Origin of the sequence: Bacillus sp. FSL K6-0138 (assembly GCF_037982765.1) — a bacterium.
GTDB classification, from domain to species: domain Bacteria; phylum Bacillota; class Bacilli; order Bacillales; family Bacillaceae; genus Bacillus; species Bacillus glycinifermentans.
In genome coordinates this window covers 3,760,515-3,875,857 of record NZ_CP150286.1, presented here as the reverse complement: position 1 = coordinate 3,875,857, position 115,343 = coordinate 3,760,515, and the positions used below count along the sequence as shown (strand labels likewise).

Below are 115,343 nucleotides of genomic sequence, written 5' to 3'. Positions count from 1 at the left end.
CTTTACATCCGGCAATATCCGGGGTGTAGAAGTTAAGGCACATAAGGAATGGCCGGCAGCCCGAAACGTTCACGTCATTGGGCATGTGTCTTATCATGATGTGCGCTGCTTTGATCTACGACATATCGGGCATCACAAAGCAGAAGATCCGGAAAGCACAACGGCCTACGATGTCACCCTTACGGATTGTACTGCAATCGAACCGATATTCAATGATATGTATGAAGGATTGTCTCCGCGTGCGTTAGTGATTTCAGCTTATAAAAACGTAGCTGTCAGCAACTTTACTGCAATAGGTGATCCTTTATATGACTATAAGGATAACCCGGTCATTGCCTTGCAGTATCGAAGCCGAAACATTTCATTGAACAATATCACAATCAGGGGATTTAAAAAAGCAGGCTTTGATATTCGTCTTTATGGCGGCCCGCAAAAAACGGATAATGTCAACCTGTCCAATTTTGCATTTTATAAGTCGGCCAAGCAGGGAATAGGGATCGGCGGCGGGGTGTACTCCGTGAATATCTCAAATGGAATTATGGAAGGAGAAGGCGGGACCTACGGGATTACGTCGCCCAATTCACAGGCAAACATTAATAATGTGCAGACGTCCGGCTACTCCTACGCGGCCATGATTAAGGGGAACAAGTACAAATTTGTACCAACGAATTTCAAAGGAGGATTCCGAGGGGCGACGACTTCCGGGGCTCCTTTAGATCCAACAAGTGCGATTATAGCGGCAACAGGCGACAACATAGCAAAAGGGCCGCGGAATTTTATGGGCGGGGTTGCCGGCGGCTCTTCCACAGAAGGATCGCGTCAGGCCGTTATAGCGTCCAACAATTCGCACACGAAAGGAGACGGACCGGCACGGGCAGTAATCGCTTCCCAGGCAGTTATCAACACTGACAGCTATTCACTGGCTGGCGGATACGGCAGCGGAACCCCTTCGGAAGAAAATATCAAATGGAAAATCGGCTCCACAAACGGAAATATCCAAGGTGTTGGCCGCGTGGAAAGCGTGTCCGACTTCAAAGACCTTGCGGAATATTTTGAGTCCAAAGACGGCCGCAAAATTGAATCCGGTTATCTGGTGACCTTGGACGGAGACAAGATCAGGAAAGCCGAAAAAGGGGACAGGGTCCTCGGTGTTATTTCTGAGACGGCCGGGGTCGTTATGGGCGGTGCGGCTTTCTATTGGAATGACCGGTATCTTAGAAATGAGTTTGGCGGCATGATCTACGAAACGATTATCGATGACAGCGGCCGGAAACTCAAAATTCCAAAAGAAAATCCAAACTATAACCCTGATCTTGAATACATCCCGCGGGAGGAACGGGATGAGTGGCATGTCGTCGGGTTGATCGGCCAGGTATACGTCAGGATTGATGAGACTGTCCAGGCCGGGGACCGAATCGTCCCAGCTGGCGGAATGGGAACTAAATCAGAAGATGGCGCAGGCTTTTACGTGATGCGTATTAAGCAGCCGTATTCTCTTCAAAAAGGATACGGTCTTGCCCAGATTTTCATACACCCACAGATGTAAGGAGGTTCAGTGATGATCTATAAAGAAGGTGAAGTAACTTTTGATATTAATGCTCGGGAATCCCCGGCTAAATCAACGAAAATACAATTTTTCACCCAGGACACGGGCAGCGCAAAGCTGTCTTTTTCTTTTACAAAAGACGGCGCCCCGTTGCCTCTTTCGGCGGTAGACGCCAAAATAGTCCTTCTGTATGCGGATGACTCGTTTTATAAACGCAGCCTGGCGCTGACGGACAAGGTAAACGGGAAAGCTGAATACGTACTATCTGATGAAGAATTGAAACACTACGGCCAGGTAAGGGCTGAAATCAAGCTTTATTACACAAACGGCCAAGCTATCGCAACGGTTTATTTTACTTTCTTCATCGTGAAAACGCTCGAGGATCAAAATATTGTCCCGGTGGCGGAATATTACATTGATGATGTGGAATCGTTCCGGGCTGGTTTAAATAAAACCATGGATGAAATTAGTCAGACGGTTGAGGAACTTAAAGCCAAGTTTACCGATCTTGAGAACATCGAGACAAAGGACGGTGCGCAGGAGAAGGCCGACACCGCGGAACAAAACGCCAAAAAATACACGGATGCCCAAGCAGCATCCAAAACTGATTTTGAAAGTCATAAGGCTGATGCTGTCAGCCATATAACGGCAGACGAAAGAAAAGCATGGAACGCAAAGGAAACACCGTCAGGAGCTCAAGCGAAGGCGGATGCAGCAGAGAAGAAAGCAAAGGAATATGCTGATCAAGCGGCCGCGAATATTGTTGATTCGGCTCCGGAAACGCTCAATACGTTGAACGAGCTGGCCGAGGCCCTCGGCAACGATCCAAATTTTGCAACGACCATGACTACCCTTATTGGAACAAAAGAGACTCCGGCCGCCGCGCAAGAAAAAGCGGATAAAGCATTGGGTGACGCAAAAGCATACACGGATACCCATACAAAAAACGCATCGATCCACGTCACTCAGTCAGACAAAGACAAATGGAACGGCGGCCAGTTATCCAAAATAACCAATGACACCGGGGGTGTTTTTGTTTCGATTGGTGATACTGACGATTTTCTTGTGAAGCTTGTACAAGCTGGAAAACGATTCGGTACTTTTTATTCGACTGGCAAAGCCGCAAACGCGCCAAGTACAAATTCAACAAGAGGATTTTTTCATTTTACTGCAACCGATAGCAATGGGTTGGGGACATTTGGTTATGTAATAGCCGTTGATTGGAGAAATAACGTTTTTTCAAACTATGTAGACGGAAACCTGGGCTGGCAGGGCTGGCGCCGGCTTCTATCAGATGCCGATATTTCCCCGGCCTGGAACACTGCTACGCTTGTAAATGGGGCAACACAGGATACGAACTATCCATTGAAATTCTCCGTTAGTAACAACGTTCTATGGTTACGTGGCTCTGTCGGTTCGTTGCCGGCTCCGGGTACTGTAGTAGCGAAGTTCACAAATAAACCAACACAGGTTACAGATTTTACGGCTCCGACGATCGGATCGTTTGGATCAGCACGCTTTGCATTTACAACCGACGGAGAACTAAGGTTTGACGGATTTATTTATGTCAATGATGCAACGAAGGTCACGAGAGTGTCGATCAATGAACCAATCCCATTGTGGTAAAGCACTTTAAAGGTGCTTTTTATTTTTGCCTCAAAGGAGGTGAAAACGATGTGAGAACAGGAGGATTAAGGGACATGCAGCAAACAAATGAATTGGACGTCTTCAAGCAGGAGATCACGGAGCTTAAAGCTGATCAAAAAACGCTCGAACAGCGTGTCAGCACGCTGGAAAGGGCGTCTGACCGACACGATCAGCAGATTATGTCCATCAATGAAAAACTCAACAAGATTGAGGAGAATACCACGTGGATCAAGCGCAGCATCACCGGCGCTATCATAACGGCGGTTTGTACGCTGGTGATCTCCGGAATTGCGGCGCTTTTCATTAATTTTATTCAAAAATAAGGAGGAAAACATAATATGAAAAACTTTGACAAAGGCACGGTGGTTCGCACGGTGCTTCTTTTTATTGCATTGGTAAACCAAACTTTGATCATGTTCGGAAAGGCAACTTTACCGATCGATGAGGACCAGGTCAACACGCTGGCAGACACTTTGTATTTGGCCGGATCAACGGTGTTTACTATCATCACATCTCTCGTCGCTTGGTGGAAACATAACTATGTCACAAACAAAGGAAAGCTGCAAAAAGAAGTTCTAAAACAAAAAGGATTAACGAAATGAGGTTGCCGCCTGGCAGCCTTTTTTTATTTAAAACAAAATAGGAGTGGTTCAAATGGTTAAAGTAGTGAAGAACTATGTGAAAGTCAATCAGTATACCCGGCCGGGGCTGAAATTGTCAGGTGTCAAAGGTATTGTCATGCACTATACGGCGACGCCCGGCGCTTCTGCATTGAATGAGCGGAATTATTTCAATGGCACCTGTATTGCTGCAGAGCGTTACGCATCAGCGCATTACTTTGTCGATCGCAAGGAAGCGCAGCTGATTATCCCTGAAAATGAAGTCGCATACCATGCGCATGACGGGAACCGCTGCTATGTGAGCTTCCTAAAGCCGAATGCCAACACAACGGCAATCGGTGTTGAAATGTGCGTCGAAAAAAACGGAAAGATTCACAGCGAAACCGTTCAAAATGCTGCCGAACTGGTTGCCGATCTGTGCAAGCGTTACAGCCTTTCTACAGACAGAATCGTCCGGCATTACGATGTGACAAACAAAAACTGTCCAGCGCCGTGGGTGAGCGATTCAAGCCAGCTTACAGCTTTCCGGAAAAAAGTCGATAGCCTGCTTGGGAATAAAACCGTATCGAACACGACTGCATCCACAAGCCGGCCTAAGAAGTCATCTTCTAGTGGTGGGCGAGCTATTGTCAAAACCATTCAGGATACCCTAAACAAACGATATGGCCTAAAAATTAAAGTTGATGGCCTTCCGGGTTCCGAGACATATAAAGCCCTGCTCAAAGGCTTCCAAACTGAATTAAATAAACAGTTTAAGGCTGGCCTTGTCGTTGACGGGCTGTGGGGTCCGAAAACACGAGCGGCTGCCGTAAATGTCCGTAAAGGGGCAAGAGGTAACTTGACCTGGATTCTGCAAGCGCTTCTTATCTGTAAAGGGTATGATGTGAACGGTCTTGACTCTATCTTTGGCAACGGCCTTGAAAAAGCGGTTAAAGCTTTTCAAAGGGCGAAAGGTTTGTCTGCGGACGGTATTGCCGGAAAAGCCACATGGTCAAAGCTGTTTGCATAAAAAAAGGGCAGGCATTATGCCTGCTCATTTTTTTTTAGATCATTTTTAAGATATTCCAAATCCTTTTTATATCGTTGTATTGTTTCCTCAATAGCATCCTTTATTACCCTTGGATAACCTTTCTCATCCTCTTGCTCTTGTTCTTTTTTAAGCTCTTCTAAATCCTCAGTAAGTAGTTTGATAGCGTGTCTTTTTTGATCGTTGTTCATATGGTTGTAAATTTTTCTCATAAGAAATCATCCTTTTTCAACAAATTTTATGTAAAAATTAGATAATATAATATATAATACTATATAAGTAAGGAGGTGGTAAAATGAAGAAGTATATGTCAAACTTGCTCATTCTATCCTTAACAGTATTACTATTAGTATCAACTTTGTTACCGAGCGTAGCAAGTGCCGCAACTCCTAATAGTGAAAACGAGACTAAAGAAACACAGAGAACAAGCCTTCAAATTAAGACTGTGAAGAGTCTCGTAGCTGAAGAGAAAGCGAAGAGCGAAGAGCCGACATTCCAAACCCAAGGTTTCAGAGGCTATCTGGTAAAACTGGCAGCCGAAGCAGTTTCTTATGGTATTAGACATGGTGGGGAAGCTGTAGGTTACATTTTAAAGCATGCTGATGCAAAAGCTGCAAAAGCATTTAGAAAGAACTCAGGTTACATAGCCGACAAGATCGAGGAAATTGCTAGTCTTCCAGATGTTACTGCGCTAACCATCAAGAAAAAGCTGTATAAAGCTTTGAAACCAAAAGTCGGTGGAGGTTCAGCGGAAGTTATTGCGGATGGCGTTTATTATGCTATTAACATTTTCTTATTTTAAAGCAAACAAAAGCAGGCACTATGCCTGCTTTTTTATATACGAAAATATGTTCCCTTGCTATAGAAAAAGAAACACCTGTTTGATATAATTGTCATAGGTAAAACAGACCAATGGAGGGGGATACTATGAAAAGAACCGAACAAATATTAGAAGCTATAGACGAATTAACTAAAGAAAAAGGTTTTCCGCCCTCTGTTAGGGAAATAGGCGAAAGGGTTGGTTTAAAATCTTCAAGTACAACAAAAGGTCATCTTGACCGGTTGCGTAAAAAGGGGCTTGTTGATTGGGAAGAAGGTAAGCCGAGAACATTGCATATTTTGTATAAAGAAAAAGCCACCATTTAACGATTGGTGGCTTTGTTGTTTTTATTTAATGTGTAAAGCTAATTCTAATAAGAAGGGCTTTTATCTTTGAATTCTTCGAGAATATGTATCACACCAGTAGAACTTTGATATATATCCGTTTTTTCGAGATTGGTATTCATTTTACTTGAAATAAATTTCTTGATTTCTGCTTTTCTCACAGGTCTTTCACGATTTGAAACACTTGCGTGTTGTCCTTTTGAATGAGTCTGAAGAATAAACATAGTATCTGTTCCCCGAATCATATACACTTTTATTTCGCTTTCATCATTTGTGTTTTGTGCCATTTTCATTTTTGCAATGATTTCCGGATGATCAACGGTGACATCTATAAATTTCAAGTTATCTCCTCCTCTATAAGTTAATCATAAAGAACGTGTGTTCCCTTGTCAATTCTAAAAAGACCCACCAATTGGCGGGTTATTTGAATAGTTTACCTAATAATTTCCCAGTTGCTTTACCAGCGGCACGTCGAGCTATGCGTTTTCCGATTGTTCCCTTCTTAACCGCGTTTACATCCCCCAAAATCTTGGCCGACTTGTATAGAAATGATCTGATTTTGTTGATACTCATTTTCCTTCATTCCTTTTTGTATTTGTGGTTTTATATTATAGCAAAGATTGTTCATCTTATTGCCCACTATTTGCCCACAGTGGGTAAAATTTTCGCTTGTTTTCACTTGTTTTTTATAGGGCAAAGAAGGGCAATGAGAACACCCGAAACCCCTTGTGCTATAAGGGATATAAGGGGTTAGTAAGGCACTAAAGGGCAACCATAACAGAAATGGGCGGCATGATGTAAAGCCCGACCGCGGGAACCCCTTGAGAGATCAAGGGGTTTTTCTTTTTTAATGAATTAGGTCACTTATATATAAAGCGGTCTAAAAATTAAATTTGAACGTATTCCGAAGACCGAGTTTTATAAGGTTCTGCTCACCCTCAAATTGGATAAAAAAATTTAAGGCCGGTTCGTTGTAGACGGAGTGTGGGGCAGAAACCCGATCGGCTGCCGTAAATGTCTTTAAGGAAGCCAGAAGAAACCAGCTTAGATTCTGCAAGCGCTGCTGATCTGGAAAGGATATGAGGGAACGGCTTTGACTCTATTTTTGGCAGTGGTCTTGAAAGCCGTTAAAGCTTTCTAACAGACGAATGGTCTGATTGCGGATGGTTTTGCCAAAAAGCTACATGGACAAAGCTTTTTGCATAATAAAGAAGGCCTTCTATACGAAGGCCTTTTTTCAAACGAAGTTATTCTAAGGTGTCAATATAGCCACTAACAGATTGTATCATTCCGTAACCTGCTTTTAGCTTCAAGTTTAAGGAACCTGTTATATTAACCTCAGAGTTTCCGTCTGTATCCGATTTCATATTTATATCTCCTCGATATATTTTGTCACTTGAATTCATTGAGAATTCCTGCACGTCAAAGAAATCTAATTCAACAAATACAGTATTATAATTTTGATTTTTCCATTTTAGAGGAGGATTATCTGCAAACTTTGGCATATTGAAGTTTATAGAAACTCTTCTCCCCTCATCATCGATCTTAATTGCAATAATTCGTACATCTTTTAACTGCGGAACTTCATTGTATAAATTCGATATAAAAATGTTTCTATCTAAAATTTCGTGCCACATATTATTATCACCTCTAGTTATTTATTGAAAGGATAATGTTCCTTAGTTCCATCGACTTTTCCTGTACGAGGTTTATCTGCTGGTCTAACATTAAAATGTGGCCCTTGACAACCCTTGGCATGTCCAGCGCTATGGTCTTGAATTATTATCTTCTTTCCATCTTTATTTGTATAGTGATATTCTCTTGTTATAATAACTTTACCATTTTCATCTTTAATGACATGTCCCCCTTCATGTGGGGCAGTACGCATTGGTACACGCTCTACTGCTTCGGGGTGTTGAGACCTAGGAATGCCTGCATCCCTTTTCGCTTCTTTAAGAGCACCATTTCTCCTTGGATGATTAACAGTATCCTTAGAGCCTTTTTCTACAGTCGAAACCCTTTTAGCCGTCTTCGCGCTTTTATTCGCTCTAAAAACATATTTTCCTATCTTGACTGCTTTAGTCGCTGGTATGACAGAAACCCCGGACAGGATACGATCAGTGACAGATAGTTTTTCACCTGTGACTGGATCGACACCTGTTATCGCTCTGTAACTATCATAAACACCAGATAATTCTCCAGCCGTGTCTTTAACCCAATCAAAAGCTTTTTCAATGTCGCTTTTCTTCACCCTGTTTTCAGGTATGCGGCTGACAAGCTCGTATTTCACTTCACCGCCGGATATGTATTTTCGGACAATTTGACCGTTTGAATAAAGGGTATAATTGCCGCCGACGTAGCTCTTGCCTGAACCGATTTCATCGGTAACATCGACAGAACCAAGCTTTTTGTACCCCTTCATATTATACACTCTGCCATTGATGACGCGAATACCTGTATCAATCTTTTTGGAATGGTCTGCTTTGACGACCGAATCAACTTCAGTCTCTTCTTGATCAGACAATTTTTTTAGCATGATTTCCATTGGCGAAGGCTCGGCATTTTCCAGATCTCCCTTGAGACCGCCGACCGGACCGTTAATGTTTGTATTCTCATCCGGTTTTAAAATTGAACCTTTTTTATAACCTGTGATCTCGATTTTCGGTCCAGTGTACATTTTCTCAAGCTGTCTGATGTATTTATGCATCGTTTCAAGGTCTTGCTCAGCAGTTTTAAGAGCGTTTGTCTGCTCCCTGTCAAAAGCATGAAGCTTTTCAAGAGTGCTGCTGATTTCCTTTTTCGCTTTCTGATTCTGCTCATGAAAATCGCTGTCATCCAATTCAGGTAAATCGGCGATATGCCTGACTTTAGCGATTGTGGCGTTGGCTTTGGAAACCAAATGTTTCGTTTTTCGATCAGCCGCGTTCAAGCCTTGTTCCAGATCGTGATCGAGAAAGGCTTGCGAAATGTAACCGTTGTGATTCGGTTCCAAGGAATTCAGTGCATTTTTCACTTTTTTTAAAGATGACTCGTATTCCTCGACGAAAGATTCATAGAACCGCAAAAACGGAGTGTGGCATTCTTCATAAAAGGCGCGAATCGCGTCGCCTCCTTTACCTTTTAAAGCATCATCAAGAGCCGTTATCCCGTCAACGCTTTTTTTGAGATTGGAGATTTCTTCTGATTGCTTTTTTAATCGTTCCAGCGTTTGATCAATTGCATGGTGCAATGCATGGACATCAAGAGTCTTCATGGCATTCTCCTCTAATACTAAAGTGACATATCAGTATAGAGTTTACCACTATACGGAAACAAATTGGGGAATGAATCCTGTTTATCCATGAAAATGAATCAAATGTTTCAGGCTTAAAGACCTGTTATTTGTGACAAAGTTTATAGAGTTTGAATGCAAGATCAATGTTTAAGCTTTATTACTTTGCCATACGTTTGCCATCTATATAGGAAGGCTATTGATTTTGGTTATGCGACAAAAAACGACATCTTTTTAATGGGACTAGTGATACAATAATTCTGCTTATTCTATAGGGGAGTAAATTTTGTGTTTGAGGTAAAGGTTATACAGCTTATGGGAATGTATGTTCGTAAAAGCGGTTGTTCTATGGGCGGTATGATGTAAAGCCCGACCGCGGGAACCCCTTGATTCCTCAAGGGGTTTTCTTTTTGAATGAAATGGGTCACATCCATTTAAAACCCTCTCTTTTTAGGAGAGGGTTTTTCTGCATTCCGGGGTTTCCCGCCCGATGTTTCCGTTTGCAAAAATTGGCTTGGATAGAACTTGAAAAATAATTCATTCTACAATTAGATATAGTATTTGTAAAAAAGGAGGAAAGCCGACATGACTGTCATCAATCAGGTCAAACAGGCGGTGGCCAGTCTGAAAAGTGCTCAGGCAAGCTTGGAAACCTTTTCATTGAACACCGATAACAAGGAAGCCAAAAAGCTTTATCAGCAAGCTGCTCAACAAACCCAGTCCATCGTTCAATCGCTTGAGCCGCGCGTTCAGCAAATCGAACAAGAAGAACCGCAATATAAACAACAGTAAGCATGAGAAGGGTGGTTTCGCCAACCTTTTCTCTGAAAGGAAGGTGATGCTGGTGAGGGGGTTCAATCATTACTTTCTTATCTGCGTTTTTTTACTTTTTAGCAGTACCGTCATCATTGGCTGTCAAGATCAAAATGCCGCAGAGGGCCAATCGGACGCGGTACGCAAGGTAAGTACGAAAGATGAGAAGACCGATCAATCTGTTGCAAATCAAGCAAAGAAACGGTTATTGCAAAAGGAAGAGGTTACAGAGGTCAGAGGAGCCAACAGCAAGAAGGATCTGGTTCTTGCCGTGCAGGTCGAACATATGGACCGCTTCCGGCTGAAGGACATCGAAAAAAAATCGAAAGAGCAGTTAAAAAAAGAATTTCCGGGCTACAGCATCGAAATCTCGACTGACCAAAAAATTTTTTGGGAATTGGACAAATTAGAAAAGCAGCTTCAGCACAAAAACGTGAGCAGCAAAAAACTGAACAAAAAGCTGAACAAAATCAAACAATTGATGAAGGAAAAGCCTTAGAGAGAGGGTGGGGTCAAATGGCGGATCAAAAAAAGAAAAATCTGACGCCTGTCATGCAGGAATATCAACAATTCGCAAAAGAGCGTGAAGTCAAACGGCCTGTTTTAAAAAATTGCGCGCAAGCGTTTATAACGGGCGGAATCATTTGCTTAATCGGGCAAGCGATTCAAACGTTTTACATGTATTATTTTAATTTCACGACGCTGACTGCCGGCAATCCGACGGTTGCGACGATGATTTTCATATCGATGCTTTTAACGGGATTTGGGGTTTATGACCGGATCGCCCAGTTCGGGGGCGCAGGTTCGGCCGTTCCCGTAACCGGGTTTGGAAATGCCGTCATTTCCGCAGCGATTGAGCACCGGACCGAAGGATATGTGTTAGGCGTCGGCGGCAATATGTTCAAATTGGCCGGATCTGTCATTCTGTTCGGCGTGTTCTCCGCATTTGTGATCGCCACGATTAAAACAATCCTCATCACATGGGGGGGATTATAATGCTTGCGGGTCACCGTACTTGGATGTTTGAGAACAAACCGGTGATTGTTTCAACCGGAACGTCGGGAGGGCCATTCGAGGGAAACGGAAAAATTCCGGAAGACTTTGATGTGCTGCACAACGATATTTGGCTGAATGAAGATTCCTTCGAGAAAGCCCAGAAAGTTCTTTTGGAGGATGCATGCAAAGCGGCGGTCCAAAAGGCGAAGATCCAGCAGGAGAGGGTACAGTTTTTTCTCGGCGGTGATTTGATTAATCAAATCACGCCGACAAGTTTTGCGGCAAAAACGCTCGGGGCGCCGTATTTAGGCCTATTCGGAGCCTGCTCGACATCGATGGAAGGCCTGGCTTTGGGGGCGTTTATCGTCAATCATAAGGGGGCTGACTGTTTGCTGACGGGGGCTGTGAGTCACAATGCGGCGGTTGAGAAACAGTTCCGCTATCCGACGGAATACGGTTCGCAAAAACCGCCTACCTCACAGTGGACTGTGACAGGGGCGGGTGTGGCGCTGTTAAGGGATCAAGGAGACGGTCCTGTCGTCACATCGGCGACACTCGGCAGAGTGATCGATATGGGACTGACTGATCCGTTTAACATGGGCAGTGCAATGGCGCCTGCCGCGGTCGATACGATCGAAGCCCATTTAAAGGAGCGGAATGTTGACCCTTCTTATTATGATGTGATTGCGACAGGAGACCTCGGGCATATCGGCAGAGAAATCGCCCTGGATCTATTTAAAAAGCATGACACATCGATTACGGAAAAACAATTTCAGGATTGCGGATTGATGATTTACAGGGAAGGGCAGCCCGTTCTTGCCGGGGGAAGCGGCGCAGGGTGTTCAGCGGTTGTCACATACGGACATTTGCTGAACCGGATGAAAAAAGGCGAGATCAAACGCCTGCTGGCCGTAGCCACCGGAGCGCTGTTATCGCCGCTGTCATATCAGCAGAAAGAAACGATTCCGTGTATTGCCCATGCTGTTTCAATTGAGGTCGGAGGTGAAGGATAGGTGATCTTTTTTTGGGCATTTGTCGTCGGAGGTCTCATATGTGTCGTCGGCCAAATCATGTTCGATGTGTTTAAGCTGACGCCGGCCCATACGCTGTGTACGTTCGTTGTCATCGGAGCCTTGCTTGATGCGTTCGGGCTGTATGAGCCGTTTATTGAATTTGCAGGAGCCGGGGCGACCGTCCCGATCGTGAGCTTCGGAAATCAGCTGTTCCACGGGGCAATGGAAGAAGCGCAGCAATACGGTTTGATCGGCGTCATCACCGGAATGTTTAAAGTAACAAGCTCCGGAATTTCAGCTGCGATCATTTTCGGAATGATTGGAGCGCTTCTTTTTAAACCAAAAGGATAAGGAGGTGCCTGTCAAATGACGGTTGGAGCACAGGTCAAAAAATGCCTTGCCAGCCTCAAAAGCGTTGAATCGGGTCTGTCGGCATTGGCGCTGAAATCACAGGATGAAGAAACGAAACGCCTTTTTCATGAAACAATGATGGCAACAGACGAAGTGATCGCAGATTTGAAAAAACGGGTTGGTGAGCTTGAACGAGAGGAATATCAATATAAAGGCTTCTGACTGAAAATTTTTGTACAGATTGGAGGGATCGCACGTGCCTGAGTGGTTAGATGTCGTCATCCGTTCTTTTATCTTTATGCTCGCTCTGTTTGCCATCACAAAGATGCTTGGGAAACGGCAGCTGGCAGAGCTTTCGTTTTTTGAATATATTGCGGGAATTACGATCGGGGGCATTACTTCCGAGGTTGTCATGGGTCTTGAGAACAGCATCATAAACGCTTTAATTGCCATTTTCATTTTTTCGGCAATCCCTTTCCTGGTCGAGCTTCTTTCTTTAAAAAGCAAGAAATTCCGCGACTTTTTTGAAGGAACGGGAACGGTTTTTATTAAAAACGGAAAGGTGATGGAAGACAATTTAAAAAAAGAAAAATACTCGACAGACGAGCTGCTGGAGCTTTTAAGAAAGAAGGATGTCTTTAATGTTGCCGATGTCGAGTTCGCTATCCTGGAGCAAACCGGCGATTTAAACGTGCTGTTAAAAAAAGAGCACAGACCGGTTACCGTCAAGGATCTACAGCTTCCATACCAGGCGGAAAAAGAGCCGCAGACCGTGATCACAGACGGACAAATTTTGGACGAGCCGCTGTCGATTGCCGGATTGAACAGGCGCTGGCTGCAGGAGGAACTTGAAAAGCTGGGCGTCACAATAGAAAATGTGTACCTCGGACAAGTTGATTCAAACGGACAGTTGACGGTCGATCTGTACGATGACCAATTACAAATTCCGTCACCGCAGGAAAAGCCTTTATTATTGGCAACGATTAAAAAATGCCAAGCCGACCTTGAACTGTTTGCTCTGGCGACGGACTCAAAGCCGGCAAAATCGATGTATGCCAAAAACGCAAATAAACTGAAAGACTTGATACAAAAGCTAGAGCCTGTTTTACATAAATAACAGGTAAAAGGATTTCCTCTTTTAGTGAGACGGGCTTTGCTTGATGACATCAACACTATTATTTTGAGGCGAATTCACCAATAGCGATACTTCGTAAGCCTCCATTTCATTTGAGCTGTAGGGTTGCAGCAGGCTTTTTAAACGTTCAGCATCCTGTTGACGGGGATTAAGCCATTCCTTTTCATGATCACGGGTAAGAATAACAGGCATCCGGTCGTGAATATCAGCCATGAAAGCATTTGGTGTTGTCGTAATAATGGTGCATGTATAAACAGGTTCGCCGCCGGGGGATTTCCACTTTTCCCACAGCCCTGCAAACGAAAAAAGGTCATCTGATTTCAGCTTGATCCTCATGGGCTGTTTTCGTTTGGAATCAATGCGTTTCCATTCGTAGAAGCCGTCAGCCGGAATGATGCATCTTCTGCTGATAAGAGGCTTCCGGAAGGCCGGTTTCTCGGATAATGTTTCAGCCCGGGCGTTGATCATCTTATAGCCGATTTTTTCATCTTTGGACCAAGGCGGGATGAGCCCCCACCGCAAATAGCCCAGCCGATGGATTGTACCGTCATTGATGACGGCCAGGATTTCTTGGGAGGGGGCGATGTTGTAGCTGGGCCTGTATTCTTCTTCCGGAATCGTTTGACCGATGTCAAAACGGTTGATGATTGTTTCATAATCAGAAAACAGTGTGAATCTGCCGCACATATCGATCACCTATAAAGTGTTTTCACTTATTGTATAATAATGGAATTTTAAAATCAAAGCATGTGATAAATTTCGATCAGGTTCTTTTCCGGATCCCGCAAATGGGCAATGCGCACCCGCCACTCCTTGCGATCGTGCGGTTCAGTCACAAATTCGATGCCGTTGTTTTTGAAACGGTTGTACGCCTTATCGACATCTTCGACTTCAAATTGAAGGAGGAATTTTGCTTGAGATTCTCCTTCCCCGCAGACAACCTCAGCCATCGCTTTTCGCGATAAAAGCTCGAGTTTCGTTTCCCCATTATTGAAAAGGGCATACTCCATTCCTTCCTCATAAAAGCTTACGGGGAGCCCAAATATATCCTTGTAAAACGCGGCAGTTTTTTTAAAATCGTCCACCAATAGCCTGATTTGCAACAGTTTCAATTCAATCGCCTCCTATTGATGTAAACGATACAAAAAGAAACTTGACAGCATTGTGTCAAGTTTCTTGTCAGTTATTTAATTCGCTGTGTTTTTTCGAATACAGGAAATAGACGATAATACCGACTGCGATCCAAATGACAAACGCTGTCCATGTGACGCGCGGCAGGCTGATGGCCAAGTAAAGGCATAAGCCGGCGCTGAGAAGCGGTACGAATGGGACGAGCGGCACCCTGAAAGCTGCTTTAATATTCGGATGTTTTTTGCGAAGCACGATTACGGCAATCGAAATGATCGTGAATGCTGCAAGCGTCCCCATGTTGACAAGGTGAGCGAGTGTTCCAAGGTCGATAAAACCCGCAATTCCGGCTGCGATGAAGCCTGTCAGCCATGTATTTTGGAACGGCGTTTTGAACTTTGGATGCACTTTTGCAAATGTTTTTGGCAGCAGTCCGTCCCTGCTCATTGAAAACGTTAAACGAACCTGTGCGTACAGAAGGGCAAGCATAACGGTCGTAATCCCAATAATGGCCCCGACTGAAATAATTCCGGCAAGGCTGTTTTGGTTGACATAATGAAGCGCAAATGACACCGGGTCAGCGACATTCAGTTTTGTGTAAGGCACCATTCCCGTCAGCACGAGTGTAACTGCGATGTAAAGCACCGTACAAACCGCCAGCGCCCCGATGATTCCGATCGGCATCGCCTTTTGCGGATTTTTAACTTCCTCTGATGCGTTTGAGACAGCGTCAAATCCGATATAAGCAAAGAAAACCGTCGCAGCGCTCGTAATGACGCCCTGAATGCCGAACGGCATAAACGGCGACCAGTTCTCCGGTTTGACATAGCCGACTCCGGCGATGATAAATAATAAAATAATGGCAATTTTCAGCAAAACAATCACATTGTTAAATCGCGTGCTTTCCTTTACGCCTCTTCCGACAATCGCCGTAATGATCAGAATAATTGCAGCCGCCGGCAGGTTGAAGACGCCGCCTGATGCACTTCCCGGAGCGGCAGTCAATACAGCGGGAATGTGCAGGTTGAATCCGGCAAGCAAAGACTGAAAGTAAGAAGACCAGCCTGTTGCAACCGCAGACAGCGCAATAACGTATTCAAGCATTAAATCCCAGCCGATCAAAAAGGCGAGAAACTCTCCGAGCGTTGCATAAGAATACGTATATACACTTCCTGATACCGGTATGGAAGACGAAAATTCAGCGTAGCAAAATGCTGCAAGCGCACAAGCGATAGCCGCTAATATAAACGACAGAATAAGGGCGGGCCCTGCAGTTGTTGCGGCGACCGTTCCGGTAATGACGAAGATCCCGGTCCCGATGACACAGCCGATTCCCAATAAGACTAAATCAAAAGCGCTTAAAGAACGGGCCAGGCTTTTCGTTGCGCTTTGCTCCATTAATTTGTCGAACGATTTTTTTCTAAATAATGAACCCATAAGTTCCTCCTGATAATAAGCGAAATATTCAAACAATTATTTATGTCGACCTTTGTATTATATTGTCGAAAAGGAAAATAATCAACAAGAAAATTTTGCCCTTTAAAAGGTTGAAGCATAAAAGCGGCAAACTGCCGCTGAATTGTCACATTTTCCTTCAGTATAGCCGCTGGCGCAAAACAAAATAAGCCGGCAAATTGGACCTTTTAGGTCTAACTTGCCAGCTTGATAAAAATGCTTTTTTATTTAATAGTAAACGTAAATTACAGAGGAGGTTGATTTTTTCAAATTTGTTGGAGGAATAACGCCTAGAATCATACTCAAAAAAAGAAAATACCCCATAATTTGTAAATTGATATAACAAAAAAGGATAATTGCCTGATAGAATCTTACTTGCTTAGGATTTTAGGATTCTTTGCTTAAGGCTGCTCTTGCTGCTGGAAGTTTCCTTGCCGGAAAGCGTTCACTTGTTCAGGTTTCCTTTCTGGAAAGCGTTCACGTTGCTCAGGTTCCCTTGCTGGAAAGTGTTCACATTGCTTGGGATTCCTTGCTGGAAAGTGTTCACGTTGCTCAGGTTTCCTTGCTGGAAAGTGTTCACATTGCTTGGGATTCCTTGTTGAAACGCGTTCGCGCTGCTGAGGTTCCCCTGCTGGAACACATTCATGTTAGCACCTGCACCGACCGAGGGTTGAGACGGAACATATCTTATACCGTTAAACATTTGTCTCCACAGGTGGTCATTGGTTACCCATATTTCTTTATCGGGAAGTTCAACCGCGCATACTCTTTGTAATGGCCAATTTTGTTCGACGAGTCCATTTACTTTAGTATGATTGATTAGCAAAACGCTGAAATCGTTTTTGACTAAATCTGATAATACGGCTTCAAGCTCCTGGGCTTCTTTGAACGTTCCGCTCGTTCTGACAAACAGGATTCGATCAGCTGTCTCCATTTTGTCTAGAAATCTGTTAATCCTTCTTTTGAATTTGGCCTTTACTTCCGGGTAAGTGACGAGATCCTCCATTGTGTTTTTGTCTGCTTTAAAATCGTGGGCAGAGTCGACACAGTAATAATCATCTCTTACTAAGATGTACCGGTCAGGAGTATCGACTCCTGTCGAGTATCCTGTTACTCTGAGATTATGAGGCTCCAAAAAGTGAGAGAAACGATCTTTTAACATCCTTGTGAGGTCTGACAAATAAGGGGTTCCGACCCAATCTAAAGGACCGGCAAACGGCCTTAAATTATTTTTTCTCAGCTGAAGCCCTGTTAAACAAAGATGCCCCAAACCGAAAATAGCATTATAGTTTCCTTTGATTTGATTTAAATTCATACATCAATGCTCCTTTTTGTGAAATGTCCTGCTGGTTGATACTAGTATTCTATGTTTATATGATAGTTGAGCAACGACTCGTACCTACATTCATTCAGCGTAATAGGAAAAATAGTTAAAACACCTGCTGGTCTCTTATTTTCGGAAAATGGTCACAGAAAAATTTGATCGTCAGCGATAAACAAAAGGAGCCTCTGTGCTCCTTTTCCCGGATAAAGCCGACAGGAATTTCCGTCCGTTTGTCGAATAAGGAATCGGAACAACGGACAAAAGGAGAAGAGACAATGGATGCAAGAATTGTGGAGCTTACCCATGGGGCAGAAGAATATATAAAAGAAATCGCGGAGCTTTGGAGCGACAATGCAGCAGAAACCGCGGGTTGTGAATTGAATGAGGAAGAGAAGACAGCGGTTCAAGAACAAATCAAACAATATATGCAATCCAAATACGGTGCGGTATTCGCAGCGACGAATGAAAAACACCAGGCTGTTGGATACGCCATTGCTTCGCTGAAGCAAGATTTAGTCAGCAATACGCTGTACGGCCAAATCGATGAAATCTATGTGGCGCCGGAGTACCGAAGACAGAAAATGGCCGGAAAAATTGCGGCTGAATTGCTGAATTGGCTTGAGCGGAAGGATGTTTCATTTGTTCAAGTTTATGTTGACACAGATAATGAATCAGCTTTGGCATTTTGGGAAGAAATGGGCTTGGAAAGGGAGTTTTTTGTTCTCTCTAAGCATTAATTTTTTCACATACGACACCCCTGTAGGGTATTGTAACATAATGTACAAAAAAACGGCTGCTCTCTTATGATAATATAGAGGATATGAGACATAATGGAGATGATGAAATATGACTTGGCTTTTTGTGACGATGCTTATTCTCATGAGCCTTGTTAAACTAGTATTGACGTGCCTTCCATCCGGCGTCGTCGAATGGATTTCCGCCAAATTTGAAGTGCATTCAAAACTAAGCGGCGAAAATGCCGACGTAACGATCGGCGGAAAACGCCTCGAGGGCCAAGATAAAAAAGAAGTGATTCAGCATTTTAACGAAGCTATATTTATGGAGAAGTATTATATATACCCGGGGGACGAGCATTTATATTTACATCCTAAGGACAGCGGAACGCCTGTAGTCATCGACACGAAAAAAGGCAAAAAAGATGTAAGGCTGTGGATATTTGCCTACAATGACCGCGTCGATGTCGTCAAACAATACAAGAAGAAAGTCGTCGCGTACTGCCTGCAGTCTGATATTCTTCAAAAGAGGGCGGCTGGGGAACCTTCAAGCGTGTCTGGATAAAGCAGGACTTTTTAAAGCCTTTTTAAACAAAAAGGCTTTTTTCTTTTGTCTGTCAGGTGTTCTTTAATCAATCTGCATATAAAAAGAAAAACCCGAAGAATCGGGTTTAAAAATTGACTTTTACAGTAGTACCATCGTGGTACTTTATAGGTTCATCATCGTTAAATACATCTTTTAGTTTAATGTTGATATATTTTAAATCATCAGCATCGGAATCAAGGTACGGTACCACGATGTACCCTTCTTTTGCCACTTTTCCGTAGAAAGAACCAACACCGTTTTTATCCGGATTTTGAATCATATCCTCAGAGGAGACTTCAATTTGTTTTTTTGTATTGGTTGTAATTGCGTCTATGCCGTTAAACATAACGTTTTTATCCGATGTGTTTTCGGTATTATATGATATTTGAATCGTCAAAAACTTGTCGGTTTTGATGCCTTTTTGTTTCAAGAAATTCTTCCCGCTTTCTTGAAGATTGGATCTTTCAATAACTTTAACTTCATCAATTTTCATCTTTATCGGATCTAAGTCGAAGGTTTTGTTCACTTTTGCAATCTTTTTTAATGTCACTTTTGTTCCGTTGTCCTCTTTACTCCATTGCCCTATTTTTTCTAAAGGGCCATCTGTTTTCAATGAATCTTCACTGCTACTTTCTGTTTTGGCTGCGCTTTTTTGAGTTTTAGATGTTGATGTTTCGCTATTGCCGCAAGCAGCTAAAAGCATTGAGACGGTTAGTAACGCGATAAAAAAAGTAAAATATTTTTTCATTTTCTAAGCCCCTTAATCATCTTTTTATCTATATAAATCTTTAGGCTGTTTCTAATCGAATGCCTAAAAGGATCATCGTCCTGACGTCTCCCTTTTTCATTACAAATTTTCCATAATTACTATATCGACAAGATGAAGGATTCATTTAATATTTTCTCTTGAAATTTTCAAAACAACTGAGCATAAATACCTGTAAAAAAATCAGATGTGAATGAACAGATTTTTCGGCGATTATAGCGGTTGTTTTCCTTTTGGTTTTTACTGAGCGGCAATGGAAGAATAAATATGAAAAATTTCTTGTCGGTTATAACAATAATTGAAATAGGCTTTTTCAATAAATTATTTTGTTGACTGCCCGGTCAGCAAGAGTTGCAATTTTTACTAACCAATTGGCCGATTAATGGAAAAGGACTGAGTGATGTGCCTTTACAGCTTTATGATAAAGAGCAAATATTTGATGCCTGTTTAGCGGTTTTTGCCCGCCGCGGCTATTCAAAGACTTCGACGGGGATGCTTGCGGAAGCGGCCGGCGTCTCAAAGGCGCTGATTTTTCATCATTTCAAAAGCAAGAAAGATTTGTATCTCTCTTTGCTGGATTACTGTATTGATAAAGTGAAAACATACCTGTCAATCGATGACCTGTTACAATGCGGCGACTTTTTTGAAGCGAAAGAAAAGGCCAGCTTGGCGAAGATTGAGTTTTTCAAGAAGCATCCGGACGCTTATAAATTGACAATGGAGACGTTTCGCACGCCTCCTTCAGAGCTGAAGGAGGAAATTGCTGAAATGTATGGGGAACAATTTGCGATCAGAGACCGGCTGTGGAGAGAATTGTTTGCAAAGGTGCCTTTAAGGGAAGGGGTGGATCGCGAGGAAGCCTTCGAATTGATTATGCTGGCTAACGAACATTTTGAGCGGAAATTTTTGTCGGAAATAGCGGAAGACCGCGAGTTTGATGAGGACTATAACAGACGGCTCCTTGATGAGAGAAACCGCTTTTTGAACATGATTCGTTTTGGCATTGAACGATAAAAGGGGGATGCCTTATGAAAACGTATGTATTGGGCTTTCATGAGATTGATAAAGGGGATTTGCCTCTTGTCGGGGGAAAGGGCTTGAATCTCGGGGAATTATCAAAGATCGAAGGCGTCCGCGTACCCGCCGGCTTTTGTGTTACGACCGACGCTTATCAATCGATGGTCGGACAAAACGAGAAAATGAGCGAGCTGCTTGACAGGTTGTGCCAAGTAAAATTGAAAGATAAGGAGCAGATCGCAAAACTCAGCCAGGAGATACGCGATGAAATCGAAAACGTGAAGATCGACCGAGAGATCGAAGAAGCAATCAGGCTCTGTCACTCAAATCTTGGGGAGAATGAAGCATACGCCGTCCGTTCGAGCGCTACGGCTGAGGATTTGCCGAATGCTTCTTTTGCGGGACAGCAGGACAGCTATTTGAACATTATCGGGATAGAAGCGATTTTGCAGCATGTCACGAGATGCTGGGCATCCCTGTTTACAGAGCGGGCTGTGACTTACCGGATCCAACACCGCTTTGACCATCGCAAAGTCCAATTATCCGTCGTCATCCAGCAGATGGTTTTTCCTGAGGCGTCAGGAATTTTATTTACCGCTGATCCGGCCACATCCAACCGGAACGTGCTGTCCATCGATGCAAGCTTCGGCTTGGGGGAGGCGCTTGTTTCCGGACTTGTAACCGCAGACAACTATAAGGTTCGCGGAGGAAGGATCGCTGACAAAACGGTTTCTGCCAAAAAAACGGGGGTTTATGCACTGAAGGGCGGAGGTACGGAAGAACGGGGGATTGAAGACGAACGGCAAAACGTACAGGCGCTGGCTGATGAGCAGATCGTGCAGCTTGAGAGCATCGGCAGAATGATCGAGACCCATTTCGACTCGCCGCAGGATATCGAATGGTGTCTTGCTGATGATCTGTTTTATGTCGTGCAGAGCCGCCCGATTACAACATTGTTTCCGATTCCGGAAAAAAGCGACGGACGACTTCGCGTCTATGTGTCGGTAGGCCACCAGCAGATGATGACAGAACCGATCAATCCGCTCGGGATATCGCTTTTCAGCATGCTTTCGGAATACGAATTGAGCCACGCCGGCGGGAGGCTGTTTATCGATTTATCGCATGATTTGGCGTCAGCAGCCGGACGGAAAATCGTCCTCGCTGCGTTGGGCAAAAACGATCCGCTGATGCACAATGCGCTTACAAATGTAATCAAAAGAAAGGAGCTTGTGAAATCACTTCCAAAAGGCAAACGGATGTTCAAATTCGGCGCTGAAGGATTTTCCTGGTCACTGCCGGCTGACATGGTCAAGGTGTACCGGAAAAACGACATAGGGATCGCCAAGCGGCTTATTTCCAAAGCCGAGGCGTCCATAAAAACCGCTGAGCGGAACTTGCAGCATGTCTCCGGAGATGAGCTGTTTGAAGCCTTGTTGGAGGATCAAAAAGAGCTCAAGAACGTTCTCCATGATAAAGAGAGCATGGCCGTTATTATGGTCGGGATTTTTGCGGCGTATTGGATCAATAAAAAAATGGAGAAATGGCTCGGAGAAAAGAGCGCGGCCGACGCGCTTTCGCAATCAGTGCCGAACAATATCACGTCAGAGATGGGGCTGGCGCTGCTTGATGTAGCAGATGCGGTCAGACAATATCCTGAAGTGCTTGACTATTTGAAACACCCGAACGATGACGCCTTTTTTGAAGATCTCGAAAAGCTGGAGGGGGGAGCTGACGCCAGTGCAGCTTTCCGGGAGTTTCTTGATCAATACGGCATGCGCTGCACGGGTGAGATCGACATTACGAAAACGCGGTGGAGCGAACGGCCGTCCGCGCTCATTCCATTGATTGAAAGCAATATCAAACATTTCGAGCCGGGGGCGCGAACGGCCAAGTTTGAACAAGGAAAACTCAAGGCCGACCAAAAGGAGAAAGACTTGTTAAGCCGTTTGGAAAAGTTAAAAGGAGGCAGACAAAAAGCGAAAAAAACAAAGAAAATGATCAGTGTTTTGCGCAATTACATCGGCTATCGCGAATATCCAAAGTATGCACTGATCAAACGCTTCTTTATTTATAAAAAAGCTTTGCTGAAAGAAGCTGCCGTTTTGGAGAAAAAGAAGCTCATCAAAGCGAAGGAGGATGTCTATTATTTATCCTTTGACGAATTCCGGAACGCCGTTCGAACGGGGAGCCTCGATTACCGGATCATTGAAGAGCGAAAGGCCGCATACCAACACTATGAGAAACTGACGCCTCCGCGGTTGATGACATCCGAAGGGGAAGTCATTTTCGGCGAATACAACAGCGGACATCTTCCGGAAGGAGCCTTGGCGGGCATCCCGGTTTCCGCAGGCGTTATCGAAGGAAGGGCGCGGGTCGTGTTAAAAATGGAGGAAGCCGATATAGAGGAGGGGGATATCCTCGTAACGGCGTTTACGGATCCGAGCTGGACGCCGTTGTTTGTATCTGTAAAAGGCTTGGTGACTGAGGTCGGCGGGCTCATGACCCACGGCGCTGTCATCGCGCGGGAATACGGGCTCCCGGCCGTCGTCGGGGTTGAGCATGGGACGAAAGAAATTAAAGACGGCCAGAGGATCAGGATTAATGGTTCTGAAGGGTATGTTAAAATTTTGGAATGATTTGAAGTTGAAACGACTGCAGCTCAGGATTCTTTTCGAAAAACCTGAGCGTTTTTTTATTCCCAAGGCAATTTAGGCGCCGCCCAATTATGCGAAGACAATCACCCAATAAGGGGGAGGATAAGTATAATATTGAAAAAAATACAGATGAGGAGCGGAGAATGTTGTATGTTTACCAGCCTTTACAGGCGTATCCGCGGCAATATTATAATCCTTACTCGTATCCTGGCGCTTTTCCCGGAGGATCACCATATACCTCCTATGGCCCCTCTTCTCTTTTTAACTCTCCGTGTTTCAGAGAGTGTATAAGAAGCGGAGCCGATCATTATTTCTGCTGCTATATATGCGGTTTCTGTTAAGCCGGAGAAGCAGGGTTCTCTTTTCAGTCATCACATTCCAGCAATTCTTTAAGAACGACGGCATGGTTGTGGAGCTCGTCCTTGGCGCCGTAAAGCAAAACAACGCGCTCATTTTTCATCATGTCTCTTAATTCCTTTAACTTCGCCTGTTTTTCATCGTCCTGTCTGATTTCTTCTTGATAGGCTTCTTTAAACTGTTCAAATTTCTCCGGATCATGTTGAAACCATTTTCTTAATGAAGGGCTTGGGGCGATTTCTTTCATCCATTCGTCAAGACGGGCATCTTCTTTGGAAATTCCGCGCGGCCAGACGCGGTCAATTAAAATTCTGCGGCCTTCCAACCGGGGATGTTCGTTATAAATCCGCTGCAAAACGATCGGCATTTGCTCCATCTCCTTTTATTGGCTTTAGCCGAAACAACCGGCATGATAAAGGGCTTCTCACGCTGATGCCCGAGGAAGCCCTTTGGCTTTTATTCGATCGAGCTTTTTTGGGCGCTGTACATTTCCGCTACACTTTCATCAATTTCATCCCTCGACATCTGCCGCGCTTTTTCGGCTCTGCCGTAGCCGATTTCGAGCCTTCCTTCTTTCAGCCCTTTGAAAATGGCATCGGCAAAATCATCGACCGGGGCTCCGAAGTCGTGCAGGCCGACTCCGCCCAGATCCGTATTGACCGCCGGAGGAGCTACTTCAATAACCTGAACGGCGGTTTCGGAAAGCTGGTGCCTTAAGCTCATCGTAAAGGAGTGAAGAGCGGCCTTTGTCGACGAGTATATCGGCGCGATCGCCATCGGCGTAAAGGCGAGCCCTGACGTGACATTGATAATCGCGGCGTCTGTTTTCTTTCCGGCGAAATATGGAGCAAACAGCATGGCAAGGTGGAGCGGGGCCTCCAAATTGACGGCGATTTCTTTACTGTAGCGGGCCCAGTTGTCTTTTGCATCGGTTTTTAATATGTGGTAGCGCTGCTGGATTCCTGCGTTATTCACAAGTACGTTGACCTGGGGATGATGTTCAGTTACCCATTCAAACAGCGCAATGCGTTCAGCCTCAACCGTTACATCGCATACACGCGTAATAATGTCCGGAAATTTTCGCTTTGCTTCTTCAAGCTTCTTTTCGCGTCTTCCGCATATAATGACCGTATTTCCGGCACGAACGAAGCGTTCGGCAAAAGCGAGTCCGATTCCTGAGGCTCCGCCTGTGATCAGTATTGTATTTCCCGACAGTTCCATTCAAATCCCTCATTTCTTTTAAATGCTTCTCCTGTATACTATGATGATCGAAATATTCGCAGACTGCAAGTCTTGGCATAGACGGGGGGGAACGCTTCCATTATTATTGAATCATGAAGGGAGTGGAATGAAATGTCAAAAATCACAGTGGAAACCTGTTATGGATCGTTGAAAGGAACCGTACAAAACGGTGTCCGCATATGGAAGGGCATCCCTTATGCGAAGCCTCCTGTCGGTGAATGGAGATTTAAAGCCCCGCAGGAAGTTGATCCATGGGAGGGCGTCAGGGATGCAACTGAATTCGGCCCCATCTGCCCCCAGCCCGAAGGTTTATTGTTCCAGTCACTGGAGAAGGTGGAGAAGTCTGAGGACTGCCTTTACTTAAATGTGTTTGCGCCAAACTCGCCCGGCGGGAACCGGCCGGTGATGGTATGGATTCACGGCGGCGCGTTTTATCTCGGTGCAGGCAGCGAGCCGTTGTATGACGGATCACACCTTGCATCTCATGGCGATGTCATTGTAGTGACGATCAATTACCGTCTCGGTCCGTTTGGATTTTTGCACCTTTCTTCTGTCAATGAATCCTACAGCGATAATCTCGGTCTCCTTGACCAAATAGCCGCGCTGAAATGGGTGAAGGAAAACATTTCTTTCTTCGGAGGAAATCCCGAGAATGTAACCGTTTTTGGGGAATCGGCCGGCGCGATGAGCATTGCTTCCCTCATGGCGATGCCGGGAGCAAAAGGCTTGTTCCAAAAAGCGATCATGCAAAGCGGTGCTTCCGAAACCATTCCAAAGGAAAGAGCAAACCTTGCGGCAGATGCGTTTCTAAACATACTAAACATCGATCCGGACCATTCCGAACGGCTTCATGACGTAACTGCCAAAGAGCTTCTTGACGCAACGGATGAGCTTCGCGATGTAATGGAAGAAAATATTTTTCAATTGCTGTTTATGCCGGTCGTTGACGGGAAGACGCTGCCGCTGGAGCCTGTATCAGCCGTTGCACAAGGAGCAGCGGACGGCATCAAGCTGTTAATCGGGACAAACCGGGATGAAGGCGTGTTGTTTTTCACGCCGGAGTCAGAGATATTGCCCGGGCAAAAAAAGGTTGAGATTCTGAGAGAACATGTAGGCGACGAATTGGCGAAATCTGTTGCCGAATGGTATCCGGAATCATTGGAAGGCCAAATCAACATGATGACAGACATCTTTTTTTGGCGTCCTGCCGTTTTGTTTGCCGCCGGGCAGTCGGCGCATTCGCCTGTATGGATGTACCGGTTTGACTGGCATTCCGATCATCCGCCGTTCCACAAAGCGGCACACGGATTGGACATCCCTTTTGTATTCGGCAACATTGATTTCCTCGAAATGATCACGAATACGAAAGCAAGCGAAGAAACAAAACAGCTTTCGCAACATATGCAAGCTGCATGGCTGTCATTTGCACATACGGGAAGTCCGTGTACTGAAGCCGCAAACTGGCCGAACTACAATGAAGAAACGCGAAAAACGCTTATTTTCAATACATCCATTTCAATAGAAGAAGATCCCGATGCCGAGAAAAGAAAAAAGTTGATGGCATGATGCCAACCTCCCTCTCGGTGAGGGAGGTTCTCGATCATCCGCTTTGCTGATACCGTTCATGTTGAATTTGCTCCAAAGATTTTCCGCGCGTCTCCGGAGCCATGAGAAGGCCGATGATCATATGAATGGCGAGAAATACGATCATCACGCTTCCGGCCGTTTTAAAGCCGAGTGCGGTGATCATAGCCGGAACGACTAATGAAATCAAGCCGACGCCGATTCGTACGATAAAGAACATAAAGCCTTGGGCCATCGCTCTGTATTTCGTATGAAACAGCTCCGCCGCCCATAATCCGTAAAAGGCCTGCGCGCCAAAGCCGGCGGCAACTCCCCAGAGGCTGACGAACGATAAAAGCTCCGCCATTCTCATGTTCCCGAAGGTGAGAATGATCCATGCAGCCGTCCCCATTGCTGCACCGATGCCGAACAATCGCTTTCTGTTCGCTTTATCCCCTAAACGAATAAAGACAACATATGTGGCTGCTACCGTCAATATCCATAAAAACGCTTGCAGCAAATTGGCCTGGGCAGCCGTTAAGCCGCCGACCGTTTCATAAATATAAGGCATAAAATAGCCCATTGTGCCGGCGACAAGGTTCCAGAAAGCATAAATACCGATCAACAGAACCATTGCATGAAGGTTTGCTTTATTCGTAAACAGCTCTTTAATAGACGCCTTTTCATCCATTCCTTTCGCTTTGTCCTTCTGTTTTTGTTCTTCCCAGATGGCAGATTCATGAATTTGCTGCTGCAAAATCCACGTTATGATTGCGACAACGAATAATTGGGCAAAAATCAGCCGGCTCCCCAATAAGCCGAGCGGCGCCAATGCAACGGACAATAGCAGGGTGATGGCGGGGCCGATTGACCATGCGAACTGCCCCCAGCCGACGCGCGCGGCCCGCTCATGATCGGGAGCTTCCTCGGCGATATACGTCCAGGCCGCAGGTATAGCCGCTCCCACCGCAATCCCCGTTACGATGTAGCCCGTTAACAGCATAGGAAAGTTAAACGATGCCGCAATCAATAAAACCCCCAGCATATAGACGAGGAGATTATATTTATATACGAATTTGCGTCCGTACCGATCGACTAAATAACCCCCGATCAAGGCGCCGATTGCAGCTCCAAACCCATTTGCGCTTAAGGCGCCGAGAAGCCCGACCTTCGCGTCGTTCAACCCCAGGTATTCGACCCATAAAGACAGACCGCCTGCCCCGGCGACAATTGACCCGGCTTCCAGATAATTGGACATCGCAACCGTTATCGTAGATTTTAAACTGCCATTCTTTCTATCTCCCATATTTCTTCCCCTTTCAAAGCTGTTGTCTTTTTAGGCGGCAGAAGACAAACGAATATTGTAAGCGCTTACTTTTGTCCGTGCATGAGCGCGGCTGCAATTCAGATCACCCCCTCTCCCAAATTTTATTTCTAACATAACCTTATTCTTAAAACGGAAATAAATCAACATAAAATTTTGAATTTTTGTTTGTATTATTTTGTTTTTGTTTGTTTTGGGCTTGTAAACAAAGAATAGCAGGAAAGCAATATTTTAAGTAAAAATGGAACTTTTCCATGGGAGGAATCAGCATCTTGACTTGCTTTTTAAAAATATCCTGAAAAGCGGCGGGATGGACGTTTTATTGATTACTGCCATGCGTATTGATTGCATGATTAATTAGCCATCCGTATCCTAAAGATAAGATCATAGCAACAATAAGAACTAAATCGGCACGTGCCGCAGTACATAAAACGGCCCGGGTCTGAAAAGAAAATATGGAGGAAAAACAAAATGGAACTAGGCATCAGCACCTTTGTAGAAACAACCCCGGACATAAAGACGGGAAAAGTGAAAAGCCATGCAGAGCGGCTGCGCGAGGTCGTTGAGGAGATCGTTCTTGCCGATCAGGTCGGGCTGGATGTATTCGGCGTGGGAGAGCATCACCGCGAAGATTATGCGGCTTCTTCTCCCGCTGTCGTGTTGGCTGCGGCGGCCCGCGAGACGAAGAGGATCAGGCTGACAAGCGCGGTTACAGTGCTTTCATCAGATGATCCCGTACGCGTCTTCCAGGATTTTGCCACGCTCGACGGGCTTTCAAACGGACGGGCGGAAATCATGGCCGGCAGGGGATCTTTCATCGAATCGTTCCCCCTGTTCGGCTATGATTTAGATGATTATGATGAGCTGTTTGAAGAGAAGCTTGATTTGCTCTTAAAGCTGCAAAAGTCGGAGAGGGTAACGTGGAGCGGCAAGCATCGTCCGGCCATTCAAAATTTGGGGGTATATCCGCGGCCTGTCCAGGACCCGCTGCCTGTATGGATCGGGAGCGGGGGAAACCAGGAATCCGTCGTTCGCGCGGGGCTGCTCGGCCTGCCGCTCGTCCTTGCCATCATCGGAGGGAGTCCGCTTCACTTTGCTCCGCTTGTTGAGCTTTATCAAAAAGCGGCCGAGCATGCGGGGCATGACGCTTCAAAGCTCCAAGTCGCCTCTCATTCACACGGATTTATTGCCGAGGATACGGAGACGGCTGCCGAACAGTTTTTCCCTTCGACTCAGCAGGCGATGAATACGCTCGCCCGTGAGCGCGGCTGGGGGCCGTATACCCGTTCAAGCTTTGATGCTGCACGAAGCTTTGAAGGAGCGCTTTATGTCGGGGATCCTGAGACCGTAGCTGAAAAAATCATTCATCTTCGGAAACATGTAGGGATCACAAGGTTTATGCTCCATGTGCCGGTTGGATCGATGCCGCATGAAGAAGTCATGAAGGCGATTGAGCTTTTTGGAAAGGAAACGGCGCCGCGCGTCAGGGAGGAAGTGTCTCGCTGGGAAGCGGCGCAATAAGTACGAGGCCCGCATATTGTGCGGGCCGCTTTATTTCATGTAATGCTTTTTAAAATCGGGATGGATCGAAAATTTGCGGCGCAGATTGATGAGGTTTTCCCCGAAGCTTTCCTCCAGTACGCCGCGATGCTTCGCCATGATTTCCATGAGGTACAGATCGTGGATCATCACTTCCGTAATCGGCATCACCAGGCCTACGTGCATCGTCCAAGCGGCGCGGCTGTCTTTCCCCTGCGAGACGATGCCTGCTACGACTTCAGAATCGTCTACGCTGAATACAAGCCACCGGCCGTCATACTCTTCTGTAATCTCGCGGCTCCTGTCATGCAGGTATACGTTCGCGAAATCTGCCTCAATGCCGCCGTAGGCGATAATCGTAACGATGACGCCTTTATCTGCGGCTTGTTTCAGTTCTGATTCAATTTCTTTAAAATCCTCTTTCCAAATTTCCAGAAGAATTCTTTTTTGGGCGGATAGAATGCACGACTTTACTTTATCGAGGATTTCGCTTCGTCCTGTAATGTTCCAAATATTTTCGCGGTCGTTTGCAGAACGCTCGAACTTCTCGAAATATTTTTCAGCCTGTTCAAACGTCTCCTCCGCTTTTAAGCGGCGGTTTTTAATGAGCTCTTTGGCAGGTACGGGAATGTACTGCGGCGTGTTGCCGTAGCTCACAAAAATATCCCCGCGAATCACAAGGCTTTCCAGGACTTCGTATATTTTTGAGCGCGGGACGCCGGATTTTTTTGCCACTGCATAGCCTGTCAGCGGAGATTCTTCTAATAAAGCGAGGTATGCTTTTGATTCATATTCGGTGAAATTCAGGTTTTTTAATATTTCTAAAATGTTATCTTTCATAGATCCTCCTCACGTCAAGGAATAGTCGCTACCTTTGTAACTCATATTTTAGCCGGACGTATTGATTTTTTTCAAGCGCACTGATATACTTTTTAAGTAGTTACTCAGGTAGTCACTATAAAAATATCGTGTATGGAGGGAGAACATCGTATGGATAGCCTTGTGTCATACATAGCGATTGCCGCCATGATGGTCGTCATACCGGGAGCCGATACGATGCTGGTTGTGAAAAACACGCTTCGGTACGGTCCGAATGCGGGCCGCTGCAATGTTCTCGGATTGGCGACAGGACTTTCCTTCTGGACGCTGATTGCCATTCTTGGCTTAGCCGTTGCCATTGCGAAGTCTGTGGTTCTTTTCAGTACGATCAAATATTTGGGGGCCGCCTATTTAATTTATTTAGGCGTAAAAAGTTTCTTTTCCAAAAGCGCCGTTTCGATGGAAGACATTCAAGTGCAAAACGAGAACCTTAAACATTCCTCAAAGCGCCACTATAAAGATTCTTTTTTACAGGGCTTGTTAAGCAATATTCTCAATCCAAAGACCGTTTTGGTCTATATCACGATCATGCCCCAATTTGTCAATTTGAAGGAAAGCGTGAATCAGCAATTGATTGTGCTCGCGTTAATCCTTACTTTCCTGGCCGTGTTTTGGTTTCTGATCCTTGTTTATCTCATTGATTTCGCAAAAAAATGGCTGAGGAACGCAAAGTTTCAGAAGGTCTTTCAAAGAACAGCCGGGTTGGTGCTGGTAGGCTTTGGCATCAAAACCGGGTTAAATTAAAAAAAGGAGTGAGAAACAGAACTCACTCCTCAGGCTGTCGAGAAAATCGACAGCCTTTTTCATTTTTCCCTTAAATTATCCATTTCACCATTTTATAATAAAGAAAAGCCTTCTAAAAGGACGGTGTCTGTTCATGTTCTACACAAGGAATTCTTCCCAGAACGAAGCTGAATTTGTATTGCTTGATCAGCTTGTTGAAGAGGATCACCTGCTTCGTAAAATTGACAAGTACATCGATTTCTCTTTTATCATTGAAAAGGTTAAACCTTACTACAGCGAAAATAAAGGCCGCCCCTCACTTGATCCGTTGATTTTATTCAAAATGATGTTTATCGGATACCTTTACGGTATCCGTTCAGAAAGACAGCTCGAAAAAGAAATTTACTATAATATGGCTTACCGATGGTTTTTAGGGTTAAACATCAACGATCCAGTTCCTCACCATTCAACCATCAGTTGGAATAGACGTACACGCTTTAAAGATACGACCATTTTTCAAGACATTTTCGATGAGATCGTTCTTCAGGCCATTAATCATGATATGGTAGGAGGCCGTGTCCTTTTCACAGATTCAACTCACCTCAAAGCCAATGCCAATAAGCATAAATATACGCGAAAAACGATTGAGCAGGATACACAAAACTATATAAAGGACTTGGATAAAGCCGTCCAAGAAGATCGGGAAGCACGCGGAAAAAAGCCTTTAAAAGCCAAAGAGGAGGTGAAAACTAAAAAGGAAATTCGTCATAGTACAACTGATCCCGAAAGCGGCTATCTTTACCGTGAAAACAAACCTGAAGGTTTTTTCTATTTAGATCACCGAACAACGGATATGAAATTCAATATCATCACCGATGCCTATGTAACGCCCGGTAATGTCCATGATTCTGCGCCTTATCTCGATCGATTAGACCACCAAATCGCACGATTTGGTTTTCAAGTTGAAGCCGTCGCTCTTGATTCTGGCTATCTGACAACTCCAATCTGTAAAGGACTGTCCGACCGTCGAATTTTTGGCGTTATTGCTCATAGACGCTTTCATCCTACAAAAGGTTTGTTTCCGAAGTGGAAGTTTCATTATGACCGTGAAAAAAATCAGTACATTTGTCCGAACGGACAAACACTCTTATACTCAACAACAGATCGAAAAGGCAACAGATTTTATAAGTCCAACCCTGAAAAGTGTGTCTCATGCCCTCTGCTTGAAAACTGTACAAGATCGAAAAACCACCAGAAGGTCGTCTCAAGACACATATGGGAGGACCATAAAGAAAAGGTCAGGCAAAATCGTTTGTCCGACTCCGGAAAAATCCTCTACAAAAAAAGAAAAGAAAAAATAGAGCGGAGCTTTGCAGATTCAAAACAGCTGCATGGGCTTCGCTACTGCCGGTTGAGGGGAAAACAAAATGTGAGCGAACAAGTTCTCCTCACCGCCGCTTGCCAGAATATGAAGAAGATTGCCACACACTTAGCCAAGCTTGGCTAAGTGTGTGGGAGGGCTTTTTCCTTTTATAAAGATTAAAAAATGAACAAGAAATTTTATGAAATAAAAAAGCTTGTAGGAAAAAACATGTTTTTCTCTACAAGCTGAGGAGTGAGAAACAGAACTCACTCCTTTTTTATTTATATTTCTTCAATACGATTGCGGAATTGTGTCCGCCAAACCCAAATGAGTTTGACAGTCCGACATTCAGTGAGGCTTTGCGGGCGCCTTCCCGTACAATGTCCAAGTCGCACTCCGGATCGGGATTGTCCACATTCATCGTCGGCGGGATGATGCCTTTTCTCAAACTTTCCGCCAACGCGATGGCCTCTGCACCGCCGGCTGCGCCGAGCATATGGCCAAGCATCGATTTATTGGCAGTAACCGGGACTTTGCCGGCGTGATCGCCAAACAGTTTTTTGATAGCCAAAACCTCAGAACGGTCGCCAACCTGCGTGCTTGTGGCGTGAGCGCTAATCATATCCACCTCATCAGCTGCTATATTCGCTTTTCTAAGCGCATTATTCATCGCCGCATATGCTCCCTTTCCTTCAGGATGCGATGCCACCATATGATGCGCATCCGAGCTCGCGCCATAGCCAATGACTTCGCATAAAATAGGGGCATTCCTTAATACGGCGCTTTCCAATGATTCCAATACCAATATACCTGCACCTTCGCTCATTACAAAGCCGTCCCGGTCAATATCAAATGGCCGGCTTGCCCGGGCAGGCTCATCGTTTCTCGTTGACAAAGCATGGGCATTTCCGAAGCTGGCCAATGACAATTCCGTAATCGCAGCTTCGCTTCCTCCGGCAAAGATGATATCGGCTTCACCGTTTTTAATCGCAAGAAATGCTTCGCCAATCGAAGTATTCCCGATGGAGCATGCGGTTACAGGTGATAACGACGGGCCCAGCGCTCCCAATCTGATGCTGATTTGAGCCGCTGCTGCATTTGATATCATCATCGGCACCAGGCTTGGGCTTACTCTTCCCGGCCCCCGCTCATTCATTACGTTCACCTGGTCAATCAATGTATGAATGCCGCCGATTCCTGAACCGACATATACGCCTAAACGTTCACGATTGGTCTTATCAAGCTGCAATCGGGATTGTTCCAGCGCTTGTTCAGCGGCTGCCAAGGCAAACTGGGTAAAGCGGTCCAATCGTCTGGCTTCCTTCTTTCCCCATCTTCCTTCTGCGTCAAAGTCGCGGACAATACCCGCTATTTTTGTTTTGAGCTGGGAAGTATCCAGTGTATCGATTGAAGATATTCCGGATTCTCCGCTAACTAAACGGTTCCAAAACGTATTGACATCATTGCCCAGAGGAGAAATAACTCCCATACCGGTAATGACGACTCTTTTCATAGCAATTCCCCCCTTGAATATATTCTCAATTTTAACGGTTTCGTATCCTATTACAAGTTGTAGATTATCATAGTATAATGAGTACCATGATAAGAAAGGAGACGCACATGAAACCTGAAACAAGACTTCAAGCGCTATCGGAGTTTTTGAAAACCCAGCGTTCCAAAATTCATCCGCAAATGGTCGGACTGCCGACAGGCACCCGCAGAAGAACGCCGGGCTTAAGAAGGGAAGAAGTCGCCCAATTGGCAGGCGTCAGCACAACATGGTATACGTGGCTGGAACAAGGCAGGGATATCAAAGTGTCCGCTGCGGTATTGGATGCCGTCTCAGATGCCTTGCAGCTAAACAAGGATGAGCGGAATTATTTATATGCCCTTGCATTTGAAGAAGGGGTGAAACAGGCGTCCCCGATTGCAACCGAAACAGAGATCAGCCCGGCTTTAAGCAAAATCCTGCAGGAGCTTCGCTATTGTCCGACGATCATATCTGACAGAAGGTGCCACATTGTCGGGTGGAACGAGGCAGCAGCCCATGTGTTTATAAACTTTGACCAAATTCCGCCAGAAGAGAGAAATCTTATACGGCTGCTGTTTTCAAGAAAGGAATTCAGGAGTCTCGCGGTAAACTGGGAGCATTTTGTGAGAGGATTTATCGCCATTTTCAGAACGTATTACGGGCAATATGTTGCTGATGACTGGTACTCGCAGTTCATAGAAGAGATGGAACAAGCCTATCCGGAATTTCATAAATTGTGGAATGAAAGCGAGGTAAGCTCGGCGCCCGAAGTATTGATTGAATTCCGCCACGCCAGGGCCGGAAAAATGCTGTTTAACCTGACATCGCTGCAGGTGCAGGGGGATGCCGATTTGCGATGCAGCGTCTATACGCCTGTCGAAAATACGGAAACTGAAGCCAAGCTGAAGCGCCTGGTCGAATCGCAGTGATTTGCATAAGGCCTTTCTTCTATTAAGAAAGGCCTCTTTACAAGAATCACGTTCTCGCCGCAAAAATTTGAAAGGTCACGCCGAACGGATCAATGACCATGCCGTAGGCCGGGCTGAAGTAAGTTTTTTCGAGTTCAATCACGACTTTTCCTTGTTCCCGGAGTTTTTCATAGAGCCGTTTAGCTTCGGAAACCTCGCTCGCCGTCACGCAGATGGAGAGCTGGTTTCCGTTTTGAAAAGGCAGCTCTGGGATAATATCTGCGATCATAATGGTTGTTTCGCCGATTTTTAAAACGGCGTGGGCAACAAAGTCTAATTCATGTTCTTGAAATTTTGCTGCTTCATCCTCAGGTCCTTCCCCTATCGTCTGCTGAAATACAACCTCGGCGCCCAGAGCCTCTCGATAGTATTCGATTGCTTTTTTGGCCTTTCCGTCCATGAGGATGTACGGGGTGAGCTGTAATGACATAAAGAAACATCTCCTTTTCTGTTGATCTAAAGCGATTGTATATTATAATGGTGACAACTTATGTCATGGTTATAATTTTTTTGGAGGTATACATGTCAAAAGCGAAAAGATTGAATGAAATGATGTTGATGGTGAATCGTAAGAAGCGGTTTACGGTTGGTGAGTTGGCACAGGAATTCGGGGTTTCCAAAAGAACCGTACTGAGGGATTTGCAGGAGCTGAGCGAGATGGGTGTTCCCCTTTATTCCGAGACGGGGCCGCATGGCGGCTACCAAGTGTTGAACGAAAGAATTCTCCCTCCCATCGCGTTCAGCGAGGATGAAGCGGTCTCAATCTTTTTTGCTATTCATGCGTTAAGGCATTATATATCTCTGCCGTTTGACGCCCAATACGAATCAATCAAGAAAAAATTTTACTTGAACCTTGCCGGAGACATTAGGGAAACGATTGACAGCATGAAGGACCGCGTTGATTTTTTCTCGGCCCATCAGCAAAAAGATGATATCCCGTTTTTACGATTGCTGCTGGAGGCGGCCGTCCGGCAGGAAGTCGTCGCCATCAGCTATGAGTCGGGCGGCGCAGCCACAGAGAGAAAGATTCAGCCGATCGGCATCTACGCAAATCAAGGAAAATGGTATTGTCCGGCTTACTGTTTTTTGAGAAATGATTATCGAATGTTCAGATGCGACCGCATCAGCTTTGCGGAACGTGACGATAAGACGGAGCCGATTGATCTGGCCGATGTTGATTTGAAAAACCGGTTTTCAGTTCTTGCTCCCCGCCGGGATATGCTCGAGCTCCGCGTCAAGCTGACGGAAAAAGGTACAGAGAGGTACGGCTCCGTCAAATGGCCGCATATTGAGCTGCACCGGAGAGAAGACGGCTCCGGGGTTCTGAAAGGGCATATCTCACGGCGCGACCTCGGTTTCTTCTCCGAGTAATTTATTTCTTACGGCCGGGAAGCCGTCATTGAAAAGCCCGCAGAATTAATCGAAAAGACAAAGGATATGCTGAATGACATGTTAAATCAATACGAAAAAAATACAACTTCGGGCTGAGCTTGCTTTAAGACCCGGGCTCATGTTTGAACGGCGGATTCCTTGCTACACTTGACAGGACTGATTGTTAAAGGAGAGGAATAGATTGAAGACATTAGGTCCGGCAGGGATGAAATGGCTGAAAATCGCTCATATCTTATTAGCAGCCCTGTTTTTCGGCGGCATCATGAGCTCTTTGGCATTGAACTTTGCGGTGAATTTGGCTGCGTATCATGAAACATTTGACTTCTACCGGCATACCGTAATCATTAGCGACTATATCATCAGAATCGGAGCGGTCGGCACTTTGCTCATCGGACTTCTATACGGCCTCTTTACAAAATGGGGATTTTTTAAGCATAGATGGATCGCGGTAAAATGGGTGTTTTTCATCATCCAGACGTTCATCGGAATCTTTATTGTCGATCAATTGATGGAAGCGAATATGGCAATGCTTGAGGCGGGGAAAGCTTCGGCTTTGAACAGTCCCGTATTCATGCACAATCACACTTTAAGACAATATGCAGCGATTGTCCAAATCGCAATAACGGTTTTTATCATTTGCATTTCCGTATTAAAGCCGTGGAAAAAGAAAAAAACGGCGCTGTAAAAGAATGAATCCTAGAAAAAAAGACGCCATCCGCCGATAAAAAGACATTCTCAAAGATTTTGAGAGTGTCTTTTTTGTTTCAAAAGGTTGACGCGAGATTTAAAGTTAAGTATCATTACAAATGTGATATAAATATTACATTTGTGTTACAAAGGTTAAAAATCATGAGATTGAAAGAGGTTTAACTTGAAATATGTCGATACAAAAAGCAATGGCGGTATTAGGTTTTTTAGTCCTAACGGCTTTATTGCTGTTTACGATCAATAAAAGCTCATCGCTTATCAATGCCTCCCCTAATAAAAAAGCGTCTGTCTATACGGAGGTTTACAAGGGGAAAGAATCTTTGTCCTATCCGAAATTCAGCGATTTAAAAGACAAGGATTTGAAAATGATCAATGATGCGATTGGGCGCCACATGGAAGCCTCCTATAAAGAATATGAAATGCTGAAAAAAGAGGCGGATCAAAGCGGCGGGGAAAGCGCGTATGAAACGTCCTATAAAGTCAATTACAACGACGGGGATAGGCTGAGCTTTTTCATCTACGACTATCAATATACCGGCGGGGCGCACGGGGTGTATACCGCCACATCCTATAACTATGATTTAAACGAACACAGGCGGATTACGCTGCTGGACGTGTTAAATAATCAGGCGAAAATCGAAAAAGCGAAAAACTACATTTTCAGTTATATCAACAAGCATTCGGAACAATTTTATTCTGACCTTAAAAAGAGCGATATCCGTTTAGATCAAGATACTGCGTTTTATTTTACGGACAGCGGGATTTCCATTGTATTTCAGCAGTATGATATCGGGCCGTCTTCTTCCGGAAACCAGGAAATTAAGATTCCTTCTTCATTTTTATATTAGGCAGACATCTTTTTTTGGCAGGATAAACGAATCCAACTGTAGCAGGAGAGTGAGCAAGGATGTCTGTCAAACCATCGAACCGATGGATTAATATTGTAATCTTTATGAGTATTTTCATAGTGTTGGCGGGGTGCTCTTCCAATAAGGCGGCAGGCCATGCAGAGGCCAAAAAACAAGAAAAGAGCCGCGGCCAATCCGGCATCGGGGTCGAATCATTGGTCAGCGACAGCGAACAAGAGCGATATGCTGTCCATTATCCGGTTTTTCATGTAAAAGAAATCGATGATCGATTAAAAGAATACGTGAGCGGGGAACTGAACCGTTTTAAAAAAGAAAACGAACAAGCGCGCGCCCGTAAAGAAAGCGGGCCGTTTGAATTGAATATCAAGTATAAGGTTGCCTATTATTCAAAGCAGGCTGCTGCGGTTGTTTTAACCGAATACATAGAAACCGGCGGCATGGGAAAGACGTCGATCAGAACGTTCAATGCCGATTTGAAGCGTAAAAAAATGCTTGACCTGGACGATCTTTTTGTGAAAAACTCCGATTTTCTGTACAGGATCGCAAACATTTCTTATGAACAATTAAAACGCAAAAATCCTAACGCGGACGCCGACCTGTTAAGGGAAGGAACAAGCCCGTCAGAAAAGAATTTCAGCCGCTTCGCCCTTCTTGAAGACGAGATCGAATTTTATTTTGAGAAAGGGCAGACAGGTTTGGAACAGTCCGTGAAAATCGAAAAAGACGAATTAAAGGATATTTTACGAGATCAATATAAAAGCATGACAAAAAATAAGACATCGCAGGAAAAACCGAAGGATAAAGGCGCCGTTCCGATTCCGAAGGAAGACATTCGCGTCAATCCGGATGACAAAGTCATCGCGTTGACGTTTGACGACGGCCCGAACCCTGCTCCGACAAACAAAATCCTTGACGCGTTACAAAAATACGACGGCCATGCGACCTTCTTCGTCTTGGGAAGCAGGGCCCAATATTACCCGGAAACGATCAAAAGGATGCTGAAGGAAGGAAATGAAGTCGGCAACCATTCCTGGGACCATCCATTGCTCACAAGGCTTTCCAAGGAAAGGGCATATAAGGAAATCAATGATACGCAAACCGTCATTGAGAAAATCAGCGGCCATTTTCCGACACACTTAAGGCCTCCATACGGCGGCATAAACGATTCCGTCCGCGGGCTCACGAATTTAAAAATCGCTTTATGGGACGTAGATCCGGAAGACTGGAAATATAAAAACAAAGATTACATCGTCAATCATGTCATGAGCCGTGCAGGGGACGGAAAAGTCATTTTGATGCACGATATTTACGCTACATCCGCCAGCGCAGCCGAGGAGATTATTAAACGGTTAACGAAGCAAGGCTACAAACTGGTTACGGTAACACAGCTTGAAGAGATTCAAAAACAAAGAGGGCATTAAGACTGCGGAGAAAGTGTTCAATCGAATGCTTTCTCCGTATCTTTTTTTTGAGTGGGATTTATAGGAAAAAAGATATTTGTCTAAAAATTCTATCTATTATATGATGATGATTAATGATCAATGAAGAAAGGGGAGAGGGAAATGGTTTTCAAGCGCAAGCTATTATGCTGCGTGCTGCTGTTTTTCATTATGCTGCCTGCATCGAAAACGGATGCGGCAAGTCTGAACGGCACCCTGATGCAGTATTTCGAATGGAATCTGCCTAATGACGGACAACATTGGAAACGCTTGCAAAGCGATGCGGGATATTTATCCGACATCGGAATAACGGCCGTATGGATTCCTCCGGCCTACAAGGGGACTAGCCAATCTGACGTTGGATACGGCCCGTACGATTTGTACGATCTGGGAGAGTTTGATCAAAAAGGGACGGTGCGGACGAAATACGGGACAAAAACGGAGCTCCAGTCAGCGATCGGTTCGCTTCATTCCGAGAGCATCCAAGTGTATGGAGATGTTGTCCTTAACCACAAGGCGGGTGCAGATCAAGCGGAGGACGTAACCGCAGTTGAAGTGAACCAGAACAATCGGAATCAGGAAACATCCGGAGAGCATCAAATCAAAGCGTGGACACGATTCGATTTTCCCGGGCGCGGCAGCACTTACAGCGATTTTAAGTGGCGCTCGCACCATTTCGACGGAGCCGACTGGGATGAGTCCAGAAAGCTGAACCGCATCTATAAGTTTCAAGGGAAAGCCTGGGATTGGGAAGTGTCGAGCGAACACGGGAACTACGATTATTTGATGTATGCAGATGTTGACTATGACCATCCCGATGTTGCGAAGGAAATGAAACGATGGGGAACCTGGTATGCAAACGAGCTGCAGTTGGACGGGTTTCGCCTTGATGCCGTCAAACATATTAAATTTTCGTTTTTGCGCGATTGGGTGGATGCTGTCAGGCTATCAACAGGAAAGGAAATGTTCACGGTGGCCGAGTATTGGCAAAATCACCTTGGCGAACTCGAAAACTACTTGAATAAAACAAACTTTAATCACTCCGTTTTTGATGTGCCGCTCCACTATCATTTTCATGCCGCATCTTCGCAAGGGGGCGGCTATGATATGAGGCATTTGCTGAACGGAACGGTCGTTTCCAAGCATCCTTTGAAAGCGGTTACATTCGTTGACAATCATGATACACAGCCGGGACAATCGCTTGAGTCTACGGTACAAACGTGGTTTAAGCCGCTCGCTTATGCGTTCATTTTGACAAGGGAAGCCGGCTACCCGCAAGTTTTCTATGGGGATGTGTACGGGACAAAAGGCTCGACATCGCGGGAAATTCCCCCGCTCAAAGGTAAAATAGAGCCGATATTAAAAGCGCGCAAACACTATGCATACGGAAAACAGCACGATTATTTCGATCATCACGATATCGTCGGCTGGACGAGGGAAGGCGATCCATCGGTCGGACGATCAGGTTTGGCGGCTTTAATCACGGATGGTCCGGGCGGATCAAAGTGGATGTATGCAGGCCGGCAAAATGCGGGAGAGACGTGGTATGACATCACCGGGAACAGGTCGGATTCCGTTACCATTAATTCCGACGGCTGGGGACAGTTTCATGTGAACGGCGGCTCGGTTTCGATTTATGTTCAGAGGCCATAAGGTCAGGCAGCAGATTTCCTTTAGGAAATCTGCTTTTTTATTTCTTCGCTTTGATTACGTAATATAATACATTTTAACAAATTGTCTTCAGTTCCGGGCAGTTTGAATAAGCGCATGTGAGGCGGGATGAAAAATGGCAACGTTGTCAGATGTAGCAAAAAAAGCAAATGTGTCGAAAATGACGGTATCGCGGGTGATCAATCATCCTGAGACGGTGACGGATGAGCTGAAGAAGCTCGTTCACTCTGCGATGGAAGAGCTGAACTATATTCCTAACTATGCGGCAAGGGCGCTCGTTCAAAACAGAACACAGGTTGTGAAGCTTCTCATCCTTGAGGAAATGGATACGACAGAACCTTATTACATGAACCTGCTGACCGGGATCAGCCGGGAGCTGGACCGCCATCATTATGCATTGCAGCTTGTGACAAGGAAATCTCTCAATATCGGTCAATGCGACGGGATTATTGCGACGGGTTTAAGAAAAGTTGATTTTGAAGGCGTGATCAAAGCTTTTGAAAAGCCGATTGTCGTTTTTGGGCAAAACGAGATGGGCTATGATTTTATCGATGTGAACAACGAAAAAGGCGTTTATATGGCAACCCGCCACGTCATGGGCCTCGGAAACAGGAATGTCGTCTTTTTCGGGATTGATTTGGATGAGCCTTTTGAACGATCAAGGGAAAAAGGATACTTACAGGCAATGAATGAAGGATCAAAAGAAGCAAGGGTGTTCCGAATGGAAAACAGCTCAAAAAAAAGCGAATGTCTGGCGAAAGAGCTGCTGGCATCTCTGGAGGGGCCGGCTGCGTTTGTCTGCGCTTCCGACCGCATTGCACTCGGCGTCATCCGTGCGGCACAGTCGCTGGGGAAGAGAATTCCCGAAGATACGGCAGTCACCGGATATGACGGCGTTTTTCTCGACCGCATTTCATCGCCCCGCTTGACAACGGTCAGACAGCCCGTCGTTGAAATGGGGGAAGCATGTGCAAAAACGCTGCTGAAAAAAATAAATGAAGGCGGAGCCCCTCAAGGAAATCGATTTTTTGAGCCTGAGCTGATCGTGCGGGAATCGACTCTGTAAGAGCATGATTCTGTTACCGTTAACAGGATGAAAAAGATTGTTCCTCTGATTACGGCATGATAATTTCAACGTGTGGCCGGTCAGCATAAATCGGAAATGCAAAGGAGGAAAACGAATGGAATATGCAGCAATACATCATCAGCCTTTCAGCTCTTATGCCTATCCTTATGACGGGAGGACACTGCATATCAAGATCCGCACGAAAAAAGGCGATGCCGATGAAGTCCGGTTGATTTGGGGCGATCCTTACGAGTACGCGGCAGAAGAGGATGCGAAGGCCGGCAGGTGGCTGTCAAAAGAGCAGCAGATGAAAAAAATCGCCGTAACAGAAGCGCATGATTATTGGTTTATTGAAGTGGCGCCGCCGCATAGGCGGCTGCAGTACGCTTTTGCTTTAAGGGGAGCCGGTCAGGAGGATATTTTTTACGGAAGCCCTGGCGTCTGTCCGTATAACGAAAAAACGCTGGCGGCGATTCACCATTATTTTAAATTTCCGTTTGTTCATGAAATTGATGCGTTTCAAGCACCCGAATGGGTCAAATCAACGATTTGGTATCAAATTTTTCCGGAGCGTTTTGCAAACGGCAGAGAAGACCTGTCACCGGAAAATGCTTTGCCCTGGGGAAGCAAGGACCCGGACGTACACGATTTTTTCGGCGGGGATTTGCAGGGGATCATCGACAAGCTCGATTATTTGGAGGACCTGGGGGTTAGCGGCATCTATTTGACCCCGATCTTTTCCGCGCCTTCCAACCATAAATACGATACGTTGGATTACTATTCGATCGATCCGCATTTCGGCGATCCGGAGCTTTTCCGTACGTTGGTCGATGAGCTTCACGGCCGGGGGATGAGAATCATGCTTGATGCCGTTTTCAATCATATCGGCAGCGCTTCGCCGCAGTGGCAGGACGTCGTGAAAAACGGCGAACGATCACGCTATAAAGACTGGTTCCACATTCATTCTTTTCCCGTCGAAGAAGGCCGTTATGATACGTTTGCGTTTACGCCCGACATGCCGAAGCTCAATACCGCCAATCCGGATGTTCAGTCGTATTTGCTTGATATTGCGCTGTACTGGATCCGCGAATTTGACATTGACGGCTGGCGTTTAGACGTGGCAAATGAAGTCGATCACGCTTTTTGGAAGAGATTCAGGCAAGCCGTATCTGCCGAAAAGCCGGACGTGTATATTTTGGGGGAAATCTGGCATTCAGCCGAACCTTGGCTTAGAGGAGACGAATTTCATGCGGTGATGAATTATCCGTTTACAGAGCCGATGATACAGTATTTTGCGGACCGGGCGATTCTTCCATCGGAAATGGCACACCGTATAAACGCGCATTTGATGAACGGGATGCAGCAGGTCAATGAAGCGATGTTTAATTTGCTTGACAGCCACGATACAGGACGGATTTTGACCAGGTGCCGCCATGATGAGAAAAAGGTGCGGTCTTTATTGGCCTTTATGTTTGCCCAGACAGGTTCTCCGTGCATCTATTACGGGACGGAAATCGGGCTTGACGGCGGACATGATCCATTATGCCGGAAGTGCATGGTGTGGGAAGAAGACAAGCAAAACAAAGAAATGCTTGCGTTTATGAAGCGGCTGATCGCATTGCGCAAACGGGAGAATGCGTTATTCACTTACGGGCGCCTCGAGTGGAACGTGCTGGATGATCAGCGGGACTTTATCAGTTTTTCGCGGGTTGACGGCGACAAAAAACTTATTTTTTTCTTTCATCAAGGGAGCGATATCCGCAGCATCAGTTTGCAGGATAATGTCGAAGCGCATCAGAAAATATACGATGCCTGGACAGAAAAGCCGCTTCAACATACAGATGTGATTGACATTCATCCGGGGGAGTTTTTTATTTTGGGCGCAGTGTAATTCTGTTACCGGTAACAATCCGAAAGCTGTTGTAACCGTTTTCTATCGAGGATTACAATGATGACAGATTCTTGATAGAAGGGGGAAAAAAGATGGCACATGTAAAAAAAGGTTTGGCATTATTGTTTGCGTCAGTTCTTGTCTTTACTCTTGCGGCTTGTTCAGGTTCGAAGGATGCGGCGGGGTCTGACGGAAAAAAAGTGCTGACCGTGTCTGTTGAAGAAACGTATAAAGATTACGTCGAAAGCATCAAAGCGGATTTTGAAAAAGAAAACAATGCAACAATCAAAATCGTGGAAAAACCGATGTTCGATCAGTTGGGAGCGCTTCCTCTTGACGGTCCGGCAGGAAATGGGCCTGATGTCATGCTTGCCGCATACGACCGCATCGGCGGCTTGGGCCAACAGGGGCATCTGCTTGACATCGAACCGTCTGATACAAAAAGCTTCGGCGATAAAGAAATGCGGCAGGTGACCATTGACGGCAAAGTGTACGGGATGCCGCTAGTCATCGAAACACTCGTCTTATATTACAACAAAGATCTGCTGAAAGCCCCGCCGAAAACGTTTCAAGACCTTGAGAATTTAGCAAAAGATCCGCGGTTTTCTTTTTCCTCTGAAAAAGGAAAATCAACAGCCTTTTTGGCAAAATGGACCGATTTTTACATGTCATACGGTTTGCTGGCCGGCTACGGCGGCTATGTATTCGGCAAAGACGGCACAGATTCCGGAGACATCGGGCTCAACAGCAAAGGAGCCGTAGAAGCGGTGGAATATGCGGGGAAATGGTTCAGGGAATATTGGCCGAAAGGCATGCAGGACAACTCAAGCGCCGACGATTTTATTCAGCAAACGTTTATGGACGGCAAAGCAGCGGCTGTAATAGGAGGGCCTTGGTCTGCTTCAAATTATAAGGAGGCCGGGTTGAACTACGGGGCAGCCAAAATACCGGCATTGCCCAATGGAAAAGAGTACGCCCCGTTCGCCGGCGGTAAAGGCTGGGTGGCATCTAAATACACAAAAGAACCCGAACTCGCGAAAAAATGGCTTGAATATGCTGCAAACGATCAAAATGCTTACCATTTTTATGAGGAGACAAACGAAGTTCCGGCCAATTTGGCTGCAAGGAAAAAGGCGGACAAGCAAAAGGATGAGCTGACGTCTGCCGTCATTAAACAATATGAGACCGCAACTCCGACCCCGAATATTCCGGAAATGGCCGAAGTATGGACAGGCGCGGAAAGTTTGATTTTTGATGCAGCGTCAGGAAAAAAATCAGCACAGCAATCAGCGGATGATGCTGCGGGTGTCATCAAAGAAAATATTAAGGAAAAGTATACGAAATAAAACGGCGGGTAAGCGTCCGGAAGAAAAAGAGGGCGGGAAAACATGAATAAAGACCATACACTTGCAAAACAGCGCCGAAAAGCGGTGCTTTTATCGATCATTCCAGGGGCCGGGCAGACCGCGAACCGTCAATTTTCAAAAGGGATTCTTTTTTTCGTCATCACAGGATTGTTTGCTTGTGAATTAGGCGTGTTCGGCATTCGCGCGCTTGCCGGCTTGATCACTTTGGGAAGCGCTCCAGGAGAAGACCACTCGCTGTTTCTGCTGATAGAAGGCACGCTGCAACTGATTGTGACGCTGATGTTTTTGATGTTTTGGGCCTTCGCGATTTACGATGCACAGAAGACCGCCGCGATGAAATCGGCGGGCCTGAAGATTAACAGGACGGCCGGGGATATGATCAAAAATGCGTGGGATCAGGGGTTTCCGTATTTATTTACGCTGCCGGCCTACATCATGATGATATTTGTCATTATATTCCCCGTTTTGGTGACGCTGTTTATCGCTTTTACAAACTACGATTTTTATCATATTCCGCCCGGCAGCCTCATTGACTGGGTGGGGTTTAAAAACTTCTTGAATATATTCTTTCTCGGCTCCTACCGGGAGACATTTGCCGATGTACTCACCTGGACGGTCGTATGGACGATCTGTGCGACAACGCTGCAAATCGTTCTGGGCATCGTGACGGCGCTTATCGTCAATCAGGACTTTATTAAAGGCAAACGGGCCTTTCGAATGATTTTCTTGCTGCCGTGGGCGGTTCCGGCTTTTATTACGATTATGAGCTTTGCCAACATCTTCAACGACAGCGCAGGAGCCATGAACACGCAGGTGATACCGTTGTTGAATCATCTGCCATTTGTGGAGCTGTCCGCGATCCCGTGGAAGACCGATCCGTTTTGGACGAAGACGGCCCTCATTATGATTCAGACATGGCTTGGGTTTCCGTACATTTATGTCATGGTAACGGGCGTGCTTCAGGCGATTCCGGGCGAGCTTTACGAAGCGGCAAAAATAGACGGGGCGACTTTTATTCAGCGCTTTCGGCATATTACATTGCCGATGATTTTATTTGCGACAGCGCCCGTGATGATTACCCAGTATACCTTTAACTTCAATAATTTCTCGATCATCTACTTATTCAATGAGGGAGGTCCGGGCAGCGCGGGAGCGGGCGCGGGGTCAACCGATATTTTAATTTCCTGGATCTATAAGCTCACGACAGGCACATCGCCGCAGTACTCGGTCGCGGCTGCCGTCACGCTGTTGATTTCTTTCATTGTCATTGGTGTTTCCCTGATCGCTTTCAAGAAATCGAATGCCTTTGGCAATGAGGAGGTGATGTAGATGAAAGGGATGTTTGAAAACGCGCGGCGTGCAATGACTCTCAATAAAATCTTCACCTATTTATTTTTGATCCTTTTAAGCGTTGTGATTATCTATCCGCTGCTGATCACGGCCTCATCTGCATTTCGCGTCGGAAATGTCGCGGCTTTTCGGCTCGATTTTTCGGGCTCCTGGACTTTAGATCATTTTAGGCGGCTGTTTGAAGAAACGCTTTATCTTCATTGGTACGGCAACACACTTGTCATCGCCCTGTCGGTCATGGTGCTGCAGGTAGCCGTCGTGACGATTGCCGGCTATGCTTACAGCCGCTACCGGTTTGCCGGCAGAAAAAAAAGCCTTGTCTTCTTTTTGATCATTCAAATGGTGCCGACGATGGCGGCGCTGACCGCTTTTTATGTCCTCGCCATGCTGATAGGTGCCCTTGATCAATACTGGTTTTTAACAGCGATCTATATCGGCGGCGGGATTCCGATGAACACGTGGCTGATGAAAGGCTATTTTGATACCGTACCGAGAGAAATCGATGAAGCGGCACGGATTGACGGAGCAGGGCATCTCAGAATTTTCGCCTCGGTTGTCCTGCCGCTGGTCAAACCGATGCTTGCAGTGCAGGCGCTCTGGGCGTTTATGGGCCCGTTCGGGGACTATTTGCTGGCAAAGTTTCTGCTTCGTTCGCCGGAAAGAATGACCATCGCCGTCGGCTTGCAGTCGTTCATATCGAACCCGCAGCAGCAAAAAGTCGCCCTGTTTGCAGCCGGAGCGATCCTTGCAGCACTGCCGATCTGCGTCTTGTTCTTTTTTCTGCAAAAAAACTTTGTGTCCGGTTTGACAACCGGCGGAACGAAAGGATAGATCCATGGAGAAACATGACCGCTTCATCATCCGCTTCCTTAAAGCAGCTGCATCTCCATCCGGCGCCTGCCGCTGCAGAAGGACATTCAACTGGCTGCATATCTTGTTTCTCTTTAGTTTTTTGACGGCTTGCCTGATGGCGCCGTTCGCCATTTCGTTTGCGAAGCTCGAGCGCTTCAATGTCAGGTCTTTTTTGCCGTCAGTGATCCAAGATGTCAATGACCGCTTTGCCGAGCGGTTAAAGGGCTATCAATTGAAAAGCGGAAAGCTGACAGGAGGGGAAACCGGCTTTTATGAGGTGGAGGGACGGACATTGCTGGCGGTCGATCTGAAGCATCGGTTTAAGACAAGCGGTGAAAACGGGCATCTTCACATTAAAGGCTATGATAACGCGATCATCTTCCAGCCTGATCGCCTGATCATCAGCGATCAAAACGGCACCGGGTTTTCCGTCCGTTATGGCAAAAGGGATGTGAAAGATATGAATCTGTACGATTTGGAGAATATGATCGGCGAATTGTGGCTTGCCCAGTATAAGCCGATGATCATGCTGCTGGCATTTTCGGCGATTTTGATAAGCCGGTTGTTATTAACGGGTATTCTTGCCGGGGGTTTATGGATCACAAAACGATCAAAAATGACCGGTATTGCGTCATTCAAAGAAGCAGCCGCTCTAGCTGTGAGCTGTTCAGCCATTCCGGTATTTGCCGCAGCTTTAGCCGGCCTGATTCATTTTGACTTTATCACCGTGCTGTTGATCGATACGTGCGGCGTCATCTTGATGATCTCGCTTGCATGCGGACGCTTGTGGAAAACCCGAAATCTACACTCAGGAGGAAACCATGGCAATTCAGCGGCTATTTGAGATTGACGAATGGAAAATCAAGACAAACACATTTCAAAAGGAACATAAACGGCTCCAGGAAAGCTTGACATCTATCGCCAACGGCTATATGGGAATCAGGGGGAACTTTGAAGAAAGTTATTCAGGAGACAGCCATCAAGGCACATATATTGCAGGGGTGTGGTTTCCTGACAAAACGCGCGTCGGATGGTGGAAAAACGGCTATCCGGAATATTTCGGGAAAGTGATCAATGCGATGAATTTTATCGGCATAGACGTATATATAGACGGGGAAAAAATCGATCTCTATCAACACCCGGTCGAATCGTTTGCATTAGAACTCGATATGAAGGAAGGGATACTGCGGAGAAGCGCGGTCGTCAGCATCCGGGATAAAACTGTCAAAATCGGGTCTGAGCGGTTCTTGAGCCTTGCCGTAAAAGAGCTTTGTGCGATTCATTATGAAGCAGAGTGCCTGACCGATGAAGCTGTTATCACGCTTGTGCCTTACCTTGACGGAAACGTCGCAAATGAAGATGCCAACTACCAGGAACGGTTTTGGCAGGAAGCAGCGAAAGGGGCAGATTCCCACCGCGGCCATTTGGTAACAAAAACGATCGACAATCCGTTTGGCACGCCGCGTTTTACCGTTTCCGCCGCGATGGCAAACGTGACAAAAGGCTTTGTCAGCGAAAGCTGTAAAACGGCCGGCATGTATGCGGAGAATCGCTATAGGTATGAAACGAAGCCGGGAACGAAAGCTTCTTTAACAAAATTCGTAGCCGTGACGACTTCCCGCGATTTTCCGGAAGCAGAGCTTTTGTCAAAAGGCAGGGAGCTCTTGGCGGATATTGTTGACGGGGGCTATGAAGAAGCAAGGCGGAGGCATATCGATCAATGGAAGGAAAGGTGGGAAAAAGCGGATATCGAAATTAAAGGAGATGATGAACTCCAGCAAGGAATCCGCTACAACATCTTTCAATTATTCTCGACATACTACGGGGATGATTCGCGGCTGAATATCGGGCCAAAAGGATTTACCGGCGAAAAATACGGAGGAGCCGCGTATTGGGATACCGAGGCATATGCCGTCCCGATGTATTTGGCCACAGCCGATCCGGAGGTGACAAAAAACCTGCTGCTGTACCGCTATCACCATTTGGAGGCTGCCAAGCGAAACGCCGCCAAATTGGGGATGAAAGGGGCTCTTTACCCGATGGTGACCTTCATCGGCGACGAATGCCACAACGAATGGGAGATCACCTTTGAAGAAATTCACCGCAACGGCGCGATTTGCTACGCAATCTACAATTATATCAATTATACGGGCGACAAGGACTATATGAAAGAATACGGGATAAACGTTCTCGTGGAAGTAAGCAGATTTTGGGCCGACCGCGTCCATTTTTCGAAACGAAAAAATAAATATATGATTCACGGCGTCACAGGGCCGAACGAATACGAAAACAATGTCAACAACAACTGGTATACCAATTTGATTGCAGCCTGGACGCTTGAGTATACGCTTGAAAATCTGGCCGGCCTTCCGGCGGAAAAACATAGACAGCTAAAGGTGCGGGAAGATGAAATCGAGACATGGAAGGATATTATCGAGCGGATGTACTATCCGTACAGCGAAGAATTAAACATTTTCGTCCAGCATGATACGTTTTTGGATAAAGAGCTGCAGACGGCGGATGATTTGAATCCGGATGAACGGCCGCTTTATCAGCATTGGTCATGGGACAAAATTCTCCGCTCCAGTTTTATTAAGCAGGCCGATGTTCTTCAGGGAATGTACCTTTTGAATCACCGCTTTACATTGGAAGAAAAACGGCGCAACTTTGAGTTTTACGAACCGATGACCGTCCATGAGTCAAGCCTTTCCCCTTCTGTTCACGCAGTGCTCGCAGCCGAACTGCAAATGGAGAAAAAAGCGCTTGAACTCTATAAACGGACAGCCCGCCTTGATCTTGACAATTACAATCATGACACAGAAGAAGGGCTTCACATCACATCGATGACGGGAAGCTGGCTCGTCATCGTCCAAGGGTTTGCCGGCATGCGCGTAGCGAATGAGACGCTCTCATTTGCCCCGTTTTTGCCGGAAGAATGGAACGGGTACTCGTTTAAAATCAATTACCGCAACCGGCTGATCCGGGTTGCAGTAGCGGAAGAACGCGTCGTTTTTGACCTGTTAAAAGGGGACCCTCTGCAGATGACGGTTTATCAGAAGCCGATTCTTTTGAACGGACGATATGAAGGGAGGACGCCTGATGAGAGAATGGTGGAAGGAAGCTGTCATTTACCAAATTTACCCGCGCAGTTTCTATGACTCAAACGGAGACGGATTCGGAGATTTGCAGGGAATCATTCAAAAGCTGGATTATATCAAAACCCTGGGGGCGGATGTGATCTGGCTGAGCCCGGTGTTTGATTCTCCGCAGGATGACAACGGCTATGACATTCGCGACTACCGGCGCATATACGAAAAGTTCGGGACGAACGAAGACATGTTTCAGCTCATCGATGAAGTGCATAAGCGCGGCATGAAAATCATCATGGACCTCGTCGTCAATCATACGTCTGATGAGCATGCCTGGTTTGCCGAAAGCCGCAAGTCCAAGGACAATCCGTACCGCGATTATTATTTTTGGAGAGATCCCAAACCGGACGGCTCAGAGCCCAACAATTGGGGATCGATCTTCTCAGGATCGGCGTGGACGTTCGATGAGCAGACGGGCCAGTATTATTTGCACTACTTTTCGAAAAAACAGCCTGATCTAAATTGGGAAAACGAAGACGTCCGCCGGGAAGTGTATGATCTCATGAGGTTTTGGATGGATAAAGGCGTCGACGGCTGGCGGATGGATGTGATCGGCTCGATATCCAAATACACCGATTTTCCCAGCTATGAAACAAATGACAGCAGCAGGTACATCGTCGGCCGCTATCATTCAAACGGCCCCCGCCTTCATGAGTTTATTCAGGAGATGAATCGTGAAGTGCTGTCCCGTTACGACTGTATGACCGTCGGTGAAGCAAACGGCTCTGATATTGAAGATGCGAAAAAGTATACGGACGCTGACAGGCAGGAGCTGAATATGATCTTTACCTTTGAGCATATGGATATTGATACAGAGAGTCATTCGCCTAATGGAAAATGGCAGATCAAGCCGTTTGATCCCATTGCATTAAAAAAGACGCTGACCCGCTGGCAGACCGCGTTAATGGATGTCGGCTGGAACACCCTGTATTTTGAAAATCATGATCAGCCCAGAGTGATTTCCCGCTGGGGCAATGATGGCATCTTGCGAAAACAGTGCGCCAAAGCTTTTGCCACGGTCCTTCACGGCATGAAAGGTACGCCGTTTATCTACCAGGGAGAAGAGATCGGCATGGTCAACGGCGATTTTTCGCTTGATATGTATGATGATCTCGAAATAAAAAACGCGTATCAGGAACTGGTCGTTGAAAATCAAACGATGTCAGAAGAAGGGTTTTTAAAAGCCGCGGCGAAAAAAGGAAGGGATCATGCAAGAACGCCGATGCAATGGGATGACAAAAGGCATGCGGGATTCACGGACGGCGAGCCGTGGCTGACCGTCAACCCCCGCTATAAAGAGATCAATGTGAAAGAGTCGTTGGCTGACCAAGATTCGATTTTCTATTATTATCAAAAGCTCATTCGGCTGCGGAAACAGCACAAGGTGATCGTATATGGGGATTATCGGCTGATCCTTGAGGATGATCCGCAAATATTTTCCTATATTCGCGAATATGAAGGGGAAAAGCTGTTGGTCGCCGTCAATTTGTCGGAAGAAAAGGCAATGTTTGAAGCGCCGAAGGAACTCCTTGATGAGCCGTGGAAAATGATTTTATCAAATTATTCGCGGGACTTGGCCGGCATGCACGATATGTGCCTGCAGCCCTATGAGGCTTTTATGTACATTACATCGAAGGAAACGCGATCATGAAAGCCGTCATATTCGATTTGGACGGCGTGATCACGGATACGGCGGAATATCATTTTCTCGCCTGGAAGCGTTTAGCGGAACAACTGCATATTCCATTTGACCGCAGTTTTAACGAAAGTTTGAAAGGGATCGGCAGACAGCAATCGCTTGACAACATCCTCACACGCGGCGGTGCAGCGTCTACGTTTTCGACAGCGGAAAAGCAGGCTCTCATGCGCCAAAAAAATCAATATTACCAAAAGCTGATCGAAAATCTTGCGCCGGGGGACCTATTGCCGGGAATCGAGAAGCTTCTTAGCGAGCTGAAAGGTGAACATATCCAAATCGCTTTAGCTTCTTCCAGCCGTAATGCCCCTGCCATTTTAAAACGCTTGGGGATCTCCGGCGATTTTCAAGCCGTCGTGGACCCGGATACGATCGAAAAGGGAAAACCCGCTCCCGACATCTTTTTAACAGCCGCTGGGCTTCTCGGCGTCTCCCCGGCAGAATGTGCGGCGATAGAAGATGCTGAAGCGGGGATCGCCGCGATCAAATCAGCGGGAATGTTCGCGGTCGGGGTCGGTGATGAACGATCCATGCACGCTGCTGATCTGATCGTCAGCCGGACGTCGCAATTATCGTTTCATTTGCTGTATAGCGGGTGGAAACGCCAGCAACAGAAAGGAGCTAATCGCGCGTGAATCTGAAAAGATTCAGCTCTCCGGAAGAGTTTTTAAAAACGGTTGAACATAAGCTGTTAGAGAATGAAGCGGTCAACAATTTGCCGATCGGCATCCTTTACGGTTTGAAACGGCGGCCGGATGTTGACGCCGTTTTGCTGACGGCGGAAAACGGTGAATTTGATGAATAAGCAAAAAGCTGATGTTCATCAGCTTTTTGCTATTTTCTGATCAGCCGTTTATGAACCACTTTGATGCGATCTCCTTTGTGCACGCTGTCATATTGCTTTTTCGAAACGAGAACGGCTTTTTCGCCGCCGTGTTTTCCACTATGATGAGCCAGTACCTTTTTTCTCTTGGCTGTATGATGTCTTTCTCTCTTATCCCGACAGTTTGCAGCATGCTTTTTTGTTCAGCGGAAAACCCTTTTGAATGGGAAACCATCCAATACGGAAAGTAATAATTGAAGAAAGCCGCCCCTGCGGGATTTTGATCGATCGTGTGCTTCATGCTTCCTTTATACAGCGCAGTTGCCGGCAGCGTTTTTTGCAGACTGTTTCTGAGAGCTGTCCCCCCGTTTTTAGACGACCTTTTCAGCAGATAGCCCTTGCTTGCGGCTTGTTTCATATAGGTGCGGGCGCTTTTATGAACAGAGCCCGCCCGGCTTTTTGAAGAGGCGCTGTGTGCCGCTGTGCTCGGAGATTTTGACGGGCTGTTGCCGCTTGCGGCCTCCGCCTGATCGGCCCCTGAAAACATGGCCAACATGAGACCCGCGGTCAGCAGCCGGAAATACTTCATCATTTACCATCACCGCTTTTTTGTTCTACCTTATCCTTCACTACGCCTTCAAGGGGCTCCTGGTCGTACTTCATATACGGCGGCCTGTAGATGAATGCTTTATCATCGCGGATTTTCATATACGGCTGCTCGATATCTTCAACATTTTCAACGTATTTTTTAAACGTTTTCGTTTTTTGTTTGCCGTTTTCCATATAGGAGACTTTCATTTCCGGGGCGCTGTCTGATTCGCTGTCGTTCACATAGTCAAACCAGACGAGGTCGTATTTTTTTATGGACTTGTCCTGGTTTACTTCCCTTGAACGCTCCTCGCTGCTGTCGTCGCATCCCGATATGAAAAGGGAAGCGACTGAGATGACCAAACTGAATAAAATAACTCTCGATTTTGTCATTTTTACCATCCTGTCTATCTATTTTTCTCTTTTTATACGATCAAAACTCATATGAGTGTCAATTTTTATATCGGATTTTTCAGTGCAAAGTATATGTAATATTTGCCGTTCAAACGTAATCAAACTGTAAAAGAGCTTGTCTCTGAAACAAGGTATAATCTGAATGTCAGAAAAAAAACCCATTCACGGAGGATATCTTTATTATGAAGAAAATACTCTTTTCATTTTTTGTTTTAGCGGCCAGTTTACTAGTTGCATTCAATTTTGGCGGTGAAGCGAGCGCTAAGACAAAAAAAGTCAGCGGCTATATTACATGGTATAATGGAGTCGGAAAAATCGGCGCTGACGGCAAAAGGCTGGGCCATTGGGATTGTGCTACAAAAATGGGCTTCGATGTTCCGAGAAAAGGAACGAAAATAAGAGCATATTCAAAAGCGAAACCGAAGAAAGCCATCACGGTATATAAATACGATGTCGGCAGACTTCCGGGCGCTGTTTTGGATGTAAGCCCAAAAGCCTTTAGAGCTTTAGGATATTCAACAAGCAAAGGCAAAGTTGCCGGACACTATACATACAAAAAATAAACAAACGGAAGCAAGAAAACAGGTTTTCTTGCTTCTTTATATTGGCGGAGAGTAAAATATGAAAAAAATTATTACGATCATTGTAGCGGCGGCAATCGTGCTGGCTGCCGGTATTTTTGCAGTCATCCATTTTTCGGCTCCGAAAAAGGAGCAAACACAGTCTGATCGTCCGGACCTACTCGTATCGATGACAGACCAAAAGCTAATGACCTCTTATTATAAAAATAACAAAGTGCTGTACAAGGAAAAAATGACGGACTATCCTGCGTCCGCATTGGACCGGAAACACAATATCCTGTATTATACGAACACGGACGAAAGCGGCGTCAAGCGCCTGATCAAGCTTGAGTTGAAAACAGGCAAAAAAACGACGCTGTATTCCGGTAAGGAGTACGTCGACGAGCTAAGCTTGTCCAAAGACGGCTCAAAGCTGTTCATGCGTTATAATCAGCCGGAAGAACGAAATTTTCATCTTGCGTCCTTTGATCTGAAAACGAAGTCCTTTACCGTGATCTATCCGAAGCTGAGTGACAAGGATGAGACCGTGAGTTTCTATCAATACGATCAAAACAGCGGCAAATCTGTCCTTCTGCATTATTCCGAGTCGGAAGACTATAAGAAAACCGATGAGGCGAACAGCAAGGGAATCGATCCGGAACCGACGAATATGCGCATTTCTTTAGCCGATGAGAAACACGAGAAGGAAATCAAAACGATCGCGAAATTTATCAATGACATTGCGATTTCGCCTGACGGAAAGACGATTGTCTTTACCGCGACAGATGCGGAAGGCGAAAAAACGGCGATCTGCGAGCTGGATCTCGAGACGAAAAAATACCAATCAATCATTGCAAACGGGCGCGATTTCACATTGATCGACTCAGCCGAGCCGCAGTTTTCAAAAGACGGGAAAACGATCTATTTCCTTGCTGAAGCAAAGGGAGCAAAGGTTTTGAAAGATGACGCGGGAAACGAAGCAAACGTGCGAACGATTTTCGCCTATGATAGGGATACAAAAAAAGTGAGCAAAGAATGGGAGCAATCAAACGGAATCATCAATGGTTTTACCGTTCTGAATTAAAGGCGGACATCAGCCGGCAGCGTCTGTTCCAGACAGCTTTGCCGGCTGATTTTTTGCGGAGGTATAAGTGTGTCCGTTTCCGGCGCCGGCTGACTGCTTGTCCCTTATTTCTTTATAGACGGACGAATAAAAGCCCTTGAACTTCGGGGAAAAAAAGAGTTTGAGGCAGAGGCGGCGGGCTGCCCGGAATATGGACAGTCCGGAGCTTAATAGTATGGGAAAGGGTATAAAGAGGTCATCATTGAAAACGGGAAAACCGCTCTTCTAAACCTGCGGTACGACCTCATCGGCAATCCGTTCCCGCCGTAAAGCTGCTTTTCTTCCGTTACTTTTTCAGGCACGTAAACGGTTGCCTCCCGCCGGCCGGCGCTTTCGAGGATGCCGTGAACCGAACGCCCGTCCTTTAATTTCAGCACGACATGGTAATGCATATACTTGCGGCAAAGGTTGTGCAAAGATCTATCATGATCATGGGGCATTGAGGTCTGAACATCTTTGGGGACGCTCATGGCTGTTTCATCTCCTTTACCATCATAATATTCACCGATTGGATGATTGTTCCAAAGGACGACAAAAAGAAAAAGCCGATTATGCAGTGTCAATCGGCTTCATTCAAACATTCTCAGCACTTCTTTCTCCGGCATTTGAAGCGGTCATCGTCATCATCGGAAAAACACTTTCTTTTTCTGCATTTGAAGCTGTCGCGGTCTTCGCTGTCGCTGTGACTGTCACTGTCATTGCCATCATCGGAAGGACGGTTCTCCGGGGGATCAAGCGCCCTCCACCCGTTGTTCCGCCTGCGTTTGTAAGGGTCATAATTGTCGTACTCATCGTAGTCGTACATGTTCACAATCACCCGCCTTTTATTGGTTATGATAATTTATTACAATGGCAATGTGTTTGCCTGTGCATTTATAATGGTTTTATATGCTTCGTAAACACCTTAAAAAATTACAAAAAGAATGAAAGGAAATAACAGGATTTTCGTACCGGAAACGCTAATTTAAATATAAAGCATGAAAGATGCGGGACTGGTATGATATAAGAGAGGAAGTTCCCGCGTAACGCGCTGATAAAAAAACTGATATTGCAGATACAAAGGAGAGTAAAAATGAAGAATAATAGAAAAAAAGAGATTATCTCATGGATCAGGACGCTTCTTATTGCGGGGGCCATCGTTGCTGCCTGCCGCTATTTTCTGTTCACCCCGTCTACCGTTTTAGGAGACTCCATGTATCCGACATTGCAAAACGGAAATATGGTCATGGTCAGTAAGATCAGCGAGATTAACCGGTTCGATAAAATCATCTTTCATGCCCCGGATGCTGACGAAGACTATGTCAAAAGAGTCATCGGCCTGCCTGGGGATTCGATCGAGATGAAAAATGACGTTCTTTATGTTAACGGAAAAGCCTATGATGAGCCGTACTTAAAGCAAAACAAAAAGGAGCTGACAGGCGGTAAACTGTTAACGGACGATTTTACGCTGAAAGAATTAACGGGCGAATCAAAAGTGCCGAAAGACAGTTTATTCGTCATGGGAGATAACCGCCAAAACAGCAGAGACAGCCGTTATTTCGGATTTATTTCAAAATCGTCTGTCGTCGGAAAAGTTGAATTTCGCTATTTTCCATTCAATGAAATCGGCGGAATCGATTAAGGAAAGAAAAGACTTCTCATCATATATGGGAGGTCTTTTTTTGTGAGCAGGCTGTTTGAAGAGTCGTCTGCTAAAGTGAAATAATAGAAAAAACCGAGTCGAAAGGAGCTGGGGTCAAATGAAGGTGTTCATCGTCGGTGCAAATGGGCAGATAGGCAAACACTTGACCGGCATGTTAAAGGAAAGCAGCGAACATCAGGTGAGAGCGATGGTCAGAAGCGAAGAGCAGGCGGAGACGCTGGAGCGTTCGGGGATCGAGACAGCGCTTGCCAATTTAGAAGGTACTGTCCACGACATTGCGGAGGCCGCAAAAGGCTGTGATGCGATCGTCTTTACCGCCGGATCGGGCGGTAAAACGGGCGCTGATAAAACGCTGCTCGTCGATCTGGACGGTGCGGCAAAAACGATTGAAGCCGCCGAAAAAGCGGGGATTCAACGGTTTATCATGATAAGCGCTTTGCAGGCCCATCACCGGGAGAATTGGAATGAAGCGATTAAGCCTTATTACGTTGCAAAGCATTATGCGGATAAAATACTGGAGAGAAGCAGCTTAACGTATACGATCATCCGTCCCGGAGGGCTTTTAAATGAACCGGGCACAGGAAAAATAAAAGCCGCGGAAAACCTGGAGCGCGGAACGATACCGCGCGAAGACGTAGCCGCAACGGCCGCCGCCGCGCTTAGCGAAGAGCGCACATTCCGCCGGTCGTTTGATCTGCTTTCAGGAGAAACGGCTATCGCTGAAGCGATAAAAGCGATCTGATCAGGCCATGCCGGGAATCCATGATGAACGGGTTCCCGGCATTTAGAAAATAGGAATATAAATTTTCATTTTCATGTCATCAGGAAAACAGGAACGGCGAACGTCCGTCACCTCAAAATCCGGTCCTTCCCTTCTTTCGTAATTCGCATTTGGAAGCCATGTGCGATAGATGTATCTTCTTGTGTTTTGAACCAACTCAGTCCGGCCGTTTACCTCAAACATGGCATATGTTCCTCCGGGAATGTCAAGATGAACAAACGATTCCGGTATTGTTTCGGGCGGTTTCTGAACCGCTTCTCCGACGACGAATGAAAATCCGCCCTCATCCAGAAAGTTGCACGATATGCCGTATGACATATCAGGCGCTGCTTTGCCGGGGATCTGCATATAATATTCATTGGCTCCGAAATCATGATAGAATCCCGGAATGTCTGCAAAGTACTTTTCGCCGTTTAGGTCGGTATGATACTCATAACCGACAATCAGCATGCTGTCGAGATGAATGATGTTCGGTCTGGGAATCGATTCGTCTTCATTGATGCTTGTCTTAAAATCGAGGAAATTGATTTCACGCTGATCATTCAGGGCGATGCTTGTCTTGCGGTATTTGCCCGGGGTGATCCCGAAACAATTCGCAAATGCACGGCTGAAAGCTTCCTGGGAGCCATATTGAAAATCAATGGCTATGTCCAGAATGGACCTGTCGGTTTCTTTCAGCAGTCCGGCCGCTTCAGACAGCCTTCTGCGGCGAATATACTCTTGTACAGAAAAACCGGAAATGGCTTGAAAAAGCCGTTGGAAATGAAATGGCGAAAAACATGCCTTCGACGCAATGTCGGTGATCTTTAATTCGTTTTGAAGGTTTTCTTCCATAAAACGAACCGCATGTTGAATTCTTTCGTAATCGTCCACTTTATCGCAGCCTTTCAAAGTTTTCTTGCCCTTATTGTACATGATTGAAGGCTCTATTTTTTGATCATTTGTGCTTTTTGAAAAATAAAAAGCCTCCTTTTGCGGGAGGCTTTTGTTATTGAGTATGAAAATCAGTGACTTCAAGAGGCCGCATCATATCATAATCTTCATGCTCCAGTATGTGGCAATGCCATACATACCTGCCGCTGTACGGGCTGAAGGTGGCGAGAATCCGCGTGACCGATCCAGGCGGAACTTTTACGGTATCTTTCATGCCTCTTTCGTTTGCAGCCGGAGCGACGGCAGGGCCTGTAAAAATCAGTTCTCCGTTTTGCTGAAAGCGCTCTGTATCAAACGGGCGGTGGTCGAGAATGAAAAATTGAATGAGGTGCAAATGAATCGGATGAATCGCTCTTCCTGCGTTGACGATCGACCAAATTTCGGTGCTGTCGCGCCTAGGTTTCTCAGTTACGGGATCGCTCCATCGCGTATTGTTCAGGAGCAGGACGGGCCTTCCGTATTGATCCTGCGACGCACCCAATGTCAATTTTCTGATGGCGTCGATTTTTTGTTTTTTGATAAACTGCCGCTTTCTTAATATGCTTGGAATTTTGCTCGTATCCTTTTGTTTTAATGGTTTTGTCACACGGAACTGCATGATATCGGCATCGGTTTCCGGATCTGCTTCTTCTCCGCCGCAGCCGATCCGGTTTTTCAATGTGATCGTTTGTCCTTCGGCATCCGAAAAATCGACGATGATGTCGAACCTTTCAGCCGGGGCGATCGTAAGCGACTGGACTTTTACCGGCCGCTGGAGAAGGCCTCCGTCTGTTCCGATTTGATACATCGCATGGTCTGAATCGAAATACAGCTCAAATATTCTTGAATTTGAAGCGTTCAAAATCCGGAAACGGTATTTTCGCGGTTCGATTTCAGCATACGGCCACACCTTGCCATTCACTAAAATGGTATCCCCGCAAAATCCGGGAACGATCGACGGATTCGGCAGGTCGCGGGACGCGTTTTCAGGCTGCCGCGGGTAAAACAATGAACCGTCTTCATTAAGCGACTTATCCTGGATCAAAAGGGGGACCTCATATTCTCCTTTTGGTATGTTTAATGACTGTTCCTCCTTATCGCGGATAAAATATAAGCCGACAAGGCCCGCATATACATTCAGCCTCGTAATCGCCATGGCGTGGTCATGATACCAGAGAGCGCAAGCGTCCTGATGATTGGGGTATTCATACACCTCCCTTTCGAAAAACGGCCCCGTTTCTTTAAAATTCTTCGTATACCAGGCTTCCGGATAGCCGTCGCTGTCCGCCGGCGTATTTCCGCCGTGGAGATGGACGACCGTTTTCACTTCATGTTCTTCATGCCCGTCATGGTGAATCGTGTGGTCAATCGGGAGAAAGTGGTGGCGCGGCAGTTTATTCATCCATTTGACGGCGACCTTTTCGTTTTTTTTGACTTCAAACGTAGGCCCCGGATAGCTTTCGTTATAGCCGAAAAGCCTGGTAGGTTCAAGATCCCGGTGAAGCTTTTGATAAAACTCTTTCATCGTTACCTCATAATAGGTTTTTGTCTTGCTTTTTGTATGAGGTTTGATCACTTTTGGAATGGGCAGCGGGTCGACAAATTTTTCAAGCTTCATGTTTCACCTGTCCTCTATGTTCTGATAAATAGGTCAGTATATTATAAGACGGGACCTGTGTTTAGGTTCCTGCTGGGGAAAGAAATAGACGCAGGCGAAAAGAGCCTGAGTATTACGAAGAAATGAACAAGATGTTTCAAAACCATTAAATATCGTATTGAAAGCGGTTTTTAAGAGGGCGGAAGTGGAGTTTTCCCGTTTGGCGGTGTTACATTATGGGTAAGCTGAAAGCGGCTTGAAAGGAGATGTTTGGCTTGTGCCGAAAAGGATAGATTGGATCGATGTGTCAAAAGGGCTGGGAATTATTTTGGTCGTTTTAGGTCATACGCCGACGACCGATTGGCTGAAGACCTTCATTTTTTCTTTTCATATGCCGCTGTTTTTCTTTTTGTCAGGGCTTGTCTACCATGATGCGAATATGACCTTTCTTTCGTTCCTGTACAAAAAGGTGAAGACGCTCCTTCTGCCTTACTTCATATTTTCCGCCCTTGCCTATTTGTTTTGGTTTTTCGTCGAAAGGCATTTTACGTTCAGCGGCAGCTCGGACGTCGATCCGCTTGTTCCATTTAAAGGGATTTTCTATTCCATGCCTGATGATTATATGCTGACGCATAATCCGGCTCTCTGGTTTTTAACATGTCTGTTCGTTGTAGAAATGCTGTTTTTCGTAATGAGAAATTGGCTGAAGGCCCGGCATCTCGTATTTATCGTCGTGTTATGCGCCCTGCTAAGCTATTTCAATTATCAATATTTCGAAATCAAGCTTCCGTGGAATATCGAAGTGGCATTGACCGCCCTTTCCTTCTACACTGCCGGTTATTTTCTGAAACGCGATTTGCGGAACGTCAAGGATCGCAAGGCACTGCTGATCGCGGTGATTCTGTTTATTGCTGTCGGCTTTCTTCAAAGCCAGAATGTCAGGGTGGATATGAGAGCGAATGAGTACGGGAACATGGCGATCTTTTATATCACGTCATTTTTAGGGACGGCCGGCGTGATTTTTGCAAGCTTTAAGCTGCAGCATGCAGCGCCTCTTCAATTCCTCGGCAAAAATTCATTGGTTATCCTTGTCCTTCACTACCCGGTGATCCGGGCGTTAAAAGCCGTCGTTTATTACCTTATGAATGTTTCTCTTGATGAGACCTACGGTTCTGTCGTGTGGGGCGGCGTTTATACGGCTGCAACCTTGGTGATTATGGTTCCGTGCATTTTCATTTTGAACAGGTACCCGGTCTTGCTCGGAAGGAGAAGAAGATGCTGAATGAAAAGCTTTGCAGGAGATTTTGCTGCAAGGCTTTTGCCGTTATCTCCTTTATGAAAAAAAGAAATAATATTCAGAAAAGACGCGGAAGCCGTTTTGCTTTTATTCCGAGGGGCGGAAGCAATTTTTGGAAAACCTTGATGCGCCGGGTTTTATCAGGGATTGGCCGAATTGAAATATGTTTCCTCCGTTAAAAAATGTTCTATGGCGTCTATAATTCTGCAAGAAGTGAATCATGTTTCTATAGACTCACTCAAGTTTTGCTTTGTATGATTAAAAAGCGAATACACGGATGGGAAAGGAAGCTTTTTATGGAAAGGTACGACGAATTAAAAAAAGGAGAAACCGGGGCGTGGGTCAGCATTTGCGCTTACCTCGTTCTGTCGGCCGTTAAGCTGATCATCGGATACGTCTTTCATTCCGAGGCCCTCAAGGCAGACGGGCTTAACAATACGACGGATATCATTGCCTCTTTAGCGGTGCTGATCGGTCTCAGGATTTCGCAAAAGCCGCCTGATGAAGACCATCCGTACGGACACTTCAGAGCCGAGACGATCGCTTCGCTCGTCGCCTCTTTTATCATGATGGTTGTCGGGCTTGATGTGCTGTATAGTTCGGGAGAGACGTTTTTGCATCCGCGGGAAACGACTCCTGATATGATAGCGGCATGGACGGCGGTCGGGAGTGCGGCCGTCATGTTTTTGGTGTACGCCTATAATAAACGGCTCGCCGAAAAGGTGAACAGCCAGGCGCTGCATGCGGCAGCTGCAGATAATAGATCTGATGCCATCGTCAGCATCGGAACGTTTACCGGTATTTTTGCGTCGCAATTTAACCTCGCCTGGGTCGATACTTTAGCGGCGTTTATCATCGGGCTGATCATTTGCAAAACCGCGTGGGACATATTTAAAGAAGCCGCTCATTCCTTGACGGACGGATTTGATATAAAGGATATTTCGACATATAAAGAAACGATTCAAAAAGTTCCCGGCGTCGGCAGGATCAAGGATGTGAAGGCGAGATATTTGGGAAGCGCCGTGCATGTTGAAGTCATCGTAGAGGTGAGGCCTGATCTGAACATTTTGGAAAGCCACGATATCGCCGATGAGATCGAAAGAAAAATGCAGGAGGAGCACTCGATCATCCATTCCCATGTTCATATAGAACCGTTCAGAGACGGCGAAAAATAACCTTTTCCATTTTGGAAAAGGTTATTTTTATTTACATAGAAAGAGAGTTTAACCATTTAGTTGTTTTCTGCCGAAACATCGTTTATCGTAAAGTTAAATCAATTTCGAATCCGTACGCATGAGGAGGAAAAGGATGGCTTACGAAGAAACGCTGCACCCTGTTTTGGGAAAAGTAGCCGATAATATTGATAACGTAATGGTAGGAAAGAAAGATATTGCCGTATTGAGCCTGACCGCCATTCTTGCCAACGGCCATGTGCTTTTGGAGGATGTGCCCGGAGTGGGGAAGACGATGATGGTTCGCACGCTGGCGAAATCGACGGGCGCCGAATTTAAGAGAATTCAGTTTACGCCGGACTTACTGCCATCAGACGTAACAGGCGTTTCCATATATAATCCGAAAACCCTTGAATTTGAATACCGTTCAGGCCCGATTATGGGGGAGATCGTGTTGGCGGATGAAATCAACCGTACGTCGCCAAAAACCCAGTCGGCTCTGCTTGAAGCGATGGAGGAAGGGAGCGTGACCGTCGACGGTGTGACGATGCCGCTTTCTAAGCCTTTTTTTGTCATGGCTACCCAAAACCCGGTGGAATACGAAGGAACGTATCCGCTGCCTGAGGCCCAGCTTGACCGCTTCCTATTCAAGCTTCGAATGGGCTATCCGACGGTCGCCGAAGAGATTCAGGTGCTGGACCTTCAGGAAAAAAGCCGTCCGATTGAAGAGATTGAGCCGGTGATCACGAAGGATGAGCTGGCCGGCTTCCAAAAAGAGGCCGAAACGGTCTATGTGGATGCTTCCATAAAAGAATATATTGTTGACATCACACAACAAACAAGACATCATTCAGACGTCTATCTCGGCGTCAGCCCCCGCGGTTCGATCGCCCTGATGAAAGCTGCACAGGCGTTTGCTTTCCTGTATAACCGCGATTATGTTATACCGGATGATATCCAGTACCTTGCGCCTTTTACGCTTCCGCACAGAATGATATTGCGGTCGGAGGCGAAATTTGAAGGGAAGCGGCCGGAGATAGTTCTTCAGGAGATCATGGCGAAAGTGAAGGTTCCCGTTGGAAGGCGATGAGCAGATCATGAGAGTGCGCATCGGTCATATCAGGTTTTGGTGGAAGCTGTTTATTTTATTTCTTCTTTTTATATCGACGTTCTGCTATGCGATGTTTCAAGGGGGATTTGTCAGCTGGTTTTTGTTTTACGTTTTTCTTCCCTTCGTTTTGTACGCCGTCTTGTTTGCAATTTACCCGCTGAAGAAAATCGAGGCCGAACGAACGCTCAGCCGCGGACAGTTTAAAGCCGGCGATCAGCTTGAAGCCGTGATTACGATAAAGAGAAAATTTCCGTTTCCGCTTATGTTTATGATCGTTGAAGACTGCCTTCCCGGTTCTCTTTTAAAAAACGGCCATGCGCAGGGAGCGGTGAGGTTACTTTTTCCCTGGTTTCAAAAAGAAATCAAAATGGCTTATACGATCCCGTCCGTTCCGAGGGGCGATCATCGTCTGAACACGGTCAGAATCCGTACAGGCGATCCCCTGGGGCTTCTGGAAAAGGAAATATATGTGCGGCTTGAAACCTCATTTCTCGTTCTGCCTTCGTATCAAAAGATCGCGTACGATGCCAATACTGGAAGTTTTGACGATAAAGCCGGACATGCCGCAGACTTTCAGAGGCAAAACAGCCATTTGGCTTCAAGCGTGAGGGAATATCAGCCGGGGGACCGCTTTTCGTGGGTGGACTGGAAGACGTCGGCGAGACGGAACCGGCTGATGACAAAGGAGTTTGAACAGGTGAAGGGCCGGAATTTGTGCGTTTTCATGGATCGTACCCCTTCTCCTGCTTTTGAAGACATCGTTGTCTTTACGGCTTCGGTTCTGCGCGCGGCTCTTCAAAACGGGGTCTATGCAGGGCTTGTTTCGATTGGGAAAGATCGATCCTTGTTTCCGATCCGCGGCGGAGAAGATCATTTAAGAAAGCTCTTTTATCATTTGGCGCTGGCAGATTGCGATTCCCCCCATCCGTTTCACAAGCTGCTGGAGAGCGAGCTTCAGCTGCCCGATATGAGGAAGACGGCGAAATATATCGTGACAGGCCGCATGACAGCGGCGTTATCGCACGTGTTGGGAAACGCATCGAAAGACAAGGCGCCGGCCGTATTTCTCATCAAAGAAAAAGGCGGCGCTGTCTCACCGGAAGAGAATGCGGCGATTGAGCATGTAAAAGCGCGCGGAATCGAAGTCAGCGTCATTAGCGGAGAGCGCTTTTCGCATGTTTTTTTGAAAGCGAGGTGAGATGATGATGTCCAAAGAACAAAACGGCCGGATCAGTCAGCTGATTTTTTACGTTTTAACCTTTTTGCTGCTTTGGGAGTGGCTCCGCCCCCTGCAGTATTTTACCGATACGGGGCATACCTTCTTTTTTATCGTGTTTATCGCTGTCGTTTTTCTGATGACATTTTTTAAAGTTCCCTGGTTTATCAGGTTTCCGGTCAGCCTCGGTTTCATTCTGTTTGCCCTTCATTGGATATTTTACGAGGGATCATTGCTTCAACCTTCCTGGCTCGGAATGCTGGCAGGCGATGTCAATCGAAATCTGTCGTACATCTTTTCGGGGATGTGGCGGGATATGTCGCCTTTGTTTCGGACGCTGCTCTTTTTCGTCCTGCTTTGGCTGCTCGTCTACCTTCTGCACTATTGGGTGATTTATCAGCGGAGAATTTTCTTCTTTTTCATCATGACCGTCGTTTATATTACGGTGATCGATACGTTTACGCCGTTTGACGCGTCGCATGCGATCATCCGGATCGTTGTGTTCGGCTTTCTCCTGCTCGGAATGCTGTTTTTGGAGCGGATGAAGGAAAGCGAGAAGTTCAAAGCTTCTCCATCGTTATTTGCCAAATGGTTTGCCCCTCTCGTGCTGATGACGGCTGTCGCCGCGGCCATTGCAATAGCTGCGCCGAAGGCCGATCCGGTCTGGCCTGATCCGGTTCCGTTCCTCAAAACGGCGGCAAACGGCGATTTTTCTTCAGGGGGAAAAACCAAAGTCGGCTATGGAACGAATGATGAATCATTGGGCGGACCGTTTACGCAGGACGATACACGGGTGTTTTCGTGGCAGGGCAATGAAAGAAGCTATTTCAGAGTCGAAACGAAAAGCTATTACACCGGCAAAGGCTGGACTGAAGATGAGAAAGCGGGAACATCGATCAACCTTGATGATACGAAGCTTCATTATGCATGGTATGAAGACGGCGTAAAAACGCAAACGCGGAAAGTCAAGGTCGACATCAATCCGGCTTACCGCTATCACCATGTCCTTTACCCGATCGGGACGACGGACATCTTATTGGACAATTTTGTGCCGCTCGCGATGAACAGCCGAACGGAGCGGATCGTTCCGGTCGGCAAGATGGGAGCCGACGTGAAAAACCTTGGAAGCTATACAGTGACCTACCAATCTCCCGTTTTTGACGTGAAAAAACTTCAGCGCATCAGCATGGATACTGAAGGAGAATGGAGCAAAGACCATCAAAAATACTTGCAGCTCCCTGACTCCCTTCCTGAGCGTGTCAAACGGCTCGCCCATGATTTGACGAAAGATCATGACAACGTGTATGACAAAGCGAAAGCGATTGAAGATTATCTCGGGTCTTCCGAGTTTTCGTATGAGACGAAAGATGTTGCCGTTCCGAAAAATCATCAGGATTACGTCGATCAATTTTTATTTGAGACGAAAATCGGGTATTGCGACAACTTTTCAACGGCCATGATCGTGCTCTTGCGGTCTGCCGGTGTACCGGCCCGCTGGGTGAAGGGCTATACATCGGGACAGTATGCCGGAACGTCGCAGGACCGGAATCATAACGTTTATGAAGTGACAAACAACAATGCCCATTCCTGGGTCGAAGTCTACTTTAAAGGGCAGGGATGGGTGACATTTGAACCGACAAAAGGTTTTATCAATCCGGAGCAATTAGTCGAGCAGTCAAGCAGTCAGCCTGGCGATGCTTCTCATGAAGCGGCCGAAAAAGAACAGAATCATTACGGAGATCGGCCGGAGGAGACTGCCAAAGAGAAGCAAAGAAACGATCAGAAGCAGGCGCTTGATGAAAAACAAGACCGTCAACGCGCAGATGTGGAACGCTGGGACGCCGCAGGTGCGCTCAGCGGTGGAGCGGTGCTGCTTATCATCGTTGCCGCCGGGGCGTCATTTTACTTTACCCGTGCCAAATGGCTGCCGCTGGTCATTGCTTTCAGGCTGAAAAAACGGCGGGATGACGCCGTTTTCTTCAAGGCTTATGACGAACTGCTCCGCCAGCTGAAGCGAAAAGGCATGAAAAAAGAAGCGGGCCAGACGCTCCGCGAATTTGCGGAAAAGGTTGATGAACGTTACAAAACCGATGACATGACCCGGTTGACGCTGATGTATGAACGGGCTCTCTATCGGAAAGAAAATGCGAGGGAGCTTTGGCATGAATCAGTTGAGTTATGGGAAAATTTAATTAAAAGGAGATAGTCTTGACCGCTATCTTTCCTATTGTTAGAATAAGTGAATATTAAAAACCCTTATATATTCTTGCTGGCAGGCCCGGCGTCTGCCGTTTAAACAAAGCCGGGCCTTAGTCCCGCGAATGGGGGCAGGACTGCTGTATGTCTGCCGCCATTTTTTCTGTGCAAAAGACAATTTGATAAAGAGGTGACACCATGACGAAGTTAGTAAATGAAATGATTCTTGTATTGGATTTTGGAAGTCAGTACAACCAGCTGATCACTCGGCGCATACGTGAGTTTGGTGTATACAGCGAGCTGCATCCGCACACTTTGACGGCGGAGGAAATCAGGGAAATGAATCCGAAGGGAATTATTTTGTCCGGGGGTCCGAACAGCGTATATGACGAAGCATCTTTCCGCTGTGACGAAAAGATCTTTGACCTGGACATCCCGGTTCTTGGAATTTGCTATGGCATGCAGCTGATGACCCATTACCTCGGCGGCAGAGTGGAAGCGGCAAGTCAGCGTGAGTACGGAAAAGCGGACATTCACATTAAAGGCGAGCCGGATCTGTTTAAAGATCTTCCGAAAGAACAGGTCGTCTGGATGAGTCATGGTGATTTAGTTGTTGAAGTTCCGGAAGGCTTCACCGTTGATGCGACGAGCCATCACTGCCCGAATTCCGCGATGAGCAAAAAAGACAAAAAATGGTACGGCGTTCAGTTCCACCCGGAAGTCCGCCACTCCGAATACGGAAACGATCTGCTGAAAAACTTCGTTTTCGAGGTTTGCGAGTGTGCCGGAGAATGGTCAATGGAGAACTTCATCGAAATCGAAATGCAAAAAATCCGTGAAACAGTCGGCGACAAACAAGTGTTATGCGCGCTTAGCGGCGGGGTCGATTCCTCTGTCGTCGCAGTGCTGATCCATAAAGCGATCGGCGATCAGCTGACATGTATTTTCGTCGATCACGGCCTGCTCCGCAAAGGTGAAGCAGAAGGCGTCATGAAGACGTTCAGCGAAGGCTTTAACATGAACGTCATCAAAGTCGATGCAAAAGACCGCTTCCTCAACAAGCTGAAAGGTGTTTCAGATCCTGAACAAAAACGGAAAATCATCGGCAATGAGTTTATCTACGTGTTTGACGATGAAGCGGACAAGCTGAAAGGAATCGATTTCCTTGCACAAGGAACGCTTTACACCGACATTATCGAGAGCGGAACGGCGACTGCGCAGACGATCAAGTCTCACCACAATGTCGGCGGACTGCCGGAAGACATGCAGTTTGAGCTGATCGAACCGCTGAATACGCTGTTTAAAGACGAAGTTCGCGCGCTCGGCACAGAGCTCGGCATTCCTGATGAGATCGTTTGGCGCCAGCCGTTCCCCGGCCCGGGCCTTGGAATTCGCGTGTTAGGAGAAGTAACGGAAGAAAAGCTGGAGATCGTCCGTGAATCAGACGCGATCCTGCGCGAAGAAATCGCCAAAGCCGGCCTTGACCGCGACATTTGGCAATACTTCACCGTCCTTCCTGATATCCGCAGCGTCGGAGTCATGGGAGACGCGAGAACATATGATTACACAATCGGCATTCGCGCCGTCACTTCTATCGACGGCATGACATCAGACTGGGCAAGAATCCCGTGGGATGTCCTCGAAAAGATTTCGACGCGGATCGTCAACGAAGTGAAGCACATCAACAGAGTGGTGTACGATATTACCTCTAAGCCGCCTGCCACAATTGAATGGGAATAATAAAGATGCCCCGGATCTTAACGGATTTGGGGCTTTTTATTGTTGGGATAATGTTTTATTTCGATAGCTTTCCGGAGAACGCGGAGGCCGAATTGGAACATACAGTAAACGAACATAGCGGGACGTTATTTTGCATAATGTTCGCTTTTTTGTATTGTGTTTACGGTAAGATATTGTTACAATAGCATAGTAATTGAAAAAGAACTTGTCGTATAATCATGGGAATATGGCCCATAAGTTTCTACCAAGCTACCGTAAATAGCTTGACTACGCTGGTATATATTGATTTGATTTTTTAAAACATTCAGTATGAAATATGCCGTAGTCAAGCGTCCCATATCATTGGGGCGTTTTTTGTTTAAAAGCAAAGGTTTATGAAACAATAAAAACGACAGAAAATCGAGAGGAGTTACCATTTTGAAGCGTTTCTTTCAGTTTGACGAATTGGATACAAATTATCGGAGAGAAATCATCGGCGGACTGACAACCTTTTTGTCAATGGCTTACATTCTGTTTGTCAACCCGCTTACCCTTTCTCTCGCTTCAGTCACTGATTTTCCGAAAGATTTAAGAATAGATCAAGGTTCAGTCTTTACAGCGACTGCGATCGCTTCTGCCGTCGGCTGTATTTTGATGGGCCTCATCGCGAAATATCCGATTGCCATTGCTCCCGGAATGGGACTGAATGCGTTTTTTGCTTTCACCGTCGTCTTGAACATGGGGATTTCCTGGCAGACGGCTTTATCGGGCGTATTCATTTCAGGACTTATTTTTGTCGGTCTATCATTAACAGGCTTGAGGGAAAAAATCATCAATGCCATTCCGCCGGAGCTTAAACTGGCAGTCGGCGCCGGCATCGGCCTTTTCATTACATTTGTCGGTCTTCAAGGTTCGAAAATTATCGTGGCGAATCCGAGCACGCTCGTGTCTCTCGGAAACATCCACAGCGGTCCTGTGCTGCTGACGATCTTCGGAATAATCGTCACCGTCATTTTGATGGTGCTCCGGGTGAACGGAGCCGTCTTCTTCGGAATGCTGATCACGGCCGTGGCCGGTATATTGACCGGCTTGATCGATGCGCCGACAAAGATTGTCGACAAAATTCCAAGCCTTGAACCGACGTTTGGACAAGCCATCATTCATTTGCACGATATTTTTTCTTTGAATATGCTGATCGTCATTTTAACGTTTTTGTTTGTCGGATTTTTTGACACCGCCGGTACGCTGGTAGCAGTGGCGACGCAGGCGGGATTAATGAAGGAAAACAAACTGCCGAGAGCCGGCAGGGCGCTGTTTGCCGATTCGTCTTCCATCGTTGTCGGCGCCGTCCTCGGAACATCAACGACGACTTCTTATGTTGAATCAAGCGCGGGTGTTGCCGCAGGCGCAAGATCCGGTTTTGCGGCTGTCGTAACAGGAATTCTGTTTTTGTTTGCGATGTTTTTCTCTCCGCTGCTTACCGTCGTGACATCAAATGTGACGGCTCCTGCATTGATCGTTGTCGGCGTTTTGATGGTCGCTCCTCTCGGCAAAATCGACTGGACCAAGTTTGAAATCGCCGTTCCCGCGTTTTTAACGATGATCTGCATGCCACTGACGTACAGCATCGCGACCGGGATTGCGATCGGCTTTATCTTTTATCCGATCACTATGATTTTTAAAGGAAAAGCGAAAGAAGTACATCCGATTATGTACTGTTTGTTTGTGATCTTTATTCTTTACTTTATTTTCTTGAATCATTAAGCTTTTCGCGGCCGATAACTCTTGCGGGTTATCGGCTTTTTTGTGTATATCTCGAAATTAGGCGAACCGTGCAAAACTTTTCGCGTTCGTTCAGCGTTATATATAATGACCGCCAAATCTGTTTTAAAATAGTGGTTTTGCTTGACTGTTTTGCAAGGCTTAGGTAATTTATAAAAGAAATCAGTAGCGTTAGCTTTGGGCAAAGAATAGGAGTTGCTTATATGATTGATGAACAATATAAAGAAAAAAGTCGTGATGAAGATCATGAACCTGAGATAGATCAGCCGGCATCGAGAATGTCCAGAAGCTCGCGCAACGCGAGGGCGGCAAAGGAAACAGACGGAACACCGCAGAAGAAAGTCAAAACGGTTTTGCGAAGCGTAAATGCCGCTTTAGTCCGTTATTTCAGCTTTATGCTCGATGTGTTAAAGTCCCCTGTACAGGCGGCCGAAGAAAACGACCGGTCTTATTTTAAGTATTCCGTTATTTCGATGACGCTGTTAGCCGTTTTCTTTTCGCTCGGAAACTTTTATCAGCTATTGTCCGGCCGCGGCAGGGTGCTTGGATTTGGCGTGTCGGTCTCATTCATGGAAGTGTTTCTCGTCGTTTTCCTTTACTGCATGATCTTTATGTTCTGGAACATCGCGGCGATTTGGGCGGCGTCGAGGTTTTGGCTGAAGAATAAGCTGTCTTTTGCCGAAACTGCGGCCAAGTACGGCTCGCTGTTGGTTCCTTTTATCATCCCTGCCGCTCTGTGGATGGTTTGTGCGATTTTAAACATCACGACGATGACGGTGATCCTGTCGATCCTGATGTTTTTGGGAATGGTATTCGGAACGTTTATCATGATTCAGTCCATTTATGAAAAAAGCGGCAGGGCGCGGGCGGATTTAATGTATTTCGTCTTTGCCGTCCTGTTGGCCGAATTGGTATATGCCGGAGCGACATGGAAGTTCATGGTCGGCTATTTGCTGTCTTCGCTCGTTCCGGTGTAACGGGCCTTTAGCCGGTTCACATGTAGAACCGGCTTTTTTGATCATAAAATCCGAGTTGACTCATAAGAATAATAAGTATAATATAAAAACACATGTCAGTTCGGAACGGGGGGAGTAATCAATGGCCAATTTTCTCCGCAAAGCCATTTATGAAAAAAAGAAATGGCTCATCAGACAGATCGTGAAGTCAGGACGGATAGACAATACAAACGATTTATCGGCATATACGCTGACTGATCTTGAAAAGGTGCATCGTTCAGTAACGGAACATCATACAAAAAAGCGGCCGTAAGCATGATAACGGCACAGGCCAGGGCGTTTTGCAAAACGCCTTTTTTTTGTTGTTTCACAAGCTTTGAAACTTCTCTAAAAAGGGTAAACTGATCATAATTGGAACGCGATGTCAGATTGTCGAAAAATTTTGCGGTGAAGCAAGGACATTACAGGATTGTATATGCGGAATTTCTCTAGTAGAATATGATTGCTTCTGCATCTAAAGGAGGGATTGGAGTTGCTTCACACGGCATTTATCCACGCTGTGAGTATGGTTGGCATTATTCTGGTTATCAATATTATATATGTAACATTTTTAACCCTTCGAATGATACTGACATTGAAAGGTCAGCGGTATTTGGCCGCTTTTATCGGTACGATCGAAATGCTGGTCTACGTCGTCGGACTTGGGCTGGTTTTAGATAATTTAAATCAAATCCAAAACGTGATCGCCTATGCGATTGGATTTGGAATCGGAATTATCGTAGGGACGAAAATCGAAGAAAAGCTTGCACTCGGATATATTATGGTAAACGCGATTACGAAGGAGCTTGATTTGGACCTTCCGAAACAGCTCCGCGAAAAAGGGTACGGCGTCACCCACTGGGTCGTCGGCGGACTTGAAGGCGACAGAACGGCGATGCAGATTTTGACGCCGAGAAGGTATGAACTGCAATTGTACGAGACGATCAAATCGATTGACTCAAAAGCCTTTATCGTTTCCTACGAACCGAAAACGATCCACGGCGGCTTCTGGGTGAAAGCCGTTAAGAAAAGGAGAATTAAAGAGTAATGACAAAGCCGAAGAAAAAACGCTTTGAAGTGGCTGAAGGCGAAACGATCGACGCCGTGTTGAGCCGCATGCAGGAAGAAGGATATACGCCGGTGCGCCGGATGGAGGAGCCTGTGTTTAAAGAAACGGAGGAAAATGGAACGATTCAGGTTGTTCCGTGCGGAAGGAAAATTATATTTGAAGGGAAATTGACCTAAAACCGAACATTAAAACAATAAAAAATAGTATTGTTCGATAATGTCGTTGACATTATGGAAGTCCGTTGTTAAGATAAACATGACATGAAAACACGACCTCATATAATCTTGGGAATATGGCCCATAAGTCTCTACCCGATGACCGTAAATCATCGGACTATGCAGGAAAGTGGACAATAAACTGACATGGAAATCGCGAGAAGCGGACGACTGACGATTAACGCGCCATGCCCGGTTTGTGTTGCTTCCTAACATGCAATACAAAGCCGGGCTTTTTGTTTGCGATGAATTACAGCTAAAGGTGGGACAATCAAATGCAGCCTCTTGCAGGTGTTATTATGGGAAGCACATCAGATTGGGAAACGATGAAGCATGCTTGCGGCATACTAGAAGAATTAAAGATTCCATTTGAGAAAAAGGTTGTTTCCGCTCATCGGACGCCTGATCTCATGTTTGATTATGCCGAAACGGCGCGGGAAAGGGGCTTGAAAGTGATCATTGCCGGAGCGGGGGGCGCTGCCCATCTGCCGGGAATGGTCGCGTCCAAAACGACGCTGCCCGTCATCGGCGTTCCGGTGCAGTCAAAAGCGCTGAACGGACTTGACTCGCTTTTATCAATCGTCCAAATGCCTGGCGGCGTTCCGGTGGCTACCGTGGCGATCGGAAAAGCGGGAGCCGTCAATGCGGGACTGCTGGCGGCGCAAATCCTTTCCGCGTTTGATGAAAAAATAGCCCGCGTTTTGAGCGAACGAAGGGAAACGATCAGACAAACCGTGTTGGAAAGCAGTGATCAGCTTGGATAAACAAACGATTTTTCCCGGTGCGACAATCGGTATCATCGGAGGCGGCCAGCTCGGCAAAATGATGGCTGTCGCCGCAAAGCAAATGGGCTATCGCATAGCGGTCGTTGATCCCGTTCCTTCCTCGCCGTGCGGACAGGTGGCGGACCTTGAAATCACAGCGGCCTACAATGATCAAGAAGCGATCGAAAAGCTGGCGGAAGCGAGCGATGTCATCACCTATGAATTTGAAAACATCGACTATCACGCCTTTAACTGGCTAAAAGAGAATGCTTACCTGCCGCAGGGAAGCGAGCTTTTGCTGTTGACCCAAAACAGGGAGACGGAGAAAAAAGCGATCGAATCAGCCGGCTGCAGGGTTGCGCCGTACAGAATCATTCATGACCGCACAGAGCTTGAAGCGGCTGCGTCAGAGCTCGGGCTTCCGGCGGTGCTGAAGACGTGCCGCGGCGGATACGACGGAAAAGGGCAGTATGTGATCAAGGAAAAAGCCCAAATCGGAGAAGCAGCAGCGCTCCTAGAGCATGGAACGTGCATTTTGGAAAGCTGGGTGCATTTTAAAATGGAGCTGTCCGTCATCGTGACGAGATCGGTGAACGGTGAAACCGCAGTGTTCCCGGCTGCTGAAAATATTCATAAACACAACATTTTGTTTCAAAGCATTGTTCCGGCAAGAGCCGATGAGGCGATTCAGGAAAAAGCGGCTGACCTCGCCGTCCGGCTCGCCGAAAAGCTTCAGCTCGTCGGAACGCTGGCTGTTGAGCTATTTCTTACGGAAGACGGCGGGCTGCTCGTCAATGAACTTGCGCCGCGCCCTCATAACTCGGGCCATTACACGCTTGATCTTTGCGAAACAAGCCAGTTTGAACAGCATATCCGCGCCGTCTGCGGATTGCCGCTCGGCAAAACAGACCTTCTCAAAGAAGGAATGATGGTGAATCTTCTCGGCGATGAAGTGTACATGGTTCAGGAAGAGCCTGGGCTGCTGAAAGAAGCGAAGCTTTATATTTACGGAAAACATGAAGTAAAACCCGGCCGCAAAATGGGGCATATTACATTTATGAGAAAACCTGATCAGCATTGGATTCAGCAGATGACTGAAAAGTGGACTGAAAGAGATGGAGGAAGAGAACAATGATCGAACGTTATTCAAGACCGGAAATGGCCGCGATTTGGACGGATGAAAACAGGTTTCAGGCATGGCTTGAAGTCGAAATTTTGGCATGTGAAGCATGGGCGGAGCTTGGCGTCATTCCTAAAGAAGACGTCAAGGTTTTGCGCCAAAACGCGTCATTTGATATCGACCGAATTTTAGAAATCGAGAAAGACACGCGCCACGATGTCGTCGCCTTTACCCGCGCCGTGTCCGAAACGCTCGGCGAAGAAAGAAAATGGGTTCACTACGGTCTGACGTCAACGGACGTTGTCGATACCGCTCTTTCCTACCTATTAAAGCAGGCCAACGACATCCTGCTCAAGGACCTTGAGAGATTTATTGACATCCTAAAAGAAAAAGCAAAAGAGCATAAATATACGGTCATGATGGGACGCACACACGGCGTGCATGCAGAGCCGACGACATTCGGCTTAAAGCTTGCCCTTTGGTACGAAGAAATGAAGCGCAACCTGGAGCGCTTCAAACAGGCGAAGGAAGGCATCGAAGTCGGAAAAATTTCCGGTGCTGTAGGAACATACGCAAACATCGATCCTTTCGTCGAGAAGTACGTATGCGAAAAGCTCGGCTTAAAACCGGCGCCGATTTCCACACAGACGCTGCAGCGCGACAGACACGCCGATTATATGGCGGCAATTGCCCTGATCGCAACGAGCATCGAAAAATTTGCCGTTGAAATCCGCGGTCTGCAAAAAAGCGAAACGCGCGAGGTTGAAGAATTTTTCGCAAAAGGACAGAAAGGCTCATCAGCGATGCCGCATAAGCGGAATCCGATCGGCTCTGAAAACATGACGGGAATGGCGCGCGTCATCCGCGGCTACATGCTGACGGCTTACGAAAATGTACCGCTTTGGCACGAACGCGATATTTCCCATTCTTCGGCGGAACGCATCATTCTGCCTGATGCGACGATTGCGCTGAACTACATGCTGAACCGCTTCGGCAACATCGTGAAGAACCTGACCGTGTTCCCTGAAAACATGAAGCGCAACATGGACCGCACGCTCGGACTGATCTATTCACAGCGCGTCCTGCTTGCTCTGATCGACAGCGGCATGACACGCGAAGAAGCGTATGACACAGTACAGCCGAAAGCGATGGAGGCATGGGAGAAGCAGGTGCCGTTCCGCCAGCTTGTCGAAGCCGAGGAAAACATTACGTCGCGACTCACCTCTGAACAAATCGCCGACTGTTTCGACTACAATTATCATTTGAAAAACGTCGACTTCATCTTTGAGCGCTTAGGTTTGGCATAACATGAACCTCCCGCCTTATTCAGGCGGGAGAATAAGAGATGGAATATTTCCAACATTCGGGTTAGGAGGCCTTCTGTGAATATTGTGAAAAATGAACTTTTATACGAAGGAAAAGCGAAAAAGATTTTTCTTACGAATGATGACGATATTTTGTTTGTCGAGTACAAGGATTCTGCAACGGCTTTTAACGGAGAAAAAAAGGCCGAAATCGACGGAAAAGGCCGCTTAAATAATGAAATTTCGAGCATGATTTTCACGAGGCTTCATGAGAAAGGGATTGGAAATCACTTCGTGAAGAGGGTTTCTGAAACCGAACAGCTTATCAAAAAAGTGAACATCATCCCGCTTGAAGTCGTCGTCCGCAATGTCGTTGCGGGGAGCATGTCCAAACGGCTCGGCATTCCTGAAGGCACTGAGCTGGGACATCCGCTCATCGAGTTTTACTATAAAGACGACTCGCTCGGCGACCCGCTGATCACAGAAGACCATATTTGGATTTTGCAAGCGGCTGAACCCGATCAGGTGGAAACCATCAAATCGATCACAAGACAGGTCAACGAAGAGCTGCAGCAGATTTTCGCGGCGATCGGTGTCAGATTGATAGATTTCAAGCTTGAGTTCGGGCTTGATGCAAACGGCTGCGTGCTGCTCGCCGATGAAATCTCGCCGGATACGTGCCGTCTGTGGGATAAAGAAACGAATGAAAAACTTGACAAAGACGTGTTCAGACGGAATTTAGGCGGATTGACTGATGCGTACGAAGAAATATTCAAAAGACTTGGAGGCATGTAAAATGTACAAAGTGAAAGTTTATGTCAGCTTGAAAGAAAGTGTCCTAGATCCTCAGGGGAGCGCTGTCCAGCATGCTTTGCACAGCATGTCTTACAAAGAAGTTCAGGAAGTCCGCATCGGCAAATACATGGAGCTTACAATCGAAAAATCAGACCGCGACCTTGACGTTTTGGTCAAAGAAATGTGCGAAAAGCTTCTGGCAAATACGGTGATTGAAGATTACAGATACGAAGTCGAGGAGGTTGTCGCACAGTGAAATTTGCGGTGATTGTGTTACCGGGCTCTAACTGCGATATCGACATGTTCCACGCCATCAAAGACGAACTCGGCGAAGAAGCGGAATACGTCTGGCACACGGACACAAGTCTTGAGGAGTATGACGGCGTTTTGATTCCAGGGGGCTTTTCGTACGGTGATTACTTAAGGTGCGGCGCGATCGCCCGCTTTGCAAACATCATGCCGGCCGTCAAAAAAGCAGCCGAAGAAGGAAAGCCTGTACTCGGCGTCTGCAACGGATTTCAAATCTTGCAGGAGCTCGGATTATTGCCGGGCGTGATGAGACGCAACAAAGACTTGAAATTTATCTGCCGCCCTGTCGAACTGATCGTCAAAAACAATGAAACCATGTTCACGTCTTCTTATGCTGCAGGCGAATCGATTACGATTCCGGTTGCCCACGGTGAAGGAAACTTCTATTGTGACGAAGACACGCTTGCCAGGCTGAAAGAAAACAACCAGATTGCGTTCACATATGGAACCAACATCAACGGAAGCGTCGCCGACATTGCAGGCGTCGTGAATGAAAAAGGCAATGTACTGGGCATGATGCCTCACCCTGAGCGCGCGGTCGACACTATGCTCGGAAGCGCCGACGGTCTCAAACTATTTCAGTCCATCGTGAAAAATTGGAGGGAAACTCATGTCGCTACTGCTTGAACCAAGTAAAGAACAAATTAAGGAAGAGAAACTTTATCAGCAAATGGGCGTCAGCGATGACGAGTTCGCCATGATCGAATCGATTCTCGGAAGGCTTCCAAACTATACGGAAATCGGGATTTTTTCGGTGATGTGGTCAGAGCATTGCAGCTACAAAAATTCGAAGCCGATCCTGCGGAAGTTCCCGACGAAAGGCGACCGCGTCCTTCAAGGTCCCGGGGAAGGCGCGGGGATCGTCGACATCGGCGACAATCAGGCGGTCGTGTTCAAAATCGAATCGCACAACCACCCGTCGGCGATTGAACCGTATCAAGGAGCTGCAACAGGCGTAGGCGGCATCATCCGCGATGTCTTTTCGATGGGTGCGCGGCCGATCGCAGTCTTAAACTCTCTTCGGTTCGGCGAACTCACTTCACCGCGCGTGAAGTACTTGTTTGAAGAAGTAGTCGCAGGCATTGCCGGATACGGCAACTGCATCGGAATCCCGACCGTCGGCGGCGAAGTGCAGTTTGACAGCTGCTATGAAGGCAACCCTCTCGTCAATGCAATGTGCGTCGGGCTGATCAACCATGAAGATATTAAAAAAGGGCAGGCGAAAGGCGTCGGCAACACCGTCATGTACGTCGGCGCGAAAACGGGGCGCGACGGCATCCACGGCGCAACGTTCGCATCAGAGGAAATGTCTGATGCTTCAGAAGAAAAGCGTTCAGCGGTTCAAGTCGGCGATCCTTTCATGGAGAAGCTTCTGCTTGAAGCGTGTCTTGAAGTGATCAAATCCGATGCCCTTGTCGGCATTCAGGATATGGGCGCGGCCGGTTTGACCAGTTCGAGCGCGGAGATGGCTTCAAAAGCCGGCTCCGGAATTGAAATGAACCTTGACTTGATCCCTCAGCGGGAAACGGGAATGACGCCTTACGAAATGATGCTTTCAGAGTCTCAGGAGCGGATGCTTTTAGTCATCGAGCGCGGCCGCGAACAGGAAATCATCGATATTTTTGACAAATACGATCTTGAAGCGGTTGCCGTCGGACGCGTAACAGATGACAAAATGCTGCGCCTGTTCCATAAAGGCGAAATCGTCGCCGAGCTTCCGGTCGATGCCCTTGCGGAAGATGCGCCTGTTTACCACAAGCCGTCTAAGGTTCCGGCGTATTACAAAGAATTCCTTGAAGCAGACGTCCCTGCACCAAAGGTGGATGATGCGAAAGAAACGCTTTTTAGTCTATTGCAGCAGCCGACGATCGCCAGCAAGGAATGGGTCTATGACCAATACGACTACATGGTGCGGACGAATACGGTAGTTGCGCCGGGCTCAGATGCGGGGGTTCTCAGAATCCGCGGTACGAAAAAAGCGCTCGCGATGACGACCGACTGCAATGCCCGCTATTTGTACCTCGATCCGGAAATCGGCGGAAAAATCGCCGTTGCCGAGGCTGCGCGCAACATCATTTGCTCCGGTGCAGAGCCGCTTGCGGTCACCGATAACCTGAACTTCGGAAATCCGGAAAAGCCGGAGATTTTCTGGCAGATTGAAAAGGCGGCCGACGGCATCAGCGAGGCATGCAGCGTACTGGGCACCCCGGTTATCGGCGGAAACGTATCCCTTTACAACGAATCGAACGGAAACGCGATCTATCCGACGCCTGTCATCGGTATGGTCGGGCTGATCGAAGATACGAAACACATTACGACGCAGCAATTTAAAGCAGCGGGGGATTTGATCTATGTGATCGGAGAGACGCTTCCTGAATTTGCGGGCAGCGAGCTGCAAAAGCTGACAGAAGGAAAAATCTACGGAAAAGCGCCGGCGATCGATCTTGAAGTCGAAGAGTCAAGGCAAAAAGCCCTTCTTCAAGCGATCCGCTCCGGTTTGGTCCAATCGGCGCACGATGTGTCAGAAGGCGGTCTCGGTGTTGCGCTGGCAGAAAGTGCAATGTCTGCTGAAGGACTTGGCGCCAATGTGACGCTTCCGGGCGAACCGGCATTATTATTCAGCGAAACACAATCACGGTTTATCGTTTCTGTGAAAAAAGAGGATCGGGAAGCGTTCGAAAAGCTTGTCAAAGACGCCAACCTTATCGGTGAAGTAACATCGGACAACATGCTTACGGTTCAAAGCGAGGAAGGAAAACAATGGATTCATGCGCAGACAGAAGAGCTGAAAAGCGCATGGAAAGGAGCTATCCCATGCTTGCTGAAATCAAAGGCTTAAACGAAGAATGCGGCGTATTTGGGATTTGGGGGCATGAAGAAGCACCGCAAATTACGTATTACGGCCTCCACAGCCTGCAGCACAGGGGGCAGGAAGGCGCCGGCATCGTGGCGACAGACGGCCAACACATGTCCGCCCACAAAGGCCAGGGGCTGATTACGGAAGTTTTCCAAAACGGCGAGCTCGAAAAAGTGAAAGGAAAAGGGGCGATCGGCCACGTCCGCTATGCTACGGCTGGCGGCGGCGGCTTCGAAAACGTCCAGCCGTTCCTTTTCCATTCGCAAAACAACGGCAGCCTGGCGCTTGCGCACAACGGAAACTTGGTGAACGCAACCCAGCTGAAACAGCAGCTTGAAAACCAGGGCAGCATTTTTCAAACGTCTTCTGATACGGAAGTGCTCGCACATTTAATTAAGCGAAGCGGCCATTTCGAGTTGAAAGATCAGATCAAAAATGCTCTTTCCATGCTGAAAGGCGCTTATGCTTTCCTGATCATGACGGAAAAGGAAATGATCGTGGCGCTTGACCCGAACGGACTGAGACCGCTATCTGTCGCAATGCTCGGCGACGCGTATGTTGTCGCTTCTGAAACATGTGCGTTTGATGTGGTCGGCGCGACATATTTGCGCGATGTAGAACCGGGCGAGATGCTGATCATCAATGATGAAGGCATGAACTCAGAGCGGTTCTCCATCAACATCAACCGCTCGATCTGCAGCATGGAGTACATTTATTTCTCAAGACCTGACAGCAATATTAACGGCATTAACGTCCACAGCGCGAGAAAGAATCTCGGCAAAAAGCTCGCCGAGGAATCAGGCATTGAAGCAGATGTGGTGACAGGCGTTCCGGACTCAAGCATTTCAGCGGCGATCGGCTATGCCGAAGCGACGGGAATTCCTTACGAACTCGGATTGATCAAAAACCGCTATGTCGGCAGAACGTTCATTCAGCCGTCGCAGTCGCTCAGGGAGCAAGGCGTCAGGATGAAGCTGTCAGCCGTCCGCGGAGTCGTTGAAGGCAAGCGCGTTGTCATGGTGGACGATTCCATTGTAAGAGGCACGACGAGCCGCAGGATTGTGACGATGCTGCGCGAAGCCGGAGCGACGGAAGTGCACGTCAGAATCAGTTCTCCGCCTATTGCCCATCCGTGCTTTTACGGAATTGACACATCGACGCACGAAGAACTGATCGCTTCCTCTCATTCAGTGGAAGAAATCCGTCAGGAAATCGGCGCCGATACATTGTCATTCTTGAGCATTGAAGGGCTCCTTTCCGGGATCGGAAGACAGTATGAAGGCGAAAACCGCGGCCAGTGCATGGCCTGCTTTACAGGAAAATACCCGACCGAGATTTATCAAGATACTGTTCTTCCTCACGTGAAAGAAGCCGTTTTAACAAAATAAACCAGCCGGCGCGCTTGAAGCGCCTGGCCTGCTGAAATGAATAAAGGGCAGCAGAAGCGATGCGGCTGCTCTTTTGATTTTGAATATCACGAATGGACAAGCGCGGAATAAGGAGTGATTGTGTTGTCTGAAAGCTATAAAAACGCCGGGGTTGATATTGAAGCCGGATATGAAGCCGTAAAACGGATGAAAAAACATGTGGAAAGAACGAAGCGAATCGGCGCAATGGGCGGTCTTGGCGGGTTTGGCGGCATGTTTGACCTGTCCGAACTGCCGTACAAACAGCCGGTTCTGATTTCGGGAACGGACGGTGTCGGCACAAAGCTAAAGCTCGCTTTTGCGATGGACAAGCATGACACGATCGGTATCGATGCCGTCGCTATGTGTGTCAATGATGTGCTCGCTCAAGGAGCGGAGCCGCTTTTCTTCCTCGATTACCTTGCGGTCGGAAAAGCCGATCCCGTCAAAATTGAAGAGATTGTAAAAGGCGTCGCTGAAGGCTGCGTACAGTCGGGATCAGCGCTTGTCGGCGGAGAAACGGCGGAAATGCCTGGTCTTTATACAGAGAATGAATACGATATTGCCGGGTTCTCGGTCGGAGCTGCTGAAAAAGATGGCATCGTCACGGGCGAAAACATCGGCGAAGGACATCTCTTAATCGGACTTTCTTCAAGCGGACTTCACAGCAACGGCTTCTCTCTCGTTCGGAAAGTTCTTCTTGAAGATGCCGGTCTGAATCTTGATGAGACGTATACACCTTTTGAACGGCCTCTTGGCGAAGAGCTTTTAGAGCCGACGAAAATTTATGTCAAACCTGTCCTTGAAGCGGTGAAATCAGGCAAAATCGCCGGCATGGCGCACGTGACCGGCGGCGGCTTTATCGAAAACCTGCCGCGCATGATGCCTGATGGCCTTGGAGTTGAAATCGACATCGGCTCATGGCCCGTCCCTCCTATCTTTCCGTTCATTCAGGAGAAAGGCGGCCTCAAATCCGAGGAAATGTTCAATGTTTTCAATATGGGAATCGGCTTTGTCCTTGCGGTAAAAGAAAAGGATATGACAGACGTGATTCAAACGCTCGAAAACAAAGGTGAAAAAGCCTATCTTATCGGCAGAGTGAAAGCCGGAAGCGGCGTTGTGTTTGGCGGTGCCGGTCTTTCATGAGAAAATTCGCGGTATTTGCATCAGGAAGCGGAACGAATTTTGAAAAGATCGAGAGAAGAATGAGAGAAGAGAACTGGGATGCCGAAATCGTCCTTGTCGTCTGTGACAAGCCCGATGCGAAAGTGCTTGATAGGGCGGAAAGAGCCGGAATCCCGTCGTTTGCATTCCAGCCGAAATCATTCGAAAATAAAGCGGCTTTTGAACAGGTGATCGTTGAACAGCTCCGCCTCCACGAAGCGGAATGGATTGTCCTGGCGGGGTATATGAGGCTGATCGGCGATACGCTTCTTTCGGCTTACCGGAATAAAATCATCAACATCCATCCGTCGCTCCTGCCGGCGTTCCCCGGCATCGACGCGATCGGACAAGCGTACAGAGCAGGCGTGAAAGTGGCAGGCATCACGGTTCACTATGTTGACGAAGGCATGGATACCGGTCCGATTATCGCCCAGCGCGCCGTTGAGCTTGAAAAAAACGAAACACTCGCGTCTCTCGAAGAAAAGATACACAAATTGGAGCATGAGCTTTATCCCGAAGTAATCAAAGAGCTTCTTGAACTAAATGGCAGAGGTGAGAAGGAATGACGATCAAACGCGCATTAATCAGCGTATCTGATAAAACGAACATTGTCCCTTTTGTAAAAGAATTGACAGAGCTTGGCGTTGAAGTGATTTCAACAGGCGGCACAAGCAAACTTCTTCAGGAAAACGGAGTTGACGTCATCGGCATTTCTGAAGTGACAGGCTTTCCCGAAATCATGGACGGCCGTCTGAAAACCCTTCATCCGAATATTCACGGCGGGCTTCTTGCCGTACGCGGCAACGAAAAACACATGGCGCAGCTGAATGAGCAGGGTATCCAGCCGATCGACCTTGTCGTTGTCAACCTTTATCCGTTTAAAGAAACGATTTCAAAGGAAGGCGTCACATACGAAGAAGCGATTGAAAACATCGATATCGGCGGACCGGGCATGCTTCGCGCCGCCGCGAAAAACCATCAGGATGTCGTCGTCATCGTCGACCCTCAAGACTACGAGCCGGTGCTGAACGAAATCAAAGAAGCTGGCGGGGTATCCCTTGAGAAAAAACGCGGCCTTGCGGCAAAAGTATTCCGCCACACGGCAGCTTATGACGCGTTGATCGCTGACTACTTAACAAACGTAACCGGTGAAAAAGAGCCTGAACAGTTCACCGTCACGTTTGAGAAAAAACAATCGCTCCGCTACGGCGAAAATCCGCATCAGGAAGCAGTCTTTTATCAAAGCGCGCTCCCTGTCAAAGGGTCAATCGCTTCAGCTGAACAGCTGCACGGAAAAGAGCTCTCCTACAACAACATCAAAGACGCGGATGCGGCACTTCAAATCGTCCGCGAGTTCACAGAGCCGGCTGCGGTTGCCGTCAAGCACATGAACCCTTGCGGCGTCGGGACGGGCAACACGATCGAAGAGGCGTTTAACAAAGCATACGCCGCTGACGAAACGTCGATTTTCGGCGGCATCATCGCGCTCAACCGTGAAGTTGACAAAGCGACTGCCGAAGCTCTTCACCAGATCTTTTTGGAAATCATTATCGCACCGGCATTCAGCCAAGAAGCGCTTGATATTTTAACATCCAAGAAAAACCTTCGTCTCTTGACGCTTGATGTCAATCAGCCTGTGAAAAACGAAAAGCAGCTGACATCTGTTCAAGGCGGGCTTTTGATTCAGGATCTGGATATGCACGGCTTTGACGACGCTGACATTACGATACCGACGAAAAGGGAGCCGACCGAACAGGAATGGGCAGACCTGAAACTCGCTTGGAAAGTCGTGAAGCACGTCAAATCGAATGCGATTGTCCTGGCAAAAGACGATATGACGATCGGCGTCGGCGCCGGGCAAATGAACCGTGTCGGCTCCGCGAAAATCGCAATTGAGCAAGCCGGCGGGAAAGCGAAAGGAAGCGCGCTCGGATCAGATGCCTTCTTCCCGATGCCTGATACAGTCGAAGAAGCGGCTAAAGCCGGTGTGACGGCGATCATTCAGCCGGGCGGCTCAGTTCGTGATGAAGATTCGATTAAAAAAGCGGATGAATACGGCATCGCGATGGTGTTCACCGGAATCCGCCATTTCAAACATTAAGGGAGTGACCAACGTGAACGTATTGATTATCGGCAGAGGCGGCAGGGAGCACACACTGGCCTGGAAAGCGGCGCAAAGCCCTCTTGTCAGCACTGTATATGCAGCGCCCGGCAATGACGGAATGGCCGGGACCGCCGTACTCGTTGATCTTGACGAAGGCAATCACGAGGGGCTTCTCGCTTTCGCAAAGGAAAACAATATCGGACTGACGATCGTCGGCCCTGAGGTCCCCTTAATCGAAGGGCTTGTTGATGCATTTGAAGAAGCGGGCCTTCCGGTGTTCGGACCTTCGAAAAAAGCAGCTGTAATTGAAGGCAGCAAGCAGTTTGCCAAAGATCTCATGAAAAAATATCAGATTCCGACAGCAGAATACGAAACGTTTACATCTTTTGAAAATGCAAAGGCGTATGTCGAGGAAAAAGGCGCTCCGATCGTCATCAAAGCGGACGGCCTCGCCGCCGGAAAAGGCGTCACAGTCGCGATGACAGCCGAAGAGGCGATTCAGTGTCTGCATGACTTTTTAGAAGATGAAAAGTTCGGCGAAGCAAGCGCGTCTGTCGTCATCGAGGAATTTTTGAGCGGTGAAGAATTTTCGCTGATGGCTTTTGTCAAAGGTGAGAAAGTGTATCCGATGGTAATCGCGCAGGACCATAAGCGCGCTTTTGACGGAGACAAAGGCCCGAATACAGGGGGGATGGGCGCCTATTCTCCTGTTCCGCAGATTTCCGGTGCGGTTGTCGAAGACGCCGTTAAAACGATTTTGGAGCCCGCCGCCAAGGCGATGGTCAACGAAGGACGTTCGTTTACGGGCATTTTATATGCCGGCTTAATGCTGACCGAAAAAGGAACAAAAGTGATCGAATTCAATGCCAGATTCGGTGATCCGGAGACACAGGTCGTCCTCCCGCGCCTTGAATCAGACCTTGTGCAAGTGATGCTTGACCTCCTCGCGGACAAAGAAGTGGAGCTCAAGTGGAAGGATACGGCGGCAGTCACCGTTGTTCTTGCATCTGAAGGCTATCCGGAAAGCTATGAAAAAGGCACGCCGATCGGCGCGCTTGAGCCTGACATGGAACAGACCGTCGTCTTTCACGCAGGCACGAAAAAAAGCGGCGATCAGTTTGTGACGAACGGCGGCCGCGTCGCCAATGTCACAGCGTTTGCAGAGACGTTTGATGCGGCAAGGGAAGCAGCCTATCAAGCGGTGGAACGAGTAAGAAAACCGGGGCTGTTTTACCGGACGGATATCGGCGCGCGTGCGCTCAAGGCAGCGCAGAAATAACGATGGAGAGACAGAGCGGAGCATCCGTTTTGTCTCTTTTTTTGCAGTCAATTTTTTTGGATCATCTTGATCATCGATTCAGCCATCAATTCGGGCGGAAAAGGCATGCCGTTTTCAAGCCACCATGCGGCTGTCCCCGCAAAGGCGGAAATCACAAACCGCCGCTGGATATCAAGAGGCACTGAGCGGTCAGTATCAGCAGCTGCCGTTTTTTTGATTCCCGTCAAAAAGCTGTCATTCCAAAAATCATTGAGCAGCTCCTTAATGTTCAGCTCATATCTTCGATTGATGATAATCGCAAAATCACCGCAGTTCTGTTGCAAATGCTGATAAAAGCGCAGCACATACCAGTACGCTTCAGGCTTTTCCCCGCTGCAATCTATATCAAGCGGCGAAAAGATATCCTCTTTCATCGCTTCAAACATGTCTCTCATATTTTGATGAAGCAAATCGTACTTATCTTGATAATGCTGATAAAATGTCGTTCGGTTCAAGTTTGCCCGTTGCGTAATATCCTGCACAGAGATTTTTCCCCATTCTTTTTCAGCAAGCAGTTCAAACAAGGCTTTTTTTAAGTTTGTTTTCGATTTTGTGATCCGCTTGTCCCCTCGGTAGCTGTCAGCCACTTCAGCCGCCTCCTCAAAACACTTTTTCGACACTTATTTTCCATTTGTTGGTTGAATGGTCAGGTGGAATCTTTTAATTTAAAACTAACATATTAAACTTCATGAATCAGCTGACAAGCAACCGAAGGAGTGAAAGCGAATGAGTCAAACAAAACAGCAGAACCCCATTCAGAAAGCGCTGATTAACGGAAAGAACAGACAAGACCCGTATGATCCGTTTCCATGGTATGAAAAAATGCGCACCGAATCACCGATTCATTATGATGAAGACAGCAAAGTGTGGAGTGTGTTCCGTTATAATGATGTCAAAAGAGTGATCAGCGACAAAGACTTTTTTTCAAATCAATTCCCTCAGATTGGAACTGGCAATACGTTTGCGAAAACGATGATCAGCATGGATCCGCCGAAACATACGAGAATCAGATCGATCGTCAACAGGGCTTTTACACCGCGCGTCATGAAAGAGTGGGAGCCGCGCATTCGCGAACTGACGAATGAACTGCTCGCTGATGTCCGCGGCAGGGAAGAGATCGACCTTGTACAGAATTTTTCATATCCGTTGCCCGTCATTGTCATTTCGGAATTGCTCGGCGTTCCTTCAGTGTATAAGCATCATTTCAAAGAATGGTCCGACCTGTTGGTCAGCCTGCCGAAGAGCGATCGGCCGGAAGATGTGAACGAGTGGAAAAACATCAGGGATCAAGGCGAAGAAGAACTGACCGCATTTTTTGAAAAGATGATTGAAGAGAAAAGACAAAACCTCGGCAATGACCTGATTTCGCTTTTGATCAAAGCAGAACAAGAAGGGGACAAGCTTTCTCCAGATGAATTGGTTCCGTTTTGCAATCTGCTCTTGATGGCGGGGAATGAAACGACGACGAATTTGGTTTCAAATGCGGTCTACAGCATTCTCGAAACACCGGGTGCATATGACGAGCTCGCCGGGCATCCTGAACTGATTCCGCAGGCCGTCGAGGAAGCCGTCCGTTTCCGGGCGCCCGCACCGATGATCGTGCGCTTCGTTAAACAGGATACCGAAATCAGAGGAGTGAGCTTGAAAAAAGGAGAAGGTGTGGTCGCTTTCCTTGCATCCGCCAACCGTGATGAAGCGAAATTTGAGAGGGCGCACGAATTTGATATTCACCGCCATCCGAACCCGCATATCGGATTTGGGCACGGCATCCACTTCTGCTTGGGCGCCCCGCTCGCGAGGCTGGAAGCGGCGATCGCTCTTGAGGCGCTCCTCAAGCAGTATTCCTCGATGGAAAAGCTTGCGATCGTGCCGATGGCCGACAGCAGCATGTATGGCTTGAAACATTTTCGTCTGCGGGTGAAGTCAGCAGGGAAAACGGCGCCATACTCATTTTAAAAGCACCTGAAATGGTGCTTTTTTGTTGTCGGTGGAAAAACCGCCCAACCTTTAGCAACATTTTTTTAAGGCAGTGATAGGGAAGGAGAAAGCATATGAGCCATGTAACCTGCAAAAGGTGTAAAAAACAAATATCAAAAGACGAGACATTTTTTACATGGACAAACCCGTCGGATATCACCCATGTCAAAAGGTTTTTGGAGAGCAACGGCTTGATTTTATGTGAAGACTGTACAAGAGAGCATTTGCAAAAATGACGCTATTCAATGTAAAAAAGCACCCAAAAGGTGCTTTTTATGATTGTTCGCCAGTCTCTCCCTGCTGTTTCATATACGTTTGGCAGACATACGTCATGGGACAAAATCGTAAAATGCCGGAAGCGGTTTTGAGCGCACCCATAAACATGCAGAAAAGCGTCATTCTGCACCACGGCTTTCTCGTAAACTTGGCGGCTGCGGCGGATAAAATCGTAAGACCGCAGGCGATGCGAAATACGGCGTCAAACAGTCCGATGTTTTGTTTCATGATTGATTCCTCCGATTTAAATAATTAAATAATTGTGTTTTCGAAAAATTGTAACGGATTGGTAATGCGTGACAATAGTAAATGTGTTAACATAGGGTCATTACATGTAAAGGAGAGTATGTGAATGTTCGAACGCACCTTAAATTGGAAAAACAAAGACATCAGATCGCAAGTTGATGTTGTAAGTTCAAGGCTGCTCCCAACGCTCCTTTTACGAAATGCAAACGTATTGAACCCTTATTTAAAGCAATGGATCTCTGCAAACGTATGGATTCATCGTGACAGAATCGTTTATGTCGGCCGCGATCTTCCGAAAACGGCTGTTAAAACTACCATAGATTGTGAAGGAAAATACATTGTACCCGGGTATATTGAGCCGCATGCCCATCCTTTTCAAATTTATAATCCCCAAACATTGGCCGAATATGTGTCACAGTTTGGAACGACGACATTCGTCAATGACAACTTGTTCCTGCTTTTGCATTGCGGAAAAAAGAAAGCGTTTTCTATTTTGGAGGAGCTGAAAAAACAGCCTGTTCACTACTATTGGTGGTCAAGGTATGATTTGCAGACAGAGGTGCCTGACGAAGACCGGATTCTTTCGATCGACTACCGGAAGCACTGGGGCGAGCACCCTGACGTGATTCAGGGCGGAGAAATGACGGGCTGGCCGCGCCTTTTGGACGGAGATGACTTAATCCTGCACTGCATGCAATGCACGAAAAGAAGGCGGAAACGGATCGAAGGCCATTTTCCGGGCGCATCAGAGAAAACGCTCACAAAAATGAAGCTTTTCGGCGCTGATGCCGATCATGAAGCCATGACGGGAAAGGAAGTATTAAAGCGGCTTGAGCTGGGCTATTATGCCGGATTAAGGCATTCTTCGATACGCCCTGATCTCAGAACGATCCTGCGCGACCTTCACGAAGAGGGATTCCGCCATTACGACCACTTGTTCTACACGACTGACGGCGCAACGCCGAATTTTTATAAGGAAGGCATGACAAACAAGCTCATTTCAATCGCTCTTGAAGAGGGCGTTCCGGCGATCGACGCATATAATATGGCCTCTTTCAATATTGCGAAATACTATCAGCTTGAAGACCTTCTCGGCGTCGTCGCACCGGGCAGATATGCGACATTGAACATATTGGAAAGCCCTGAAAATCCGGCTCCGGTAACGGTGCTTGCGAAAGGCCGGATCTTGAAATCTGACGGGGCGGACATGGAGCTGTTTGGAGAGACGGACTGGAAAAAAGGCGGTCTTGTCCCTCTGAACCTTTCATATGATCTAACGATGGATGATTTGCAGTTTTCCATGCCGCTCGGATTGAAGATGAGGAATGCCGTCATCATGGAGCCTTATACGATTGAGATTGACAACTCCGTCAACCAGCTCTCATTTGATCATGATGAAAGCTATCTCGCCCTGTTCGACAAAAACGGCAGATGGCGGGTCAATACGATGCTGAAAGGCTTTGCCACACGCGTGCAGGGGTTTGTCAGCTCATATTCGACGACGGGAGACATTATTGCAATCGGGAAAAATAAAGATGACATGCTGCTGGCTTTTGAGCGAATGAAGGAAATCGGCGGAGGCATCGTATTAGCCGAAAACGGAAAAATCCTCCACGAAATTCCTCTTCATTTAAGCGGCGGGGCGTCAAAAGAGGCGTTTCAGAAGGTGCTTGAACGGGAAAGCGCGCTGAAAGACCTCCTTTTTGAAAGAGGATACATGTTCAGCGATCCTGTCTATACCCTGCTGTTTCTCCAAAGCACCCATCTGCCCTACATCAGGGTGACGCCGAAAGGGATCTTTGATGTCATGAAAAAAACTGTACTCTTTCCATCGATAATGCGTTAAAATATAAAAGAGCGGGAGCTAATGTATGATCAATCGATATGTGAGGGTACTGCTGTCTATAGCCTGTGCCGCAATGCTGATGTCATGCGGGATAAGCAATGAGCAGAATGTGCAGAATACCTATCCGCTGACGGGAATGAAAGCGGATGGAGAGATTCGCAAGCGGCCGCTCGCCGTTGTGGTGAACAATCATCCAAAGGCAAGGCCGCAGTCGGGGTTAAGCAAGGCAGACATCGTGATTGAGAGTTTGAGCGAAGGACCGATTACAAGATTTTTGGCGATTTTTCAAAGCGAAATGCCTGAAACCGCAGGTCCCGTCAGAAGCGCCAGAGAGTATTTCATTGATCTGGCTCTCGGTTTTGACGGCATACTGGTGCATCACGGCTGGAGTCCGGGTGCAAGAAACCGGCTTGAAAGCGGTGCGGCGGATCATATCAACGGAATGGATTATGACGGCAGTCTGTTTTGGAGAGCGGACTTCCGGGAGGCGCCCCATAACTCGTATACTTCATTTGAAAATATTAAAAAAGCAGCCGCTGACAAAGGATATTCCATGAAAGCCGCTCCAGAACCTTATACGTTTAAAAAAGCCCGTCCAACATCAGGGACGCCTTACCGCATCCGGTTAGATTACGGGACAAAAAACGTTACAAACCAAGTAGATTTTGGTTATGATAAAAAGGTTGACGGTTATATGAGAATGTCAGACGGCATGCTGACAACAGACCTTGAAACTGAAGAACCGATCATTCTTCAAAATATACTAATAGTGGAAGCCGAACATCGCATCAAAGATGCCTACGGGAGAAGGGATATCGACCTGCGTTCAGGCGGACAAGGGCTGCTTCTGCAGAACGGGGAAGTCCATCAAGTCGATTGGAAAAACGAAGAAGGCCGGCTTGTGCCGGTAAAGGACGGAAAAACCGTTCCTTTCGTTCCGGGAAAAACGTGGATCAACATCATTCCCGATCTCAGCAAGGTTTCTATTAGCAAAGGAGAAGGTGTGTAACGATGCAGATCGATAAATTGCGCGGGAGAGAGCTCGACCAGCTTTTTCAATCCATCCTATCATTGAGAGATCTCGAAGAATGCTACCGTTTTTTCGATGATCTGTGTACGATAAATGAAATACAATCGCTGGCTCAGCGGCTCGAAGTCGCCAGAATGCTCCGCGACGGCAACACGTACCACAAAATTGAAACGGAAACCGGAGCGAGCACGGCGACCATTTCCAGGGTGAAACGCTGCCTGAATTACGGAAATGACGCCTATATTATGGCGCTGGACCGTGTAAAAGAAGAATCAGAATGATCTTTCAAACCGCCTGGCCCCTTTAGCCCGGCGGTTTTTTATGTCCAAAATTTCCACTCTTACTTTCTTCGTTATCCGTTTTTCCAACAGGGGTGAATTTGTTATAATATTTAAATGGCAAGAACGATTGGAGGAGCTTTTTTTATGTACGATATTACCGAGTGGAAGCACGTCTTTAAACTCGATCCAAATAAAGAGATAACAGATGAACAGCTCGAGCAGCTGTGCGAATCGGGAACGGATGCGATTCTGATCGGCGGTAGCGACAACATCACAGAGGATGATGTGCTCCGGCTGATGTCGAAAGTGCGTCGTTTTTTAGTGCCGTGCGTCCTTGAAGTATCCGCGATTGATGCGATCGTGCCGGGATTTGACCTCTATTTTATCCCGACCGTACTGAACAGCAAAAACCCCGACTGGATCGTCGGCCTACATAAAGAAGCGATGAAAGAATACGGCGAGCTGATGTCTCCTGAAGAGATCATCGTCGAAGGCTACTGCATTTTAAACCCGGACTGCAAGGCGGCGGCTTTGACAGACGCCGATGCAGAGATTGGACTGGAAGACATCAAAGCCTATGCGCGGCTGGCTGAAAAGCTCTTTTCGATGCCGGTCTTTTATCTGGAATACAGCGGAATGCTCGGGGATGCCGAGACGGTGAAGGAAGCGAAGGCCGTTCTGACCGATACGGTTTTATTTTACGGCGGCGGCATTTCAGATCCCGAAACAGCGGCAAAAATGGCCGAATACGCAGACGTCGTCGTTGTCGGGAACGCGGTTTACGAAGATTTCGGACAAGCGCTGAAAACGGTGGATGCGGTAAAAAAATAAGCGGAACAAACCGGATTGGTTTATAATAGAACATATGTTTGAAGAGGCGGTGAACGGATTGAATTATATTAGCGACCAATTATTGAATGGATTAAATAACGTACAGCAGGAAGCGGTCAAAACAACGGAAGGGCCGCTTTTGATCATGGCCGGCGCGGGAAGCGGAAAAACGCGGGTTTTGACCCATCGGATCGCGTATTTGATGGCGGAAAAGCGCGTCGCTCCGTGGAACATTCTGGCGATCACGTTTACGAACAAAGCGGCGAGAGAGATGAAAGACCGCGTGGAAAGCATTCTCGGACCAGGTGCGGATGACATTTGGATTTCGACTTTCCACAGCATGTGCGTGAGAATTTTGCGGAGGGACATCGACCGGATCGGGATCAACCGCAATTTCTCGATTCTTGATACGTCAGATCAGCTTTCTGTCATTAAAGGAATCTTGAAGGAAAGAAACATCGATCCGAAAAAGTTTGACCCGCGGAGCATTCTCGGCTCCATCAGCGGCGCGAAAAACGAACTGATCGATCCTGAGGAATACGAGAAAACGGCAGGCGGCTTTTTTGAGCAGGTTGTCAGCGACGTCTACAAAGATTATCAGAAAAAACTGCGGAAAAACCAGTCCCTCGATTTTGACGACTTGATCATGACGACGATCCGTCTGTTTGAGAGGGTGCCTGAGGTGCTAGAATACTATCAGCGCAAATTCCAATACATTCATGTCGATGAGTATCAGGATACGAACAGGGCGCAGTATCTGCTCGTCAAAAAAATGGCGCAGCGCTTCCAAAACATCTGCGTCGTCGGGGACTCGGACCAGTCGATCTACAGATGGCGCGGAGCGGACATCGCCAACATCCTGTCCTTTGAAAAAGACTACCCGAACGCAAGCGTCATTTTGCTGGAGCAAAACTACAGATCGACGAAGCGGATCTTGAACGCGGCCAACGAAGTGATCAAAAACAACTCGAACAGAAAACCGAAAAACCTGTGGACGGAAAATGACGAAGGGACGAAGATCTCCTATTTCAGGGGGGACAACGAATTTGGCGAAGGGCAGTTTGTAGCCGGGAAAATCAGGGAGCTCGTCCAATCCGGCAAGCGCTCCTACTCCGATATCGCGATTTTATACCGGACAAACGCCCAGTCCCGCGTCATTGAGGAAACGCTGATGAAAGCGAACATCAATTACAACATCGTCGGCGGCACAAAGTTCTATGACCGGAAGGAAATTAAAGACATCCTCGCCTACCTGCGGCTTGTCGCTAATCCGGATGACGATATCAGCTTTGCGAGAATCGTCAATGTGCCGAAGCGCGGCGTCGGTGCGACTTCCGTCGATAAAATCGCCGCATACGCGGACATGAACGGGCTGTCTCTGTTTGAAGCGCTCGGACAGGTCGACTTTATCGGCCTCAGCGCGAAAGCGGCCAACGCCCTTGACGACTTCAGACAGATGATCGAAAACTTGACGAATATGCAGGAATACTTATCCGTCACAGAACTGACTGAGGAAATCCTTGAAAAAACCGAATACCGCGACATGCTGAAGGCGGAAAAAACGCTCGAAGCCCAGAGCCGGTTAGAGAATATCGACGAGTTTTTGTCCGTGACGAAAAACTTTGAACAGCAAAGCGAAGATAAGTCGCTCGTCGCCTTTTTGACGGACCTTGCGCTCATCGCCGATATCGATCAGCTTGATCAGCAGGAAGAGGAATCCGGTAATAAAGATGCCGTCATCTTGATGACGCTTCACGCTGCCAAAGGGCTCGAATTTCCGGTCGTCTTTCTGATGGGGCTTGAAGAAGGGGTCTTCCCGCACAGCCGTTCCCTGATGGAGGAAGCGGAAATGGAAGAGGAGCGGAGGCTCGCTTATGTCGGCATTACGCGGGCTGAGGAAGAGCTCTATTTAACGAACGCGCGGATGAGAACGCTGTTCGGCAGAACGAATATGAACCCGGAATCGCGATTCATCGCGGAAATACCGGAAGAATTATTGGACAATCTAAACGAGAAGAAGAATACGGCGTCTCCGTTCGGACGAAAACCGGAGCGTAAAGCGCCTGTCACCCGTCCGGCGACGGCTTACACGAAAACGGGCGGCGACGGAATCGAATGGGCCGTCGGAGACAAAGCCTCTCATAAAAAATGGGGCACAGGCACGGTCGTCAGCGTGAAAGGGGCAGGTGAATCGACTGAGCTTGACATCGCCTTTCCGAGTCCGATCGGAGTGAAACGTCTGCTCGCGGCCTTTGCGCCAATTGAAAAGCAATAATGGCAAAAGACCTCAGGATGAAAGGACGAAATCGATGGAAAAAGAAGCAGCTAAACGACGTGTGGAACAACTGCATGCATTGATCAACAAATACAACTACGAATATCACACGCTTGACGATCCGAGTGTGCCGGATTCCGAATATGACAAACTGATGAAGGAGCTCATTTCGATTGAAGAAGAGCACCCGGATCTGAAAACGCCTGATTCGCCTTCACAGCGCGTCGGCGGGGCTGTTTTGGACGCTTTTCAAAAGGTGCAGCACAAAACGCCCATGCTGAGTCTCGGCAATGCGTTTAATGAAGAGGATCTGCGCGATTTTGACCGAAGGGTCCGCCAGTCGGTCGGAGACGTCGAGTACAACGTCGAGCTCAAAATCGACGGTCTTGCTGTTTCGCTTCGTTATGAGAACGGGGTATTTGTCAGAGGCGCGACAAGGGGAGACGGAACGACGGGCGAAGATATTACCGAAAACTTGAAGACGATCAGAAACATCCCTCTTAAAATGAAGCGCCCCCTGTCGATTGAGGTGCGCGGGGAGGCTTATATGCCGAAGCGCTCCTTTGAACTGCTGAACGAAGCGCGGCTTGAGCGGGGGGAAGAGCCGTTTGCGAACCCGCGGAATGCGGCCGCCGGCTCATTGAGACAGCTTGACCCGAAAATTGCCGCGAAACGAAACCTCGATATTTTCGTCTACAGTATAGCGGAGCTTGACGAAATGGGCGTCGAAACGCAAAGCCAGGGTCTTGATTTTCTTGATGAACTCGGCTTTAAAACGAATCATGAACGTAAAAAATGCAGCACAATCGAAGAGGTAATCGAGATCGTTGACGAGCTGAAAACAAAGCGGGCCGATCTTCCGTATGAAATCGACGGCATCGTCATTAAAGTCGATTCCCTCGATCAGCAGGAAGAGCTCGGATTTACGGCGAAAAGCCCGCGCTGGGCGATTGCCTACAAGTTTCCGGCCGAAGAGGTCGTGACAAAGCTTTTGGACATCGAATTAAGCGTCGGCCGCACCGGCGTTGTAACGCCGACGGCGATCCTTGAGCCCGTAAAAGTGGCGGGAACGACGGTCCAAAGGGCTTCCCTTCATAACGAAGATTTAATTAAGGAGAAGGATATCCGGCTGTATGACAAAGTCGTCATCAAAAAAGCGGGAGACATCATCCCCGAGGTTGTCAATGTGCTCGTTGAACAGCGGACAGGCGAAGAAAAGGAATTCAGCATGCCTGACGAATGCCCTGAATGCGGAAGCGAACTCGTCAGAATCGAAGGAGAAGTCGCGCTGCGCTGCATCAATCCGGAATGTCCGGCCCAGATCAGGGAAGGGCTGATTCACTTCGTCTCCCGCAATGCGATGAATATTGAAGGGCTTGGAGAGCGCGTCATCACCCAGCTGTTCCGCGAGGATTTGGTCAAGAATGTCGCCGATCTTTACAAGCTGACGCGGGAGCAGCTCATCAACCTCGAACGAATGGGAGAAAAATCGACCGACAACCTGCTTCAGTCGATCAAAAAATCGAAGGAAAACTCGCTGGAGCGGCTTCTTTTCGGCCTCGGCATCCGCTTTATCGGCGAGAAAGCGGCGAAAACGCTCGCCATGCACTTTGAGACGATTGACCGCCTCAAAACGGCATCAAAAGAAGAATTGCTGGAAGTCGATGAAATCGGCGAAAAGATGGCTGATGCGATCGTCACCTATTTTGAAAAAGAAGAGATGCTCAAGCTTTTGGATGAGCTTAAACAGCTCGGCGTGAACACCGTGTATACAGGCCCGAAAAAAGTAAAAGCCGAAGACAGCGACTCCTACTTTGCGGGGAAAACGATCGTGCTGACCGGAAAGCTCAGCGAAATGTCGCGTAACGACGCGAAAGCGGAAATCGAAGCGCTCGGGGGAAAAATCACAGGAAGCGTAAGCAAAAAAACCGATCTTGTCATTGCCGGCGAAGCGGCGGGCAGCAAACTGGCCAAAGCTGAAGAGCTTAACATCGAAGTATGGGATGAAGCAAGATTGATCAGAGAGCTAAAGAAATAAGAGGAGTGTTTTCTATTGAAAAAAGCATTAATTTTGGCGGCTGCTGCGGGGATGCTGATGCTCTCAGCCTGTGCGCCGTCGAATTTTAAGGGAGAAGAGGAGCAGGAGATGGTGCAAAAGACGAAAAAGTCGAAAGAAAAAGCCATCGTTCCGAAATACAACATCTCTGATTCGTATTATAAAATGGTTCTTCCTTTTAAAGCCGGAAAGGCGCGCGGATTGACGACCGAACAGATGAACACGAGGCTTGACATCGATGAATTCGAAACGGGCATGATGCGCCTCGCCCAAGACTCTTTCTCAACGAAAGACTACCTTTTTCAGGAAGGGCAGTATTTGGATGAAGATACGGTCTCTAGCTGGCTGGCCCGCAAAAAAACGGGAAGCGACCTGAAAAAAGCGGAGAAAAAGGATAAGGATTTTAAAAACCTCGGGCTGAATCCGGCTCTTTCCGGCAGCGGATCTGCCGAAAAGCAAAACGAGGAAAGCCCGATTTATCTGGCTCATATGCTTGAACACGATTATCTCGTCAGAAAAGACAAGGATACGATTGAGCTTGGCGGAGTTGTGATCGGCCTGGCGCTTAACTCGGTTTACTATTACCGCGAAAATGTCGGCGATCCACAAAAAGAAGTGACGATCAGCACCAAGAAACTGAAGCAAGAGGGCGAAAAGATCGCACAGGAAGTGGCAAAACGCATCCGGAACATGAAGGATCTCAAAAACATTCCGCTCACGATCGTCCTGTACAAGCAGGCGCCGAAATCGTCGATCGTGCCCGGAAACTTTATCGCCAAAACCGAAGTGAAAGCAGGCACAAGCGATATCTCGGGCTGGGATAATATCAATGAAGAATACACATTCTTCCCGTCAACGGAAGGAACAGAAAAGCATCCGGACGATGCGGAGCTGTTCAACCGCTTTAAAAATAAAATCGAAACATACTTTCCAAACTACACAGGCGTCGTCGGAACGGCTTTGTATAAAGACGACCAAATGCAGGAAATGAAAATCAACATTCCGATGCAGTTCTACGGCAAAAGCGAAGTCATTGCATTTACGCAATTTCTGACCGGGGAAGTGATGGATTATTACGGCAAAAGCGAGCTGAACGTCGAGATCAACATTACGTCATCAGACGGCCAGGAAGCCCTCATCCTCAAAAAGCCAGGAGCTAAAGAACCGACCGTTCATATTTATGATTCATAAAAAAGAAGCAGCTATTCGGCTGCTTCTTTTTTACATCGTATCGCACTTCACCCCGACGACTCCGTCAATCGACTTAATATCGTAATACACATCTGTCACATACCGCTTCCTGTGAACCCTCACTTTCGTCTCCATCACCGCAAACTCTTTTTCAGGCATGTCATCGATCCGGACGGAGTGGATGCGGATATGCTTCGCTTTCATTTCCTTGAGAATGTCCGTCATTTTGTCCTTGTCGGACAATGACATGCGGACGCGGATTTCTTTCTCCTGCAGGCGGTTCGGGCCGATTTTGCCGACGACCCACGGCAAAAATTCGACGCTTATTAAAATAAATGCGAGACTGATAAATGCTTCCTTATAAAAGCCTGCACCTATGGCGACGCCGAGACCCGCCGCTCCCCAGATCATTGCTGAGGTGGTGAGCCCGGAAATGACGTCATTGCTTTTGCGCAAAATTACGCCGGCTCCGATAAAGCCGATCCCGGAAATGATTTGTGCAGGCAGACGCAAAGGATCCATCATGATCCTGTTTGACCTTGGAAAATGATAGGCCGCGTCAATGCTGATCATCGTCAACACGCATGAACTGATGGCGATGACAATGCACGTTTTCAAGCCGAGCGGCTTATTTTTCAATTCCCTTTCAAGGCCGATGACCATCCCGACCAATGTCGCGATTCCAAGCTTCATCAGCGTATCCATATCGATGTGCCAATCCATGCGCATGTCTCCTTTCTTTTATATTGCTTTCATAATTGATATGATTTTCTCACAGAGAAGATGGGCGTACAACAGGTTTTTCAGGAGGGGGGGTATACATTGCTGATTTTTATATCACTTCTTTTTCCGCTCACGGTCGTTTCCGTTATCCTTATCGCTGCGTATAACATGTTTATCCGCAAGAAAACCGTTCAAAACCACTACACTCCCTTTGATTATATTGCCGGACAGACATCAAAAGAATTCCATGCGGAAAAAAAAGAACAGGAAGGCCGGGAGGATGACCATTCAGGAGAAGGGAAATAAAAAGGCCGCAGGGAATACCCTGGACGGCCTTTTCGTCTATGATGCAGAACGGTGTTTTTCTTCCATCTCCTCAAACATCTCAGCCGCTTTTTCAGCGGGCTTATGCGTCATGAGGCTGACGGCGGCAACCGCTGCGAGGCTCAGGAAGAAGCCCGGAATCATTTCGTATATGCCGGTCGTTTGATCGAGTCCGGTCATAATCCAGAGCAGCACTGTAACAGCGCCGGTTACGATGCCTGCCAGTGCACCCCACTGATTCATCCGCTTCCAGTAGAGGCTGAGCAGAATCGCAGGTCCAAACGCAGAACCGAATCCGGCCCACGCATAGCCGACGAGATTCAAAATCGTGTCATTCGGACTTAATGATAAAAGAAGGGCGATGACGGCGACCAACAGGACGCTCAACCGTCCGACGAGGACAAGCTCTTTATCTGTTGCCCCGCGGCGGAAAAACGTTCTGTACAGGTCTTCGGTCATGGCGCTTGAGGTGACCAGAAGCTGGGATGAAACCGTACTCATGATCGCCGCAAGCAGCGCGGAAAGCAAGAATCCGGTGATCAACGGATGAAACAGAATGTTCGAAAATACGATGAAAATCGTTTCCGGATCTTTCAGGCTGATACCTGTTTGATGGACGTAAGCTACGCCGATCAGCCCCGTAAGTAATGCGCCGGCTACTGAGACGATCATCCAGCCCATTCCGATGCGGCGGGCGGGTTTCAGCTCTTTCACCGATGAAATCGCCATAAAACGGACGATGATGTGCGGCTGCCCGAAGTAGCCCAATCCCCAGGCAATAAAAGAAATAATGCTAATGACGGTCGTTCCTTTGAAGAAGTCCAGCAGGCTTGGATTGACTTCTTCTATCATATTAAATGTCGGCGTAACTCCGCCCAACTGAGTAAAGGCAACGATCGGCACGAGCACTAATGCAATAAACATAATCAAACCCTGCACAAAGTCGGTCAGACTGACAGCCAAAAATCCTCCGAACAGCGTATAGGCAATTACGACGAGGGCGGTAGAGAACAAACCGATCCTGTAGTCAAGGCCGAACGCCGTTTCAAACATCCTTCCTCCGGATACCATGCCAGCTGACGTATACAGCGTAAAGAACACCATGATGACGAGGGCTGACGCCAGACGCAGGACTCTTGTCGTATCATTGAATCGATTTTCGAAAAAGTCTGGAATGGTAATCGCGTCATTCGCCACTTCCGTAAATGTACGCAAGCGCGGTGCGACAAGCACATAGTTGACATAAGCTCCGATTGTCAGGCCGACGGCAAGCCAGCCGCTCGAAAGTCCTGTGACATACATCGCTCCCGGCAGTCCCATCAGCATCCAGCTGCTCATGTCAGATGCGCCGGCCGATAAAGCCGTAACAGCAGGCCCGAGATCTCTTCCTCCGAGCATATAGTCATTCAAATTGGATGTTTTTCGGTAGGAATACCAGCCGATTAAGAGCATGGCGGCAAAATAAATGCCAAGCGAAATAAATACTTCAATACTCACGTTTCGTATCTCTCCTCTTTACAATAATGTGGCATCACCTCTCCTGAAATTTTAACAATACTGATTTGCTGTGTACGAAGATTGATTTGCAGGGCCTCGTCTTTAAAATCAAGCATTGGAAAAACCAGGCGCTGCCATGTGATCGTACTTAGTTACCTAACCTATCAAACTATTCCGCATCAATCAACCGGAGGACACGCCCGTTTTTTTGAAAAAAGGACGCAGCCGTTCCGATGGGCATCACAATGAAAACGTTTGCAAATAAATACAAAAGTAAAAATGTTCTGAATTTTAGTACAGCCCACTACCGGGCGTTTTTAGTATACAATAGAATCAGGGCCGGGATTCCGCGGTTTTGTTGATTTAGAAGGCTGAAATTTGATATGATCAGTATTATATGACTAAGCGAGAATCATCTTGGAGGTGTTTGTGTAATGTCGCGTATTTCAATAGAAGAAGTAAAGCATGTTGCCCATCTGGCCAGACTGGCGATCACGGATGAGGAAGCGGCTATGTTTACCGAACAGCTTGACAGCATTATTTCTTTTGCCGAAGAGCTGAATGAAGTCGATACAGAGAATGTCAAGCCAACGACACATGTATTGCAAATGAAGAATATCATGAGGGAAGATGTCCCGGATAAAGGCCTCCCGGTTGAGGAAGTCGTCAAAAACGCACCTGATCATAAAGACGGCTATATTCGCGTGCCGTCAATTCTGGACTAAAGGAGGGAGCAAGAGAACATGTCACTGTTTGATCATAAAATATCTGAACTGAAAAGTCTCATACATAAAAAAGAGATCAGCATATCGGACTTAGTCGATGAATCGTATAAGAGGATTCACGAAGTCGACGGAAAGGTGCAGGCCTTTTTACAGCTTGATGAAGAAAAAGCCCGCGCTTATGCCAAAGAGCTGGATGAAGCGGTAGGCGGCCGGGACGAGCACGGCCTTTTGTTCGGGATGCCGATCGGAATCAAAGATAATATCGTCACAAAGGATCTTCGCACAACGTGTGCGAGCAAAATCCTGGAAAACTTCGACCCGATCTATGACGCTACGGTTGTTGAGCGCCTGCACGATGCAGAAGCGGTTACGATCGGAAAGCTGAACATGGATGAATTTGCGATGGGGTCTTCCACAGAAAATTCAGGCTTCCAAAAAACGAAAAACCCGTGGAACTTAGAAACCGTTCCGGGCGGCTCAAGCGGCGGCTCCGCGGCGGCGGTTGCGGCGGGAGAAGTGCCGTTTTCACTCGGTTCCGACACGGGCGGATCGATCCGCCAGCCGGCTTCTTTCTGCGGCGTCGTCGGCTTAAAGCCTACATACGGCCGCGTGTCAAGGTACGGCCTTGTCGCATTTGCGTCTTCATTGGATCAAATCGGACCGATCACAAGATCCGTCGAGGACAACGCATACCTTCTCCAGGCGATTGCGGGCGTCGACAAAATGGATTCGACGAGCGCCAATGTGGACGTGCCTGACTATCTGTCTGCGCTGACAGGCGATATTAAAGGCTTAAAAATCGCCGTTCCGAAAGAATACCTCGGCGAAGGGGTAAGCGAAGAAGCGAAGCAGTCCGTCCTTGAAGCGCTGAAAGTGCTTGAAGGCCTTGGCGCGACATGGGAAGAAGTATCCCTGCCGCACAGCAAATACGCGCTTGCGACGTATTACCTGCTGTCTTCATCAGAAGCTTCGGCGAACCTTGCCCGATTCGACGGCATCCGCTACGGCTACCGCACCGACAATGCGGACAACCTGATCGACCTTTATAAACAAACGCGTTCCGAAGGCTTCGGAGACGAAGTGAAGCGCCGCATCATGCTCGGCACGTTCGCGTTAAGCTCAGGCTACTACGATGCTTACTATAAAAAGGCGCAAAAGGTCAGAACGCTGATCAAAAAAGACTTTGAAGACGTATTCGAAAACTATGACGTCATCATCGGACCGACAACGCCGACGCCTGCGTTTAAAATCGGCGAAAAAACGAGCGATCCGCTCACAATGTATGCGAACGACATCCTGACGATCCCGGTCAACCTTGCCGGTGTACCGGGAATCAGCGTACCGTGCGGATTTGCGAACGGTTTGCCGCTCGGCCTGCAAATCATCGGCAAACACTTTGACGAAAGCACAGTATACCGCGTCGCCCATGCATTCGAACAGGCGACAGACCATCATAAAGCAAAACCTGAACTGTAAGGGGTGAAAAAACATGAACTTTGAAACGGTAATCGGACTTGAAGTCCACGTTGAGCTAAAAACGAAATCGAAAATCTTCTCAAGCTCGCCGACGCCATTCGGCGCCGCGGCCAATACGCAGACAAGCGTCATCGATTTGGGATATCCGGGCGTTTTGCCAGTCTTGAATAAAGAAGCCGTCAATTTTGCCATGAAAGCGGCGATGGCGTTAAACTGCGAAATCGCGACAGAGACGAAATTTGACCGGAAAAACTATTTCTACCCTGACAACCCGAAAGCGTACCAAATTTCCCAATTCGATAAACCGATCGGCGAAAACGGCTGGATCGAAATCGAAGTCGGCGGAAAAACGAAACGCATCGGCATCACGCGCCTTCATCTTGAAGAGGATGCCGGCAAACTGACGCACACAGGCGACGGATACTCCCTTGTCGACTACAACCGCCAAGGTACGCCGCTCGTCGAAATCGTTTCAGAACCGGACATCCGCACGCCTGAAGAAGCGTACGCGTATCTTGAAAAGCTGAAGTCGATCATTCAATATACGGGCGTTTCCGACTGTAAGATGGAGGAAGGATCGCTCCGCTGCGACGCCAACATTTCGCTCCGCCCGATCGGACAGAAGGAATTCGGCACGAAGACAGAGCTGAAAAACCTGAACTCCTTCGCCTTCGTCCAAAAAGGCCTTGAGCATGAAGAAAAACGCCAGGCGCAAGTACTTCTGTCAGGCGGCGTCATTCAGCAGGAGACGCGCCGCTATGATGAGGCATCAAAAACGACGATTTTGATGAGGGTCAAAGAAGGTTCTGACGACTACCGCTATTTCCCTGAACCGGACCTCGTCGAGCTTTACATCGACGACGAATGGAAACAGCGCGTAAAAGACAGCATTCCAGAGCTTCCGGACCAGCGCCGCAAGCGCTACATCGAGGAGCTCGGCCTGCCTGCCTATGATGCGAAAGTCTTGACGCTGACAAAAGAAATGTCCGACTTCTTCGAAGCAGCCGTCGAAAAAGGCGCCGACGCCAAGCTCGCTTCAAACTGGCTGATGGGTGAAGTTTCGGCCTACCTGAATGCACAGCAAAAAGAGCTCGCAGACGTCGCGCTTACGCCGGAAGGCCTTGCCGGTCTGATCAAGCTGATCGAAAAAGGCACGATTTCATCGAAAATCGCGAAAAAAGTCTTCAAAGAATTAATCGAAAACGGCGGAGACGCTGAAAAAATCGTCAAAGAAAAAGGCCTTGTGCAAATCTCTGACGAAGCTACGCTCAGAAAGCTTGTCACAGAAGCGCTCGACAACAATCCGCAGTCGATCGAGGACTTCAAAAACGGAAAAGACCGTGCAATCGGCTTCCTCGTCGGCCAAATCATGAAAGCTTCAAAAGGCCAGGCAAATCCGCCGATGGTCAACAAGCTTCTTCTTGAAGAAATTAATAAACGGTAATATAAGACCCTTGGAGAAACGATGTCTCCAAGGGTTTTTTATTCAACGACAGGCGTTAATGAATCGCCGTTCCATATTTCTCCCTTATTCAGCGTCCAGCTGTCATTATAGAGATTTGACGCTCCTTTATTTGCCGCAGGGCTCCAGCCGTCATTCCAGGCCAAGAAGTAGGTTGCAATCCCCGCCTGTTCTTTTTATATCGATTTAAAATCTATCTAATCTTACAAGAATAAAGAAAAGGGACATGGGACGATCGTTTGATTTTTGTTTTTCATCACGAATATGTCCGTCTTATTAGAAAGGTATATAGCAGATTTATTATAAATAGTTCGAAAGACCTTTCGAAAAAGAGTATAATAGCACTGAGGGAAACAAATATTTTACTAGGGGATGATGAAAATGAAAGCGCTTAGATGGCACGATGCGAAAGACTTGCGATTGGAACAAATCGACGAACCCCAGGCGGCAGCGGGCAAAGTGAAAGTCAAAGTAGAATGGTGCGGGATTTGCGGAAGCGATCTTCACGAATATACCGCAGGCCCTATTTTCATTCCGACTGAAACACACCTGCTAAGCGGCGATAAAGCCCCGGTCGTTTTGGGACACGAATTTTCGGGGCAGGTCGTGGAAGTAGGAGAGGGGGTTACAAATGTCAAAGCCGGCGATCGTGTAACGGTTGAACCGATCTACGCGTGCGGCGAATGTGAAGCTTGCAAACAAGGAATGTATAATCTGTGCGATAAAATGGGATTCTTCGGGCTCGCCGGGGGAGGCGGCGGATTTTCCGAGTATGCAGCCGTGCCGGCGGAAATGATTCATAAATTGCCGGATGACGTATCATTTGAACAAGGTGCGCTTGTTGAACCGTCAGCCGTTGCGCTTCATGCCGTCCGTCAAAGCAAATTGAAAGTCGGCGACAAAGCGGCCGTTTTTGGGACAGGCCCAATCGGCTTGCTCGTGATTGAAGCATTAAAAGCGTCCGGCGCATCGGAAATCTACGCTGTCGAATTATCAGACATCCGCCGCCAAAAAGCAGCAGAGCTTGGTGCAATCGTCATTGATCCAAAACAATGCGACGCAGTGGCCGAAATCCAAAAACGGACAAACGGCGGCGTCGATGTAGCCTATGAAGTGACAGGCGTGCCGCCCGTTTTAAAACAGGCGATTCATGCAACAAAAATCAACGGGGAAACGATGGTCGTCAGCATTTTTGAAAAAGAAGCGCCGATCCATCCTCACGATATCGTCATGAAAGAACGCACACTAACCGGGATCATCGGATACCGCGACGTGTTTCCCGCTGTCATCAGTCTGATGGCTCAAGGGTATTTCCCGGCTGACAAACTGGTCACGAAACGAATTACGCTTGATGAAGTCATCGAAGAGGGCTTCGAAGGATTGTTGAGAGAAAGAGATCAAGTGAAAATCCTGGTCAAAGCTGAATAAATAAAGAAACCAGATTCCTATTTTTATGGGAATCTGGTTTCTTTTTTAGCGATCAAGAAAACGGGAAATCATCTGAAAGAGATGCCTTGCGTTTTCCTCCTGTTCCAGGTTCGTCAGCATTCCTTGAATTACGGGCTTCCGCGGAGCCTCCAGTTTCAGCTCCTCTTCCAGCACATCAAGCGTGATGTGGATGTCTTCGGCCAGATCCGCTTGATTCCTGTATGCTGCGATCTCCTCAAGAATCCCGTTTTTATCAACTTTTTGCTGGCCGTCACGGTACAGCAGATACGTTTTTTCCGCAAGAATCGGCCGTTCGCCGCTTTGCGTCATGCCGCCGATCATCTCGTCGACCCTTCTGATAATAAAACCGGCAAGCTCATCAAAGTCAATGTCGAGCTCGTTGAAGATAAACAAATTTTGATAAGAGTGCACGATTCCCTGCACCATGACCGTCAAGTCATCGAGGTAAGGCTTTGCGGCGTCGCCGTAGGCCGTCAGCAGCGCCTCCTGATATGCTTCATGAAATTTTCCGCTGACATTTTTAAAATATTCCTCGATTTTGCTGTTTTCCGGGATGCTGTGCTCGCTGATCATCACGAGGATGAAGTCTCGATGCTCTTTGCTTTCTTCAAACTGATAAGCAATCTGCTCCTTGAAAATATCCTTCGGAGGAGCATTTTTTTGCCGTATCTTCTTCATATTTTCTGTCATTCTATCGATATAATACTTAATGATTGCGAGAAGCAGCGCGTCCTTCGATTTAAAATGCAGATAAAAGGCTCCTTTTGAAATGCCGCATTCATTGGAAATCTCCTGAATGGTCGTAGAGGCAAACCCGTTTTTCGCGAACAGGCGAAGGCCGGCTTTAATGATTTTTTCTTCTTTTTCAGTCATGAAAGTACTCCTTTTGAACAACATTAAAATTGATTTAATTTTAACATATATAAGTTGACGCTATTTACTTTTGACGTTTATTATTGTATAGAATGACCAGTCAGTCAATCAGTATTCAGAAAATATTTTTTAAAATGGAGGTCGTAATGAATTCTATCATCAATTTTGTGCTGAAGAACAAGTTCGCTGTGTGGCTGATGACGATTATTGTTACGGTTGCCGGCCTTTATGCGGGTTTGAATATGAAGCAGGAATCCATTCCTGACGTAAACATGCCATACCTTTCGATTAATACGACATATCCGGGGGCTGCCCCGAGCCAAGTGGCTGATGATGTCACAAAGCCGATTGAACAAGCGGTGCAAAACCTTGACGGCGTGCACGTTGTGACGTCCACATCTTACGAAAACGCATCATCGGTGATGATCGAATACGATTATGATAAAGATATGGACAAGGCGAAAACAGAAGCGGCTGAAGCGCTGGAAAACGTCAATCTTCCCGATGACGTGAAAGATCCGGAAATTTCGCGCTACAGCATGAACTCCTTCCCGATCCTGACGCTCAGCGTATCAAGCGACAAAAGCAACCTTCAAGAGCTTACGAAAAACGTGGAAAACAGCCTCGTTCCTAAGCTTGAAGGCATTGAAGGCGTAGCCTCTGTTCAAGTATCCGGACAGCAGGTTGAAGAAGTCGAATTTTCTTTTAAAGAAGACAAAATGAAAAAATACGGCCTTGACAAAGACACAGTCAAGCAAGTGATTCAAGGGTCAAATGTGACAACTCCGCTTGGATTGTACACATTCGGCAATAAAGAAAAATCCGTCGTCGTCAGCGGCGATATCGAAACAATCAAAGATTTGAAGAATATGAGAATTCCGGTTGCATCTGCTTCAAGTGCAAGCAGTGCAGCAGCACAGGGCGCACAAGCTGCCGGGGGCGCGCAGATGGCCGCACAGGCCCGGCAAAGCGCAAGTACAGAAGTGCCGACTGTCAAGCTTTCTGAGATTGCCAGCATTAAAGACGTGAAAAAAGCCGAATCGATTTCGCGCACGAACGGAAAAGACAGCATCGGCATCAATATCGTCAAAGCAAATGATGCAAATACGGTAGAAGTTGCCGACAACGTCAAAAAAGAACTGAAGCAATTCAAAGAAGACCACAAAGGCTTCCAGTACAGCGCTACGTTAGACATGGCTGAACCGATCACCCAGTCGGTCGAAACGATGCTGGACAAAGCGATTTTCGGGGCGCTCTTTGCGGTTGTGATCATTCTCTTATTCTTAAGAGATATTAAATCAACATTAATTTCGATCGTTTCCATTCCGTTGTCTCTGCTTATCGCGCTGCTAGTCTTAAATCAGCTTGATATCACACTGAATATCATGACGCTCGGCGCCATGACGGTCGCGATCGGCCGGGTTGTCGACGACTCGATCGTCGTCATCGAGAACATCTACCGCCGCATGAGGCTGAAAGACGAACCGCTCCGCGGAAAAGCATTGGTCCGCGAAGCGACGAAAGAAATGTTCAAACCGATCATGTCATCAACGATCGTAACGATTGCGGTATTCCTGCCGCTCGCACTGGTAGGCGGCCAGATCGGCGAATTGTTCATCCCGTTCGCCCTGGCGATCGTATTTGCGCTTGCCGCATCACTCCTGATTTCGATCACGCTCGTGCCGATGCTCGCGCACAGCCTGTTCAAAAAATCGCTGACGGGAGCACCTGTAAAAGGGAAAGAACATAAGCCTGGAAGACTGGCAAACGCCTATAAAAAAATCTTAAACTGGGCGCTCAGCCATAAATGGATTACATCGATCATCGCGATTCTGATGCTGCTCGGAAGCTTGTTCCTCGTTCCGCTGATCGGCGCAAGCTACCTGCCGTCTGAAGAAGAAAAAACGATTCAGATCACATACACGCCTGAACCGGGCGAAACGAAAAAAGAGGCGGAAGACGAAGCCGCAAAAGCCGAAAAGCTCTTATTGGACCGCAAGCACGTCGATACGGTTCAATACTCCTTAGGCTCAAGCAGCCCGCTCGCCCAAGGGAATTCAAACGGCGCGCTCTTCTATATTAAATATGAAGACGATACGCCTGATTTTGACAAAGAAAAAGACAACGTGCTGAAAGAAATCCAGAAAAAATCCAAACGCGGAGAATGGAAAACGCAGAATTTCAACTCTTCGGGCAATAACAACGAATTAACGTACTATGTGTACGGCGATTCTGAAAAAGATATTAAAGGCACTGTCAAAGACATCGAAAAGATAATGAAAGATCAAAAAGATCTGAAAAACGTGAAGTCAGGCCTGTCCAGCACATATGACGAATATACATTTGTCGCTGACCAGGAGAAGCTGAGCAAACTCGGTTTGACGGCGTCTCAAATTTCTCAGGCCTTAATGACGGAAACGTCGCAGGCTCCACTGACAACCGTCAAAAAAGACGGCAAAGAGCTTGATGTCAACATTAAAACAGAAAAAGACGAGTATAAGAGCGTCAAAGATTTAGAAAACAAAAAACTCACATCGGCGACAGGCCAGGAAGTGAAAATCGGCGATGTGGCAAAAGTAAAAGAAGGCATAACATCTGACACCGTTTCAAAACGCGACGGAAAAGTCTATGCCGATGTCACAGGGGAAATCAAGACAGACAACATTACAAAGGTATCAAGCGATGTCCAGAAGAAAATTGACAAGCTTGACCTTCCTGACAACGTTACGATCGATACAGGCGGCGTTTCCGCAGATATCGCCGATTCCTTTACGAAGCTCGGACTCGCGATGCTTGCAGCTGTTGCGATCGTGTATCTCGTGCTCGTAATTACGTTCGGCGGAGCATTGGCGCCGTTTGCGATTCTGTTCTCGCTGCCGTTTACAGTCATCGGAGCCTTGATCGGGCTTTACGTCTCAGGTGAAACGATCAGCTTGAACGCGATGATCGGCATGCTGATGCTGATCGGAATCGTCGTCACAAACGCCATCGTCCTGATCGACCGCGTCATTCATAAAGAAGCGGAAGGACTGTCTACGAGAGAAGCGCTCCTTGAAGCCGGCTCTACACGACTCCGCCCGATCCTGATGACGGCGATTGCGACAATCGGCGCCTTGATTCCGCTGGCGCTCGGATTCGAAGGCGGCAGCCAGGTCATTTCAAAAGGGCTCGGCGTTACCGTTATCGGCGGTCTGATCAGTTCGACCCTTCTGACATTGGTTATTGTGCCGATCGTATATGAAATTTTGGCCAAATTCCGCCGGAAAAAGCCGGGAATGGAAGAAGAGTAGGATATAAGAAAGCCTCAGCTTTTGACAGCTGAGGCTTTTTTTAATCATTGGGGTTGATGATCGCCAATTGCTGATGATCCTCCCATTTTCCGTTGATTTTGACGTTTTTTCTGGCAAGACCTTCTTTGTGAAAACCCACTTTTTCGAGCACGCGGATCGATCCGGGATTATGGGGCATGACGCCGGCTTCGATGCGGTGCAGTTTCAAATCATTGAACGCATAGCCGACCATCAGCTTGACCGCTTCTGTCGTATAGCCTTTCCCGTTATGCTTTTCATCGAGAAAATAGCCGATAAACGCGCTTTGCAGAGAGCCGCGCAGCACTTGAAAGAGGTTGACCGTGCCGATCAGCGCATCATCTGACTGAAGAAAAATCCCGAAATAATAGTCTTCGTCTTGCTGCATTTGTTCCCAAAACGTTTGCAGCCGCTTTTTTTGCCCTTCAAGCGTATAAAAATCAGCAGCACGCTCCATTGAAAACCGTTCGAAAAACCCGCGGTTGTCCGTCTGCAGCTTCAGGCACGCTTCCGCATCATCCGCCGTCAGCGGCCTGATATAAATCGACTCTCCTTTTTTCACGCCACTGCCCTCCTTATACTGCCGGTACGTTGTCGGCTTTTTTCATTAACTCTTCAAAGTAGGAAAAGAACGCTTCCCTGTCGACCTGATCGACGACTTCGACCGGCCTTCCGTCTGGATGTGCCTCTGTCGTTCCTTGACGCGGGCTTTCCGTGTGAACGATCGCATTGACCGTTTTTGAGCCGATCATGTCCTTCCTGCCGAGCGTCAGCGTTGTCAGCACATCCCACAGGTAGTAGGTGGAGTTCGTCTCCGTATGTACAAGCGGCGGGCACAGCGCATAGCATTGGCCGATGAAATCAATGCCGATATGTTTACGCAGGCTTGCCCAATGGGCGCGGATGCCGTTTGTCAAAGGCACCTGGTTCGTGCTTTCAAGCGCGACCATATCGATCGCAATGCCGCTCGCAAACACCGTCTTCACGCTGTACGGGTCCCAAAACGCGTTCCATTCCGCCGTCCCGTCGTGCTCGGGCTCCTCGACATTCCCTTTTTCAAGAAAGGTGCCGCCCATCCAGACGAGCTTTTGAATCCGCTTTTCGATCGACGGATCTTTTTCAAGCGCGCGCGCCAAATCCGTGAGCGGTCCGGTAAACAGCAATGTCACCGGTTCTTTGCTGCCGTTTACCTTCTCAATCAGATGAAGGTGGGCGGGAAGGTCGGAAATGGGAGTCTCTACCGTCCCTTTTTCGTTTAAAATCGGCAAGGCGTCAACATAAAAGGCGTGCATGCGCCACTCCTTCGGAAAAGGGTTGACCCCTCTTGAATCAGATGCCGCCGTCTCGACACGGTACGGGCCGAAGCGGTCGATGATTTTTCTGCTTGCGCTCAGCGCAGGCTCCAGATAGCAGTCACCGGGTATGACAGATGTCCCGATCAATTCGATATCGTCCATTTGCAATAGCAGAAATAAGGAGACGAGATCGTCGACCCCTCCGTCATGGTTGAAATACAAGCTTCTTCACGTGATCACACCCTTTTTTCTTAATATTTATTATTTTACATCAATCGACCTTCAAAGTCTTTTCACGTTCTTATTTACCAAGATTGGCATCCATTTAGTTGCGATTTTTTCAACAACTAGTATAATTAAAGGTTGTTGGTAAAGAAATGATACGGATACTCTAATAGGATGATGAACATGAAACGTGCACGAATCATATACAACCCGACTTCCGGACGCGAAATTTTCAAAAAAAATCTTCCCCAAGTTCTCCAAAAATTCGAACAGGCGGGCTTCGAGACATCATGCCACGCAACGACGGGAGAAGGGGACGCCGTACAGGCCGCCAGAAGCGCCGCAGAGAGAGAGTTTGATTTAATTGTTGCAGCAGGCGGCGACGGGACGCTGAACGAAGTCGTCAACGGCCTGGCGCCGTTGGAAGTCCGTCCGAACCTGGGGGTCATACCGGTCGGGACGACAAATGATTTCGCAAGAGCTCTCGGCATACCGAGAGAGGATATTTTAAAGGCCGTTGACACAATACTAGAAGGAGAACCCCGTCCGATCGACATCGGGCGCGTAAACGGCCAGTATTTCATCAATATCGCCGGAGGCGGACGCCTGACCGAACTGACGTATGACGTACCAAGCAAATTGAAAACGATGCTCGGCCAGCTCGCTTATTATTTAAAAGGAATGGAAATGCTTCCGTCGCTGAAGCCGACAGAAGTCGAAATCGAATACGACGGCAAGCTGTTCCACGGCGAAGTGATGCTGTTTTTGGTGATGCTCACCAATTCGGTCGGCGGCTTCGAAAAGCTTGCCCCGGACTCAAGCCTGAATGACGGCATGTTTGACCTGATTATTTTAAAACGGACAAACCTCGCCGAATTTATCCGGCTTGCCGGACTCGCGCTCCGCGGCGACCACATCCACAACGAACACGTCATTTATACGAAAGCGAACCGCGTAAAAGTGAAGCAGAAGGACAAAATGCTCTTAAACCTTGACGGCGAATACGGCGGCGAACTGCCCGGAGAATTCGAAAACCTCTACCGCCACATCAATGTCGTCATGTCAAAAGAAAAAGCACAAAGACTCGATGATTGAACTTGGTCTCATACAGACGCGGCCAAGTTTTTCTTATAGAAGGTGAAGGAAATGAAACAAACAGCCCCCGTACAAAAAAACGAATATTACGACGTCGTATTTGAAGATCTGACCCACGAAGGCGCAGGAGTCGCAAAGGTCGACGGCTTCCCGGTTTTCGTCCCGAACGCCCTGCCCGACGAAAAAGCGAAGATCAAAGTCACGCGCGTCAAAAAAGGCTTCGCCTTCGGCCGTCTGATCGATGTAAAGGAAGAAAGCCGCTTCCGCACCAAAGCGCCGTGCCCGATCTACAAACAGTGCGGCGGCTGCCAGCTGCAGCACATCAATTACGAAGGCCAATTGCTTTACAAGCAGAAGCAGGTCAAAGACGTGCTCGAGCGAATCGGCAAGCTCGACTTAAGCCGCATTACCGTCCACCCGACCCTCGGCATGGAAGACCCGTGGAACTACCGAAACAAAGCCCAGGTCCCTGTCGGCGAACGGGAAGGCGGACTCGTCGCAGGCTTCTACCAGCAGCGCAGCCACGAGATCATCGACATGAACAAATGCCTCATCCAGCAGTCGGAAAACGACCGCGTCGTTCAAGCGATCAAAGAAATCTGCAATCGCTACGGGATCAAAGCGTACGACGAAGAGCGCCACAAAGGCTGGCTCAGACACATCATGGTCAGATACGGCGCCGCGACAGGCGAAATGATGGTCGTCTTCATCACGAAGACAAACGATTTCCCGCACAAAAACGCGATCATGAAGGAAATCACCGCCTCATTCCCGCACGTCAAATCGATCGTCCAAAACATCAACCCGAAAAAAACAAACGTCATCTTCGGCGACGAAACAACGGTCATCTGGGGAGAAGAATACATCTACGATACCATCGGCGGCATCAAATTCGCCATCTCCGCCAGATCGTTCTACCAGGTTAACCCCGAACAGACGAAAGTGCTCTACGACAAAGCGCTCGAATACGCCGAACTGAACGGCGAAGAAACCGTCATCGACGCCTACTGCGGCATCGGCACGATTTCGCTGTTTCTGGCGAAGCAGGCGAAAAAAGTGTACGGCGTCGAGATTGTGCCGGAAGCGATTGAGGATGCGAAGCGGAATGCTGAGTTGAACGGCATTGAGAACGCCGAGTTTGAAGTTGGCGAAGCTGAGGTCGTGATTCCGAAGTGGTATAAGGAAGGCATCAAGGCTGATACGCTTGTCGTCGACCCGCCGCGCAAAGGCTGCGACGAGGCTTTGCTGCGGACGATTATTGAAATGAAGCCGAAGCGGGTGGTGTATGTGTCGTGCAATCCGGGAACCTTGGCGCGCGATTTGCGGGTGCTTGAGGATGGCGGGTATGCGACGCTTGAAGTGCAGCCTGTTGATATGTTTCCGCATACGAGCCATGTGGAGTGTGTGGCGAAGTTGGTTTTGAAAGGTACAGTTGATTAAACTAATAGTTTAAAACTTTACGGATGACATCTTTTCTTCTTCAAAGACTTAATCTTTTTGATGTTGCTCTTTGATAACTTTTTTTGAAGGCCTGGATTTATCCCGGTCTTTTTTGTTGTAATTCGTAAAAATTACACGATAAATTGTTGACGGGGTATTTTTAGAGTGATATGATTCAAATTGTAATTAGATTGAGTAATTTTAAAGAAATACTCTATCGATGAGGGTGGGATATGAAACTTGAAGATATTGTAACGGTTAAGATAGGAAGAAACCTTTCTAGAGGCAACGTTAAAAATGATCATACATTAGTTGCTTATACATATGAGGATTTAATGAATGATTTAGATGGCTCATTTCTAGACTCACAAGCTAGTTTTGATGCTGGACATTCAAATCATAAAGAAAGCTATTTGAGCAATGCCGGAGACGTTGTTTTCAGCTTTGTTAGTTCCAAAGCTGGAATAGTGAGTGACTTAAACCGAGGGAAAATCATTAATCAAAATTTTGCGAAACTCATGATCGAACATGATGAATTGGATCGTAGCTATTTATGTTATGCGTTGAATGAATCGTATGCAATGAAAAGGCAAATGGCAATTTCGATGCAAGGAAGTGCTGTGCCAAAATTAACTCCAGCGATTTTAAAAGAGTTGGAAATCAAGTTACCAAGTATTGAGAAACAAAGGATAATTGGAAAAGCTTATTTCTGTTTAAGAAAGCGTCAAGCTTTGGCAAAGAAGCAAGCAGAACTTGAAGAGCAACTTTATTTAGAAGTATTAAAACAATTAGACCAACAATAGAAAAAGTGAGGAACACAACCATGGCTGAATTATATTCAAAATTATATAGCGCCGCAGACAACTTACGAAGCAAAATGGATGCATCAGAATATAAAAACTA

The 115,343-nt window shown here is 47.2% G+C and carries 111 protein-coding genes, 1 pseudogene and 2 riboswitches (2 of these 114 cut by a window edge); of the genes and pseudogenes, 83 read left to right on the top strand and 29 right to left on the bottom strand.

Annotated elements, in window-relative coordinates; all coding sequences use genetic code 11:
* The 5 genes from MHB78_RS20400 to MHB78_RS20380 form a co-directional block, all read left to right on the top strand.
* Positions 1-1,546: the 3' portion of a peptidase G2 autoproteolytic cleavage domain-containing protein gene (locus MHB78_RS20400; RefSeq protein ID WP_340033086.1), read on the top strand. The gene continues 1,022 nt to the left of window position 1, outside the view; the window shows 1,546 of its 2,568 coding nt (coding positions 1,023-2,568); its start codon lies beyond the left edge, outside the window; its stop codon occupies positions 1,544-1,546.
* A 12-nt stretch (positions 1,547-1,558) separates the two neighbouring features.
* The gene (locus MHB78_RS20395; protein ID WP_340033085.1) at positions 1,559-3,172 is read left to right on the top strand and encodes a BppU family phage baseplate upper protein; all 1,614 of its coding nucleotides are present in this window, start codon (positions 1,559-1,561) and stop codon (positions 3,170-3,172) included.
* 74 nt (positions 3,173-3,246) lie between these two features.
* On the top strand, positions 3,247-3,516 hold the full coding sequence (locus MHB78_RS20390) for a hemolysin XhlA family protein (RefSeq protein ID WP_046129173.1): 270 nt from the start codon (positions 3,247-3,249) through the stop codon (positions 3,514-3,516).
* A gap of 15 nt (positions 3,517-3,531) precedes the next feature.
* Complete coding sequence (locus MHB78_RS20385; protein WP_175075411.1) at positions 3,532-3,795, top strand: phage holin; 264 nt, start codon at positions 3,532-3,534, stop codon at positions 3,793-3,795.
* Positions 3,796-3,847: 52 nt separating this feature from the next.
* Positions 3,848-4,822 carry an N-acetylmuramoyl-L-alanine amidase gene (locus tag MHB78_RS20380; RefSeq protein ID WP_340033084.1) on the top strand — a complete coding sequence of 325 codons (975 nt, stop codon included), beginning with the start codon at positions 3,848-3,850 and terminating at the stop codon, positions 4,820-4,822.
* A gap of 14 nt (positions 4,823-4,836) precedes the next feature.
* Here the strand turns inward: MHB78_RS20380 and MHB78_RS20375 are convergent, their stop codons facing one another.
* A complete protein-coding gene (locus MHB78_RS20375) occupies positions 4,837-5,052 on the bottom strand; it encodes a hypothetical protein (RefSeq protein ID WP_340033083.1) in 216 nt (71 codons plus the stop codon).
* An 83-nt stretch (positions 5,053-5,135) separates the two neighbouring features.
* Here MHB78_RS20375 and MHB78_RS20370 point away from each other — a divergent pair, with 83 nt between their 5' ends.
* Positions 5,136-5,642, top strand: a complete 507-nt coding sequence (locus tag MHB78_RS20370) for a hypothetical protein (RefSeq protein ID WP_340033082.1) — start codon at positions 5,136-5,138, stop codon at positions 5,640-5,642.
* 125 nt (positions 5,643-5,767) lie between these two features.
* Positions 5,768-5,986: a transcriptional regulator gene (locus MHB78_RS20365; RefSeq protein WP_073411943.1), complete on the top strand. Its 219-nt coding sequence runs from the start codon at positions 5,768-5,770 to the stop codon at positions 5,984-5,986.
* A 44-nt stretch (positions 5,987-6,030) separates the two neighbouring features.
* Here the strand turns inward: MHB78_RS20365 and MHB78_RS20360 are convergent, their stop codons facing one another.
* The 3 genes from MHB78_RS20360 to MHB78_RS20350 form a co-directional block, all read right to left on the bottom strand.
* The gene (locus MHB78_RS20360; RefSeq protein ID WP_025807690.1) at positions 6,031-6,345 is read right to left on the bottom strand and encodes a DUF1827 family protein; all 315 of its coding nucleotides are present in this window, start codon (positions 6,343-6,345) and stop codon (positions 6,031-6,033) included.
* Positions 6,346-7,251: 906 nt separating this feature from the next.
* Entirely contained in the window at positions 7,252-7,641 is a 390-nt protein-coding gene (locus MHB78_RS20355; protein WP_046132024.1) for an Imm50 family immunity protein, read from the bottom strand.
* A gap of 17 nt (positions 7,642-7,658) precedes the next feature.
* Positions 7,659-9,257 (bottom strand): T7SS effector LXG polymorphic toxin, encoded by a 1,599-nt coding sequence (locus tag MHB78_RS20350; RefSeq protein ID WP_082094148.1) that lies wholly within the window; start codon positions 9,255-9,257, stop codon positions 7,659-7,661.
* A gap of 603 nt (positions 9,258-9,860) precedes the next feature.
* Here MHB78_RS20350 and MHB78_RS20345 point away from each other — a divergent pair.
* The 7 genes from MHB78_RS20345 (at position 9,861) to MHB78_RS20315 (ending at position 13,565) form a co-directional block, all read left to right on the top strand.
* Positions 9,861-10,067, top strand: a complete 207-nt coding sequence (locus MHB78_RS20345; RefSeq protein ID WP_046132023.1) for a DUF1657 domain-containing protein — start codon at positions 9,861-9,863, stop codon at positions 10,065-10,067.
* Complete coding sequence (locus MHB78_RS20340) at positions 10,012-10,587, top strand: YhcN/YlaJ family sporulation lipoprotein (RefSeq protein ID WP_329761407.1); 576 nt, start codon at positions 10,012-10,014, stop codon at positions 10,585-10,587. The genes MHB78_RS20345 and MHB78_RS20340 overlap by 56 nt, the downstream gene beginning before the upstream one ends.
* A gap of 17 nt (positions 10,588-10,604) precedes the next feature.
* Positions 10,605-11,084 (top strand): stage V sporulation protein AC, encoded by a 480-nt coding sequence (gene spoVAC / locus MHB78_RS20335; RefSeq protein ID WP_046132022.1) that lies wholly within the window; start codon positions 10,605-10,607, stop codon positions 11,082-11,084.
* Positions 11,084-12,097 (top strand): stage V sporulation protein AD, encoded by a 1,014-nt coding sequence (gene spoVAD, locus MHB78_RS20330; RefSeq protein WP_046132021.1) that lies wholly within the window; start codon positions 11,084-11,086, stop codon positions 12,095-12,097. The genes spoVAC and spoVAD overlap by 1 nt, the downstream gene beginning before the upstream one ends.
* Positions 12,098-12,448 carry a stage V sporulation protein AE gene (gene spoVAE / locus MHB78_RS20325; RefSeq protein WP_046132020.1) on the top strand — a complete coding sequence of 117 codons (351 nt, stop codon included), beginning with the start codon at positions 12,098-12,100 and terminating at the stop codon, positions 12,446-12,448.
* A gap of 15 nt (positions 12,449-12,463) precedes the next feature.
* The gene (locus tag MHB78_RS20320; protein ID WP_046132019.1) at positions 12,464-12,670 is read left to right on the top strand and encodes a DUF1657 domain-containing protein; all 207 of its coding nucleotides are present in this window, start codon (positions 12,464-12,466) and stop codon (positions 12,668-12,670) included.
* Positions 12,671-12,746: 76 nt separating this feature from the next.
* Positions 12,747-13,565 (top strand): DUF421 domain-containing protein, encoded by an 819-nt coding sequence (locus MHB78_RS20315; RefSeq protein ID WP_046132139.1) that lies wholly within the window; start codon positions 12,747-12,749, stop codon positions 13,563-13,565.
* A 21-nt stretch (positions 13,566-13,586) separates the two neighbouring features.
* Here the strand turns inward: MHB78_RS20315 and MHB78_RS20310 are convergent, their stop codons facing one another.
* The 4 genes from MHB78_RS20310 to MHB78_RS20295 all read right to left on the bottom strand — a co-directional run bounded on the left by MHB78_RS20310 (position 13,587) and on the right by MHB78_RS20295 (position 17,481).
* The gene (locus tag MHB78_RS20310) at positions 13,587-14,270 is read right to left on the bottom strand and encodes an SOS response-associated peptidase (protein WP_046132018.1); all 684 of its coding nucleotides are present in this window, start codon (positions 14,268-14,270) and stop codon (positions 13,587-13,589) included.
* 53 nt (positions 14,271-14,323) lie between these two features.
* Positions 14,324-14,695, bottom strand: a complete 372-nt coding sequence (locus MHB78_RS20305) for a VOC family protein (RefSeq protein WP_046132017.1) — start codon at positions 14,693-14,695, stop codon at positions 14,324-14,326.
* 67 nt (positions 14,696-14,762) lie between these two features.
* On the bottom strand, positions 14,763-16,148 hold the full coding sequence (locus tag MHB78_RS20300; protein ID WP_046132016.1) for an amino acid permease: 1,386 nt from the start codon (positions 16,146-16,148) through the stop codon (positions 14,763-14,765).
* Positions 16,149-16,611: 463 nt separating this feature from the next.
* Entirely contained in the window at positions 16,612-17,481 is an 870-nt protein-coding gene (locus tag MHB78_RS20295; protein WP_082094147.1) for a DUF1796 family putative cysteine peptidase, read from the bottom strand.
* A 284-nt stretch (positions 17,482-17,765) separates the two neighbouring features.
* On the opposite strand from MHB78_RS20295, the gene MHB78_RS20290 reads away from it, so the two are divergent.
* Together MHB78_RS20290 and MHB78_RS20285 are read left to right on the top strand one after the other, a co-directional pair.
* Complete coding sequence (locus MHB78_RS20290) at positions 17,766-18,227, top strand: GNAT family N-acetyltransferase (protein WP_046132137.1); 462 nt, start codon at positions 17,766-17,768, stop codon at positions 18,225-18,227.
* Between the two features lie 109 nt (positions 18,228-18,336).
* Positions 18,337-18,789: a YfmQ family protein gene (locus MHB78_RS20285; protein WP_046132015.1), complete on the top strand. Its 453-nt coding sequence runs from the start codon at positions 18,337-18,339 to the stop codon at positions 18,787-18,789.
* A gap of 106 nt (positions 18,790-18,895) precedes the next feature.
* Here the strand turns inward: MHB78_RS20285 and MHB78_RS20280 are convergent, their stop codons facing one another.
* Positions 18,896-19,558 carry a hypothetical protein gene (locus MHB78_RS20280; protein WP_046132014.1) on the bottom strand — a complete coding sequence of 221 codons (663 nt, stop codon included), beginning with the start codon at positions 19,556-19,558 and terminating at the stop codon, positions 18,896-18,898.
* A 420-nt stretch (positions 19,559-19,978) separates the two neighbouring features.
* Here MHB78_RS20280 and MHB78_RS20275 point away from each other — a divergent pair, with 420 nt between their 5' ends.
* Positions 19,979-20,590, top strand: a complete 612-nt coding sequence (locus tag MHB78_RS20275) for a TetR/AcrR family transcriptional regulator (protein WP_046132013.1) — start codon at positions 19,979-19,981, stop codon at positions 20,588-20,590.
* A 14-nt stretch (positions 20,591-20,604) separates the two neighbouring features.
* Positions 20,605-23,229, top strand: a complete 2,625-nt coding sequence (ppsA, locus tag MHB78_RS20270; protein WP_046132012.1) for a phosphoenolpyruvate synthase — start codon at positions 20,605-20,607, stop codon at positions 23,227-23,229.
* A gap of 382 nt (positions 23,230-23,611) precedes the next feature.
* Here ppsA and MHB78_RS20265 read toward each other — a convergent pair whose 3' ends face one another.
* Complete coding sequence (locus tag MHB78_RS20265; RefSeq protein ID WP_046132011.1) at positions 23,612-23,971, bottom strand: DUF488 family protein; 360 nt, start codon at positions 23,969-23,971, stop codon at positions 23,612-23,614.
* An 89-nt stretch (positions 23,972-24,060) separates the two neighbouring features.
* Positions 24,061-24,825 (bottom strand): SDR family NAD(P)-dependent oxidoreductase, encoded by a 765-nt coding sequence (locus MHB78_RS20260; protein ID WP_046132010.1) that lies wholly within the window; start codon positions 24,823-24,825, stop codon positions 24,061-24,063.
* A gap of 132 nt (positions 24,826-24,957) precedes the next feature.
* On the opposite strand from MHB78_RS20260, the gene MHB78_RS20255 reads away from it, so the two are divergent.
* Positions 24,958-26,412: a carboxylesterase/lipase family protein gene (locus MHB78_RS20255; protein ID WP_046132009.1), complete on the top strand. Its 1,455-nt coding sequence runs from the start codon at positions 24,958-24,960 to the stop codon at positions 26,410-26,412.
* A gap of 34 nt (positions 26,413-26,446) precedes the next feature.
* Here MHB78_RS20255 and MHB78_RS20250 read toward each other — a convergent pair whose 3' ends face one another.
* The gene (locus tag MHB78_RS20250; RefSeq protein ID WP_046132008.1) at positions 26,447-27,715 is read right to left on the bottom strand and encodes an MFS transporter; all 1,269 of its coding nucleotides are present in this window, start codon (positions 27,713-27,715) and stop codon (positions 26,447-26,449) included.
* A gap of 489 nt (positions 27,716-28,204) precedes the next feature.
* On the opposite strand from MHB78_RS20250, the gene MHB78_RS20245 reads away from it, so the two are divergent.
* Positions 28,205-29,254 carry an LLM class flavin-dependent oxidoreductase gene (locus MHB78_RS20245; protein ID WP_046132007.1) on the top strand — a complete coding sequence of 350 codons (1,050 nt, stop codon included), beginning with the start codon at positions 28,205-28,207 and terminating at the stop codon, positions 29,252-29,254.
* A 30-nt stretch (positions 29,255-29,284) separates the two neighbouring features.
* Here MHB78_RS20245 and MHB78_RS20240 read toward each other — a convergent pair whose 3' ends face one another.
* Complete coding sequence (locus tag MHB78_RS20240) at positions 29,285-30,112, bottom strand: TrmB family transcriptional regulator (RefSeq protein WP_046132006.1); 828 nt, start codon at positions 30,110-30,112, stop codon at positions 29,285-29,287.
* 150 nt (positions 30,113-30,262) lie between these two features.
* On the opposite strand from MHB78_RS20240, the gene MHB78_RS20235 reads away from it, so the two are divergent.
* Both MHB78_RS20235 and MHB78_RS20230 read left to right on the top strand, forming a co-directional pair.
* Positions 30,263-30,895 (top strand): homoserine/threonine efflux transporter, encoded by a 633-nt coding sequence (locus tag MHB78_RS20235; protein ID WP_046132005.1) that lies wholly within the window; start codon positions 30,263-30,265, stop codon positions 30,893-30,895.
* Between the two features lie 133 nt (positions 30,896-31,028).
* Positions 31,029-32,381 (top strand): IS1182 family transposase, encoded by a 1,353-nt coding sequence (locus MHB78_RS20230; RefSeq protein ID WP_046131917.1) that lies wholly within the window; start codon positions 31,029-31,031, stop codon positions 32,379-32,381.
* Positions 32,382-32,514: 133 nt separating this feature from the next.
* On the opposite strand, the gene fabF is transcribed toward MHB78_RS20230, so the two are convergent.
* Positions 32,515-33,750 carry a beta-ketoacyl-ACP synthase II gene (gene fabF, locus MHB78_RS20225; RefSeq protein WP_046130484.1) on the bottom strand — a complete coding sequence of 412 codons (1,236 nt, stop codon included), beginning with the start codon at positions 33,748-33,750 and terminating at the stop codon, positions 32,515-32,517.
* 107 nt (positions 33,751-33,857) lie between these two features.
* Between fabF and MHB78_RS20220 the strand changes: the two genes are divergently transcribed.
* Entirely contained in the window at positions 33,858-34,697 is an 840-nt protein-coding gene (locus tag MHB78_RS20220; RefSeq protein ID WP_046130483.1) for a helix-turn-helix transcriptional regulator, read from the top strand.
* 46 nt (positions 34,698-34,743) lie between these two features.
* On the opposite strand, the gene MHB78_RS20215 is transcribed toward MHB78_RS20220, so the two are convergent.
* Complete coding sequence (locus MHB78_RS20215; RefSeq protein ID WP_046130482.1) at positions 34,744-35,166, bottom strand: VOC family protein; 423 nt, start codon at positions 35,164-35,166, stop codon at positions 34,744-34,746.
* A gap of 92 nt (positions 35,167-35,258) precedes the next feature.
* Between MHB78_RS20215 and MHB78_RS20210 the strand changes: the two are divergent.
* The 15 genes and pseudogenes from MHB78_RS20210 (at position 35,259) to MHB78_RS20140 (ending at position 52,991) form a co-directional block, all read left to right on the top strand.
* A pseudogene (locus MHB78_RS20210) lies at positions 35,259-36,224 on the top strand (YafY family protein).
* 85 nt (positions 36,225-36,309) lie between these two features.
* Complete coding sequence (locus MHB78_RS20205) at positions 36,310-36,813, top strand: DUF2269 family protein (RefSeq protein ID WP_046130481.1); 504 nt, start codon at positions 36,310-36,312, stop codon at positions 36,811-36,813.
* A gap of 193 nt (positions 36,814-37,006) precedes the next feature.
* A complete protein-coding gene (locus tag MHB78_RS20200; protein ID WP_046130480.1) occupies positions 37,007-37,684 on the top strand; it encodes a DUF3298 and DUF4163 domain-containing protein in 678 nt (225 codons plus the stop codon).
* A gap of 59 nt (positions 37,685-37,743) precedes the next feature.
* The gene (locus tag MHB78_RS20195) at positions 37,744-39,126 is read left to right on the top strand and encodes a polysaccharide deacetylase family protein (protein WP_046130479.1); all 1,383 of its coding nucleotides are present in this window, start codon (positions 37,744-37,746) and stop codon (positions 39,124-39,126) included.
* Positions 39,127-39,267: 141 nt separating this feature from the next.
* Positions 39,268-40,797 carry an alpha-amylase gene (gene amyS, locus MHB78_RS20190; protein ID WP_099047018.1) on the top strand — a complete coding sequence of 510 codons (1,530 nt, stop codon included), beginning with the start codon at positions 39,268-39,270 and terminating at the stop codon, positions 40,795-40,797.
* A gap of 133 nt (positions 40,798-40,930) precedes the next feature.
* Positions 40,931-41,881 (top strand): LacI family DNA-binding transcriptional regulator, encoded by a 951-nt coding sequence (locus MHB78_RS20185; protein ID WP_046130477.1) that lies wholly within the window; start codon positions 40,931-40,933, stop codon positions 41,879-41,881.
* 115 nt (positions 41,882-41,996) lie between these two features.
* Positions 41,997-43,772 carry a glycoside hydrolase family 13 protein gene (locus MHB78_RS20180; RefSeq protein ID WP_046130476.1) on the top strand — a complete coding sequence of 592 codons (1,776 nt, stop codon included), beginning with the start codon at positions 41,997-41,999 and terminating at the stop codon, positions 43,770-43,772.
* A 92-nt stretch (positions 43,773-43,864) separates the two neighbouring features.
* On the top strand, positions 43,865-45,118 hold the full coding sequence (locus MHB78_RS20175) for an extracellular solute-binding protein (protein ID WP_046130475.1): 1,254 nt from the start codon (positions 43,865-43,867) through the stop codon (positions 45,116-45,118).
* A gap of 42 nt (positions 45,119-45,160) precedes the next feature.
* A complete protein-coding gene (locus tag MHB78_RS20170; protein ID WP_046130474.1) occupies positions 45,161-46,468 on the top strand; it encodes a sugar ABC transporter permease in 1,308 nt (435 codons plus the stop codon).
* Entirely contained in the window at positions 46,469-47,320 is an 852-nt protein-coding gene (locus MHB78_RS20165; RefSeq protein ID WP_046130473.1) for a sugar ABC transporter permease, read from the top strand.
* A gap of 4 nt (positions 47,321-47,324) precedes the next feature.
* Positions 47,325-48,185: a DUF1189 family protein gene (locus MHB78_RS20160; protein WP_046130472.1), complete on the top strand. Its 861-nt coding sequence runs from the start codon at positions 47,325-47,327 to the stop codon at positions 48,183-48,185.
* Positions 48,163-50,499, top strand: a complete 2,337-nt coding sequence (locus MHB78_RS20155) for a glycoside hydrolase family 65 protein (RefSeq protein ID WP_046130471.1) — start codon at positions 48,163-48,165, stop codon at positions 50,497-50,499. Before MHB78_RS20160 ends, MHB78_RS20155 begins: the two co-directional genes overlap by 23 nt.
* On the top strand, positions 50,441-52,141 hold the full coding sequence (locus MHB78_RS20150) for an alpha-glucosidase (protein WP_046130470.1): 1,701 nt from the start codon (positions 50,441-50,443) through the stop codon (positions 52,139-52,141). The genes MHB78_RS20155 and MHB78_RS20150 overlap by 59 nt, the downstream gene beginning before the upstream one ends.
* A complete protein-coding gene (gene pgmB, locus MHB78_RS20145; RefSeq protein ID WP_046130469.1) occupies positions 52,138-52,821 on the top strand; it encodes a beta-phosphoglucomutase in 684 nt (227 codons plus the stop codon). The genes MHB78_RS20150 and pgmB overlap by 4 nt, the downstream gene beginning before the upstream one ends.
* Positions 52,818-52,991 (top strand): hypothetical protein, encoded by a 174-nt coding sequence (locus MHB78_RS20140; protein WP_157759322.1) that lies wholly within the window; start codon positions 52,818-52,820, stop codon positions 52,989-52,991. Before pgmB ends, MHB78_RS20140 begins: the two co-directional genes overlap by 4 nt.
* 40 nt (positions 52,992-53,031) lie before the next feature.
* Here the strand turns inward: MHB78_RS20140 and MHB78_RS20135 are convergent, their stop codons facing one another.
* Positions 53,032-53,601 carry a hypothetical protein gene (locus MHB78_RS20135; RefSeq protein WP_099047019.1) on the bottom strand — a complete coding sequence of 190 codons (570 nt, stop codon included), beginning with the start codon at positions 53,599-53,601 and terminating at the stop codon, positions 53,032-53,034.
* Complete coding sequence (locus MHB78_RS20130; RefSeq protein WP_046130468.1) at positions 53,598-53,990, bottom strand: hypothetical protein; 393 nt, start codon at positions 53,988-53,990, stop codon at positions 53,598-53,600. Before MHB78_RS20130 ends, MHB78_RS20135 begins: the two co-directional genes overlap by 4 nt.
* Before the next feature lie 203 nt (positions 53,991-54,193).
* Between MHB78_RS20130 and MHB78_RS20125 the strand changes: the two genes are divergently transcribed.
* Entirely contained in the window at positions 54,194-54,574 is a 381-nt protein-coding gene (locus tag MHB78_RS20125) for an RlpA-like double-psi beta-barrel domain-containing protein (RefSeq protein ID WP_046130467.1), read from the top strand.
* 58 nt (positions 54,575-54,632) lie between these two features.
* Positions 54,633-55,655, top strand: coding sequence for a PD40 domain-containing protein (locus MHB78_RS20120; RefSeq protein ID WP_065894190.1), 1,023 nt, complete (start codon positions 54,633-54,635; stop codon positions 55,653-55,655).
* Between the two features lie 206 nt (positions 55,656-55,861).
* On the opposite strand, the gene MHB78_RS20115 is transcribed toward MHB78_RS20120, so the two are convergent.
* Both MHB78_RS20115 and MHB78_RS20110 read right to left on the bottom strand, forming a co-directional pair.
* Positions 55,862-56,164: a hypothetical protein gene (locus MHB78_RS20115; protein WP_046130465.1), complete on the bottom strand. Its 303-nt coding sequence runs from the start codon at positions 56,162-56,164 to the stop codon at positions 55,862-55,864.
* A gap of 113 nt (positions 56,165-56,277) precedes the next feature.
* Entirely contained in the window at positions 56,278-56,499 is a 222-nt protein-coding gene (locus MHB78_RS20110) for a hypothetical protein (RefSeq protein WP_082094085.1), read from the bottom strand.
* 267 nt (positions 56,500-56,766) lie between these two features.
* Between MHB78_RS20110 and lepB the strand changes: the two genes are divergently transcribed.
* Both lepB and MHB78_RS20100 read left to right on the top strand, forming a co-directional pair.
* Positions 56,767-57,315 carry a signal peptidase I gene (lepB, locus tag MHB78_RS20105; protein WP_046130463.1) on the top strand — a complete coding sequence of 183 codons (549 nt, stop codon included), beginning with the start codon at positions 56,767-56,769 and terminating at the stop codon, positions 57,313-57,315.
* Between the two features lie 118 nt (positions 57,316-57,433).
* The gene (locus MHB78_RS20100; RefSeq protein ID WP_046130462.1) at positions 57,434-58,078 is read left to right on the top strand and encodes an SDR family oxidoreductase; all 645 of its coding nucleotides are present in this window, start codon (positions 57,434-57,436) and stop codon (positions 58,076-58,078) included.
* Positions 58,079-58,120: 42 nt separating this feature from the next.
* On the opposite strand, the gene MHB78_RS20095 is transcribed toward MHB78_RS20100, so the two are convergent.
* On the bottom strand, positions 58,121-58,990 hold the full coding sequence (locus tag MHB78_RS20095) for an AraC family transcriptional regulator (RefSeq protein ID WP_046130491.1): 870 nt from the start codon (positions 58,988-58,990) through the stop codon (positions 58,121-58,123).
* 115 nt (positions 58,991-59,105) lie between these two features.
* Positions 59,106-60,647 (bottom strand): multicopper oxidase, encoded by a 1,542-nt coding sequence (locus MHB78_RS20090; RefSeq protein ID WP_046130461.1) that lies wholly within the window; start codon positions 60,645-60,647, stop codon positions 59,106-59,108.
* A 256-nt stretch (positions 60,648-60,903) separates the two neighbouring features.
* Here MHB78_RS20090 and MHB78_RS20085 point away from each other — a divergent pair, with 256 nt between their 5' ends.
* The 23 genes from MHB78_RS20085 to purD all read left to right on the top strand — a co-directional run bounded on the left by MHB78_RS20085 (position 60,904) and on the right by purD (position 86,500).
* Positions 60,904-61,908: an acyltransferase family protein gene (locus MHB78_RS20085; RefSeq protein WP_046130460.1), complete on the top strand. Its 1,005-nt coding sequence runs from the start codon at positions 60,904-60,906 to the stop codon at positions 61,906-61,908.
* A gap of 311 nt (positions 61,909-62,219) precedes the next feature.
* Positions 62,220-63,098, top strand: a complete 879-nt coding sequence (locus tag MHB78_RS20080; protein WP_046130458.1) for a cation diffusion facilitator family transporter — start codon at positions 62,220-62,222, stop codon at positions 63,096-63,098.
* Between the two features lie 133 nt (positions 63,099-63,231).
* Positions 63,232-64,185, top strand: coding sequence for a MoxR family ATPase (locus tag MHB78_RS20075; RefSeq protein WP_046130457.1), 954 nt, complete (start codon positions 63,232-63,234; stop codon positions 64,183-64,185).
* Positions 64,186-64,192: 7 nt separating this feature from the next.
* On the top strand, positions 64,193-65,404 hold the full coding sequence (locus tag MHB78_RS20070) for a DUF58 domain-containing protein (protein WP_046130490.1): 1,212 nt from the start codon (positions 64,193-64,195) through the stop codon (positions 65,402-65,404).
* 7 nt (positions 65,405-65,411) lie between these two features.
* Entirely contained in the window at positions 65,412-67,628 is a 2,217-nt protein-coding gene (locus tag MHB78_RS20065; RefSeq protein ID WP_099047094.1) for a DUF4129 domain-containing transglutaminase family protein, read from the top strand.
* 188 nt (positions 67,629-67,816) lie between these two features.
* The gene (gene guaA / locus MHB78_RS20060) at positions 67,817-69,358 is read left to right on the top strand and encodes a glutamine-hydrolyzing GMP synthase (RefSeq protein ID WP_046130455.1); all 1,542 of its coding nucleotides are present in this window, start codon (positions 67,817-67,819) and stop codon (positions 69,356-69,358) included.
* 188 nt (positions 69,359-69,546) lie between these two features.
* Positions 69,547-69,648, top strand: a riboswitch (purine riboswitch).
* 127 nt (positions 69,649-69,775) lie between these two features.
* On the top strand, positions 69,776-71,101 hold the full coding sequence (locus MHB78_RS20055) for an NCS2 family permease (RefSeq protein WP_046130453.1): 1,326 nt from the start codon (positions 69,776-69,778) through the stop codon (positions 71,099-71,101).
* Between the two features lie 221 nt (positions 71,102-71,322).
* Entirely contained in the window at positions 71,323-72,096 is a 774-nt protein-coding gene (locus tag MHB78_RS20050) for a hypothetical protein (protein ID WP_046130452.1), read from the top strand.
* Positions 72,097-72,217: 121 nt separating this feature from the next.
* On the top strand, positions 72,218-72,388 hold the full coding sequence (locus MHB78_RS20045) for a hypothetical protein (protein WP_164918136.1): 171 nt from the start codon (positions 72,218-72,220) through the stop codon (positions 72,386-72,388).
* A 252-nt stretch (positions 72,389-72,640) separates the two neighbouring features.
* The gene (locus MHB78_RS20040; RefSeq protein WP_099047095.1) at positions 72,641-73,162 is read left to right on the top strand and encodes a DUF5698 domain-containing protein; all 522 of its coding nucleotides are present in this window, start codon (positions 72,641-72,643) and stop codon (positions 73,160-73,162) included.
* Positions 73,162-73,359 carry an NETI motif-containing protein gene (locus MHB78_RS20035; protein WP_046130450.1) on the top strand — a complete coding sequence of 66 codons (198 nt, stop codon included), beginning with the start codon at positions 73,162-73,164 and terminating at the stop codon, positions 73,357-73,359. The genes MHB78_RS20040 and MHB78_RS20035 overlap by 1 nt, the downstream gene beginning before the upstream one ends.
* A gap of 78 nt (positions 73,360-73,437) precedes the next feature.
* Positions 73,438-73,539, top strand: a riboswitch (purine riboswitch).
* A 134-nt stretch (positions 73,540-73,673) separates the two neighbouring features.
* Entirely contained in the window at positions 73,674-74,162 is a 489-nt protein-coding gene (purE, locus tag MHB78_RS20030; RefSeq protein ID WP_046130449.1) for a 5-(carboxyamino)imidazole ribonucleotide mutase, read from the top strand.
* Entirely contained in the window at positions 74,155-75,297 is a 1,143-nt protein-coding gene (purK, locus tag MHB78_RS20025) for a 5-(carboxyamino)imidazole ribonucleotide synthase (RefSeq protein ID WP_046130448.1), read from the top strand. Before purE ends, purK begins: the two co-directional genes overlap by 8 nt.
* On the top strand, positions 75,294-76,589 hold the full coding sequence (gene purB, locus MHB78_RS20020; protein ID WP_046130447.1) for an adenylosuccinate lyase: 1,296 nt from the start codon (positions 75,294-75,296) through the stop codon (positions 76,587-76,589). Before purK ends, purB begins: the two co-directional genes overlap by 4 nt.
* 75 nt (positions 76,590-76,664) lie before the next feature.
* Entirely contained in the window at positions 76,665-77,381 is a 717-nt protein-coding gene (gene purC, locus MHB78_RS20015; protein WP_046130446.1) for a phosphoribosylaminoimidazolesuccinocarboxamide synthase, read from the top strand.
* Position 77,382: 1 nt separating this feature from the next.
* Positions 77,383-77,637, top strand: a complete 255-nt coding sequence (purS, locus tag MHB78_RS20010; protein ID WP_046130445.1) for a phosphoribosylformylglycinamidine synthase subunit PurS — start codon at positions 77,383-77,385, stop codon at positions 77,635-77,637.
* Positions 77,634-78,317, top strand: a complete 684-nt coding sequence (gene purQ / locus MHB78_RS20005; protein ID WP_046130444.1) for a phosphoribosylformylglycinamidine synthase subunit PurQ — start codon at positions 77,634-77,636, stop codon at positions 78,315-78,317. Before purS ends, purQ begins: the two co-directional genes overlap by 4 nt.
* Positions 78,301-80,529 (top strand): phosphoribosylformylglycinamidine synthase subunit PurL, encoded by a 2,229-nt coding sequence (gene purL / locus MHB78_RS20000; protein ID WP_046130443.1) that lies wholly within the window; start codon positions 78,301-78,303, stop codon positions 80,527-80,529. Before purQ ends, purL begins: the two co-directional genes overlap by 17 nt.
* Positions 80,505-81,935, top strand: a complete 1,431-nt coding sequence (gene purF / locus MHB78_RS19995) for an amidophosphoribosyltransferase (RefSeq protein WP_046130442.1) — start codon at positions 80,505-80,507, stop codon at positions 81,933-81,935. The genes purL and purF overlap by 25 nt, the downstream gene beginning before the upstream one ends.
* 123 nt (positions 81,936-82,058) lie before the next feature.
* Entirely contained in the window at positions 82,059-83,099 is a 1,041-nt protein-coding gene (purM, locus tag MHB78_RS19990) for a phosphoribosylformylglycinamidine cyclo-ligase (RefSeq protein WP_046130441.1), read from the top strand.
* Positions 83,096-83,683 carry a phosphoribosylglycinamide formyltransferase gene (purN, locus tag MHB78_RS19985; RefSeq protein ID WP_046130440.1) on the top strand — a complete coding sequence of 196 codons (588 nt, stop codon included), beginning with the start codon at positions 83,096-83,098 and terminating at the stop codon, positions 83,681-83,683. Before purM ends, purN begins: the two co-directional genes overlap by 4 nt.
* Positions 83,680-85,218: a bifunctional phosphoribosylaminoimidazolecarboxamide formyltransferase/IMP cyclohydrolase gene (purH, locus tag MHB78_RS19980; protein ID WP_046130439.1), complete on the top strand. Its 1,539-nt coding sequence runs from the start codon at positions 83,680-83,682 to the stop codon at positions 85,216-85,218. The genes purN and purH overlap by 4 nt, the downstream gene beginning before the upstream one ends.
* Positions 85,219-85,231: 13 nt before the next feature.
* The gene (purD, locus tag MHB78_RS19975) at positions 85,232-86,500 is read left to right on the top strand and encodes a phosphoribosylamine--glycine ligase (RefSeq protein ID WP_046130438.1); all 1,269 of its coding nucleotides are present in this window, start codon (positions 85,232-85,234) and stop codon (positions 86,498-86,500) included.
* A gap of 47 nt (positions 86,501-86,547) precedes the next feature.
* Here the strand turns inward: purD and MHB78_RS19970 are convergent, their stop codons facing one another.
* Positions 86,548-87,126 carry a TetR/AcrR family transcriptional regulator C-terminal domain-containing protein gene (locus MHB78_RS19970; RefSeq protein ID WP_046130437.1) on the bottom strand — a complete coding sequence of 193 codons (579 nt, stop codon included), beginning with the start codon at positions 87,124-87,126 and terminating at the stop codon, positions 86,548-86,550.
* A 139-nt stretch (positions 87,127-87,265) separates the two neighbouring features.
* On the opposite strand from MHB78_RS19970, the gene MHB78_RS19965 reads away from it, so the two are divergent.
* A complete protein-coding gene (locus MHB78_RS19965) occupies positions 87,266-88,495 on the top strand; it encodes a cytochrome P450 (protein ID WP_046130436.1) in 1,230 nt (409 codons plus the stop codon).
* A 294-nt stretch (positions 88,496-88,789) separates the two neighbouring features.
* Here MHB78_RS19965 and MHB78_RS19960 read toward each other — a convergent pair whose 3' ends face one another.
* Positions 88,790-89,020, bottom strand: a complete 231-nt coding sequence (locus MHB78_RS19960; RefSeq protein ID WP_046130435.1) for a DUF2892 domain-containing protein — start codon at positions 89,018-89,020, stop codon at positions 88,790-88,792.
* Positions 89,021-89,144: 124 nt separating this feature from the next.
* Between MHB78_RS19960 and MHB78_RS19955 the strand changes: the two genes are divergently transcribed.
* The 7 genes from MHB78_RS19955 to MHB78_RS19925 all read left to right on the top strand — a co-directional run bounded on the left by MHB78_RS19955 (position 89,145) and on the right by MHB78_RS19925 (position 98,548).
* Positions 89,145-90,884 (top strand): adenine deaminase C-terminal domain-containing protein, encoded by a 1,740-nt coding sequence (locus MHB78_RS19955; protein WP_046130434.1) that lies wholly within the window; start codon positions 89,145-89,147, stop codon positions 90,882-90,884.
* 73 nt (positions 90,885-90,957) lie between these two features.
* Entirely contained in the window at positions 90,958-91,893 is a 936-nt protein-coding gene (locus MHB78_RS19950) for a DUF3048 domain-containing protein (RefSeq protein WP_231947475.1), read from the top strand.
* 2 nt (positions 91,894-91,895) lie between these two features.
* The gene (locus tag MHB78_RS19945; RefSeq protein ID WP_046130432.1) at positions 91,896-92,195 is read left to right on the top strand and encodes a YerC/YecD family TrpR-related protein; all 300 of its coding nucleotides are present in this window, start codon (positions 91,896-91,898) and stop codon (positions 92,193-92,195) included.
* A 144-nt stretch (positions 92,196-92,339) separates the two neighbouring features.
* Positions 92,340-93,026 (top strand): heptaprenylglyceryl phosphate synthase, encoded by a 687-nt coding sequence (locus tag MHB78_RS19940; protein ID WP_046130431.1) that lies wholly within the window; start codon positions 92,340-92,342, stop codon positions 93,024-93,026.
* Positions 93,027-93,084: 58 nt separating this feature from the next.
* Entirely contained in the window at positions 93,085-95,301 is a 2,217-nt protein-coding gene (pcrA, locus tag MHB78_RS19935; protein WP_046130489.1) for a DNA helicase PcrA, read from the top strand.
* Positions 95,302-95,335: 34 nt separating this feature from the next.
* Entirely contained in the window at positions 95,336-97,339 is a 2,004-nt protein-coding gene (gene ligA, locus MHB78_RS19930) for an NAD-dependent DNA ligase LigA (RefSeq protein ID WP_046130488.1), read from the top strand.
* Positions 97,340-97,354: 15 nt separating this feature from the next.
* Complete coding sequence (locus tag MHB78_RS19925; RefSeq protein ID WP_046130430.1) at positions 97,355-98,548, top strand: CamS family sex pheromone protein; 1,194 nt, start codon at positions 97,355-97,357, stop codon at positions 98,546-98,548.
* Between the two features lie 30 nt (positions 98,549-98,578).
* Here MHB78_RS19925 and MHB78_RS19920 read toward each other — a convergent pair whose 3' ends face one another.
* The gene (locus tag MHB78_RS19920) at positions 98,579-99,277 is read right to left on the bottom strand and encodes an MgtC/SapB family protein (protein ID WP_096892051.1); all 699 of its coding nucleotides are present in this window, start codon (positions 99,275-99,277) and stop codon (positions 98,579-98,581) included.
* Between the two features lie 93 nt (positions 99,278-99,370).
* Between MHB78_RS19920 and MHB78_RS19915 the strand changes: the two genes are divergently transcribed.
* On the top strand, positions 99,371-99,577 hold the full coding sequence (locus MHB78_RS19915) for a DUF3951 domain-containing protein (protein WP_082094084.1): 207 nt from the start codon (positions 99,371-99,373) through the stop codon (positions 99,575-99,577).
* A 36-nt stretch (positions 99,578-99,613) separates the two neighbouring features.
* Here the strand turns inward: MHB78_RS19915 and putP are convergent, their stop codons facing one another.
* On the bottom strand, positions 99,614-101,092 hold the full coding sequence (putP, locus tag MHB78_RS19910; RefSeq protein ID WP_046130427.1) for a sodium/proline symporter PutP: 1,479 nt from the start codon (positions 101,090-101,092) through the stop codon (positions 99,614-99,616).
* Between the two features lie 434 nt (positions 101,093-101,526).
* On the opposite strand from putP, the gene gatC reads away from it, so the two are divergent.
* From gatC to gatB, 3 genes are read left to right on the top strand one after another with little or no spacing between them, the layout of a single operon-like run.
* Positions 101,527-101,817, top strand: coding sequence for an Asp-tRNA(Asn)/Glu-tRNA(Gln) amidotransferase subunit GatC (gene gatC / locus MHB78_RS19905; RefSeq protein ID WP_046130426.1), 291 nt, complete (start codon positions 101,527-101,529; stop codon positions 101,815-101,817).
* 18 nt (positions 101,818-101,835) lie between these two features.
* Entirely contained in the window at positions 101,836-103,293 is a 1,458-nt protein-coding gene (gatA, locus tag MHB78_RS19900; protein WP_046130425.1) for an Asp-tRNA(Asn)/Glu-tRNA(Gln) amidotransferase subunit GatA, read from the top strand.
* 13 nt (positions 103,294-103,306) lie between these two features.
* Positions 103,307-104,737, top strand: a complete 1,431-nt coding sequence (gene gatB, locus MHB78_RS19895; RefSeq protein ID WP_046130424.1) for an Asp-tRNA(Asn)/Glu-tRNA(Gln) amidotransferase subunit GatB — start codon at positions 103,307-103,309, stop codon at positions 104,735-104,737.
* A gap of 38 nt (positions 104,738-104,775) precedes the next feature.
* On the opposite strand, the gene MHB78_RS19890 is transcribed toward gatB, so the two are convergent.
* On the bottom strand, positions 104,776-104,916 hold the full coding sequence (locus MHB78_RS19890; RefSeq protein WP_315956930.1) for a glycosyl hydrolase: 141 nt from the start codon (positions 104,914-104,916) through the stop codon (positions 104,776-104,778).
* Between the two features lie 220 nt (positions 104,917-105,136).
* On the opposite strand from MHB78_RS19890, the gene MHB78_RS19885 reads away from it, so the two are divergent.
* Positions 105,137-106,183: a 2,3-butanediol dehydrogenase gene (locus tag MHB78_RS19885; RefSeq protein ID WP_046130423.1), complete on the top strand. Its 1,047-nt coding sequence runs from the start codon at positions 105,137-105,139 to the stop codon at positions 106,181-106,183.
* Positions 106,184-106,228: 45 nt separating this feature from the next.
* On the opposite strand, the gene MHB78_RS19880 is transcribed toward MHB78_RS19885, so the two are convergent.
* Positions 106,229-107,077 (bottom strand): TetR/AcrR family transcriptional regulator, encoded by an 849-nt coding sequence (locus MHB78_RS19880; RefSeq protein ID WP_046130422.1) that lies wholly within the window; start codon positions 107,075-107,077, stop codon positions 106,229-106,231.
* Positions 107,078-107,223: 146 nt separating this feature from the next.
* Here MHB78_RS19880 and MHB78_RS19875 point away from each other — a divergent pair, with 146 nt between their 5' ends.
* Complete coding sequence (locus MHB78_RS19875; protein ID WP_046130421.1) at positions 107,224-110,367, top strand: efflux RND transporter permease subunit; 3,144 nt, start codon at positions 107,224-107,226, stop codon at positions 110,365-110,367.
* A 40-nt stretch (positions 110,368-110,407) separates the two neighbouring features.
* Here MHB78_RS19875 and MHB78_RS19870 read toward each other — a convergent pair whose 3' ends face one another.
* On the bottom strand, positions 110,408-110,947 hold the full coding sequence (locus tag MHB78_RS19870; RefSeq protein WP_046130420.1) for a GNAT family protein: 540 nt from the start codon (positions 110,945-110,947) through the stop codon (positions 110,408-110,410).
* A gap of 13 nt (positions 110,948-110,960) precedes the next feature.
* Positions 110,961-111,902, bottom strand: coding sequence for a nucleoside hydrolase (locus MHB78_RS19865; RefSeq protein ID WP_046130419.1), 942 nt, complete (start codon positions 111,900-111,902; stop codon positions 110,961-110,963).
* Between the two features lie 186 nt (positions 111,903-112,088).
* Here MHB78_RS19865 and MHB78_RS19860 point away from each other — a divergent pair, with 186 nt between their 5' ends.
* The 4 genes from MHB78_RS19860 to MHB78_RS19845 all read left to right on the top strand — a co-directional run.
* Positions 112,089-113,000 carry a diacylglycerol kinase gene (locus tag MHB78_RS19860; protein WP_046130418.1) on the top strand — a complete coding sequence of 304 codons (912 nt, stop codon included), beginning with the start codon at positions 112,089-112,091 and terminating at the stop codon, positions 112,998-113,000.
* A gap of 51 nt (positions 113,001-113,051) precedes the next feature.
* Positions 113,052-114,440 carry a 23S rRNA (uracil(1939)-C(5))-methyltransferase RlmD gene (gene rlmD / locus MHB78_RS19855; RefSeq protein WP_046130417.1) on the top strand — a complete coding sequence of 463 codons (1,389 nt, stop codon included), beginning with the start codon at positions 113,052-113,054 and terminating at the stop codon, positions 114,438-114,440.
* Between the two features lie 233 nt (positions 114,441-114,673).
* On the top strand, positions 114,674-115,243 hold the full coding sequence (locus MHB78_RS19850; RefSeq protein WP_046130416.1) for a restriction endonuclease subunit S: 570 nt from the start codon (positions 114,674-114,676) through the stop codon (positions 115,241-115,243).
* A gap of 20 nt (positions 115,244-115,263) precedes the next feature.
* Positions 115,264-115,343, top strand: the beginning of a protein-coding gene (locus tag MHB78_RS19845) for a type I restriction-modification system subunit M (protein ID WP_046130415.1). The gene runs 1,513 nt beyond the window's last position; only the first 80 of its 1,593 coding nucleotides appear in the window; it begins with the start codon at positions 115,264-115,266; its stop codon lies off the right edge, out of view.

Bases quoted from the DNA above. Each gene is read 5' to 3' on its own strand.
- MHB78_RS20185 (WP_046130477.1), top strand. From the start codon at position 40,931: ATGGCAACGTTGTCAGATGTAGCAAAAAAAGCAAATGTGTCGAAAATG.
- MHB78_RS20320 (WP_046132019.1), top strand. From the start codon at position 12,464: ATGACGGTTGGAGCACAGGTCAAAAAATGCCTTGCCAGCCTCAAAAGC.
- MHB78_RS19885 (WP_046130423.1), top strand. From the start codon at position 105,137: ATGAAAGCGCTTAGATGGCACGATGCGAAAGACTTGCGATTGGAACAA.
- MHB78_RS20230 (WP_046131917.1), top strand. From the start codon at position 31,029: ATGTTCTACACAAGGAATTCTTCCCAGAACGAAGCTGAATTTGTATTG.
- gatC (WP_046130426.1), top strand. From the start codon at position 101,527: ATGTCGCGTATTTCAATAGAAGAAGTAAAGCATGTTGCCCATCTGGCC.
- MHB78_RS20315 (WP_046132139.1), top strand. From the start codon at position 12,747: ATGCTCGCTCTGTTTGCCATCACAAAGATGCTTGGGAAACGGCAGCTG.
- MHB78_RS20125 (WP_046130467.1), top strand. From the start codon at position 54,194: ATGAAGAAAATACTCTTTTCATTTTTTGTTTTAGCGGCCAGTTTACTA.
- lepB (WP_046130463.1), top strand. From the start codon at position 56,767: ATGAAGAATAATAGAAAAAAAGAGATTATCTCATGGATCAGGACGCTT.
- MHB78_RS20075 (WP_046130457.1), top strand. From the start codon at position 63,232: ATGGCTTACGAAGAAACGCTGCACCCTGTTTTGGGAAAAGTAGCCGAT.
- ligA (WP_046130488.1), top strand. From the start codon at position 95,336: ATGGAAAAAGAAGCAGCTAAACGACGTGTGGAACAACTGCATGCATTG.
- MHB78_RS19960 (WP_046130435.1), bottom strand. From the start codon at position 89,020: ATGAAACAAAACATCGGACTGTTTGACGCCGTATTTCGCATCGCCTGC.
- MHB78_RS20260 (WP_046132010.1), bottom strand. From the start codon at position 24,825: ATGGAACTGTCGGGAAATACAATACTGATCACAGGCGGAGCCTCAGGA.
- MHB78_RS20195 (WP_046130479.1), top strand. From the start codon at position 37,744: ATGTCTGTCAAACCATCGAACCGATGGATTAATATTGTAATCTTTATG.
- pgmB (WP_046130469.1), top strand. From the start codon at position 52,138: ATGAAAGCCGTCATATTCGATTTGGACGGCGTGATCACGGATACGGCG.
- MHB78_RS20370 (WP_340033082.1), top strand. From the start codon at position 5,136: ATGAAGAAGTATATGTCAAACTTGCTCATTCTATCCTTAACAGTATTA.
- MHB78_RS20215 (WP_046130482.1), bottom strand. From the start codon at position 35,166: ATGTCATTACAGCTCACCCCGTACATCCTCATGGACGGAAAGGCCAAA.
- MHB78_RS20255 (WP_046132009.1), top strand. From the start codon at position 24,958: ATGTCAAAAATCACAGTGGAAACCTGTTATGGATCGTTGAAAGGAACC.
- MHB78_RS20240 (WP_046132006.1), bottom strand. From the start codon at position 30,112: ATGAAAGATAACATTTTAGAAATATTAAAAAACCTGAATTTCACCGAA.
- MHB78_RS20035 (WP_046130450.1), top strand. From the start codon at position 73,162: ATGACAAAGCCGAAGAAAAAACGCTTTGAAGTGGCTGAAGGCGAAACG.
- MHB78_RS20135 (WP_099047019.1), bottom strand. From the start codon at position 53,601: ATGATGAAGTATTTCCGGCTGCTGACCGCGGGTCTCATGTTGGCCATG.
- MHB78_RS20045 (WP_164918136.1), top strand. From the start codon at position 72,218: ATGGCCAATTTTCTCCGCAAAGCCATTTATGAAAAAAAGAAATGGCTC.
- MHB78_RS20310 (WP_046132018.1), bottom strand. From the start codon at position 14,270: ATGTGCGGCAGATTCACACTGTTTTCTGATTATGAAACAATCATCAAC.
- MHB78_RS20395 (WP_340033085.1), top strand. From the start codon at position 1,559: ATGATCTATAAAGAAGGTGAAGTAACTTTTGATATTAATGCTCGGGAA.
- amyS (WP_099047018.1), top strand. From the start codon at position 39,268: ATGGTTTTCAAGCGCAAGCTATTATGCTGCGTGCTGCTGTTTTTCATT.
- purF (WP_046130442.1), top strand. From the start codon at position 80,505: ATGCTTGCTGAAATCAAAGGCTTAAACGAAGAATGCGGCGTATTTGGG.
- rlmD (WP_046130417.1), top strand. From the start codon at position 113,052: ATGAAACAAACAGCCCCCGTACAAAAAAACGAATATTACGACGTCGTA.
- purN (WP_046130440.1), top strand. From the start codon at position 83,096: ATGAGAAAATTCGCGGTATTTGCATCAGGAAGCGGAACGAATTTTGAA.
- fabF (WP_046130484.1), bottom strand. From the start codon at position 33,750: ATGAAAAGAGTCGTCATTACCGGTATGGGAGTTATTTCTCCTCTGGGC.
- MHB78_RS20115 (WP_046130465.1), bottom strand. From the start codon at position 56,164: ATGAGCGTCCCCAAAGATGTTCAGACCTCAATGCCCCATGATCATGAT.
- MHB78_RS19945 (WP_046130432.1), top strand. From the start codon at position 91,896: ATGCAGATCGATAAATTGCGCGGGAGAGAGCTCGACCAGCTTTTTCAA.
- MHB78_RS20235 (WP_046132005.1), top strand. From the start codon at position 30,263: ATGGATAGCCTTGTGTCATACATAGCGATTGCCGCCATGATGGTCGTC.
- guaA (WP_046130455.1), top strand. From the start codon at position 67,817: ATGACGAAGTTAGTAAATGAAATGATTCTTGTATTGGATTTTGGAAGT.
- MHB78_RS20160 (WP_046130472.1), top strand. From the start codon at position 47,325: ATGGAGAAACATGACCGCTTCATCATCCGCTTCCTTAAAGCAGCTGCA.
- MHB78_RS20090 (WP_046130461.1), bottom strand. From the start codon at position 60,647: ATGAAGCTTGAAAAATTTGTCGACCCGCTGCCCATTCCAAAAGTGATC.
- MHB78_RS20250 (WP_046132008.1), bottom strand. From the start codon at position 27,715: ATGGGAGATAGAAAGAATGGCAGTTTAAAATCTACGATAACGGTTGCG.
- MHB78_RS20065 (WP_099047094.1), top strand. From the start codon at position 65,412: ATGTCCAAAGAACAAAACGGCCGGATCAGTCAGCTGATTTTTTACGTT.
- MHB78_RS20080 (WP_046130458.1), top strand. From the start codon at position 62,220: ATGGAAAGGTACGACGAATTAAAAAAAGGAGAAACCGGGGCGTGGGTC.
- MHB78_RS20040 (WP_099047095.1), top strand. From the start codon at position 72,641: ATGGTTGGCATTATTCTGGTTATCAATATTATATATGTAACATTTTTA.
- MHB78_RS20120 (WP_065894190.1), top strand. From the start codon at position 54,633: ATGAAAAAAATTATTACGATCATTGTAGCGGCGGCAATCGTGCTGGCT.
- MHB78_RS20355 (WP_046132024.1), bottom strand. From the start codon at position 7,641: ATGTGGCACGAAATTTTAGATAGAAACATTTTTATATCGAATTTATAC.
- ppsA (WP_046132012.1), top strand. From the start codon at position 20,605: ATGAAAACGTATGTATTGGGCTTTCATGAGATTGATAAAGGGGATTTG.
- MHB78_RS20245 (WP_046132007.1), top strand. From the start codon at position 28,205: ATGGAACTAGGCATCAGCACCTTTGTAGAAACAACCCCGGACATAAAG.
- MHB78_RS20175 (WP_046130475.1), top strand. From the start codon at position 43,865: ATGGCACATGTAAAAAAAGGTTTGGCATTATTGTTTGCGTCAGTTCTT.
- gatA (WP_046130425.1), top strand. From the start codon at position 101,836: ATGTCACTGTTTGATCATAAAATATCTGAACTGAAAAGTCTCATACAT.
- MHB78_RS19920 (WP_096892051.1), bottom strand. From the start codon at position 99,277: ATGCGCATGGATTGGCACATCGATATGGATACGCTGATGAAGCTTGGA.
- spoVAC (WP_046132022.1), top strand. From the start codon at position 10,605: ATGGCGGATCAAAAAAAGAAAAATCTGACGCCTGTCATGCAGGAATAT.
- MHB78_RS19880 (WP_046130422.1), bottom strand. From the start codon at position 107,077: ATGACTGAAAAAGAAGAAAAAATCATTAAAGCCGGCCTTCGCCTGTTC.
- MHB78_RS20295 (WP_082094147.1), bottom strand. From the start codon at position 17,481: ATGAATTTAAATCAAATCAAAGGAAACTATAATGCTATTTTCGGTTTG.
- MHB78_RS19955 (WP_046130434.1), top strand. From the start codon at position 89,145: ATGTTCGAACGCACCTTAAATTGGAAAAACAAAGACATCAGATCGCAA.
- gatB (WP_046130424.1), top strand. From the start codon at position 103,307: ATGAACTTTGAAACGGTAATCGGACTTGAAGTCCACGTTGAGCTAAAA.
- MHB78_RS20155 (WP_046130471.1), top strand. From the start codon at position 48,163: ATGGCAATTCAGCGGCTATTTGAGATTGACGAATGGAAAATCAAGACA.
- purL (WP_046130443.1), top strand. From the start codon at position 78,301: ATGTCGCTACTGCTTGAACCAAGTAAAGAACAAATTAAGGAAGAGAAA.
- MHB78_RS20265 (WP_046132011.1), bottom strand. From the start codon at position 23,971: ATGCCGATCGTTTTGCAGCGGATTTATAACGAACATCCCCGGTTGGAA.
- MHB78_RS20375 (WP_340033083.1), bottom strand. From the start codon at position 5,052: ATGAGAAAAATTTACAACCATATGAACAACGATCAAAAAAGACACGCT.
- MHB78_RS20100 (WP_046130462.1), top strand. From the start codon at position 57,434: ATGAAGGTGTTCATCGTCGGTGCAAATGGGCAGATAGGCAAACACTTG.
- purB (WP_046130447.1), top strand. From the start codon at position 75,294: ATGATCGAACGTTATTCAAGACCGGAAATGGCCGCGATTTGGACGGAT.
- MHB78_RS20345 (WP_046132023.1), top strand. From the start codon at position 9,861: ATGACTGTCATCAATCAGGTCAAACAGGCGGTGGCCAGTCTGAAAAGT.
- MHB78_RS19940 (WP_046130431.1), top strand. From the start codon at position 92,340: ATGTACGATATTACCGAGTGGAAGCACGTCTTTAAACTCGATCCAAAT.
- MHB78_RS20165 (WP_046130473.1), top strand. From the start codon at position 46,469: ATGAAAGGGATGTTTGAAAACGCGCGGCGTGCAATGACTCTCAATAAA.
- MHB78_RS19965 (WP_046130436.1), top strand. From the start codon at position 87,266: ATGAGTCAAACAAAACAGCAGAACCCCATTCAGAAAGCGCTGATTAAC.
- MHB78_RS20110 (WP_082094085.1), bottom strand. From the start codon at position 56,499: ATGTACGACTACGATGAGTACGACAATTATGACCCTTACAAACGCAGG.
- MHB78_RS20300 (WP_046132016.1), bottom strand. From the start codon at position 16,148: ATGGGTTCATTATTTAGAAAAAAATCGTTCGACAAATTAATGGAGCAA.
- purS (WP_046130445.1), top strand. From the start codon at position 77,383: ATGTACAAAGTGAAAGTTTATGTCAGCTTGAAAGAAAGTGTCCTAGAT.
- MHB78_RS19875 (WP_046130421.1), top strand. From the start codon at position 107,224: ATGAATTCTATCATCAATTTTGTGCTGAAGAACAAGTTCGCTGTGTGG.
- MHB78_RS20200 (WP_046130480.1), top strand. From the start codon at position 37,007: ATGTCGATACAAAAAGCAATGGCGGTATTAGGTTTTTTAGTCCTAACG.
- MHB78_RS20365 (WP_073411943.1), top strand. From the start codon at position 5,768: ATGAAAAGAACCGAACAAATATTAGAAGCTATAGACGAATTAACTAAA.
- MHB78_RS19950 (WP_231947475.1), top strand. From the start codon at position 90,958: ATGCTGATGTCATGCGGGATAAGCAATGAGCAGAATGTGCAGAATACC.
- MHB78_RS20390 (WP_046129173.1), top strand. From the start codon at position 3,247: ATGCAGCAAACAAATGAATTGGACGTCTTCAAGCAGGAGATCACGGAG.
- MHB78_RS19860 (WP_046130418.1), top strand. From the start codon at position 112,089: ATGAAACGTGCACGAATCATATACAACCCGACTTCCGGACGCGAAATT.
- spoVAD (WP_046132021.1), top strand. From the start codon at position 11,084: ATGCTTGCGGGTCACCGTACTTGGATGTTTGAGAACAAACCGGTGATT.
- purH (WP_046130439.1), top strand. From the start codon at position 83,680: ATGACGATCAAACGCGCATTAATCAGCGTATCTGATAAAACGAACATT.
- MHB78_RS20180 (WP_046130476.1), top strand. From the start codon at position 41,997: ATGGAATATGCAGCAATACATCATCAGCCTTTCAGCTCTTATGCCTAT.
- MHB78_RS20285 (WP_046132015.1), top strand. From the start codon at position 18,337: ATGACTTGGCTTTTTGTGACGATGCTTATTCTCATGAGCCTTGTTAAA.
- MHB78_RS20280 (WP_046132014.1), bottom strand. From the start codon at position 19,558: ATGAAAAAATATTTTACTTTTTTTATCGCGTTACTAACCGTCTCAATG.
- MHB78_RS19850 (WP_046130416.1), top strand. From the start codon at position 114,674: ATGAAACTTGAAGATATTGTAACGGTTAAGATAGGAAGAAACCTTTCT.
- MHB78_RS20170 (WP_046130474.1), top strand. From the start codon at position 45,161: ATGAATAAAGACCATACACTTGCAAAACAGCGCCGAAAAGCGGTGCTT.
- MHB78_RS20385 (WP_175075411.1), top strand. From the start codon at position 3,532: ATGAAAAACTTTGACAAAGGCACGGTGGTTCGCACGGTGCTTCTTTTT.
- MHB78_RS20070 (WP_046130490.1), top strand. From the start codon at position 64,193: ATGAGAGTGCGCATCGGTCATATCAGGTTTTGGTGGAAGCTGTTTATT.
- MHB78_RS20130 (WP_046130468.1), bottom strand. From the start codon at position 53,990: ATGACAAAATCGAGAGTTATTTTATTCAGTTTGGTCATCTCAGTCGCT.
- purE (WP_046130449.1), top strand. From the start codon at position 73,674: ATGCAGCCTCTTGCAGGTGTTATTATGGGAAGCACATCAGATTGGGAA.
- MHB78_RS20290 (WP_046132137.1), top strand. From the start codon at position 17,766: ATGGATGCAAGAATTGTGGAGCTTACCCATGGGGCAGAAGAATATATA.
- MHB78_RS20350 (WP_082094148.1), bottom strand. From the start codon at position 9,257: ATGAAGACTCTTGATGTCCATGCATTGCACCATGCAATTGATCAAACG.
- MHB78_RS20050 (WP_046130452.1), top strand. From the start codon at position 71,323: ATGATTGATGAACAATATAAAGAAAAAAGTCGTGATGAAGATCATGAA.
- MHB78_RS20150 (WP_046130470.1), top strand. From the start codon at position 50,441: ATGAGAGAATGGTGGAAGGAAGCTGTCATTTACCAAATTTACCCGCGC.
- MHB78_RS20220 (WP_046130483.1), top strand. From the start codon at position 33,858: ATGAAACCTGAAACAAGACTTCAAGCGCTATCGGAGTTTTTGAAAACC.
- MHB78_RS20380 (WP_340033084.1), top strand. From the start codon at position 3,848: ATGGTTAAAGTAGTGAAGAACTATGTGAAAGTCAATCAGTATACCCGG.